The 110,841-nt window shown below is 60.1% G+C and carries 110 protein-coding genes, 2 tRNA genes, 2 pseudogenes and 1 riboswitch (1 of these 115 only partly in view); of the genes and pseudogenes, 46 read left to right on the top strand and 68 right to left on the bottom strand.

What is annotated here, in order from left to right; genetic code table 11:
* On the bottom strand, positions 1-346 hold the 5' end (the start) of the coding sequence (locus AC1ROI_RS15260) for an MFS transporter (RefSeq protein ID WP_010462114.1). Its footprint begins 941 nt before the window's first position; the window shows 346 of its 1,287 coding nt (coding positions 1-346); its start codon is at positions 344-346; its stop codon lies off the left edge, out of view.
* A 147-nt stretch (positions 347-493) separates the two neighbouring features.
* Here AC1ROI_RS15260 and AC1ROI_RS15255 point away from each other — a divergent pair, with 147 nt between their 5' ends.
* Positions 494-1,408, top strand: a complete 915-nt coding sequence (locus tag AC1ROI_RS15255; protein ID WP_010462116.1) for a LysR family transcriptional regulator — start codon at positions 494-496, stop codon at positions 1,406-1,408.
* A gap of 49 nt (positions 1,409-1,457) precedes the next feature.
* On the opposite strand, the gene AC1ROI_RS15250 is transcribed toward AC1ROI_RS15255, so the two are convergent.
* The 3 genes from AC1ROI_RS15250 to AC1ROI_RS15240 are packed head-to-tail and all read right to left on the bottom strand — an operon-like array spanning position 1,458 to position 3,313.
* Positions 1,458-2,000: a DUF2937 family protein gene (locus tag AC1ROI_RS15250; protein ID WP_102595475.1), complete on the bottom strand. Its 543-nt coding sequence runs from the start codon at positions 1,998-2,000 to the stop codon at positions 1,458-1,460.
* Between the two features lie 12 nt (positions 2,001-2,012).
* The gene (locus tag AC1ROI_RS15245; protein ID WP_102595474.1) at positions 2,013-2,789 is read right to left on the bottom strand and encodes a class II glutamine amidotransferase; all 777 of its coding nucleotides are present in this window, start codon (positions 2,787-2,789) and stop codon (positions 2,013-2,015) included.
* Between the two features lie 26 nt (positions 2,790-2,815).
* A complete protein-coding gene (locus AC1ROI_RS15240; protein ID WP_010462122.1) occupies positions 2,816-3,313 on the bottom strand; it encodes a hypothetical protein in 498 nt (165 codons plus the stop codon).
* 257 nt (positions 3,314-3,570) lie between these two features.
* Between AC1ROI_RS15240 and AC1ROI_RS15235 the strand changes: the two genes are divergently transcribed.
* Together AC1ROI_RS15235 and AC1ROI_RS15230 are read left to right on the top strand one after the other, a co-directional pair.
* Positions 3,571-5,625: a S9 family peptidase gene (locus AC1ROI_RS15235; protein ID WP_102595473.1), complete on the top strand. Its 2,055-nt coding sequence runs from the start codon at positions 3,571-3,573 to the stop codon at positions 5,623-5,625.
* A gap of 209 nt (positions 5,626-5,834) precedes the next feature.
* Complete coding sequence (locus AC1ROI_RS15230) at positions 5,835-6,308, top strand: cyclic nucleotide-binding domain-containing protein (protein ID WP_077749165.1); 474 nt, start codon at positions 5,835-5,837, stop codon at positions 6,306-6,308.
* On the opposite strand, the gene AC1ROI_RS15225 is transcribed toward AC1ROI_RS15230, so the two are convergent.
* Entirely contained in the window at positions 6,305-6,595 is a 291-nt protein-coding gene (locus AC1ROI_RS15225; protein ID WP_010462128.1) for a hypothetical protein, read from the bottom strand. The two genes, AC1ROI_RS15230 and AC1ROI_RS15225, sit on opposite strands and share 4 nt — an antisense overlap.
* An 80-nt stretch (positions 6,596-6,675) precedes the next feature.
* On the opposite strand from AC1ROI_RS15225, the gene AC1ROI_RS15220 reads away from it, so the two are divergent.
* The 4 genes from AC1ROI_RS15220 (at position 6,676) to AC1ROI_RS15205 (ending at position 8,929) form a co-directional block, all read left to right on the top strand.
* Positions 6,676-7,362, top strand: a complete 687-nt coding sequence (locus tag AC1ROI_RS15220) for a spermidine synthase (RefSeq protein WP_010462130.1) — start codon at positions 6,676-6,678, stop codon at positions 7,360-7,362.
* A 48-nt stretch (positions 7,363-7,410) separates the two neighbouring features.
* Complete coding sequence (locus AC1ROI_RS15215; RefSeq protein ID WP_010462132.1) at positions 7,411-7,782, top strand: YajD family HNH nuclease; 372 nt, start codon at positions 7,411-7,413, stop codon at positions 7,780-7,782.
* 206 nt (positions 7,783-7,988) lie between these two features.
* Positions 7,989-8,459, top strand: a complete 471-nt coding sequence (locus AC1ROI_RS15210) for an RNA methyltransferase (RefSeq protein WP_010462134.1) — start codon at positions 7,989-7,991, stop codon at positions 8,457-8,459.
* 92 nt (positions 8,460-8,551) lie between these two features.
* Positions 8,552-8,929 (top strand): YgaP family membrane protein, encoded by a 378-nt coding sequence (locus AC1ROI_RS15205; RefSeq protein ID WP_102595901.1) that lies wholly within the window; start codon positions 8,552-8,554, stop codon positions 8,927-8,929.
* Between the two features lie 111 nt (positions 8,930-9,040).
* On the opposite strand, the gene AC1ROI_RS15200 is transcribed toward AC1ROI_RS15205, so the two are convergent.
* Both AC1ROI_RS15200 and AC1ROI_RS15195 read right to left on the bottom strand, forming a co-directional pair.
* Positions 9,041-10,270, bottom strand: coding sequence for a hypothetical protein (locus AC1ROI_RS15200; RefSeq protein WP_010462138.1), 1,230 nt, complete (start codon positions 10,268-10,270; stop codon positions 9,041-9,043).
* Between the two features lie 103 nt (positions 10,271-10,373).
* Positions 10,374-10,823 (bottom strand): YcgN family cysteine cluster protein, encoded by a 450-nt coding sequence (locus tag AC1ROI_RS15195; RefSeq protein ID WP_010462140.1) that lies wholly within the window; start codon positions 10,821-10,823, stop codon positions 10,374-10,376.
* A gap of 241 nt (positions 10,824-11,064) precedes the next feature.
* On the opposite strand from AC1ROI_RS15195, the gene AC1ROI_RS15190 reads away from it, so the two are divergent.
* A complete protein-coding gene (locus tag AC1ROI_RS15190) occupies positions 11,065-11,658 on the top strand; it encodes a nitroreductase family protein (RefSeq protein WP_077749176.1) in 594 nt (197 codons plus the stop codon).
* Between the two features lie 819 nt (positions 11,659-12,477).
* On the opposite strand, the gene AC1ROI_RS15185 is transcribed toward AC1ROI_RS15190, so the two are convergent.
* From AC1ROI_RS15185 to AC1ROI_RS15160, 6 genes are all read right to left on the bottom strand, one after another.
* A complete protein-coding gene (locus AC1ROI_RS15185) occupies positions 12,478-13,410 on the bottom strand; it encodes a D-2-hydroxyacid dehydrogenase (RefSeq protein WP_010462145.1) in 933 nt (310 codons plus the stop codon).
* A 120-nt stretch (positions 13,411-13,530) separates the two neighbouring features.
* The gene (locus AC1ROI_RS15180) at positions 13,531-13,824 is read right to left on the bottom strand and encodes a YcgL domain-containing protein (RefSeq protein WP_007898694.1); all 294 of its coding nucleotides are present in this window, start codon (positions 13,822-13,824) and stop codon (positions 13,531-13,533) included.
* Entirely contained in the window at positions 13,821-14,954 is a 1,134-nt protein-coding gene (rnd, locus tag AC1ROI_RS15175; RefSeq protein ID WP_010462151.1) for a ribonuclease D, read from the bottom strand. The genes AC1ROI_RS15180 and rnd overlap by 4 nt, the downstream gene beginning before the upstream one ends.
* 123 nt (positions 14,955-15,077) lie before the next feature.
* On the bottom strand, positions 15,078-15,734 hold the full coding sequence (locus tag AC1ROI_RS15170; RefSeq protein ID WP_102594126.1) for a class I SAM-dependent methyltransferase: 657 nt from the start codon (positions 15,732-15,734) through the stop codon (positions 15,078-15,080).
* Between the two features lie 73 nt (positions 15,735-15,807).
* Positions 15,808-17,457 carry a phosphoethanolamine transferase gene (locus AC1ROI_RS15165; RefSeq protein ID WP_083374808.1) on the bottom strand — a complete coding sequence of 550 codons (1,650 nt, stop codon included), beginning with the start codon at positions 17,455-17,457 and terminating at the stop codon, positions 15,808-15,810.
* 178 nt (positions 17,458-17,635) lie between these two features.
* Complete coding sequence (locus AC1ROI_RS15160) at positions 17,636-19,018, bottom strand: glutamine synthetase family protein (RefSeq protein WP_077750027.1); 1,383 nt, start codon at positions 19,016-19,018, stop codon at positions 17,636-17,638.
* A gap of 515 nt (positions 19,019-19,533) precedes the next feature.
* Here AC1ROI_RS15160 and AC1ROI_RS15155 point away from each other — a divergent pair.
* Positions 19,534-20,727 carry a cyanate transporter gene (locus AC1ROI_RS15155; RefSeq protein WP_102594125.1) on the top strand — a complete coding sequence of 398 codons (1,194 nt, stop codon included), beginning with the start codon at positions 19,534-19,536 and terminating at the stop codon, positions 20,725-20,727.
* Positions 20,728-20,954: 227 nt separating this feature from the next.
* Entirely contained in the window at positions 20,955-21,890 is a 936-nt protein-coding gene (locus AC1ROI_RS15150; RefSeq protein WP_042932312.1) for a LysR family transcriptional regulator, read from the top strand.
* 3 nt (positions 21,891-21,893) lie between these two features.
* On the opposite strand, the gene AC1ROI_RS15145 is transcribed toward AC1ROI_RS15150, so the two are convergent.
* The 6 genes from AC1ROI_RS15145 to AC1ROI_RS15120 form a co-directional block, all read right to left on the bottom strand.
* Entirely contained in the window at positions 21,894-22,259 is a 366-nt protein-coding gene (locus AC1ROI_RS15145; protein ID WP_010462163.1) for a 5-carboxymethyl-2-hydroxymuconate Delta-isomerase, read from the bottom strand.
* A 57-nt stretch (positions 22,260-22,316) separates the two neighbouring features.
* Positions 22,317-23,243, bottom strand: coding sequence for a LysR substrate-binding domain-containing protein (locus AC1ROI_RS15140; RefSeq protein WP_010462165.1), 927 nt, complete (start codon positions 23,241-23,243; stop codon positions 22,317-22,319).
* Between the two features lie 72 nt (positions 23,244-23,315).
* Positions 23,316-25,430, bottom strand: a complete 2,115-nt coding sequence (locus tag AC1ROI_RS15135; RefSeq protein WP_102594124.1) for a DUF6311 domain-containing protein — start codon at positions 25,428-25,430, stop codon at positions 23,316-23,318.
* Complete coding sequence (locus AC1ROI_RS15130; RefSeq protein ID WP_010462169.1) at positions 25,427-25,813, bottom strand: GtrA family protein; 387 nt, start codon at positions 25,811-25,813, stop codon at positions 25,427-25,429. Before AC1ROI_RS15130 ends, AC1ROI_RS15135 begins: the two co-directional genes overlap by 4 nt.
* Positions 25,810-26,520, bottom strand: a complete 711-nt coding sequence (locus tag AC1ROI_RS15125) for a class I SAM-dependent methyltransferase (protein WP_102594123.1) — start codon at positions 26,518-26,520, stop codon at positions 25,810-25,812. Before AC1ROI_RS15125 ends, AC1ROI_RS15130 begins: the two co-directional genes overlap by 4 nt.
* 3 nt (positions 26,521-26,523) lie before the next feature.
* Complete coding sequence (locus AC1ROI_RS15120) at positions 26,524-27,492, bottom strand: glycosyltransferase family 2 protein (RefSeq protein ID WP_010462173.1); 969 nt, start codon at positions 27,490-27,492, stop codon at positions 26,524-26,526.
* A 278-nt stretch (positions 27,493-27,770) separates the two neighbouring features.
* Here AC1ROI_RS15120 and AC1ROI_RS15115 point away from each other — a divergent pair, with 278 nt between their 5' ends.
* Entirely contained in the window at positions 27,771-27,962 is a 192-nt protein-coding gene (locus AC1ROI_RS15115) for a YegP family protein (protein WP_010462174.1), read from the top strand.
* 202 nt (positions 27,963-28,164) lie between these two features.
* Here AC1ROI_RS15115 and AC1ROI_RS15110 read toward each other — a convergent pair whose 3' ends face one another.
* The 14 genes from AC1ROI_RS15110 to AC1ROI_RS15045 form a co-directional block, all read right to left on the bottom strand.
* Positions 28,165-28,869 carry an NAD(P)H-dependent oxidoreductase gene (locus tag AC1ROI_RS15110; protein ID WP_102594122.1) on the bottom strand — a complete coding sequence of 235 codons (705 nt, stop codon included), beginning with the start codon at positions 28,867-28,869 and terminating at the stop codon, positions 28,165-28,167.
* A gap of 73 nt (positions 28,870-28,942) precedes the next feature.
* On the bottom strand, positions 28,943-30,358 hold the full coding sequence (locus AC1ROI_RS15105) for an aldehyde dehydrogenase family protein (protein ID WP_010462179.1): 1,416 nt from the start codon (positions 30,356-30,358) through the stop codon (positions 28,943-28,945).
* Positions 30,351-31,541, bottom strand: coding sequence for a pyridoxal phosphate-dependent aminotransferase (locus tag AC1ROI_RS15100; RefSeq protein ID WP_010462180.1), 1,191 nt, complete (start codon positions 31,539-31,541; stop codon positions 30,351-30,353). The genes AC1ROI_RS15105 and AC1ROI_RS15100 overlap by 8 nt, the downstream gene beginning before the upstream one ends.
* A 27-nt stretch (positions 31,542-31,568) precedes the next feature.
* Complete coding sequence (locus tag AC1ROI_RS15095) at positions 31,569-33,176, bottom strand: 5-guanidino-2-oxopentanoate decarboxylase (protein ID WP_102594121.1); 1,608 nt, start codon at positions 33,174-33,176, stop codon at positions 31,569-31,571.
* A gap of 10 nt (positions 33,177-33,186) precedes the next feature.
* Positions 33,187-35,286 (bottom strand): acetate--CoA ligase family protein, encoded by a 2,100-nt coding sequence (locus AC1ROI_RS15090; protein WP_077750039.1) that lies wholly within the window; start codon positions 35,284-35,286, stop codon positions 33,187-33,189.
* Between the two features lie 18 nt (positions 35,287-35,304).
* On the bottom strand, positions 35,305-36,465 hold the full coding sequence (locus AC1ROI_RS15085) for an acyl-CoA dehydrogenase family protein (protein WP_010462188.1): 1,161 nt from the start codon (positions 36,463-36,465) through the stop codon (positions 35,305-35,307).
* A 53-nt stretch (positions 36,466-36,518) separates the two neighbouring features.
* Positions 36,519-37,310, bottom strand: a complete 792-nt coding sequence (locus tag AC1ROI_RS15080) for an enoyl-CoA hydratase/isomerase family protein (RefSeq protein ID WP_077750041.1) — start codon at positions 37,308-37,310, stop codon at positions 36,519-36,521.
* A gap of 304 nt (positions 37,311-37,614) precedes the next feature.
* Entirely contained in the window at positions 37,615-39,027 is a 1,413-nt protein-coding gene (locus AC1ROI_RS15075; protein WP_010462192.1) for an amino acid permease, read from the bottom strand.
* A 186-nt stretch (positions 39,028-39,213) separates the two neighbouring features.
* Positions 39,214-41,475, bottom strand: coding sequence for an ATP-binding protein (locus tag AC1ROI_RS15070; protein ID WP_102594120.1), 2,262 nt, complete (start codon positions 41,473-41,475; stop codon positions 39,214-39,216).
* Complete coding sequence (locus AC1ROI_RS15065) at positions 41,472-42,245, bottom strand: substrate-binding periplasmic protein (RefSeq protein ID WP_010462196.1); 774 nt, start codon at positions 42,243-42,245, stop codon at positions 41,472-41,474. The genes AC1ROI_RS15070 and AC1ROI_RS15065 overlap by 4 nt, the downstream gene beginning before the upstream one ends.
* 5 nt (positions 42,246-42,250) lie before the next feature.
* Positions 42,251-42,967 carry a response regulator gene (locus tag AC1ROI_RS15060; RefSeq protein ID WP_010462198.1) on the bottom strand — a complete coding sequence of 239 codons (717 nt, stop codon included), beginning with the start codon at positions 42,965-42,967 and terminating at the stop codon, positions 42,251-42,253.
* Between the two features lie 92 nt (positions 42,968-43,059).
* Positions 43,060-43,707 (bottom strand): TetR family transcriptional regulator C-terminal domain-containing protein, encoded by a 648-nt coding sequence (locus AC1ROI_RS15055; RefSeq protein ID WP_010462200.1) that lies wholly within the window; start codon positions 43,705-43,707, stop codon positions 43,060-43,062.
* 91 nt (positions 43,708-43,798) lie between these two features.
* The gene (locus AC1ROI_RS15050; protein ID WP_083374819.1) at positions 43,799-44,578 is read right to left on the bottom strand and encodes a class II aldolase/adducin family protein; all 780 of its coding nucleotides are present in this window, start codon (positions 44,576-44,578) and stop codon (positions 43,799-43,801) included.
* 75 nt (positions 44,579-44,653) lie between these two features.
* Entirely contained in the window at positions 44,654-45,703 is a 1,050-nt protein-coding gene (locus AC1ROI_RS15045; RefSeq protein ID WP_077750049.1) for an ABC transporter substrate-binding protein, read from the bottom strand.
* A gap of 217 nt (positions 45,704-45,920) precedes the next feature.
* Here AC1ROI_RS15045 and AC1ROI_RS15040 point away from each other — a divergent pair, with 217 nt between their 5' ends.
* Together AC1ROI_RS15040 and AC1ROI_RS15035 are read left to right on the top strand one after the other, a co-directional pair.
* The gene (locus AC1ROI_RS15040) at positions 45,921-47,882 is read left to right on the top strand and encodes an oxidoreductase (protein WP_102594119.1); all 1,962 of its coding nucleotides are present in this window, start codon (positions 45,921-45,923) and stop codon (positions 47,880-47,882) included.
* Between the two features lie 67 nt (positions 47,883-47,949).
* A complete protein-coding gene (locus tag AC1ROI_RS15035) occupies positions 47,950-48,549 on the top strand; it encodes a cupin domain-containing protein (RefSeq protein ID WP_077750072.1) in 600 nt (199 codons plus the stop codon).
* Positions 48,550-48,643: 94 nt separating this feature from the next.
* Here AC1ROI_RS15035 and AC1ROI_RS15030 read toward each other — a convergent pair whose 3' ends face one another.
* The 3 genes from AC1ROI_RS15030 to AC1ROI_RS15020 form a co-directional block, all read right to left on the bottom strand.
* Positions 48,644-48,988: a hypothetical protein gene (locus AC1ROI_RS15030; RefSeq protein WP_197678981.1), complete on the bottom strand. Its 345-nt coding sequence runs from the start codon at positions 48,986-48,988 to the stop codon at positions 48,644-48,646.
* The gene (locus AC1ROI_RS15025) at positions 48,981-49,346 is read right to left on the bottom strand and encodes a hypothetical protein (protein ID WP_077750054.1); all 366 of its coding nucleotides are present in this window, start codon (positions 49,344-49,346) and stop codon (positions 48,981-48,983) included. The genes AC1ROI_RS15030 and AC1ROI_RS15025 overlap by 8 nt, the downstream gene beginning before the upstream one ends.
* A gap of 244 nt (positions 49,347-49,590) precedes the next feature.
* Positions 49,591-49,914 carry a hypothetical protein gene (locus tag AC1ROI_RS15020; RefSeq protein WP_102594118.1) on the bottom strand — a complete coding sequence of 108 codons (324 nt, stop codon included), beginning with the start codon at positions 49,912-49,914 and terminating at the stop codon, positions 49,591-49,593.
* 578 nt (positions 49,915-50,492) lie between these two features.
* On the opposite strand from AC1ROI_RS15020, the gene AC1ROI_RS15015 reads away from it, so the two are divergent.
* The 3 genes from AC1ROI_RS15015 (at position 50,493) to AC1ROI_RS15005 (ending at position 51,715) form a co-directional block, all read left to right on the top strand.
* Positions 50,493-50,783, top strand: a complete 291-nt coding sequence (locus AC1ROI_RS15015; protein ID WP_102594117.1) for a DUF3077 domain-containing protein — start codon at positions 50,493-50,495, stop codon at positions 50,781-50,783.
* 233 nt (positions 50,784-51,016) lie between these two features.
* Positions 51,017-51,298 carry a hypothetical protein gene (locus AC1ROI_RS15010; RefSeq protein WP_083374821.1) on the top strand — a complete coding sequence of 94 codons (282 nt, stop codon included), beginning with the start codon at positions 51,017-51,019 and terminating at the stop codon, positions 51,296-51,298.
* A 3-nt stretch (positions 51,299-51,301) separates the two neighbouring features.
* On the top strand, positions 51,302-51,715 hold the full coding sequence (locus AC1ROI_RS15005) for a putative type II toxin-antitoxin system PemK/MazF family toxin (protein WP_102594116.1): 414 nt from the start codon (positions 51,302-51,304) through the stop codon (positions 51,713-51,715).
* A 249-nt stretch (positions 51,716-51,964) separates the two neighbouring features.
* Here the strand turns inward: AC1ROI_RS15005 and AC1ROI_RS15000 are convergent, their stop codons facing one another.
* The 6 genes from AC1ROI_RS15000 to dapA all read right to left on the bottom strand — a co-directional run bounded on the left by AC1ROI_RS15000 (position 51,965) and on the right by dapA (position 56,806).
* Entirely contained in the window at positions 51,965-52,354 is a 390-nt protein-coding gene (locus AC1ROI_RS15000) for a hypothetical protein (protein ID WP_083374823.1), read from the bottom strand.
* A gap of 762 nt (positions 52,355-53,116) precedes the next feature.
* A tRNA-Ser gene (locus AC1ROI_RS14995) sits at positions 53,117-53,206 on the bottom strand.
* An 83-nt stretch (positions 53,207-53,289) separates the two neighbouring features.
* Positions 53,290-54,003, bottom strand: a complete 714-nt coding sequence (gene purC, locus AC1ROI_RS14990; protein ID WP_008034929.1) for a phosphoribosylaminoimidazolesuccinocarboxamide synthase — start codon at positions 54,001-54,003, stop codon at positions 53,290-53,292.
* Between the two features lie 28 nt (positions 54,004-54,031).
* Positions 54,032-54,790: an MBL fold metallo-hydrolase gene (locus AC1ROI_RS14985; RefSeq protein WP_102594115.1), complete on the bottom strand. Its 759-nt coding sequence runs from the start codon at positions 54,788-54,790 to the stop codon at positions 54,032-54,034.
* A 4-nt stretch (positions 54,791-54,794) separates the two neighbouring features.
* A complete protein-coding gene (bamC, locus tag AC1ROI_RS14980; RefSeq protein ID WP_077749619.1) occupies positions 54,795-55,910 on the bottom strand; it encodes an NlpB/DapX family lipoprotein in 1,116 nt (371 codons plus the stop codon).
* A 17-nt stretch (positions 55,911-55,927) separates the two neighbouring features.
* Positions 55,928-56,806 carry a 4-hydroxy-tetrahydrodipicolinate synthase gene (dapA, locus tag AC1ROI_RS14975; protein WP_010462253.1) on the bottom strand — a complete coding sequence of 293 codons (879 nt, stop codon included), beginning with the start codon at positions 56,804-56,806 and terminating at the stop codon, positions 55,928-55,930.
* 328 nt (positions 56,807-57,134) lie between these two features.
* Between dapA and AC1ROI_RS14970 the strand changes: the two genes are divergently transcribed.
* On the top strand, positions 57,135-57,695 hold the full coding sequence (locus tag AC1ROI_RS14970; RefSeq protein ID WP_010462255.1) for a glycine cleavage system transcriptional repressor: 561 nt from the start codon (positions 57,135-57,137) through the stop codon (positions 57,693-57,695).
* A gap of 10 nt (positions 57,696-57,705) precedes the next feature.
* Entirely contained in the window at positions 57,706-58,179 is a 474-nt protein-coding gene (locus AC1ROI_RS14965; protein WP_010462257.1) for a peroxiredoxin, read from the top strand.
* 143 nt (positions 58,180-58,322) lie between these two features.
* Here the strand turns inward: AC1ROI_RS14965 and AC1ROI_RS14960 are convergent, their stop codons facing one another.
* On the bottom strand, positions 58,323-59,393 hold the full coding sequence (locus tag AC1ROI_RS14960; RefSeq protein ID WP_010462259.1) for an AI-2E family transporter: 1,071 nt from the start codon (positions 59,391-59,393) through the stop codon (positions 58,323-58,325).
* Between the two features lie 31 nt (positions 59,394-59,424).
* Complete coding sequence (locus tag AC1ROI_RS14955) at positions 59,425-59,664, bottom strand: sulfurtransferase TusA family protein (RefSeq protein ID WP_077749618.1); 240 nt, start codon at positions 59,662-59,664, stop codon at positions 59,425-59,427.
* A gap of 98 nt (positions 59,665-59,762) precedes the next feature.
* Here AC1ROI_RS14955 and AC1ROI_RS14950 point away from each other — a divergent pair, with 98 nt between their 5' ends.
* Positions 59,763-61,196, top strand: a complete 1,434-nt coding sequence (locus tag AC1ROI_RS14950; protein ID WP_010462262.1) for a M48 family metalloprotease — start codon at positions 59,763-59,765, stop codon at positions 61,194-61,196.
* Positions 61,197-61,274: 78 nt separating this feature from the next.
* On the opposite strand, the gene AC1ROI_RS14945 is transcribed toward AC1ROI_RS14950, so the two are convergent.
* The 4 genes from AC1ROI_RS14945 to rpoE form a co-directional block, all read right to left on the bottom strand.
* Positions 61,275-62,693, bottom strand: a complete 1,419-nt coding sequence (locus AC1ROI_RS14945) for a DegQ family serine endoprotease (RefSeq protein WP_370654422.1) — start codon at positions 62,691-62,693, stop codon at positions 61,275-61,277.
* A 188-nt stretch (positions 62,694-62,881) separates the two neighbouring features.
* A complete protein-coding gene (locus tag AC1ROI_RS14940) occupies positions 62,882-63,838 on the bottom strand; it encodes a MucB/RseB C-terminal domain-containing protein (protein WP_077749616.1) in 957 nt (318 codons plus the stop codon).
* Positions 63,839-63,846: 8 nt separating this feature from the next.
* Positions 63,847-64,434, bottom strand: a complete 588-nt coding sequence (locus AC1ROI_RS14935) for a sigma-E factor negative regulatory protein (RefSeq protein ID WP_077749615.1) — start codon at positions 64,432-64,434, stop codon at positions 63,847-63,849.
* Positions 64,435-64,464: 30 nt separating this feature from the next.
* Positions 64,465-65,046: an RNA polymerase sigma factor RpoE/AlgU gene (gene rpoE, locus AC1ROI_RS14930; protein WP_007944079.1), complete on the bottom strand. Its 582-nt coding sequence runs from the start codon at positions 65,044-65,046 to the stop codon at positions 64,465-64,467.
* 559 nt (positions 65,047-65,605) lie between these two features.
* Between rpoE and nadB the strand changes: the two genes are divergently transcribed.
* Positions 65,606-67,222 carry an L-aspartate oxidase gene (gene nadB / locus AC1ROI_RS14925; protein ID WP_083374825.1) on the top strand — a complete coding sequence of 539 codons (1,617 nt, stop codon included), beginning with the start codon at positions 65,606-65,608 and terminating at the stop codon, positions 67,220-67,222.
* Here nadB and AC1ROI_RS14920 read toward each other — a convergent pair.
* Positions 67,191-67,643, bottom strand: coding sequence for a protein YgfX (locus AC1ROI_RS14920; RefSeq protein ID WP_102594114.1), 453 nt, complete (start codon positions 67,641-67,643; stop codon positions 67,191-67,193). The genes nadB and AC1ROI_RS14920 overlap by 32 nt on opposite strands.
* Positions 67,627-67,881: an FAD assembly factor SdhE gene (locus AC1ROI_RS14915; protein WP_010462275.1), complete on the bottom strand. Its 255-nt coding sequence runs from the start codon at positions 67,879-67,881 to the stop codon at positions 67,627-67,629. Before AC1ROI_RS14915 ends, AC1ROI_RS14920 begins: the two co-directional genes overlap by 17 nt.
* Positions 67,882-68,029: 148 nt before the next feature.
* Between AC1ROI_RS14915 and ygfZ the strand changes: the two genes are divergently transcribed.
* A complete protein-coding gene (ygfZ, locus tag AC1ROI_RS14910; protein ID WP_010462277.1) occupies positions 68,030-68,971 on the top strand; it encodes a CAF17-like 4Fe-4S cluster assembly/insertion protein YgfZ in 942 nt (313 codons plus the stop codon).
* Between the two features lie 35 nt (positions 68,972-69,006).
* Positions 69,007-69,828: an HDOD domain-containing protein gene (locus AC1ROI_RS14905; protein ID WP_010462279.1), complete on the top strand. Its 822-nt coding sequence runs from the start codon at positions 69,007-69,009 to the stop codon at positions 69,826-69,828.
* Positions 69,829-69,872: 44 nt separating this feature from the next.
* Here AC1ROI_RS14905 and AC1ROI_RS14900 read toward each other — a convergent pair whose 3' ends face one another.
* Entirely contained in the window at positions 69,873-71,261 is a 1,389-nt protein-coding gene (locus AC1ROI_RS14900; RefSeq protein ID WP_010462282.1) for a sensor histidine kinase, read from the bottom strand.
* A complete protein-coding gene (locus tag AC1ROI_RS14895; protein ID WP_007898613.1) occupies positions 71,254-71,925 on the bottom strand; it encodes a response regulator in 672 nt (223 codons plus the stop codon). The genes AC1ROI_RS14900 and AC1ROI_RS14895 overlap by 8 nt, the downstream gene beginning before the upstream one ends.
* Before the next feature lie 391 nt (positions 71,926-72,316).
* On the opposite strand from AC1ROI_RS14895, the gene AC1ROI_RS14890 reads away from it, so the two are divergent.
* The 4 genes from AC1ROI_RS14890 to AC1ROI_RS14875 are packed head-to-tail and all read left to right on the top strand — an operon-like array spanning position 72,317 to position 76,360.
* Positions 72,317-73,294, top strand: a complete 978-nt coding sequence (locus AC1ROI_RS14890) for a Bug family tripartite tricarboxylate transporter substrate binding protein (protein ID WP_102594113.1) — start codon at positions 72,317-72,319, stop codon at positions 73,292-73,294.
* A 58-nt stretch (positions 73,295-73,352) separates the two neighbouring features.
* Positions 73,353-73,811, top strand: coding sequence for a tripartite tricarboxylate transporter TctB family protein (locus tag AC1ROI_RS14885; RefSeq protein ID WP_010462287.1), 459 nt, complete (start codon positions 73,353-73,355; stop codon positions 73,809-73,811).
* Position 73,812: 1 nt separating this feature from the next.
* Entirely contained in the window at positions 73,813-75,327 is a 1,515-nt protein-coding gene (locus tag AC1ROI_RS14880) for a tripartite tricarboxylate transporter permease (RefSeq protein ID WP_083374828.1), read from the top strand.
* Positions 75,320-76,360 carry an AbrB family transcriptional regulator gene (locus AC1ROI_RS14875; RefSeq protein WP_083374829.1) on the top strand — a complete coding sequence of 347 codons (1,041 nt, stop codon included), beginning with the start codon at positions 75,320-75,322 and terminating at the stop codon, positions 76,358-76,360. Before AC1ROI_RS14880 ends, AC1ROI_RS14875 begins: the two co-directional genes overlap by 8 nt.
* Positions 76,361-76,447: 87 nt before the next feature.
* Here the strand turns inward: AC1ROI_RS14875 and ung are convergent, their stop codons facing one another.
* Complete coding sequence (gene ung / locus AC1ROI_RS14870; RefSeq protein WP_010462292.1) at positions 76,448-77,140, bottom strand: uracil-DNA glycosylase; 693 nt, start codon at positions 77,138-77,140, stop codon at positions 76,448-76,450.
* A gap of 132 nt (positions 77,141-77,272) precedes the next feature.
* Between ung and dspII the strand changes: the two genes are divergently transcribed.
* Positions 77,273-78,385 carry an enoyl-CoA hydratase/isomerase DspII gene (gene dspII / locus AC1ROI_RS14865; RefSeq protein WP_010462294.1) on the top strand — a complete coding sequence of 371 codons (1,113 nt, stop codon included), beginning with the start codon at positions 77,273-77,275 and terminating at the stop codon, positions 78,383-78,385.
* A 117-nt stretch (positions 78,386-78,502) separates the two neighbouring features.
* Here dspII and AC1ROI_RS14860 read toward each other — a convergent pair whose 3' ends face one another.
* Together AC1ROI_RS14860 and AC1ROI_RS14855 are read right to left on the bottom strand one after the other, a co-directional pair.
* Positions 78,503-78,946: a hypothetical protein gene (locus tag AC1ROI_RS14860; RefSeq protein WP_102594112.1), complete on the bottom strand. Its 444-nt coding sequence runs from the start codon at positions 78,944-78,946 to the stop codon at positions 78,503-78,505.
* A gap of 167 nt (positions 78,947-79,113) precedes the next feature.
* Complete coding sequence (locus AC1ROI_RS14855; protein WP_083374831.1) at positions 79,114-79,356, bottom strand: hypothetical protein; 243 nt, start codon at positions 79,354-79,356, stop codon at positions 79,114-79,116.
* A 277-nt stretch (positions 79,357-79,633) separates the two neighbouring features.
* Positions 79,634-79,734: riboswitch (guanidine-I (ykkC/yxkD leader) on the top strand.
* A 62-nt stretch (positions 79,735-79,796) separates the two neighbouring features.
* Here AC1ROI_RS14855 and AC1ROI_RS14850 point away from each other — a divergent pair.
* The 14 genes and pseudogenes from AC1ROI_RS14850 to AC1ROI_RS14785 all read left to right on the top strand — a co-directional run bounded on the left by AC1ROI_RS14850 (position 79,797) and on the right by AC1ROI_RS14785 (position 94,476).
* The gene (locus AC1ROI_RS14850) at positions 79,797-80,864 is read left to right on the top strand and encodes a putative urea ABC transporter substrate-binding protein (protein WP_010462301.1); all 1,068 of its coding nucleotides are present in this window, start codon (positions 79,797-79,799) and stop codon (positions 80,862-80,864) included.
* Between the two features lie 15 nt (positions 80,865-80,879).
* On the top strand, positions 80,880-81,695 hold the full coding sequence (locus AC1ROI_RS14845; RefSeq protein ID WP_010462303.1) for an ABC transporter permease: 816 nt from the start codon (positions 80,880-80,882) through the stop codon (positions 81,693-81,695).
* Positions 81,692-82,480, top strand: coding sequence for an ABC transporter ATP-binding protein (locus AC1ROI_RS14840; protein ID WP_010462305.1), 789 nt, complete (start codon positions 81,692-81,694; stop codon positions 82,478-82,480). Before AC1ROI_RS14845 ends, AC1ROI_RS14840 begins: the two co-directional genes overlap by 4 nt.
* 12 nt (positions 82,481-82,492) lie before the next feature.
* On the top strand, positions 82,493-83,218 hold the full coding sequence (locus AC1ROI_RS14835) for an urea amidolyase associated protein UAAP1 (protein ID WP_010462307.1): 726 nt from the start codon (positions 82,493-82,495) through the stop codon (positions 83,216-83,218).
* A gap of 11 nt (positions 83,219-83,229) precedes the next feature.
* Positions 83,230-83,871 (top strand): urea amidolyase associated protein UAAP2, encoded by a 642-nt coding sequence (locus AC1ROI_RS14830; protein ID WP_010462310.1) that lies wholly within the window; start codon positions 83,230-83,232, stop codon positions 83,869-83,871.
* Between the two features lie 283 nt (positions 83,872-84,154).
* Complete coding sequence (uca, locus tag AC1ROI_RS14825; protein ID WP_102594111.1) at positions 84,155-87,796, top strand: urea carboxylase; 3,642 nt, start codon at positions 84,155-84,157, stop codon at positions 87,794-87,796.
* 25 nt (positions 87,797-87,821) lie between these two features.
* The gene (gene atzF / locus AC1ROI_RS14820) at positions 87,822-89,588 is read left to right on the top strand and encodes an allophanate hydrolase (RefSeq protein ID WP_102594110.1); all 1,767 of its coding nucleotides are present in this window, start codon (positions 87,822-87,824) and stop codon (positions 89,586-89,588) included.
* Positions 89,589-89,798: 210 nt separating this feature from the next.
* Positions 89,799-91,286, top strand: coding sequence for a sensor domain-containing diguanylate cyclase (locus tag AC1ROI_RS14815; RefSeq protein WP_102594109.1), 1,488 nt, complete (start codon positions 89,799-89,801; stop codon positions 91,284-91,286).
* A gap of 6 nt (positions 91,287-91,292) precedes the next feature.
* Positions 91,293-91,487 (top strand): cysteine-rich CWC family protein, encoded by a 195-nt coding sequence (locus tag AC1ROI_RS14810; protein ID WP_010462319.1) that lies wholly within the window; start codon positions 91,293-91,295, stop codon positions 91,485-91,487.
* A gap of 57 nt (positions 91,488-91,544) precedes the next feature.
* A complete protein-coding gene (locus AC1ROI_RS14805) occupies positions 91,545-92,237 on the top strand; it encodes a pseudouridine synthase (protein WP_102594108.1) in 693 nt (230 codons plus the stop codon).
* 313 nt (positions 92,238-92,550) lie between these two features.
* On the top strand, positions 92,551-93,435 hold the full coding sequence (locus AC1ROI_RS14800) for an alpha/beta fold hydrolase (protein ID WP_077749602.1): 885 nt from the start codon (positions 92,551-92,553) through the stop codon (positions 93,433-93,435).
* Between the two features lie 181 nt (positions 93,436-93,616).
* Positions 93,617-93,690: transfer RNA gene (locus AC1ROI_RS14795), tRNA-Gly, on the top strand.
* 226 nt (positions 93,691-93,916) lie between these two features.
* Positions 93,917-94,117: pseudogene (locus AC1ROI_RS14790) on the top strand (type II toxin-antitoxin system HigB family toxin); the annotation flags it as partial.
* A complete protein-coding gene (locus AC1ROI_RS14785; protein WP_102594106.1) occupies positions 94,117-94,476 on the top strand; it encodes a helix-turn-helix domain-containing protein in 360 nt (119 codons plus the stop codon). The pseudogene AC1ROI_RS14790 and the gene AC1ROI_RS14785, both read left to right, overlap by 1 nt.
* 141 nt (positions 94,477-94,617) lie before the next feature.
* On the opposite strand, the gene AC1ROI_RS14780 is transcribed toward AC1ROI_RS14785, so the two are convergent.
* Entirely contained in the window at positions 94,618-94,812 is a 195-nt protein-coding gene (locus AC1ROI_RS14780) for a DUF6500 family protein (protein WP_256580185.1), read from the bottom strand.
* Positions 94,813-95,248: 436 nt separating this feature from the next.
* Here AC1ROI_RS14780 and AC1ROI_RS14775 point away from each other — a divergent pair.
* Both AC1ROI_RS14775 and AC1ROI_RS14770 read left to right on the top strand, forming a co-directional pair.
* A pseudogene (locus AC1ROI_RS14775) lies at positions 95,249-95,512 on the top strand (short-chain dehydrogenase).
* Positions 95,513-95,945: 433 nt separating this feature from the next.
* Positions 95,946-96,674 (top strand): class I SAM-dependent methyltransferase, encoded by a 729-nt coding sequence (locus AC1ROI_RS14770; protein WP_083374841.1) that lies wholly within the window; start codon positions 95,946-95,948, stop codon positions 96,672-96,674.
* 261 nt (positions 96,675-96,935) lie between these two features.
* Here AC1ROI_RS14770 and tam read toward each other — a convergent pair whose 3' ends face one another.
* Positions 96,936-97,706, bottom strand: a complete 771-nt coding sequence (gene tam, locus AC1ROI_RS14765) for a trans-aconitate 2-methyltransferase (protein WP_083374842.1) — start codon at positions 97,704-97,706, stop codon at positions 96,936-96,938.
* A gap of 345 nt (positions 97,707-98,051) precedes the next feature.
* Between tam and AC1ROI_RS14760 the strand changes: the two genes are divergently transcribed.
* The gene (locus AC1ROI_RS14760) at positions 98,052-98,462 is read left to right on the top strand and encodes a low affinity iron permease family protein (protein ID WP_010462444.1); all 411 of its coding nucleotides are present in this window, start codon (positions 98,052-98,054) and stop codon (positions 98,460-98,462) included.
* Between the two features lie 67 nt (positions 98,463-98,529).
* On the opposite strand, the gene AC1ROI_RS14755 is transcribed toward AC1ROI_RS14760, so the two are convergent.
* The 6 genes from AC1ROI_RS14755 to AC1ROI_RS14730 all read right to left on the bottom strand — a co-directional run bounded on the left by AC1ROI_RS14755 (position 98,530) and on the right by AC1ROI_RS14730 (position 102,888).
* Positions 98,530-99,033, bottom strand: coding sequence for a DUF4142 domain-containing protein (locus tag AC1ROI_RS14755; protein WP_102595563.1), 504 nt, complete (start codon positions 99,031-99,033; stop codon positions 98,530-98,532).
* Between the two features lie 73 nt (positions 99,034-99,106).
* Positions 99,107-99,265, bottom strand: a complete 159-nt coding sequence (locus AC1ROI_RS14750) for a KGG domain-containing protein (RefSeq protein ID WP_010462447.1) — start codon at positions 99,263-99,265, stop codon at positions 99,107-99,109.
* Between the two features lie 117 nt (positions 99,266-99,382).
* Positions 99,383-100,732 (bottom strand): sensor domain-containing protein, encoded by a 1,350-nt coding sequence (locus AC1ROI_RS14745; RefSeq protein ID WP_102595564.1) that lies wholly within the window; start codon positions 100,730-100,732, stop codon positions 99,383-99,385.
* A gap of 84 nt (positions 100,733-100,816) precedes the next feature.
* On the bottom strand, positions 100,817-101,455 hold the full coding sequence (locus AC1ROI_RS14740) for a LysE family translocator (RefSeq protein WP_010462451.1): 639 nt from the start codon (positions 101,453-101,455) through the stop codon (positions 100,817-100,819).
* A gap of 43 nt (positions 101,456-101,498) precedes the next feature.
* Positions 101,499-101,936 carry a fosfomycin resistance glutathione transferase gene (gene fos, locus AC1ROI_RS14735; RefSeq protein ID WP_102595565.1) on the bottom strand — a complete coding sequence of 146 codons (438 nt, stop codon included), beginning with the start codon at positions 101,934-101,936 and terminating at the stop codon, positions 101,499-101,501.
* A gap of 10 nt (positions 101,937-101,946) precedes the next feature.
* On the bottom strand, positions 101,947-102,888 hold the full coding sequence (locus AC1ROI_RS14730) for a LysR substrate-binding domain-containing protein (RefSeq protein WP_102595566.1): 942 nt from the start codon (positions 102,886-102,888) through the stop codon (positions 101,947-101,949).
* 77 nt (positions 102,889-102,965) lie between these two features.
* Between AC1ROI_RS14730 and AC1ROI_RS14725 the strand changes: the two genes are divergently transcribed.
* The gene (locus AC1ROI_RS14725; protein WP_102595567.1) at positions 102,966-103,454 is read left to right on the top strand and encodes a DMT family transporter; all 489 of its coding nucleotides are present in this window, start codon (positions 102,966-102,968) and stop codon (positions 103,452-103,454) included.
* A gap of 119 nt (positions 103,455-103,573) precedes the next feature.
* Here the strand turns inward: AC1ROI_RS14725 and AC1ROI_RS14720 are convergent, their stop codons facing one another.
* The 4 genes from AC1ROI_RS14720 to AC1ROI_RS14705 form a co-directional block, all read right to left on the bottom strand.
* A complete protein-coding gene (locus AC1ROI_RS14720) occupies positions 103,574-104,905 on the bottom strand; it encodes an MFS transporter (protein ID WP_010462457.1) in 1,332 nt (443 codons plus the stop codon).
* A 184-nt stretch (positions 104,906-105,089) separates the two neighbouring features.
* On the bottom strand, positions 105,090-106,016 hold the full coding sequence (locus AC1ROI_RS14715) for a hydroxymethylglutaryl-CoA lyase (RefSeq protein ID WP_102595568.1): 927 nt from the start codon (positions 106,014-106,016) through the stop codon (positions 105,090-105,092).
* The gene (locus AC1ROI_RS14710; RefSeq protein WP_010462460.1) at positions 106,013-107,206 is read right to left on the bottom strand and encodes a CaiB/BaiF CoA transferase family protein; all 1,194 of its coding nucleotides are present in this window, start codon (positions 107,204-107,206) and stop codon (positions 106,013-106,015) included. Before AC1ROI_RS14710 ends, AC1ROI_RS14715 begins: the two co-directional genes overlap by 4 nt.
* Before the next feature lie 226 nt (positions 107,207-107,432).
* Entirely contained in the window at positions 107,433-108,341 is a 909-nt protein-coding gene (locus tag AC1ROI_RS14705; protein WP_102595569.1) for a LysR family transcriptional regulator, read from the bottom strand.
* A 160-nt stretch (positions 108,342-108,501) separates the two neighbouring features.
* Between AC1ROI_RS14705 and AC1ROI_RS14700 the strand changes: the two genes are divergently transcribed.
* Positions 108,502-109,668 (top strand): multidrug effflux MFS transporter, encoded by a 1,167-nt coding sequence (locus AC1ROI_RS14700; protein WP_102595570.1) that lies wholly within the window; start codon positions 108,502-108,504, stop codon positions 109,666-109,668.
* On the opposite strand, the gene yiaY is transcribed toward AC1ROI_RS14700, so the two are convergent.
* A complete protein-coding gene (yiaY, locus tag AC1ROI_RS14695) occupies positions 109,665-110,813 on the bottom strand; it encodes an L-threonine dehydrogenase (protein ID WP_010462467.1) in 1,149 nt (382 codons plus the stop codon). The two genes, AC1ROI_RS14700 and yiaY, sit on opposite strands and share 4 nt — an antisense overlap.
* Positions 110,814-110,841 lie beyond the last annotated feature (28 nt).

Genomic DNA, 110,841 nt, shown 5'->3' with positions numbered 1-110,841 from the left:
CGAAGCCGCAGAGGAAGGTGAAGAAGGCGAACCACAGCACCGTCAGTTGCAAGGTGCGCACACGGCCGATGCGGTCCGACAGGATCCCCGCCACCCAACCACCGATGGCCGACGCAATGAGCGTGCTGGTATGGATCAGCCCGGCCTCGCCAGTCGTGATGCCCCACATGGCAATCAGGGTCGGCACCACGAAGCTGAGCATCTGGGTGTCCATGCCGTCCAGGCCATAGCCGATCTTGCAGCTCCAGAAGGTGCGGCGTTCCTGCTGATTGATGTTGCGGTACCAGTCGAAAGGTCCCGGCCGAGACGTGGCTTTGGGGATGTCGAGCGTGTCGGGCGCACTCATGGCAACTCTCCGTGCAAATTTTATTGGTATTGTTCTGAGCCCCGACGACGCCTATCGTGGGAACCGGATGGCCTGATTTTTGGTTGTCCGGCCCTGCTGCGTCCAACTAATAAAAACCCGCCCTAGGCATAAGAAAAACTTAACGCCATGAACCTGAAGTTTCTCGAGACCTTTGTCTGGGTCGCCCGACTCAAGAGTTTCCGCCTGACGGCAGACAAGCTCTTCACCACCCAGGCGTCGATTTCCAGCCGCATCGCGGTGCTCGAAGGCGAGCTCGGGGTGAAGTTGTTTCTGCGCGACTCGCGGGGGGTGAGTCTGACGCCCGAAGGCTTGAAAGTGCTCGAGTACGCCGAGCAGATGATGGACACCATGCAAGCCCTCAAGCAGTCGATCGAGACGCGCTCAAGCAAGGTCGGGCGCGTGCGGATCGGCGTGATGGACACGGTGATTCACACGTGGCTGAGCCCGTTGGTGGCACAGATGATGGATCACTATCCGCGGGTGGAAATCGAGCTGGTGGCCGATACGGCGCTCAACCTCTGCGATCAGCTGCAAAAAGGCTTTCTCGATCTGATCCTGCAAACCGATCTGGTGCGTCAGGAAAGCGTGCGCAGCCTTGAACTGGCGAGCCATCCGATGGGCTGGATTGTCGCCAGCAATTCGATCTACAACCGTGGGTACACCGGCATTGCCGATCTGGCGCGCGAGCGGATCATTACCTACTCGAAAAACTCACATCCGCATCAGGACATTCTGAGTCTGATGCAGGCGAACGGGGTCATGACGCCGCGGCTGAACTGCGTGAACTCGGTGTCGGCGATTACCCGGTTGCTGCGCGACGGATTCGGCATTGGTGCGTTGCCGCCGGTTCTGGTGGCCGAGGAACTGGCGCGGGGGGAATTGACCTTGCTGGCCATCGATCAACAGCTGCCTAATTTGCAGGTCGTGGTGTCGTGGCGGGTGGGTGTGGAGTGGGTCGAGGAGATTGTTGCGTTGTGTCAGCAGGTGCTGGAGGGGTATGCGCGCAAGGTGGGTGAAGACTACATCGTCCTCGCACGCTGATCGGCGCTGATGATGATCGCTCCCACGCTCTGCGTGGGAGCGATCAGTGTTACAGGCCGCGCACATCCCGGTCTTCGATCGGCCGGCTCTGGCGCAGGCGTTTGCCGCCCAGCACTACCCAGTCGATCAGACGGAACAGGCATTCAATGCCGAAGGACAGCAGCAACGCACCGCTCATGCCCCAGATCATCGCTTCCGGTGTCAGCAGGATCTGGTAGCTGTAGCCATTCCAGGTTTCCTTGCGAATATCCGGATCCGCCGCCAATGCGACCTGCAGAACGCGGATGTACCACGGGCCCTGCATGGCGTGGAACTGTTTATCGAGCGCCACCTGACGGGTGAGCAAGGTGCTCAGGCTCTCGGCGTCGCTGCGGAAAATCGGGTCTTCACTGGCGCGGTAATGGGCGACCAGCGCCTGCATATCCCCCTTGAAGAACTGATTGGCGGTGCCCTGGAAACCGCTCAGGCTGGTTTGCGCCTCAATCAGATGCGCTTCGACCCGTTTCGCGTAATCGCTGATGAATCCGGGCACCTGGACACCGATCAACAGGCCCGCCGCAAACAACACCAGCCGTAGATAACTGAGCAACATCGGGTGAGATCCTTATTCGGTCTTGCCCTGGCTGACGCATTCGCCGCGTCGCCAGAGGCTCCATTGGCCCGGTTCGTAGCGGGTCCAGGTTTCGTTTTCGGTCAAAGGTTCGGTGGCGATCACCGTGACCACATCGTTGGGCGTGGTTTCGGCCTGGAAATCGACGATCACATCGACATCCTTCAACCGCGCCGGGCCGAATGGCGCGCGACGGGTGATCTGGACCAATTTGGTCGAGCAATAGCAGAACAGCCAGTCGCCGTCGCTCAACAGGCAGTTGAACACGCCTTTGCTGCGGTATTCGGCGCAAGCGGCGACCAGGTCCGGCAGCAGCGCTTCGATCTCGACCGGTTCTGGAAACGCTGCGCGCACACGGTTGAGCAGGTCACAGAACGCCGCTTCGCTGTCGGTGTCACCGACGGGGCGATAAAAGCTTTTGATCGGCTGAAAATCCGCCAGCTGACCGTTATGGGCGAAACACCAGTTGCGGCCCCACAGCTCACGCACGAAAGGGTGCGTGTTGGACAGGCAGACCTTGCCCACGTTGGCCTGACGGATATGCCCGATCACCACTTCGCTTTTGATCGGATAGCGCTGCACCAGGTTCGCCACTTCTGACTCGCTGCTGGCCGCCGGGTCCTGAAACAACCGCAGACCGCGCCCCTCATAGAAAGCGATGCCCCAACCGTCACGGTGCGGACCGGTGCGGCCGCCGCGCTGCATCAGCCCGGTGAAGCTGAACACGATATCGGTCGGCACATTGGCGCTCATGCCCAATAACTCACACATGCTCGGACTCTCGCTTCAAGGCCGGATTACAAACGCGGTTCGACCCGCAATCGCTGAGGGTTGCTCGGCACTGGCGGACGACCGTAACGATCATCGCCGGCACCGCCGAACGGATGATCGTCGTCAGGATCGTCGGCCCGGGCGGCGGCCTTGGCGGCGGCGGCCTGTTCCTTGCGAGCGTTGGAAGCCCGTTCAATAGGGAACCGGATCGCCACGAACACCAGATAAATGCCAAAGGCGATCATGCCGTACATGAACAGGTCGGAAACCGCCCGCCAGGCGTTGTTGCCCACCTTGAACAGCAGATCGAGCGCAGTGATGGCGATGGCCGGGGCCACTTTTTCCTTCACCGGGTCGATGATGGTCGGGCTGAATAGCAGTACGGCGACCAGCAGCCGCAGTGGTTCACGCAGCCAACGCCACATCCAGCGGGTGATGCGCATCCACACCAACAGGCAGCCTAAAGCGGCAAAGGCGTAAAGGCCCCAAGCGATCAGATAGTCGTTCTCGGTCATGGTGTCCATGGCAAGGCAGGCAAAGAGGCGCTTATAGTAACGACTTTTCGCCCGTCAGGCGTAATCCATGTGGGAGCGAACTGTGGCGAGGGAGCTTGCTCCCGTTCGGCTGCGAAGCAGTCGCAGCGCTTTTGGGGTCGCTTCGCAACCCAGCGGGAGCAAGCTCCCTGGCCACACAGGCTCACTCCTACAGGGTCTGCACAGGCATCAATATTTGCATTGCGCCTGCAAAACCCTATTTTTCGTACAACGTCCGAGAGTCCTTCATGCCCTTATCCGCCAACGTCACCAGCGCCCCGATTGCCCACAAGGCCGACGGCCCTGACCCGTATGCCTGGCTGCAGGAGCGCGACACCGACGCGGTGCTCGACTACCTCAAGGCTGAAAACAGCTACCAAGAGGCGCAGACCGCCGATCAGGCCGGGCTGCGCGAAACCCTGTTCGAGGAGATCAAGGGCCGGATTCTCGAAACCGACCTGTCGCTGCCCTCCCCTTGGGGCCCGTACCTGTATTACACGCGCACCACCGCCGGTGACGAATACGCCCGCCACTACCGCTGCCCACGCCCGGCCGATGACAGCCTGCAACTCGACGAAAGCCAGGAACAGCTGCTGCTGGACCCGAACGAACTGGCCAATGGCGGCTTCTTTTCCCTCGGCGCCTTCAGCATCAGCCCGGATCACCAGCGCCTGGCCTACAGCATCGATTCCACGGGCGATGAGATCTACACGCTGTTCGTGAAGGAATTGTCCAACGGCCGTGTCAGTGAACTTGAGTTCCAGGATTGCGACGGCAGCATGACCTGGGCCAATGACAGCCTGACGCTGTTTTTCGGCGAGCTGGACGACACCCACCGTCCGCACAAACTGCTGCGCTATCGACTGGACGGCACGGCGGCCGAGGAAGTGTTCAACGAGCCGGACGGCCGATTCTTCCTGCATTGCTATCGCTCCAGCTCCGAACAGCAATTGCTGCTGTCGCTGGGCAGCAAGACCACCAGCGAAGTCTGGGCCCTCGACGCCGCGCAGCCGCAGCAGGCCTTCACTTGCCTGGCGCCACGGGTTGAAGACCATGAATACGACGTCGACCACGGCACGCTGAACGGCGAGTGGGCCTGGTTCATCCGCACCAATCGCGACGGCATCAACTTTGCCCTGTACACCGCCGTGGATACCGGTGTTGCGCCCACCGAGGCCGACTGGCAGAACCTGATCCCCCACAGCGACAGCACGATGATCGAGGGCATGAGCCTGAACGTCGGCGCGATGACGTTGAGCCTGCGGGTCGGTGGCTTGCCGGTGATTGAAGTCCACCCGCAGGATTTGCCGAGCTACCGTGTGCAACTGCCGGATGCGGCGTACAGCCTGCATGTGCAGAACAGCCTGGAGTTTGTCAGCGAGCGGATCCGCCTGCGTTACGAAGCCCTGAACCGTCCGGCGCAAATACGCCAGCTGGAACTGGACAGTGGCGAGCAGAAAGTACTCAAGGAAACCCCAGTGCTCGGCCCGTTCGACGCCGACGCCTACGTCAGCCAGCGCCTGTGGGCGACGGCACCCGATGGCACGCAAGTGCCGATCAGCCTGGTGGTCAAGCGCGAAGCCCTCGGTCAGCCAACGCCCCTGTATCTCTACGGCTACGGCGCTTACGGCGAAAGCCTTGACCCGTGGTTCTCTCATGCCCGCTTGAGCTTGCTGGATCGCGGCGTGGCATTTGCCATTGCCCACGTACGGGGCGGCGGTGAACTGGGCGAGGCCTGGTATCGCGCCGGCAAGCAGGAACACAAGCACAACACCTTCAGCGACTTTATCGCCTGTGCCGAGCACCTGATCGACAACGGCTTCACCACCTCAGCACAATTGGCGATCAGCGGCGGCAGTGCCGGCGGTTTGCTGATCGGCGCGGTGCTCAATCAGCGACCCGAGCTGTTTGGCGCGGCCATTGCCGAAGTGCCGTTCGTCGACGTGCTCAACACCATGCTCGACCCGGACCTGCCGCTGACCGTCACCGAATACGACGAGTGGGGCAATCCTGAAGAACCGGACGTTTATGAGCGGATCAAGGCGTATGCCCCATATGAAAACGTCACCGCGCAAGCCTATCCGGCGACCCTGGTGATCGCCGGCTACAACGACAGCCGCGTGCAGTACTGGGAAGCGGCGAAGTGGGTGGCGAAATTGCGCGCGACCAAAACCGACACCAATCCCCTGTTGCTCAAGACAGAACTGGGCGCCGGGCATGGCGGGATGAGCGGTCGGTACCAGGGATTGCGTGACGTAGCACTCGAATACGCATTTGTTTTCAAGGTTTTGGGGATTGCCTGAGGAACTTGGCCCGGTGTTTCGGTCTTAAGACCAGACACCGGGCCCAATACAACACAACTCCCTTGTGGGAGCGAGCCTGCTCGCGATAGCGGACTTTCAGTCAATAATTGCGTGACTGACACACTGCAATCGCGAGCAGGCTCGCTCCCACAGGGATTGGGGATATCCCGAACAACCGGAACCAGACACAAGAAAAAGACCGTGCCGACATGTCAGAACCGACCTTACTGAACAACGAAATCCGCGACTGGCTGATGGACTGCGGCCTGTTCGATCAATTGCTGCCGGCAGACTTCGCCGCGGCCTCCGGCTACTTCAGCATCAGCACCATCGCCGAAGGCGAAGAGATTTTCCATGAGGGTGATGCCGGCAGTTTCATGTGCATCATCCATACCGGCCAGGTGTCGGTGCAGAAGACCAACGGCGACGGGCAGCTGGTGACCATGGCCACCCTGCGCAGCGGTCGCTCGTTCGGCGAAATGGCGGTGCTTGATGGCGAACGCCGCTCGGCCAGTTGCGTGGCCGCCAGCAACTGCCAACTGCTGAACCTGGGTAAGGACTCTCTGGAAAAAATGATCAACGAGGCGCCGAAAATCGCCGCCAAGATCATCCGCGCCCTCGCCGTCGCCCTTTCCAAACGCTTGCGCATGGCCGACGGGCAACTGCTCTCGCAGCAGGTTTAACCGCCTGGGGTTTTGGTTTTCGTGCTGTTCGGCTCAATCCCCGGCACCGGTTGATCCTTGGTCGGCGGACTGGGCATCTCGATCGGCACCAGCGGTGGGCCGCCACTGCCAGGCCCGGCCTTGGGCAAGGTGGTCGGGGTGATGGGCGGATACGGCGTCGGGGTCGCCGTGCCGGGCGAACCGGGCATCGGCGCAGGGCTTGCTGGAATGGTTTGCAACTGCTGGGCCTGCACTGCACTTATCGAGAGCGCGGCCAAGGCAATGACCGTTAGAATGGTGCGCTTCATCAATGGCTCCGTTGGCCTTGTTGTCATTGGCAGGCTACTCCCAACTGCCTCTGTTTGCCTTCCCCAAATTTGAGATTTCCATGAAACGTTTCGTTCTGCTCGACACCGCCCCTATCCCTGAAAACGGCGGCGCCTTGTGCCTGTTCGAGTATGGCGAGGATTTCGTCATCAAGATCCAGGGCGGCGACGGCGGGCAATTGATGAACACCCGCATGCACGGCTCAGAAGATGCCCTGGCCGAGATCCCGTGTCGCAAAGTGGCCGGCCGGCCGAACTCGCGAGTGCTGATCGGCGGCCTCGGCATGGGTTTTACCCTCGCTTCGGCCCTCAAGCATTTGGGCAAGACCGCTGAAGTGGTGGTCGCCGAGCTGGTGCCTGGCGTGGTGGAATGGAATCGCGGGCCGTTGGGCGAGAAAGCCGGCAATCCGCTGCTCGACCCGCGCACCGTGATTCGCCTGGAAGACGTGGCCAAAGTCCTGCAAGCCGAGCCGCAAGGTTTCGACGCGATCATGCTCGACGTCGACAACGGCCCCGAAGGCCTGACCCAACGGGCCAACAGCTGGCTTTACTCAGCCGGTGGCCTGAGCGCCTGCGCCAAGGCCTTGCGGCCCAAAGGCGTGCTGGCAGTGTGGTCGGCCAGCGCCGACAAGCAGTTTTCCGACAAGCTGAAGAAGGCCGGTTTCAAGGCCGAAGAAGTCCAGGTCTTCGCCCACGGCAACAAAGGCACCCGCCACACCATCTGGATTGCCGAGAAGCTCAAGGGCTGAGCTAAACTCACGCCATAACCGTCATTAGTCTTTTACAAAGGTGAACCCATGAGTTCGTCAACGCCGACCAATACCTCGAAGCTGGATCGCATCCTCGCCGACAACCAGCGCGACAAGGAAATGGGTTACCGCGACAAAGCCCTGAAGATGTACCCGCACGTGTGCGGCCGCTGCGCCCGCGAGTTCTCCGGCAAACGCCTGAGCGAGTTGACCGTGCACCACCGCGACCACAACCACGACAACAACCCGCAGGACGGCTCGAACTGGGAATTGTTGTGCCTGTATTGCCACGACAACGAACACTCGCGGTATACCGACCAGCAGTATTTTCACGAAGGCTCGCTGAGCACGCCGAAAATCGCCAAGGCGACGCATAACCCGTTTGCGGCGTTGGCCGGTCTGATGAAAAAAGACGACTGAAGACTTTCATTCGCTGGATAGGCCTCTTCGCGGGCAAGCCTCGCTCCTACGGATATATGTCGTTCACCCAATTGTGATCGACTCTGTCCCTGTAGGAGCGAGGCTTGCCCGCGAAGACAATCTCCCGGTCACCACCAATCTCCAAACCGGACACCCCTCCCCAATCCCCGTATAATCGCCGTTTTTTCCCCGAAGGCACCCCGCTCGTGGCAGACAAACGGTACAGCTGCATTGGTTTGTATAACCCCAAATCACCGGAAAACGTCGGCTCGGTGATGCGCGCCGCCGGCTGCTATGGTGTGGCGTCCGTGTTCTACACCGGCAAGCGTTATGAACGCGCCGCCGACTTCGTCACCGACACCAAGCGCGTCCACTACGACATCCCGCTGATCGGCATCGACGACTTGAAGAAAATCCTGCCCTTGGGCTGTGTGCCCGTCGCGGTGGAGCTGGTCGAAGGCGCCCGCTCGCTGCCGGAATACACCCACCCTGACCGCGCCCTGTACATCTTCGGCCCGGAAGACGGTTCGCTGGATAAAGAGATTCGCGACTGGTGCGAAGACGTGGTCTACATCCCGACCACTGGCTGCATGAACCTGGCCGCCACGGTCAACGTCGTGCTCTACGACCGCATGGCCAAGGGTCTCAACACCCGCTCCGGGGCAAAATTCCGCTGAATCACCGCACATTCGATGGAACAAGCCGACCGCCCCGGCAGTCAGCTTATCTATCTATTGTTGAAGCAGCCTTGCCTGCCAGGAGACAGATCATGAGCGAACTCAAGCGCGTAGAACGCATCGAATCCACCCCGTTCCAGACTCATTCCGAGCAGAACGTTCACGGCTGGGAACGTGTCGGCTCCCTGGCCGGCGGCGTGCTGATGATGGGCAAGGGCCTGCGTCGCGGCGGGTTTTTCGGGTTGATCCAGGTGGCCATCGGCGGCGTCGCCCTGGCTCGCGGGATTACCGGGCACAGCTCGGCGAAAAGCCTGCTGGAGAAAAGCCGTCAGGACATGAACAACGTTCGGGCGAAGATCGAGCGGGCCGGGGAAGAGTTGGGCAAGTTGAAGGCGAATGCCGAGGCGGCGACGCAAACCGCTACGGTGACCGGGAATGATTCGTTGAAATCGCCCAAGACCGGGGTTTGATCCGGGATTTTCGCTGAGGCTGACGGCCTCTTCGCGGGCAAGCCTCGCTCCTACAGAATTGGTGTGATCACATGAACCCTGTAGGAGCGAGGCTTGCCCGCGAAGACGGTTTTACTGAAGCAACTCGGTATCAAGGACCTTGGAAGACTCGCCAATCACGCTTTCCGCGAGCTGAACAAACTCTTTGGTATCCACACTCCCCAGATGCATCGCCCCGCGCAACACATCATCAAGCGAGCGCTTGTTGCGCGTTTTCAAACGAATCTCGCGATCCAGTTCCTGTAGCAACAACACCGCTTTGGAGACCTGCGCCGGGTTCGCCTGTTCGCCACGCAACGTGGTGACTTTCTGGCTGTCCTTGACCAACCTGCGGTGCAAACTCTCATACCGCTCATCACTCATGCCACCCGCACGGCGCACCAGTTCGATGGCGTAATACTCGGCAAACCCTTCACTGATCCAGTCACTGCGCTGTTTATCGTTGATCCGCCCGAACACCTGCGCCAATTCACGCACCACCGCGCTGGTCCCGCTTTCACTGACCAACGGCAGGCGCGTATTGAGATAGATCGACTCACGCGCGGCCAGGCTGCCGCGCCACATCGGGTCGTTGGCGCCGACGATCAGCAGTTTGACGGGATGACGGGGAAACACGGCTTGAACCTGCGGCCAGACAAAGGTCAGCAGCGTCAGCACGTCCATGCGGCGCATGCCCTGGCCTTGGGGCGAGGCGACGGTGACTTCGGTTTCCCCAAGCCTGGTGCGACGGCTGCCGAGGTGGCCGGCGAGCATCCAGCCCGTGGGCCGGTCGAACAGTCGAGAGACGTTATCGATGCGGAATTTGTTCTTGCCGATGCGCGGCCAGGCGGTCTCGACGCTTTTCCAGCCGCTGGGCAATTCAAATTCAAGGCGTGACACCAGCTCGATGCCGTCCTGCTGATCGAGTCTGGCCGGCGGCACCAGGTCGTCGCCGCGCATCAGTGCCCAGGTTGGCGTCATGCGCGTATCGAAGCTGCCGCTCTTGCGTCCATGGCTGATGCGCACGCGGTAAGTCAGGCTGGCCTTGTCAGTGGCCGGACGCCAAACGCCGCGCGTCTGCTTGCCCGTCGTGAGTTGCCATTGGCCGTCGGCCTTGAAGTCGCTGTAGTGGCTGCCGTCGCCCAGATCGAAATCCAGACTGCGCACCGCCGAGCCTTGGGCCAGCGTCAGCCGCACTTCGGCCTGATCGCTTTGCGGCAACAGGCGCACGTGATAATCCAGATCGACCTTCTTCGCCGCCCACACGGACGAACTCAGGGCCAGTAGCCCGACGGCCAGCGCCCGCCGCAATCGCACAGCCATACACACTCCTGTTGTGGCGAGCGAGCTTGCTCGCGCCGGGCTGCGAAGCGGCCCCTTTTTTTGTCGTTACTGCCTGTTGGTGGCCACACATGCAGTGGGGCATTCAGCCCGCGCGAAAGATCAGATGGTCTTCCCAGTCATCCTCGGACACGCTGCCTTCGGCGAGCATGCGCCCGGACTGGGAAATGCGTTCATGGTGCACCGCATCGCGATCACCGCACACCAGGTGATGCCACAGGGGCAAGTCCTTGCCTTCACTGACCAATCGATAGCCGCAGGTCGGCGGCAACCAGCGGAATTCTTCGGCCTTGCCCGGCGTGAGCTGGATGCAGTCCGGCACAAAGTCACGACGGTTCGGGTAGTCGGTGCACTGGCAGGTTTTCAGGTCCAGCAGTTTGCAGGCGATGCGCGTGTAATAGACCGAGTTGTCCTCTTCATCTTCGAGCTTTTGCAGGCAGCACAGACCGCACCCGTCGCACAGCGATTCCCACTCCTGCGGATCGAGTTGATCGAGGGTTTTGCGTATCCAGAACGGTTCGACTTTGGCGGCCATGGTTCGAGCATCAACATCAGGTGGTGAAAAGGCCGCCAGTCTAGTGCCAAGGCCCTTGCGGGCCAAGCATTGGCGACTGCCGGTAGATCGGGCTTGTCAGTTTTTGCGCCGCCACGTAGTTTTGCCAGTCGCAAGGAGCCATGCCCAAATGCCATTAACGCTCAACCGCGTTGCATTCAGGTGAACTGCGCCTGCGGGTTTTAGACGCCCCTCACTTTCAAACGAAGCAAGGAATCTCTTGATGAGTGCAAACCCACGCGTTGCCGAGTATGCGATCCACCCTCAGTTCACCGATCGCTGGTCGCCCCGCGCCTTCACCGGCGAAACCATTCCCGAAGAAACCCTGTTGAGCTTCTTCGAAGCCGCACGCTGGGCGCCATCGGCCTACAACTCCCAGCCTTGGCGGTTTCTCTACGCGCGCCGCGATACGCCGAACTGGGAGCGTTTTCTGGGCCTGCTGAATGAATTCAACCGCGGCTGGGCGCAACACGCCTCGGCATTGGTGATCGTGATCTCTAAAACCACCTTCGCGGTACCCGGCGCCACCGAAGAGACCCCGGCCCTGTGGCACACCTTTGACACCGGTTCGGCCTGGGGCCATCTGGCGCTGCAAGCGAGCATCAGCGGCTGGCACACCCACGGCATGGCCGGTTTCGACCAGGACCTGACCCGCAAAGAGCTGAACATTCCTGAAGGTTACGCACTGCACGCGGCGGTGGCCGTAGGCAAACTGGGCGATAAAGCGACGCTGGCCGATTACCTGCAAGCGCGCGAAGAACCAAGCCCGCGCCGCCCACTGAGCGAACTGGCGGCCGAAGGCGATTTCACCCTCTAAGCCACAGCGCAAAAGAAATTCGGGAGCGAGTCTCTTGCGATGGCGGTGTATCAGTCTCCGTCAATATTGACTGACAGACCGCCATCGCGAGCAGGCTCGCTCCCACAGTTGATTCCTGGTGTTCACAAAATAGTGGATTCACAGCACAACCCATGTGGGAGCGAGCCTGATAGCGATGAGGCCGTCACGTTCAACATCAACGTTGACTGTCACACCGCCATCGCGGACAGGCTCGCTCCCACAGTTGATTCCTGGTGTTCACAAAATAGTGGATTCACAGCAGAACCCATGTGGGAGCGAGCCTGCTCGCGTTGAGGCCGTCACATTCAACATCAACGTTGACTGATACACCGCCATCGCGAGCAGGCTCGCTCCCACAGTCGATTCCTGGTGTTCACAAAATAGTGGATTCACAGCAGAACCCATGTGGGAACGAGCCTGCTCGCGATGAGGCCGTCACATTCAACATCAACGTTGACTGTCACACCGCCATCGCGAGCAGGCTCGCTCCTACAGTTGATTTCTGGCGTTCACAAAATAGTGGATTCACAGCAGAACCCATGTGGGAGCAAGCCTGCCCGTGATGAGGCCGTCACATTCAACATCAACGTTGACAGCCACACCGCCATCGCGAGCAGGCTCGCTCCCACAGTTGATTCCTGGTGTTCACAAAATAGTGGATTCACAGCAGAAACCATGTGGGAGCGAGCCTGCTCGCGAGGAGGCCGTCACGTTCAACATCAACGTTGACTGATACACCGATATCGCGAGCAGGCTCGCTCCCACAGGTTTTGCACACTGTCCGAGTAAGCGGTGGGTTCAGTAGCCGCGGTTGAAGTCGACTTCCCCGCGCAACGCCTCGCCCGCCTGATACGCCCGCAAGTTTTCGACAAACAGCTTGACCATCATTGATGGCGAGGTCGGTGCCGAGCTGTGGCCGGTCAGCAGCAGGCCCCAGGCGGTCCAGAATGGATGACGCTGCGGCAGCGGCTCCTGACGGCAAACGTCGATGACCGCGCCCGCCAGATGCCCTTCTTTCAAGGCTTCCACCAGGTCCGCGTCGACCACGGCCACGCCGCGCCCGACATTGATGAACAACCCGGTCGGCTTGAACTGCTTGAACAGCGCCGCGTCGTACAAGTCGTGGGTATTGGGGGTGTTGGGCAGCAGATTGATGACGAAATCCACTTCACCGACCAGCCGTGGCAAGTCCGCCAGCACGCCGACTTCAACAAACGGCGCCTGCTCGCGGGCTTCGCTGGCGATACCGTACAGCTCAACACCAAATGGCACGAGGAACTTTGCCACGGTCAAACCGATGTCACCGGTGCCGACGATCAACACCTTGCGTCCCGCCAGGCTCTGGCCCTGACGACTGTCCCACTTGCGCTCGACCTGGCTGACCAACCGCGCCAGCACTTCGCGCTCGTGGCCAAGCATGTAGGTCAGGACGTATTCGGCCATGACCTGACCAAAAATTCCCACCGCACGCGTCAGCCGGTAATCGCGGCGCAAACCGTCGGCCAGCAGCGGCGTGATGCCGGCCCAGGTCGATTGCAACCATTGTGGCTGGTGGCCCTGGCGCAACAGGTTCGCCAACAGGTCCGGCTGACCCAGCCAGATCGGGCAGTCGGCCGCCTGGCTGGCCAGTTCGGCGGAGTCGCCGCTGGTCAGCACTTCCAGATCAGGCGCAGCCTGGCGCAACAGTTGGGCGTACACGGGGTGGTCGTGTTCAGCAATCAGAACGCGCATGGTTCAAACCTTTCGAAAACAGAGCAAACGGCCGCCGACGGAGTTTCGCTCCGTCGCCCTGGCCATCGCCAAAATCATTCCAGTGTTTCACACAGACTCTGAACAGAGCCTGTCTGCCGATCACATCGGGTCGTTGCGTCGCAGCAATTCTTCCGGCAAGTGTTCGATGTATTCGTCTTCGGCCGGTGGCATTTGCAGGTGGTAGCCCTGCTTCTCAAGGTTTTCCAGGACCACGGTGATGTCCTCGCGCGACAGTTTGCGCTCGGGGGTCAGCACCAGATCGAAAGCGTGATGAGGTTTGCCGAAGGCGGCCATCAGACTTTCCGGGACGCGCTCCAGTGCATCGCTTTTGAGCACATAGAGGTACATCTCGTTTTTCTTCAGGCTTCGATAGATGGAGCAAATACGTTTCAAGGCTGTTCTCCGGCGGTGGCCAGGCTGTCGAGCAGCGCCTGGCCCATCAATTCGCGGCGCCAGCCACGCAGCGAATCAGGCAATTGGTAAGGACCGTTGGGGTAGCCGCTCTTGAGCAGCGCTTCCAGGGTTTTCTTGCGCAGCATCAGTTCCGGCGCAATGTTCAGGCGCTCGGCTTCGGCCTGGCCGATCGCACGCAGCTGTTTGACCAGATTGGCGGCGTCCACCGGCAATGGCTCCGGCACGGCGGGCGGCCATTGATCTGGCGACACACTGCCAGAGCGCTTGATCAGATCAAGCAGAAATTCGCCGTCCTGACGCACGGTACGCGGGTGCATGTCTTCGATTTTCGCCAGCGCGCCGAGGTTGTCCGGTTGCGTGCGTGCCAACGGCCACAGCGAGTGTTCACGGACGATGCGATTGCGCGGCAGGTCGCGGGCGCGGGCTTCACGCTCACGCCAGGCGCAGAGTTCACGCAACACGGCGAGTTGGGCGCGGGAGAGCTTCCAGGCCAGCTTGGCTTCGCGATAGACCTCGTAGGGATCGATCTCGCGGCGCAGGTTGGCCACCAGCTCGGCGCCGTCTTCCAGGACCCAGGCGTACTTGTCGTCGGACAGTTTCGGACGCAGCTGTATGAAAACTTCCGCCAGGTGCAAGGCATCTTCGGCGGCGTAGCTGATCTGGGTGTCGGACAGCGGACGTTGCAGCCAGTCGGAACGGGTTTCGCCCTTGGGCAGGTCAATGCCGAGCACTTCCTGCACCAACCGCGAATAACCCATCGAGAAGCCGAGGTTCAGGTAAGCGGCGGCCAGTTGCGTATCGAACAGCGGCGCCGGCAGGCTGCCGGTCAGACGCAGCAATACTTCGAGGTCTTCGCTGCACGCATGGACGACTTTGACCACGGCCGGGTTTTCCAGCAACGCGGCCAGAGGCTGCCAGTTGTCGATGGTCAGTGGGTCAATCAGGTAAGCGCGTACGCCATCACCGATCTGCAGCAAGCCTGCGATCGGGTAAAAGGTGTCGACCCGCATGAATTCGGTGTCGAGGGCAACGAATGGCAGCTGCTGCCACTCGGCGCAAAACTGACCGAGGCTATCGTTGTCGCGAATCCAGTGAATATCGATGGCCACACGGCTCTCCCTTGAAGAATGGCGCGCAGTATATATCGCCCCCGGCGATTTCCGCGCATCCACTGAACAAGAGCTTTAGCGAAAATGCCTGCCAGACGGCAAGAAATGTCTGACAAGCGGAGGTTAACCGACCTTACGCAGCACATAGACCCGCATCCGAGCACAACCGGGCAAGAAGTCCTGATGACTGAGCAAACTGAAACCCGCCAGCCTGAATTCGACTTCGGCCTTGCCGGCCAGCTGCCGGGGGGGAGCGCCCGCTGTGCCTGGGCGGCGCAGCTTGAAATGTGCATCGACTCGTACCGCCACAATCACCGTATCGCGACTCACACGATGGAACTCCGCCAGCAGGGCCAACCGATGCTCCGGGCTGTCGATATGCTGAAACAGTTGCATGCAAAAAATGCTGTCGACCGCGTTCGCCGACAAGCCGAGGGTGAAGGCTGAACTCTGGAACGTTTTGATTCGCTTGAGCAGACTCTGCGCATGGTGAGTCTGGGCATGGTTGAGCATGTCCTGCGACGGATCGGACGCGAGGATCACCCGGTTCGCGTGCTCGGCCAACACCGGCCAGTAACGCCCGGCACCGCACGCCACATCCAGCATCAAGCCCGGTTCGCCGGCGACCTTGAGCGCGTTGCGCACCAGTTGCTCGTCGCGCCAGAACGCCAGGCGCCCCGCCAGGCCACGCGGTCGCGGCTGAAGGCAGACGCGGGCGTGTTCCTGATCGTAGCGCCGGGCGAACTCAAGCTCGATGGCGGAAGGGGGCTGCGCGGACATGTGCAATGACTCTTGTAAGGAAATAGACCGGCCACAGATTAACGACTGGTCCGTGAAAAAAAGGTCGAAACACTTACTCTTTGGCCAACACTCCGTCGATCACAGCGCCGCGGCAACCGGCAAACATGTCCAGATCCTGGTTGTAGACCTTGCTGTTGACCTCCAGCAGACCGAGCATCGAATGGAACAGGTTGTCCTGGCTCAGCGGCTTGTCCCGGCTCAGTTGCAGGCAATGGGTGTCCACCGAGAACGACTTTTGGTAGCTGTCGGAGAACCACGCCAGCATGGCCACGCGTTTCTGCTGTTCCGGCGCCAGCATGTAAGGCGTGCCATGGAGGAACAAGTTGTACTCGCCCAGCGACTCGCCGTGGTCCGACAGGTAAACCATCGCGGTATCGACTTTGTCCTGGTTGCTGCGCAACGTATCAATCAACGTCGACAGCACGTGGTCGGTGTACACCAGCGTGTTGTCGTAGCCATTGACGATACTTTCGCGGCTGCAATTATTCAGTGCGTTGCTTTCACAGACGGGCGTGAAGCGTTCGTACTCTTTCGGGTAACGCTTGAAGTATTCCGGGCCATGGCTGCCCATCTGGTGCAGGACCAGCACGGTGTCCTTGTCCAGCGTGTCGATGAAGTGCTGCAGACCTTGCAGGAGAATTTCGTCGCGGCATTCACTGTTGGCGCACAACACCGGGTCCTTGAGGTTGCTGACGTCATCGAGGGTGACCCGATCGCACGTGCCTTTACAGCCCGATTGATTGTCACGCCAGATCACGTCGAGACCGGCGCGCTTGAGTACGTCCAGCAAGCCCTCTTCATTCTTCGCGGTGCTGGCGTTGTAATTCTTGCGGCCCATGTTCGAGAACATGCACGGCACGGACACGGCTGTTTCCGTGCCGCAGGAATGCACGTCGGTGAAAGCGATCAGGCCGGGTTCCTTATCCAGTTTGGGGGTGGTGTCGCGGTCGTAACCGAGGATGCCGAAGTTCTCGGCCCGGGCACTTTCGCCGACGACCAGCACTGTCAGGGATTTACGGCCGTGGGTTTGCCAGGCGGGATTTCGCTGGGCATCTTCACCGACCTTGACGAAGGGTTGCCGGGCAGAGACTACTTGCTCGCGCAGAAAGCCGAACGAAGCACCGATGTAGTTACTCGGCACCACCATCAGGCGCAATTCATGGTGATTGCGAAACAACGAAGACAGCCCTTGATAGTTCACCAGCGCGACACCACCGATCACCGCAACTGAAGCAACACTCACCAGCGCCTTACTTACCAACTCACGGTGCCAGCGGCGGTAATCAACCGGAACTTTCCACAACAACCATGAAGGCAAAACACCGAGCAGAAGAATATAGACCAGCAACTTCAGTGAGAGTAAGTCACGCACTTCCGTCGCGTTGGTTTGCGCGAAGTTGCGCAACATGCCGGTGTCAATCAGCACACCGTATTGACTCATGAAGTACGCCACGCCCGCGCTGACCATAAACATCAGCATCAGGACCGGCTTCATGACGTAGCGGAACGCCAGGAAGGTCAGCACAATATTGAAGGCCGCCAGAATCATCACGCCAAAAGCGACAAGCATGACGATGCCTTTACCGTCCGCGGCGGTGATGTCAAACAAGCGCTGCCAGAGCACTGGATTAAAGCCAATCAGCAGAAAGGCGCTGGCAATCAGTGTCACCCACTCCGGGCGCACGGGTTTGAACTTCAACATAGTGATGGACTATTCCTGAAAAGAAGTGTTCATGGCAAATGTGAAAATTTCATTTACCGTGACAGCACTAACTTTAGGCAGCCAACCATCAATTTTTTGTGAAAAAGAAGCCAACGATTAGTTGGCTCCTGTTATCCACTCGGTACTTTTACTTATTTGAGAATGGTTCAGCTTTTGTTCAGGCCTGATGCAAATACCAACGCCAGTCCTGCTCCCCGACTTCGCCCATGAATTGCCGATACTCGGCGCGCTTCACCGCCAGGTACACGCCGAGGAATTCCGCGCCGAACGCTTCACGCGCCCAGGTCGAACCTTCCAGCGCCCGCAAGGTGGTCAGCCAATCGGTTGGCAACAACTCCGTGGCCTGGGCGTAACCATTGCCTTCCACGGGCGCGCCTGGGTCGAGCTGTTCACGAATGCCGCGATGGATGCCGGCCAGAATTGCTGCGGCGGCCAGATACGGGTTGGCGTCAGCGCCGCAGATGCGGTGCTCGATGTGCCGCGAGAACGCCGGGCCACCGGGTACGCGCAAACTCACGGTGCGGTTGTCCACTCCCCAAGTCGCTGCCAGCGGCGCATAGCTGTTGGTCTGGAATCGACGGTAGGAGTTGGCGTTCGGGCAGAACAGCAGCAGCGAATCGAGCAAGGTACTGAGCATGCCGCCGACCGCTTGTTTGAGCAGCGGCGTGCCGTCCGCGGACTCGCTGGCGAACAGGTTGTTGCCGTCCTTGTCCGCCAGGCTGACGTGCATGTGCATGCCGGTGCCCGCCAGGTCATCGAACGGTTTGGCCATAAAGCAGGCGGCCATCCCGTGTTTATGCGCAACACCCTTGACCAGTCGCTTGTAACGCACCGCTTCGTCCATCGCCTGTAGGGCATCGGTGCGGTGTTCGAGGGTGATTTCCACTTGCCCCGGCGCGTATTCGGAAATCGCCGTGCGCGCCGGAATGCCCTGCAATTTGCAGGCACTGTAGAGATCCGCCAGAAACGGCTCGATCTGCTCCAGCTCCCGCAAACCGTAGACCTGCGTCGAGCGCGGACGCCCGCCATCGACGTCCCGCGCCGGTTGCGGCCGACCGTTGCTGTCGCGCTGCTGATCGAGCAAATAGAACTCCAGCTCCGCCGCCATCACCGGGTAATAACCGTCGGCCTGCAAGCCTTCGATCACCTTCGCCAGCAGATGCCGTGGATCAGCAATCGTCGCCGGCATGCCTTCTTTGGGGTGCATGCTGACCTGCACCGCCGCCGTCGGAATCAACCGCCACGGCATGCGCGTCAAACTGCCGCTGATCGGGTACGCCCGGCAATCGATGTCGCCGACGTCCCAGACCAGGCCTGAGTTTTCCACGTCATCGCCGTTGATGGTCAGGCCGAGAATGGTGCTCGGCAACGGCCTTCCGCTTTCGTACACCGCCAGCAGTTCATCACGATGCAGCAACTTGCCCCGTGGCACGCCGTTGTTGTCGAGGATGAACAGTTCGAACATCTCGATATCCGGGTTCTGTTCGAGAAAGGTCAAAGCTTCTTGCTTCGTGGCGAAGGAGGTCGTGGCACAACTCATGGGAATTCTCTTGTTTCCGCGTCAGGCAAACGCGCAGGCGCTGCCGGTTTGATCCCGGCGCACAGCGCGGGACCTGTCAGAAGAATCAACGGGAAAGGCAGGCATCCGGTGGGCGTGCGTGACGGCAGTGCCATAACGCCCAGAAGGCTAATTCAGAGGGAAGTGCGACGGGACAACCGTCCATAGAGATAACCGCAGAAAACAGATGAGCAGCAGCGTCACACGGGCGCTCAGGTCGTTAAATCGGGATTTGAAGAACTTTGGGTGTGGGCTGGCTAAACAATCATTCTCCCAAACACCGCCGATCCCTGTGGGAGCGAGCCTGCTCGCGATAGCGGTGTGTCAGTCAGCACATGCATCGATTGAAACACCGCTATCACGAGCAGGCTCGCTCCAACAGGGGATCCACGGTGTGGCACCGGTATTTAATTTTTAAATACCGCTGCGCACTATCTGATTTGCGGCCTCCCGCCCTCGCGCGCCTAATCGGCTCCTGATTTTTCAAGGCCCGATTGATGGAAAACGTTCGCGCAACTTCCCGCCCTGCCCTCTGGCTGATGGTCAGCATCCTTCTCGTCGCCCTGAACCTGCGTCCGTCGATGGCGGCCGTCGGGCCTTTGCTGTCGGCCATTCGCGGGGACATCCCGTTGAGTTTCAGCCTGGCCTCGCTGCTGACCATGCTGCCGGTCATGGCCATGGGGCTGGCGATGTTCTTCGGCTTGAGCGTCAGCCAACGCCTTGGCGAACAACGCACGGTGGTGATTTCACTGTCGATCATTGGTCTGGCCACGGTCTCGCGGCTGTTCGTGGACTCGGCCGCCGAACTGATCCTCAGCGCCATGCTGGCCGGCATCGGTATTGCGCTGATCCAGGCATTGACGCCGGCGCTGATCAAATCCAGGTTCAGCGACAACGTTGCCGTGTGCATGGGGCTCTACGTGACGTCGATCATGGGCGGTGCGGCGATAGCGGCCTCGTTTGCGCCCCTGGTGATGGCCCGTACCGGCAGTTGGCGCGCGGGCCTGGCAATCTGGGCCGCGCTGGCCCTGGTGGCATTGCTGTTCTGGGGCCTGGGGCGTGCGGGGACATCGGCGCCAACGGTACTCGCACCACGCAACACATCGTTCCTCACTCATTCCCGCGCCTGGTTACTCGCCGTCTTCTTCGGTTTGGGCACTGCGTCCTACACCTGTGTGCTGGCCTGGCTGGCGCCGTACTACGTGGAAAAGGGCTGGAGCGAACAAAACGCCGGTTTGCTGCTGGGCTTCTTGACGGCCATGGAAGTGCTGTCCGGGCTGGTGACCCCCGCCATCGCCAACCGCAGCCGTGACCGACGCCTGGTGCTGGTGGTGTTGCTGGCGCTGATCATGGCCGGTTTCTGTGGGCTGATCCTCAGCCCGCAACACTTCAGCCTGCTGTGGCCGTGCCTGTTGGGGCTGGGCATCGGCGGTCTGTTCCCGATGAGCCTGATTGTGTCGCTGGATCATCTCGACAACCCGCAACGCGCCGGCGGGCTGACGGCCTTCGTACAAGGCATCGGCTACCTGATCGCCGGTCTTTCGCCGCTGATGGCCGGGATGGTCCGAGATCGGTCGGGCAGCTTCGAATCGGCCTGGTGGTGCCTGACCGGTGTCATGGCGCTGATGATCCTGATCGCCCTGCGTTTCAATCCGCGGCATTACGCCCGGCAATTTCCTGGCGCTACCTGAGCACGTTGTCCAACACCTTGTCGCACGGTGCCTGCCACCGCTCATGGGTAAAGGCCTTCGGCCATGTTTTATGGGATTAAATTCATAAGTCGTGTTCGTTACATTTTCTGTCCCACAACTGACTGTGAAACGTCTTACAGGGCATTCTCCTGGCACCATCGTTCCGTTAGGATCGTTCGCACACGTTTGCGCACAGTCAGCGCAAGGAGCACAGCGAGACAGAACGGATGCTGAACAGTAACTTGCTTAGAAAGCTCGATATGCAAGACCTCATGGTGTTTGTCGCCGTGTATGAGCAAAGCAGCGTCACCGGTGTGTCGGAGGCGCTGTGCGTCAGCCAGTCCACCGTGAGTTACTGCCTGAAGAAACTGCGCACCAGTTTTGAAGACGAGTTATTCATTAATACCCGCACGGGTATGCGCCCCACTTACAAAGCCAGCACCATGTACACCCACGTGCTGAAGATCCTCGAAAGCATCAACCTCTGCCATGCCGGCGCCCAGGCGTTCGACCCGACCTTGCAACCGGTCACGTTCAACATCTGCGCACCGGAATACTTCGAGCAGTTGATCCTGCCGCGCCTGTTGAAAAGCTTTGATTTCGCCGACCTGCCGGTGATGGTCAACATGCACAAGTTCGAAACCGACATCCCCGCCGAAGACCTGCGCGATGGCAGCCTCGACCTGGTGATTTGTTTTGGCCCCCATCTTCATCGCAGCCACAGCGACCTCAAATCCCGGTTGTTGCTCGAAGATGATCTGGTCTGCGTCTTCGACAAACGCGCCACGCCACTGGAACCCCGTTTAAGCCTGAAGGCGTTTGTCGAACGCCGGCATGTGTTTCCGACACCGTGGACCTCCACCACCAACATGGTCGATGGCTGGCTGGCGCGACAGGCGCATAAACGGCAGATTATCGCGCGCTCCAACAGCTACAGCGCGGCGCTGAAAATGATCACCGGCACTGACTTCATCCTGACGTTGCCCCGCCGTATCCAGCAATTGCTGGCCAACGAGGCGATCTTCAATCACTGCGAAGCGCCCAACGGCTTGCCGGGTTTCACCCTGGACATGCAGTGGAGTCAAAGTGTCGATCAGGACAGCGCCAACACGTGGCTGCGCGAGCAGGTGATCAAAGCCTGCGCCGAGCAGGATATGGCCTGAAACTCAGTGGCCGATGGCCGTCTTGGTGTAGGACTCCCGGTCGATGTCGAGGATCTCCACGCACAACTGGACTTCAACCCCCGACGGCCATTCACACAGCTCCTGCACCACGGTCAGCAGGCTCTCGGATAACTGTTTTTTGATCTGCGGCGAGCGACCGCTCAGCAGCGCCAGCTTCACATGCACAAACGCCCGCTCCCCCATCGCCGTGCCGATCTTGAACGTCTCGACCTTCACCGCACGGCTCTTGATATCGAACTCCGCAGCAAACTGACCGGAAGCCACCAAGGCATTATTGAGCCGAATCAACGCCACGTCAGCGTTAAGCTCAGGCAGGTTGGCGGTGTATTCCATGTGCAGGTGGGGCATGGTCTGGCTCCTGGTAGTGTGCAGAAAGGACCTACATATAACACAGCGTCGTCCGACTCATTTGGACAGCGGCGATTCAAGACGCTCACTCATGAACGCCTCCAGCCGCGCGCGCAACCAGCGTTCGGCCGGATCGGTATCGACATGGCTGAGCCAGACCATGGACAAGTCCAGTGTCGGGGTCTTGAACGGAAAGGCTTCCTTGAATAACTGACCCGAGGCGGCCATCGCCTCGGCGGCGTAATCCGGCAGGCTGGCGATCAGGTCGGTGCCGGCGAGCAAGGCCGGCAACGAACTGTACTGCGGCACCGACAGCACGACTTGGCGCGTGCGGCCGATCTCCGCCAGCCATTCATCAGCGTAGCCACTGACGTTGGCGGTGTGCGACACCAGCACGTGCGGTCGTGAGCAATATTCATCGAGGGTCAGCGGGGTGTCCGAGGCATCGGCGCGCAAAATGCTCGGCTGGATGTGCCGCAACAACTTGCGTTTGGCATTGGCTGGCAGGCCGCGGGTCTGGCTGATGCCGACCGTGATATCACCGGAGGCCAGCAAGTCGGGAATGCGCCAGTAATCGACATGCTGAACCACGAACACCACCTTCGGCGCTTCCTGGCGCAAGGCGCGCAGCAGCGGCGGCAACAGGCCGAACTCGACGTCATCCGACAGCCCGATGCGAAAGGTCATGGTGCTGCTGGCCGGATCAAAATCATGGGTCAGGCTAAGGGCCACTGACAACGAGTCCAGCGCTGGCGACAGGTGCAGGATGATTTCCTCGGCCCGCGCGGTCGGCTCCATGCGATGGCCGACGCGAATGAACAGTGGATCGTTGAACATCGTCCGCAAGCGGTTAAGCGCGGCACTGATGGTCGGCTGGCCGAGAAACAGCTTCTCCGCCACACGCGTGACGTTGCGCTCCAGCATCAACGTTTCGAACACCACCATCAGGTTGATGTCAGCCTTGCGCAGTTCGTTGCGATTCATTCCTTGCCCCCGTTCCCCAACACTGCGGGCAGTTTAGAAAGGCGCGACGGGGGCGTCTACTTGCGTTGGCTTTCAATTGACCGTCAAGGTCTTCAATCCGAGCGCGAGTTTTCGCTCGTCCTGTCCTATCCCGAATTGTTTCGGGCTGACGGCGTCGGCAAACTGCAATTGCAGACTCAACACGCCCTGACTCGATACCCGTTGTTGCATCTCGGCGGTGAGGCGCACATCGATAATGTTGCCATCGGCCTGCTCAAGTTGGGCATTCAATGCCGGCAGGCCGTTGATATTGATGACAACCCCCTGTCTCGCATGACCTGGAGGTAAAAACGCCGTGGTCTCCAGATGCAAGGAATGCACGGGCGCCGGAGCCCGGAACATGACTTCAGCGCTGGCACCTTCGGACCAGGTACCCCAAAGTTCGGAATCGGACCACCCCTTGGCCAGCAGCGCCCTGCCCTTGCTGCCGTAGCTGAATGGCGTTTTTTGTCCGGGTTCAACGGACGGAACCAGCTCCACCGGGTTAATTTGCGGGGCCGCCTGCAGGCACTCACTGCACTGTTTCCAGCCCGGAGCCAACACAGTGAAGCCATCAATCCGGGTGAACAGATCCTTTGAGGTATCGACGTTCATTACGGCCTGGAGCAGCGCACGCTCATCCAGCAAATACAAAGTGTCGGCATCATACTTCCCGGAGGCCATTACATCAGCCGTCTCCCGGTCGGCGCGTTTCCAATTGGCAGTGTCCATTCGCCCAAGGTAAACCGCATTCGTTGCCATGCCATGGGCGCCGGCAAAATCAGCCACCGCCATCCAGTGCGGGGAGAGATTCTGCGGAACAATCCAGCGAATGTTCCGGTAATGGGCCGCGGCACTTTCCCAGAATGGATCGACCATGGGCGATGCCCACTTCGTAGCGGGTTCAATCATCAATTGCTTGCGAACCACCATCCAGCCGGCGTGAGTGTCCAGCACCTGAATCAGTAGCGCCAGTGACAGCAAGCTCACAGCGGTGCGGGGTGTATTGGCGCGAATCACGAGGAAAAGGATGGCGAAGATAATCGCGTAGTACACCGGCCAAAACATCCGGCCCGAGGCGCGGAAGATGTTGACGATGGAAATCACCACCGGCGGCAGCGGATAGGTGAACTCCAGCAAGCCCATGGCCACATGGTTTGATATCGCGAAAACAGTCAGCCCCACCAGCGCCAACAGTATAAAGGGGCGCCGCCCCAGTTGTTGCCTGAAGCCGGTATGACCTTGAAGTAAACCGACCACGGCACAGATGCCCAGCGTGATCAGCCCAAGTCCGAGAAAGACAAACCCTTCGCCGTCACCGAACCCTTGAACACCGGGCAGATCCTTCAGTAAATAGGACCAGTTCCCTGAGTCGAACAGTGACAGCAGGTTCATGGCGTACATGCCAAAACCATCGGATATCGCGCTGTCGCCGCCCACCGAAAAATACCCCGCCTGCCAACAGCAAAAACTGACCAACGAAAACAGCGTAATGAATTCGATTAACGCCGACCGTAGCGTCAGTTCTTTCCTGGACCAACCGGTAGCGAGATTGGCCATCCAGATCACTGCAACCATCGCCAAAAAGTAAGCATGAACCAACGCGGCCGCCGCCAGCAACGCCCCCCAGCACAGACGTCGACGCTGCAGTTGCGGATGCAGCCCCAGGTACAACGAGGCCAAAACAAGAAAATGACCACCCAGGGACAAATGAAAGGGCATGCGCATGAGCATCGGCGGAACGAAAAGGAATAACGCCGTACTCACGGCCCGTACACCGACGTGCGAAGAAATTAGCCCGACCAGTTTCCAGGCGAACCACGCCTGCAGGACGAAGCAGGTCAGGAGCCAGAGACCAAAATACTGAAAAGGCATCGGCAACAGCGAGGCGAACGGTTTGAACAGGAAGGCCAGCAGCGGATTGGAATCAGAGAAAATGATGCCATTGCCCAGTTCCATTCCATAGGAAGGATTGAGCCCTATGGGAAAAGTCCACGGCGACTGCCGGAAAAAAGCCCATCCCAGGTAATGGGTCGCCGGATCGCCATTGCCCAGCCACGCGATGTTTTGCGGGTTCAGCGCCCGTGGCCCGATGATGAGGAAAAAGGCCACAACACCGATCAACAGCGGCAAGAGGTTGAGTGGCAGGCGTCTAGCGAAATCCTTCATCGATACGTCCAGAAGTTATGCAATACAAAGGTGAAGGCCGGAAGGGTCAGCGCCACTGCGCCAATCCCCAGCAAATAATGCAGCCCGGCCATTTGCGCAGCCCAGGCCACCAGCATCGCCAGCAGGAATCCGGCAGCGGAAACCATCATGAAGCGCAGCAGCGTTTTGCCGTGCAAACGGGCGGAAAAGCTCCACGTGGTATTGATCAGGTAAGACACCACGGTCGCCACGGCAAACGCCGCGCCGTTGGCCAAGGGCGGTAGAGGCAGCACGTAATGGATGAACAACACGGCGACCAGCGCATGCAGGGCCGTGACGAACAACCCGGTCACGGCAAAACGCAGGCCACGCTGGATCAGGGCGGATTTTTCGGCTGACGTCACGGCTTCTGCGCCAGGACAAACACAGTCAATCCGGCCAGACGATTCGCGCCCATGAAGGGCAGTTCGACGCTGCACAGCGTCTTCAAAACCGTATTCACCAGTGGGTGGTGCTGCTTGAGTTGCGAGCGTGGTGGCGACGGTTGTGCGCCCTTGGGCAACAAGCGCAGGGTCGCAGCAATCGGGAACACCAGGCCGAAGTAATAAGCCCCCTGTTTCACGGTCAAACCGGCGTCCCGGGCCACCGTTTCCAGCTGCGCCAAAGTGTAGCGGCGCTTGTGTTCCAGGAAGTCATCGTGCCCGCTCCAGAGAAACTGGAACGCTGGCACCGTCATCAGGAAACGGCTGCCGGAGGGGACTTTATCGACGTAAGCCTTGAGCAACCCGACGTCGTCATCGACATGTTCCAGCACATCCATCAGCAGCACCAGATCGGCATCCACCGAGTCGATGCCGCGACGGTAATGCACCGGTTTACCGGCGGTGGTGGCGTCCGAATCCTGGTCGTAACTGATGTCGACGCACCAGGCTTCACGGGCCGCCGAATGCCTCAGCAAATGGTGGGAAAAGAATCCGGAGCCCGCGCCTACGTCGAGAATCCTTGTGACCGGCGTGTTACCCAGCATTCGCGTGGTGGCCGCCGCTTTGGAGGCGTAATACCAGTGCTGGTCGATGCTCGAACCGAGGATGTCGGTTTCCTTGAGATCCATGGTTCAGTCCTTCGGGTCGTAGACGCGCCGCACCAGATACACCGGGCGGCGTTTTGACTCGATATACGTGCGGCCCAGGTATTCACCCAGCACGCCGATGCCGATCAATTGCAGGCCGCCCAGAAACGTGACGGCGACCATCAGCGACGCATAACCCGGCAAATCGACACCGGAAATCAAGGTTCGCAAGATGATGAAAATGGCAAACGAGAACGAGATCAGCGAGACGAACAGCCCCAGATACGTCCAGATGCGCAGCGGTTCGGTGCTGAAACTGGTGATGCCTTCCAGCGCGAAGTTCCACAACCGCCAGCCGTTGAACTTGCTCGCCCCCGCCACCCGTTCAAGGCGCTCGTAGTTCACATGCGTCGTGCGAAACCCGACCCAGGCAAACAGGCCTTTCATGAAGCGCCGGGACTCAGGCAGGGTTTGCAGGGCATCCACCACACAACGGTCCATCAGCCGAAAATCGCCGACGTTTTCCGGCAGATGTTGCTCAGCGATTTTGTTGTGCAGGCGATAAAACCAGTTGGCCGAGGTTTGCTTGGCCCAGGAGTCGGTCTTGCGACTCACACGATGACCCAGCACCACTTCATAGCCTTCACGCCAAAGGGCGATCATCTCGAGGATCACTTCAGGCGGGTCCTGCAAATCGACGTCGATTGGCACCACCACCTGGCCGGTGGCGGTCTGCAAGCCGGCGGTCAGGGCCGCTTCCTTGCCGAAATTGCGGCTCAGATCGACGATGCGCAGGCGCGAATCGGTCTGTTGGCGCTCCAGCAGCAGGTCGAGCGTGGTGTCGGTGCTGCCGTCGTTGACGAACACCATTTCCAGACCGATCAGCGTTTCATCCTTGAAGACGTCAGTGATCCGCGCGATGAACAAATCAATGGTCGCCGCCTCATTGAAAACCGGTATCACGAGCGAAAGCTGCACATGCCCGGTCAGTTGCGTTCCGTGCTGATGAGTCAATTGATTGCTCTTTTTTTATAGTGATTTTTCTACAATCCGAGGTCGTCGACAGCTGCTCGACGCCATGAGCCGTGTCGTATTAAGCAGGACCGAGGGAGGTGATGCAAGGGCGAAACTGCGGGGGTTTTGGCCATCCACACCGACCCGGCAGCGCGGGCTGAAATATTTTCAAATGCCTGGAAACAAATGCCTGATGGCCAAAAAACCCAGCTCCGCTAGGCTTGCCCCCGATGCGACACACAGGTTGTCGCGATGACCCATCGCATGGAGCGAGCAGAATGTATTTCGAGATTTACAGGCAATCCAAAGGCACGCCGAGCACCGGCAAAGGACAATGGCGCTGGCGCTTGAGGGCGGGGAACCACGAGACGATCGCCAGTGGCGAGTCGTATGTGAACAAGGCGGATTGCCTGCATGCCATCGGGTTGATCAAAGGGGTTGAGGGTGAAACGCCGGTGAAGGAGATTTAAACCCGATCACCTCTGCCGAACCTGTTCAGTGATCGGGAACAGCTTCGGCATATTTCGTTTTTCGGGGTTGAACTCGCTGGCCCCTTCGCGAGCAGGTTCGCTCCCACAGGAGATCTGTGGCGTACACAAACCCTCGGTAAGAGCGAGCCTGCTCGCGATGGGGCCGGAAAACACACCCTCAAGCCCCCGCCAAAAGCCCCTTTCAACCAGGCAACGGATACAACGCCTCATCAAACTGCGACAAGCGCGGAAACTGCATCGGCCGGTCATCACTCAGATGCTCCAGACGCTGCTGATAACTGTGCAGGAAATCTTTGCGTGCTTCGTCACTGATGTACGGCACATGCCAGGCCACGAACGGCTCGAGCACGTCAAACCCGACATAGGCCAGCGTGCCGCGCAGGATCGGCCGCAACATATCCTCCAGCGGACCATGAATCGCGCCATCACCGAACATATGCTCACGGCCGCCCAGGGTGACGGTAACCAGCGCCTTCTTGCCGCTCAATCCGCCCTGGTCGTAAAAACGTTTGCCGCCGTAGCAAATACCCGACACCAACACCCGATCAATCCAGCCCTTGAGCATCGCCGGGGCGGAGAACCAGAAAATCGGGAAGTTCAGGATCAGCAAGTCAGCCCACAGCAGTTTGTCGAGTTCTTGCTGGATGTCCGGCGCCAGCGACTGGTTCTTCACCCCAAGGCGTTGCTCCAGCGCGTACACCAGGTACTCGGGGTTCTCCCGCGAGGAAAAGTCATCGGCACTGGCCACCGGGTTCCAGTTCATCGCGTACAGGTCGCTGACCCGGACCTCATGCCCCTGAGCCTCAAGCGTTGACACCGCCTGGTCACGCAGGGCGGCGGTAAAGGATTTCGGTTCCGGGTGAGCGTGGACAATCAAGACTTTCATGGCAATTTCCTAAACGTTTACAGGTTTTATGGGTGGGCGATAACCGTGCGCTGATCGTTTGAATCGTCAACGGTCACACCTGGATCGCCTTCACTTCCACAAATTCATTGAGCCCTTCTTCTCCCCATTCCCGGCCATTGCCTGACTGTTTGTAGCCGCCGAACGGCGCCTGATAATTGAACGCCGCGCCGTTGAGAAAGCATTGCCCGGCACGCAACTGACGCCCGAGTTGCAAGGCGCGTTCGGTGCTGCCGGCCCAGACACCGCTGGACAAGCCAAACGGCGAATCGTTGGCGATCTGAATCCCTTGCGCTTCATCGGTGTAGGGAATCAGGCACAGCACCGGCCCGAAGATTTCTTCCTGGGCGATGCGCATGCGGTTATCGACATCGGCGAACAGCGTTGGGCTGACGTAGTAACCGCGTTCAAACGCTTGCGCTGTTTCGCCGCCGAAAACCAGCCGCGCGCCTTCTTGTTGTCCGGCCTGAATGTAGTCATGCACGGTGCGACGCTGCGCCGCCGAGCACATCGGCCCGAGGAAACTCTGCGGGTCCAGCGGATCGCCCATGCGCAGGCTTTGGGTTTCGGCAATCGCCAGTTCCACGGCCTCGGCGTAACGACTGGCCGGCAGCAACATTCGGGTCAACGCAGTGCAGGTCTGCCCCGAGTTGATCATCACGTCCTGCACGCCGTAGCGCACGGCGGCAGCCAGATCGGCATCCTCGGCAATCAACAGCGGCGACTTGCCGCCCAGTTCCAGGCACACGCGCTTCACCGAAGGCGCCGCCGCTTGCGCCACGCGAACCCCGGCACCGGTGGAGCCGGTGAACGACACCATGTCCACGTCCGGGTGCTTGGCCAGCGCTTCGCCGACTTTCGAGCCCGGTCCGCTGACCAGGTTGAATACGCCGGCCGGCAAGCCGATCGCTTCGATCATCTGCGCCAGCAAAAAGGCATGCAACGGCGTTTCCTGACTCGGCTTGACCACCACGGTGCAACCGGCGGCCAGCGCCGGGGCGAGCTTGCCGATCAGTTGATGCAGCGGGTAGTTCCACGGGTTGATGAAGGCGCACACACCGACCGCCTCGCGGATGACCAGCGAATTACCGACCTCGCGCACTTCATCCATCAAGCCGGCGAGTTCGACGTATTGCTCCAGGCCGATGATGGGCCCGTCGACCTGCACCGAACGGCACCATTGCACCGGCATCCCCAACTCGGTGGTGATGACCGCTGCCATTTCATCGGCCCGGGCACTTAACTGGTCGGCGAGGGCACGCAGGTAACCGGCGCGAACACTCGACGGCGTCCGCGACCATGGACCGAAGGCCCGGCGCGCCGCAGCCACCGCGTTGTCGACATCGCGCTCATCGCCCAGCGGCACCGAACCTGCGACCTCTTCAGTGGCCGGATTGATGACCTCGGCGATGCCCTGCCCCGACGGGGTCTGCCAGCGGCCATCGATAAACAGCGTCTTGTGGTTATGCATAGACATGGGCTTCCATCAGTTCAGTGGCGCAACGGGTGATTCGCTGGCAGGCGTCACGCAAGGGTTCTGCGCCCAGCACCAGTCCCAGGCGAATATGCCCGGCGGCGCTCGGACCGAAGGCTTCACCGGCCAGCACCGACACGCCATGACGGTCGAGCAAGCGGTCGGCAAACGCTTGGGCGCTGAGCCCGGTGTCGCGGATATCGACCATCACGAACATTCCGCCATCGGGTTTCAAGGCCCGCACGCCGGGGCAGTCAGCCAGGCATTCGCAGACCAGATCGCGGCGTTGGCGATAGGCTTCGCGCATCGTGTCCAGTTCCGGCAGATTGCTTTCCAGCGCGACGACGGCGGCGTCCTGCACGAAGTCCGGCAAACCGTAGAGCATGCACAGCGCGAGGTTTTCCAGGTGCTCGGCCAGCGCCGGTGGCGCGATTGACCAGCCGATGCGCCAGCCGGTCATGGCGTGGGATTTCGACAGGCTGTTGAGTGTCGCGGTGCGCTCGGCCATGCCCGGCAAACTCGCCGGACTGATGTGTTCGCCGTCGAACAGCAACTCGCTGTAGACCTCATCGGAAATCAGCCACAGGTCGTGGGTGATGCATAAATCTGCAAGCGCCTGCCAGGTGCTGCGCGACAAACTGGCGCCGGACGGGTTGTGTGGACTGTTCAGTGCCAGCGCCCGGGTACGCGGCGTGATGCGGGTGGCGACGTCTTCGGGCAACACCCGAAACCCGTTTTCGGAACGCACCGGCACCGGAATCACCACCGCACCGCAGGCACCGAACACGGCTTCATAAGTGACGTACATCGGCTCGGCGACGAGCACTTCGTCGCCCGGATTCAGTACGCACTGCGCCACGCAGAACAACGCGCATTGCGCCCCGGCGAGCACGGTGACCTGCTCCGCCGAAACGTGCTGGCCACTGCGTTTGGCGTAATGCCGGGCGATGCTTTCACGCAGTGCGCGTTTGCCACGCACGTCGGCGTAGTGGGTGTTGCCGGACAACAGGCTGTCGATGGCCGCCTGCACAATCGGCACCGGGGTGTCGAAATCCGGGTCGCCGACTGACAGCAGCAGAATGTCTTCGCCCTGCTCTTTCAGCGCCAAAGCGCGGTAGTGAATGTCCCAGGCGGCAGCGCCGTCACCGGCGATGCGTTGAGTCAGATCGGAAAAGCGCATGGCGGTATCCTTTTTACAAAATTGGAGTCACTGCGCGCACGCGTGCTTGAGTTCGATCAGGGTCACGCCGTTGCGCTTGAAGCCGTGGCGCAAGTCGGTTTGCAACTCGGCCAGGCTTTGCGGCTCGCTCACCGTGCAACCGAACGCACGGGCAAGGGCGGCAAAGTCCGGGTTGCGCGGCAGCACGCCAATCGGCTCGATATCCAGCCCGATCATGTCGTCGCGGATCTGTCCCAGCGCGTCGTTGTTCCAGAGCAACACCACCAGCGGGCTGTCCAGCTCTTCGACGGCGGTGGCCAGTTCCTGCGCGGTGTAGAGAAAACCGCCGTCGCCAACCAGCACCAGACCCGGCCGCTGCGGCGCGCCGAACTTGGCGCCGATGCCCGCCGGCAAGCCATAACCCAGCGTGCCGTAGCCGGTCGGATGCAACCAGCTGCGTGGTGTCAGGCTGTTGAAGGCGTAGTTGCCGGTGTAGGCCAGTTGGGTCATGTCGGTGCTGATGAAGGCATCGTCCGGCAGCTCCGCAGCGATACGTTCGAGTATCGCTTGATGGATCGACTGCAAGGGACCGTGGCTGTTTTGCACCGCTTCACGCAGCGCTGCGACGGACGCGATCGCTGCACTGGCATCGCGGTTGGCGGGCGACAGACGTTCCAGCAACGCGGCGAGGGTGTGTTGCGCATCGCCTTGCAGCGCCACCGCGCACGGGTAGAAATCGTTGAACTTGCGCGGGTCGATGTCCACGCGCAGCAGCTCGGCATTCAGCGGCAGACGCTCGCGCCAGAAATCGGTGTCGGCCATTTCGGTGCCAACGGCCAGCACCACGTCCGCCTCGGCGATGAGTTGCCAGCCCGGCTCGACGCACAGGGTCGAGCCGGCATTGAGGGGTGCATCCGGCGGCAACAGGCCTTTGCCGGCCACGCTGGTAAACAGAGGCGCGGCGAGTCGGGTGCTGAGTTCATGCACTTGCTGCTGCGCATTCAATGCGCCACCGCCGGCGATGATCATCGGCCGTTTGGCGCTTTGCAGTTTGGCCACGGCCTGATCCAGCGCCGTAGCGGCCGGTACGCCACGGCTCGGGCGACGCACCACTTCATTGCTCCAGTCGCGGCTGACCTTTGCCGACAGCACGTCGAGCGGCACGGAAATGTGCACCGGGCGCGGACGCTCACTGTCAAACACCGCGTAGGCACGGGCGATCAATTCGGGCAGGTCTTCGGCGCTAAGGGCTACCGCCGAAAACGCCGTGATCGGCGCGGTAATTGCGCGCTGGTCCTGGGTTTCGTGCAGGCACCCCCAGCCTTTGCCGAGGCTGGCGGTGTGGTTGACGCTGGATATCACCAGCATCGGAATCGAGTCGGCATAGGCCTGGCCGATGCCGGTCGCGGCATTGGTCACGCCCGGCCCGGTGATGATGAAGCACACACCCGGTTTTCCGCTGACTCGGGCGTAGCCGTCGGCCATGAAACTGGCGCCTTGCTCATGGCGCGTCAGCACATGGCGAATGCCGCTGCCGGGCAGGCCACGGTACAACTCCAGCGTGTGTACGCCGGGGATGCCGAACACGGTGTCGACGCCGTAGTTGGCCAGCAGGCGGACCAGGGCCTGGCCGCCGGTCAATGTTGTGCTTTGCATATTCAAGTCCTCACTCGTGGCCGAGGCGAATCAACGCATCGACCGCAGTCGTGCCATCGGCACCGACCAACAATGGGTTCACATCAAGTTCCAGTAACTGCCCGGCGTTCTCGCAGGCGTAATCGGCCACCGCTCGAATCGCCGCCACCAGCGCGTCCAGATCCGCCGCGTCGCGACCGCGAAAACCCTGCAGCAACGCCGCGCTGCGCAGGCTCAATAACGCTTGGCGAATGGCGCCATCGGTGGTGGGCAGCAACAGGCTGCGACTGTCCTTGAGCAACTCCACCAGAATTCCGCCCGCGCCGATGACCAGGGCCAGGCCGAAGTCGTTTTCGCGTTTGATGCCGACGATCAGCTCGGCCAATGGCGGCTTGGCCATGGGCTCCAGCAGCACCTGATCGAACGGCACGTGCGGCGCGTAATCGACGAGGCTGGCGCGCATTTTTTCCAGGGCAGCGTTCAGAGCGGCGCCGTCCTTGAGGTTCAACGCCACGGCGCCGGCTTCGGTTTTGTGCGGCAGTTGGGAGCTGACCGCTTTCAATACCAACGGATAACCCAGCGCGTTGGCGTCGCTCAACGCCTCGTCCGGTGAGCTCAACACGCCGTTGGGCGTCTGCAGGCCGAAGGCGCGCAACGCTTTTTTCGAATCCCATTCATTGAGCAAGCGACCTTCGCCTTCCAGCGCCTGAGGGCAGTGCGGCACCAGCACTGATTCACCGAGCGCCAGCAGCGCCTGACGGTTGCGTTGATAGCCAGCAATCCGACCCCACGCGGCCAGCCCGTCTTCGACGCCTTGCAACGCCGCCACGCCTTGGGTATGCAGACGTTCGCGAGCGTGGGCCGGCAGCAATTCCGGGAAAGCCGATGTGACAAAACCGGTCTTGCCGTGGCGGATCAGCGCAGCACAGAACAGCTCCAGCAGCAGGTCGCATTCCTTGCGTTCGCCGGTAAATTGCGCCGGGTAATCGAGCACCAGCATCGCCGCATCGGCTTCGGTGCGCAGGGCGCTGTCGAGCATGTGGTTCAAGGCTTCGCCGTCGCCCCAGATCGCCGTGGTGAAATCCAGCGGATTGACCAGATTGGCGTAGCTCGGCAGCACTTGCGCCAGCTCATCGCGCTGACCTTCGTCGAGTTTGGGCAAGCTCAGCTCGTTGCGCTCGGCGTAGTCGGCAATCAGCCCGGCATCGCCTCCCGAACAGGCCAGTGCGATCAGGCTGTTGCCCGCCGGCAACTTGCCGCACGCCGCCGCTTTCAAGGTTTCGACGAAACTCACCGGGCCGCTGACGCGGATCACGCCGAGGCGCGCAAACAGACTGTCGTACAGCGCATCGGAACCGGACAGCGAGCTTGTGTGACTCAGCGCCAGCTCGGCACCGATCTGCGACACGCCGGTTTTCAAGGCGATGATCGGAATGCCCTTCTCCAATGCCTTGTGGGCCGCGCGGGCGAAACCCGGGACGTTTTTCAGGCCTTCGAGGTGCAAGCCGATGGCGGTAACGCGCGGCTCATCGAGCAACACGTCCATCAATTCGGCGATGCCCAGTTGCGCCTGATTGCCGACCGACGCCATGTAGGCCACTGGTAGCGAGCGGTCACTCATGGACAGGTTGTAGGCAAAGTTACCGCTTTGGGTCAGGACGGCGACGCCCTTCTCCACCGGTTTTCCGCCATGGGCCACCGGCCACAGCGCGGAGCTGTGCAAATAGTCGAGCAGGCCGTAACAGTTGGGGCCAAGCAAGGCCATGTGGCCGGCGGCTTTGAGCAATTGTTGCTGCAAGGCCTGGCCCTCGGCACCGGTTTCGGCGAACCCGGAGGCGTAGCAGATTGCCCCGCCTGCGCCCTTGGCGGCCAGTTCGGCAACGCAGGTCAGGGTCAGCTCGCGGTTGGTCGCGATGAACACCGCGTCCGGGCCGCACGGCAGATCGGCAATACGGCGCACACACGGCACGCCTTCAAGGCTGTCGTGCTGCGGATTGACCAGCCACATCTCGCCAAGGTAACCGCCGTCGGCGCAGCGCTTGAGCGCGCGGGCCATGCTGCGGCCACCGATAAACGCCAGGTGGCGCGGTGCGAGCATGCGTTTGAGGTTGTCACGAATCGTTTGCGACATAGCCATTCTCCCGACCGGTCAGCGCAACAGTGGCCGCAGCAATTCGCGGGAAATGATGTGGCGCTGGATCTCCGAGGTGCCTTCCCAGACGCGCTCGATCCGCGCGTTGCGCCAGATGCGTTCCACCGGGCATTCGTCCATCAGGCCCATGCCGCCAAAAATCTGCACCGCCTCATCGGCGACCTTGCCGAGCACTTCACTGGCAAACAACTTGGCCATGCCGGCCTCGCCGTCGGTCATGGTGCCCTGGTCCATTTTCCAGGCGGTGTGCAAGGTCAGCAGTTCGGCGGCGCGGATCTGCGTGACCATGTCGGCGAGCTTGAACGAGATGCCCTGGTAGGTGCCGATCGGCTGGCCGAACTGCTTGCGGTCGGCGGCCCATTGCAGCGACACGTCGAGCGCGCGTTGCGCCTGGCCGACGCAGTTGGCGGCGACCATCACCCGTCCGGCCGTGAGCCAGGCGTTGGCCACGTCCCAGCCCTTGCCCACTTCCCCCAGCACTTTATTGGCGGGAACGCGGCAGTCGTCGAAGAACATTTCAAAGGTGTGATAACCGCGGTTGCTCACGCACTTGGGACCCCGGCGAATGGTCATGCCCGGCGTGTCGCGGTCGACCAGGAACGACGTCACGGCGTTGCGCTGTTTGCCGTTGTGTTCGTAGGTGTCGGTGACCGCGAAAACGATGGCGAAATCGGCATGACCGGCGTGGCTGATGAAGTGCTTGCTGCCGTTGAGAATGAAGTCATCGCCGTCGCGCACGGCACGGGTCTTGATCGCGTTGGCGTCGGAACCGGCACCCGGCTCGGTCAGCGCGAAGCAATCGATTTTCTCGCCCTGGATGCACGGCAGCAGGTAGTCGTTGATCTGCTCGCCGGTGCAGGCCATGAGGATTTTCGACGGCCGCGCGACAAACACATGCAGCGCCCACGAAACCTTGGACAGTTCACGCTCGATCAGCGCCTGGGACAGGTAATCGAGGCCGCCACCGCCCACTTCTTCGGGCATGTTGAAGGCATAGAAACCTGCCGCAATCGCCTTGCCACGGATCTGTGCCGCCAGCTCCGGGGAGACTTCGTCGGCGCGGTCGACCGCTTCCTCATGAGGCAGCAGTTCCTTGGCGACAAAGCTGCGTACCGCGTCCACCAACATGTCTTGTTCTTGGGTCAGTTGGAAATTCATGGGGCTACCTGTTGTTCATGTGCTGAGTAGGTGTACGAGGCCAGTCATCGGGCCTATTGGCCGCTGAAGTGTGCCGGGCGTTTTTCGATGGCGGCGCGCAAGGCTTCGGCGCCGTCTTTGCTGCGACCGCAAAGCAGGCCGGCGGCGAGCTCGGCTTGCAGTTGCTCCGGCAGGCTGCGCTGGGCGCCTTCGCGCATGAGTTTTTTGGTCTGGGCGAAAGCGAATGTCGGACCGTTGGCCAGGCGCGTGGCCAATTCGGTGGTCACGTCGTGCAGTTGTTCATCGGCGCAGACTTCGCCGACGAGACCGGCGGCCAAGGCACGGTCGGCGCCCCACAACTCGTCGAGGAACAGCAGGCGCTTGGCTTGTTCGGTGCCGATCAGGCGCGGCAGATGCCAGCTGGCACCGGCGTCGGGCGAGTAAGCCATGCTGGTGTAGCCGGCCTTGAAGCGCGCCGATTGCGCGGCGATGCGCAGGTCGCAGCACAGCGTCAGGTCCATCCCGGCGCCGACGGCGGTGCCGTTGATGGCGGCGATGGTCGGTTTTTCCAGGCTGTACAAACGGCTCATCAATGCATGGGCGGTTTCGGTCCAGCCGTAGCTTTCGAGGGCGCCACGGGCTTCGGCATCGGCCCACTCGGCGAGATCCGCGCCGGAACAGAAACTGCGGCCGCTGCCGGTCAGCACCACGACCCGAACGGAGGGATCGGCGTTGAACTCATCGAGCACGGCGTGCAGGTTTTTCAGGGTCGGAATGTCCAGCGCATTACGCTGATCGGGGCGATCGAGGGTGATCCAGGCCACGCCGGCTTTTACTTGGCACAGCAGAGAAATGTGAGTAGTCATGCGAATCCTCGAATTATTGTGTTTGGCGTGAGGTGGTGCGACTTAGGGCCATACTAAACGAGTGTTCAGTAAGACGGCAATTGGCTGAAGAACGGGCTGTAACAGCCGCGATTACTTAGTAAGTAATTGATTTTATTGGTTTAAGTTCTGACATCCAGCCATGCGACGACTGCGCTGTTACAACTTTGAACAACTGCCTACAGCGCGTAACCCACCAAAAACAACGATGGGAGCAAGCCGTGGCGAGGGGATTGATCCTCTCGCCACGGCTTGCTCCCATAGGGTTTTGTCTTGGCGTGTACCGCTACGCCGTCGGCAAGCTCGGTGCCAGCACCGCCTGGCGCTTGCGTTGAGTCAGGAAGTACGCGGCGTAGCACACCGCGATAAACCCGAAGCCCCAATACAGCGAAGGGCGCTGCGTTTCATCCAATGCCAGGAACACGAACAGCGAACAGCACAACGCAATGCAAGTCAGCGGCAACAGCGGGAACCACGGCGCGCGGTATTTCAAGTCGCTGAGCTTGCCGCCATCGCGCAGGTAAGCCTTGCGGAATTTGTACTGCGCCAGCGCGATCACGATCCAGGTCACCGTGCCCGACATGCCGCTCACCGCCATCAACACCATGAACAGCGTGTCCGCCGCGACGAAGCTGGTCATCAACGACACCAGCGCGAAGCACAAGGTGATGCTCAGCGCCCGCAACGGCACGCCGCGCTTGCTCAACGGCGACAGGCTTTTCGGCGCCATGCCGGTCTTGGACATCGCCCACAGAATGCGCGTAGAGGCATACAGGCCCGAGTTACCCACCGACAGAATCGCCGTAAGAATCACAAAGTTCATCAAGTCAGCCGCATAAGGAATGCCGACCATGTCGAACACTTGAACGAACGGACTTTCCATCAACCCGGCCTGCTGCCACGGCACGATTGCCGACAGCACCACGATCGCCAGCACATAGAAAATCAACACGCGAAACACCACGTTGCGCACGGCACGCGGGATGCTTTTTTCCGGCTGATCGGTTTCGCCGGCGGCCACGCCCATGATCTCGCAGCCCTGGAAGGCGTAGACCACAGTCATCATCACTGCGAACACCGCCGACAAACCGTTGGGGAACAGCGAGTCGCCGATCAGGTTGGTCATCATCGGTGCCGGTGCGCCGCTGGTCAGTGGGATCGCGCCGAAAATCACCAGCACGCCGACCACAATAAACCCGAGGATCGCCGCGACCTTGATCCCGGAAAACCAGTATTCCGCTTCACCAAAAGCGCGTGTGGCCAACGCATTCAGGCCGAACAGCACCACCACGAACAGCGCCGACCAGTACCAGATCGGAATGGTTGGAAACCAGCGTTCCATCAGCATGCCTGCCGCCGTGAACTCCAGGCCCACGGTGGTCGCCCAACTCATCCAGTACACCCAGCCGATCATGAAGCCGGTGGCCGGCCCGATGAACTTGGTCGCGTGGGTTTGAAACGAGCCGGACACCGGCATTTGCACGGACAATTCGCCCAGGCACACCATCACCAGGTACATCAGGAAACCGGCGACCAGGTAAGCGAGAATCGCCCCCACCGGCCCGCCCTGATTGATCGTCACTCCGGAGCCCATAAACAACCCCGTGCCGATCACGCCCCCCAGGGACAACATGAAAATGTGTCGGCTTTTTAAAGCGCGGGTCAGGTGAATGCCATTACGTTCGATAGATTCGCTCATGTCCGCACCCCATCAGCAAGGTGCGCGTGGCGCGAGGAGGGATCAGCTTTACGGCGGTTCATTATTATTATCTCCAATAAGCTTCGAAGACCGCGCTGTGGCGGTTATCTCGATTATTGGAAGGCCATGTAAGCTCCCGTTGACCTTAACGCTCGAAGTTGTAAAAAGTCGTAACGAACTTGTATGTCAGGGGTGCAGCAGGTCGGTCAGCGTCTGTTGCGAATGCTGCAAGTGCGCGTGAACCTGCGGTGCCAATATCCGCAACCTTGATTCGTCGTTGACCAGCGCAGCCTCTTCCAGCGCGCGCAGCACAGTGGCCAATGCACGAAAGCCCAATGAATCGCTGCTGCCGGCCAGGCGATGCGCCAGGTGAGCGACTTCGGTGCAATCGTCGGCCTCGATCGCTTCCGTGAGCGCTTCGCGATGCAGGCTGATCGAATCGCGCAACACCGCCAGCAATCCCTGGAGTTTCTGTTCACCGAGCAAGGTGCGGTGGGTGTCCAGCAGCGGCCAATCCATTGCCTCGTCAACAGGCTGCGGCGTGGGTATTGGTGAATGCCCGGCCAGGGCCTGACGCAGATTGTCGAGTTTCAGAGGTTTGGCGAGAATGCCGTCCATCCCGGCATCCAGATAACCGCGCACCAGCGCCGGTTGCACACTGGCGGTCAGGGCGAAGATTCGGCATCGGCGGTTCGGGCCTTCGGTGCCGCGAATCAATGTGCACAACTCGACGCCACTGATGCCCGGCAGGTGCACGTCGAGCAGGATCAAATCGAACGTCTGCCCGGCGCATTGCATCAGCGCCTGCTCGCCGTCTTCGGCGAGCCAGACCTGATGCCCGTCCCGTTGCAGCAAGCCGCTGACCACTTCACGGTTCAGCGCCACGTCCTCGACCACCAGAATCTTCAGCGACCTGCCGGGTTCGCTGCTTGACGCCACCTCGGTGGTGTCGGTCGACGGTTGCAACGTCACTTCAAACCAGAAACAGCTGCCCTGCCCGACCTGGCTTTCAACACCGATCTGCCCGCCCAACTGCTCCACCAGATGTTTGCAAATGGCCAATCCGAGACCGGTTCCGCCGAAGCGTTGCGCCACCTCCTCGCTGGCCTGCGTGAAGCGCTCGAAAATCTTATCCTGCACCGCCGGCGCAATGCCGATGCCGTTGTCCGTCACGCTCAGGCGCAGCCGTTGCCCGGTCTGTTGCGGGTAGGGAGCGAGCAGCACGACCTCGACTCTGACCTCTCCACCTTCGGTGAACTTGATCGCGTTGGCCAGCAAGTTGCTCAATACCTGACGCAAGAATTGTTCGGCGCCGCGGTGGCGACCAGCGACTTGCGGATCCATCCGGCAGTGCAGCGTCGTGTCGTTGCTCAGCGCGCGCGGTTCAAGCAGCGTCAGCACCTCGTCGAGCAACCGCCGGAGGGAAAAGTCGACCGGTTCCGGGTGGCTGACGCCCTCCTCCAATCGAGCGAAATACAGCACTTCATTGAGAATCGACAACAACCCTTCGCCCGCCTTGTACAACGCATCCAGACGTTTGCCGTTGCGCTCATCCAAGTGGGCGTCACGCAGCAATTCGGCCATGCCAAGGATGCCGTTGAGCGGCGTGCGCAGTTCGTGGCTCATGGTCGCCAGGAACCGTGATTTCGCAAGGTTGGCCGCTTCGGCTTCATCCTTGGCACGCATCAGGCTGGCGGTGCGGCGCTCGACCCTTCGCAGCAGTTCATCGCGGTTGTCTTGCAGGGCCAGTCGATCGGTTTCCCGGCGGTCAATGTCACTGAGGATTGCCCGGCGCATGTCGTCCAGCGCATGGGCCACGGTGTCGATTTCGTCCTCGTCGGCGCCACGGCGCTTGTCCAGCTGCAAGGGGTCGTGCCAGTCACCGGCGGCAACGCGCCGGGCGAATTCGGCCATGACTTGCAGGTGCCGCGTGACCAAGCGGTAAAACAGCCCCGACAGCGCCACCGCCAGCCCGCATAAGAACACGCTCATCCATAACAGGCTGGTCAAACCGGTGGCATACAAACGCTGGTGCACGGCGCCCAGATCGGTGCTGACCTCCAACTGGCCCAGATGCCGCAACGGCCCGGACGGCGGTTGATAGTCCAATTGAAAACGCTCAATGCGCAACGGCCCGACCGGCTCCGCGTTGCCATGCAGCAGATCGAAATCAGGGCTGATCAGATGCACCCGTGCCACGTCGGAAAAATCCACCAGGCCGCGTAACTGCACATTCAATTGTTCCTGGTTCAAGTCCCAGAGACTGCGCTCCAGACTGGCCAGATACCCGGCGCGAATCAGCTCCATGCGCGAATCGATCTCGCGCATCTCGCGGCGGTATTCGAAGTACAACTGCACGGTGCTCGCCAGGACGGTGAAGCACAGGCTGAACAACAGAATGAACAACAGCAGACGCCGCAACAGCCCCCCGGGCCGTGCGCCGATCATTTCGAATTCGCCGGCAGGTTGATCATGTCACGGTACGTGACTTCGCTTTCGTCGAGCAAACGCTCGACCTCCCCGGCATCGACCATGCGTTTGAGTTGCGCATCGATGTCCGGCATGCGGCTGGCCAGTGGTGAACGGCGTGATACCGCAATCCGCAGGTAGTCAACGCTCAAGGAGGTCGGCAAGGCGACGATGTCTTGTGCGCCCGGCAGGTTCTCGACGTATAGCTCGCCGGTGCGTCGCTCCGAGGTGATGAAGTCGATGCGCCCGCGAATCAGTTTTCCGAAGTTCTGGCGGCTGTCGGAGACCCACTCGATGTTTTGGTGCTGGGCGACCAAGCGGTCGAATTCCACGCCATAACTTTCACCGAACAGCAGCCCGCCACGGTAATGGGCCAGGTCCTCCAGACGCTCGAATTTCACCGGACGCTGGCGGTTGATGAACAGTGCGACCTCTTCACGCAACACCGGCACCGTGGAAAACATCATGCTCTGCTCACGTTGTGCGGTGTTGTAGGCCAACACCACATCGACCCGGCCTTCAGCGGCGTCGAGCAGGCAGCGCTTCCAGTTGCCGAGCACGATGATGTCGACTTCATAGCCGAGTTTCTCGAAGAGGTTTTTCACCACGCTCGGGGCCAGGCCGCGCACCTGCTTGCCGTCACTCCAGGAGATCGGCGGGTAGACCGGATAGTCGCAATAGCGAATCTTTTCCGCCGCCATTGTGCTGTGGGCGACCACCCCCAGCAGCAGCGCAAACAGCCGCCACATAAGAGTCAGGCCGCTACGCTGGCGGTGAACAGGTAACCGGCACCGTGGATGGTAATGATCAACTGCGGCTCGGCCGGGTCGTCGTGCAACTTGCGCCGCAAACGTCCGACCAACACGTCGATGGAACGATCATTGGGCACCCACTCGCGGTTGCGGATCTGGTCCATCAACTGATCGCGGCTCAACGTGTGGCCGCTGTTGCGCAGGAACACGCTGAGCAGCTGGTATTCGCCGTGGGTCAGCAGGGTTTCGCTGCCAGTGGCGTCGATCAGCCGTCGGCGATCGGTGTCCAGCGCCCAGTCGGCGAATTGCTTGACCGGTTTTGCAATGGCCGCCACCGGCTGGGGCGCCTGCGCGTGGCGAACCCGGCGTATCAGGTTTTTCGCCCGGGACACCAGCTCGCGTGGGTTGAGGGGTTTGATCACGTAGTCGTCGGCGCCGCATTCGAGGCCGACGATGCGATCGATTTCATCGTTGCGCCCGGTGATCAGAATGATCCCGACTTCCGAACGGACCCGCAGCTCCCGGGTCAGGGTCAGCCCGTCCTTGCCCGGCAAGCGGATATCGAGCATCACCAGATCCACCGTCTGGCTCGCCAGAAAGGTTTCGGCCAGCTCCGCGGTGGCGGCGCAATGCACGTCATAACCTTCCTGGGACAGGTAGGCATGCAGCAGTTCGCGAATCAGCGGATCGTCATCGACGATCAGTACCCGAGGAGTCATCGCTAGGTGTCCCGCGTATGCCCGAAGGCGTGTTTCTTATTAGAGTGTTTTGTTGCCTTGGCGCCAGAGAGTATCGGCAGCTGAACGACCGATCAACAGCCCGTCGTCTGAACGCAAAACCGTTGACGACCGCCGGCCTGCAAGCCGTCGACCCAGGCTTCGCAAATCTGAATGCCTTGCTCCGGGGTAAAGGTGCCCGGGTTGAGTCCCGACTCCAGCCACAAACCATCAAGCAACGCGCTAAGGCTGATGGCGGCCAGGTCGGCATCGAAGTGTTCCCAGCCCTCCTCCTGCGCCAATTCGGTCAGGACTTTACGCAAGATGCCGCGATACTCGCCGTAGGAATGCTCGTGCGCGAGGTTGATTGATTCCGCCGTGCGTACAGCCCCCCAGAATGCCAGCCAGGCATCAATCAATTGCGGGTCGAGCAATTCGGCTGAAAACGAGCCGCGAAAAAACGCCGACAAGCGTTCCCGAGCGCTGGGTGCCGCGTGTTCCATGGCGTCGCGCAGCAACCCCATGACCCTGCCAGTAATCGCCCGGTAGGCCTCGGCCACCAATTCGTCCTTGCCGGAATAATGATGGCTGATCAACCCGACCGAGACGCCGGCCTCGGCGGAAATCTTGCGGATCGATGCGCCCTGAAAGCCGTGGCGCTTGAGGCAAACCAGCGTGGCTTCGATCAGGTTGGCCTTGCGCAACTCCGGCTCCATGCGGGAAAAACGGGCTTCCTGACTCATGCGCGACACTCTCCGTGGATCAATCATTAGGGCGCGGCGGTGAAAGCCGCGGGCTGAACGACTGTACAGCAAGAGCGTGGCAAGTCTCCAGTCAGTCGCGATAACCCGGCGCCACCCGCTCAAGCAATCGCAACAGCGCGGCCCAGGCCAACTGCATGGCATCCGGGTCGCTCAACTCCCCTTCGTCCAGCGGCCGGCCAGGATCATTGAACTGACGTTCGGTGTGTTCGCACACCTCGCTCGGCGGCAAGACCAACTCACCGGCAGCTTGCGCAGCGAGCTGGATTTCACAGGCTTTTTCCAGGTAGTACATGCGCAAGAAGGCCTGCCCCACGGTCTGGCCAACGGTCAACAAACCGTGATTACGCAACATCAGCACCGGCTTGTCGCCAAGGTCCTGCACCAGACGCTGCTGCTCGCTCATGTCCAGCGCCACGCCTTCATAGTCGTGATAGGCCACCCGCCCGTAGAACTCCATGGAGATCTGATTCACCGGCAACAACCCGCACTTCAACGCCGCGACCGCGCAGCCGGATCGGGTGTGGGTGTGCAGCACGCACTGCGCATCGTCACGGGCACCATGGATGGCGCTGTGAATCACAAAACCTGCCGGATTCACAGGATACGGCGACGGCTCCACGGCCCGGCCATCAAGGCCGATCTTCACCAGATTCGACGCGGTGATCTCATCGAACATCAGCCCGTATGGATTGATCAGGAAGTGATGCTCAGGCCCCGGCAGTCGCACCGAGATGTGGGTAAAGATCAGATCGGTCATGCGAAAGTGCGCGATCAATCGATAACAGGCGGCCAGCTCCTCGCGCAGATGCTGTTCCGTCGTGCTGCGCAGCGGGTGGGCGATCTCGTTCATTGTTGCGGTTCTCCAGGGTGATCGACTGCGCAAAACAGTAAGGCCGGACGCGGTGAAACGTCCAGCCGCCAGCGGCTATTTGCTGGCCCAGGCATTAAAACGCTCTTCGAGTTCTTCGCCGTGATCGACCCAGAACGCCACGTCCATCGACAGCGCGCCTTTCAGGTTTTGCGGCGCCGTGGGTACCCATTGCGCGAGTTTGCCGTCGAGTCTGGCTGCCGCTTGCGTATTGGTCGGGCCGTAAGGGATCTGCTCGACATACTTGACCTGCGCGTCCGGCTGATTGGCGAACGCGATAAAGCGCTTGGCCTGATCGACATGTTTCGAGCCTTTGATGATCGCCCAATAATCCATGCCATACAGACTGCCCGGCCACACCAGCCCCAGGTGACTGCCGTTTTGCGCGGCAGCGGCCACACGTCCGCTGTACGTCGAGGTCATCACCACATCCCCGGCCGTCAGCCATTGCGCCGGTTGCGCGCCGGCTTCCCACCACTGGATGTAGGGTTTGAGCTCGGTGAGCTTGGCGAAGGCCCGGTCGACACCTTGCGGCGTGTTCAACACTGAATAAACGTCTTCGACTTTCACGCCGTCGGCCAGCAACGCGAACTCCAGGTTATACACAGCACGCTTGCGCAGCCCGCGTTTGCCGGGGGTTTTCTGCACATCCCAGAAGTCGGCCCACGACGTCGGAGCCTGCGCCAGCTTCTGCGTGTCGTAGGCAATCGCCACGCTCCACACCAGCGCTGCCGAGCCGCACGGCTGCGCGGCGTCGGGAATCAATTGTTCGACGCGACCGAGGGTTTTCCAGTCGAGTTTTTCATACATTCCTTCATCGCAACCGCGCATCAGGTCGGGGCCTTCTATCTGCACCACGTCCCAATCGGCGTTGCCGGTGTCGACCATCACTTTGATCCGGGCCATCTCACCGTTGTATTCGCTTTGAATCAGCTTGCTGCGATCCGCAATGCTGAACGGCTGGAAGAACGCCACATCCTGGGCTTTCTGGCCGGCGCCGCCGTAACCCACCACCACCATGTCCGGTGCTGCCTGAGCGCTGCCAAGGCTGACGGCCAAGGACAGCATCAAGGGATAAAAACCGTGCTTGAGCGTATTCGATTTCATCAGTGGTTCCTCTTGCCGGTGCCACTCGACTCAACGTCGACGTGACCCTTTTTTATTGTTGTGAGGTTCGCCCCAGGTGCGGGCGCCAAACGAATCTACTGCGAGGCACAGTAAAAAAACAAGTTGATTTTTTACTACAGGTAAATTTCTATAGGCAAATAATAACAACACCGAAAAGCCGGCCTTTCGGCTGCAGCCTGCCTGGAGTAACCGTCCCATGCCGACCTCGTCCCCCGCTTTTGCACACCTGTTCGAACCCTTGCAGCTGCGTGGCAAACGCCTGAAAAACCGCATCATGTCCAGCGGTCACGACACCTCGATGCCCACCAACAACCTGGTCAACGAGCAACTGATCGCTTACCACACCGCTCGGGCCGAAGGTGGCGTCGGGCTGATCGTGTTGCAAGTGGCCGGGGTGCATGACAGCGCGCGGTACACCTCCCATGTGCTGATGGCCACTGACGACGCTTGCATCGAGGGCTATCGGACGATCGCTGAACGTTGCCATGCGCACGGCACCGTGGTGCTGTCGCAGATCTTCCATCCAGGTCGGGAAATCATGGAGTCCAGCGATGGCTTGCTGGCCGTCGCCTACTCGCCGTCAGCGGTGCCCAACGAGCGTTTCCGGGTGATGCCGCGTGCGCTGGATCAAGCGATGATCGACGAGATCGTCGCCGGTTACGGTGCCGCTGCCCGACGTCTGTACCAGGCCGGAATCGACGGTGTGGAAGTGGTCGCCAGCCATGGCTACCTGCCGGCGCAATTCCTCAACCCCAGGGTCAACCGTCGCACCGATGGCTATAACGGCGAGCTGGAACAGCGCCTGCGTTTCCTGCGGGAAGTGATCGCGGCGGTGCGCGCCAACACCGATGAACACTTCATCGTCGGCCTGCGCATTTCCGCCGATGAACGCGATCCCGAAGGGCTGACCGAGGACGAATCCTTGGCCGCCGTGCAATCCCTGCAACCGATTCTGGACTACGTGCACATCGTCGCCGGCACCTCGGCGTCTTTAGGCGGCGCCGTGCACATCGTGCCGCCGATGGCGATCGAAGCCGCGTACCTGGCCAAGGAAGCCGGAACGTTCAAGGCCGGGTTGTCGATTCCACTGTTCGTCACCGGGCGCATCAACCAACCGCAAGAAGCCGAGCTGATTCTGGCCCGCGGCCAAGCCGACGTCTGCGGCATGACCCGCGCCCTGATCTGCGACCCGCAAATGCCCAACAAAACCGACACTGGCCATGTCGAAGACGTGCGCGCCTGCATCGCCTGCAACCAGGCCTGCATCGGCCACTTCCACAAAGGCCTGCCGATTTCCTGCATCCAGCACCCGGAAACCGGGCGTGAATTGATCTTCGGCCAGCGACAACCAGCGGCCCAACGCAAACGCATCATGATCGCCGGCGGCGGACCGGCCGGGATGAAAGCCGCCGCCGTGGCCGCCCAGCGCGGCCATGACGTGACACTCTACGAAGCCAGCTCGCAACTCGGCGGCCAGGTCTTGCTGGCGCAACTGCTGCCCCGGCGTGCCGAATTCGGCGGCGCCAGCACCAACCTGCAACGCGAAATGGAACTGGCCGGGGTGCGCGTTGTGCGCAATACCCGCGTGGACCGGGCGCTGGTCGAACGCGAGCGGCCGGACATGGTGATCGTTGCTACCGGCGCCGAACCGTATTGGCCGGACTTCGAGCGAGGCGGCGAATTGCAGGTCGTAGACGCCTGGCAAGTGCTGCGCGAGGAGGTGCAAATCGGTCGCTCCGTGGTGGTCGTCGATTGGCGCGCCGACTGGATCGGCCCCGGCATCGCCGAACGTCTGGTACGCGCCGGACACCAGGTGCAACTCGCCGTCAACGGTACCCATTGCGGGGAAAACCTGCCGCTGTACGTGCGCGATCAACTGGCCGGCGAACTGCACAAACTCGGCATCCCGATCACCCCCTACGCCCGCCTCTACGGCTGCGACGACAACACCGTCTACCTGCAACACACCGCCAGCGGCGAACCGATGCTCTTCGAAAACATCGACACACTGGTGCTCTGTCAGGGCCATCAACCCGTCGATACCCTCGGCGCCGAACTGCAAGGCCTGGTGGAATTTCGCCGCATCGGCGACTGCCTCGCCCCGCGCACTGCCGAAGAAGCCATCTACGAAGGTTTGAAAGTCGCCTGGGCGCTTTGAGGCTGTTTTATACTCCGGGGCTTTTACACACCCCGGTTTGGAGCACGCCATGAGCAACAGCAGCAAGATGCCGCCTGCCAGCAGCGCGCCCACACAGGACAGCGCCACGGCAGAACCGCATTTTCTCGGCACACGGATTCGTGGGTTGCGTAAACGTCGGGGCATGACCCTGGCGGAACTGGCGCAGATGAGCGAGCTGACGGCGGGGTATATCAGCCAGCTGGAACGGAATCTGGCTTATCCGTCGATTCCTGCGCTGTTCAATATCGCGCGTAGTTTGGGTGTGACCATCCAATGGTTCTTTGCCAGCGAGGGCAATACAGCGCCTGAAGATAACGGCGTTGTGGTGCGCAAGAACACTCGGATGAGCGTGCATTATGAGGACGGGATTGTGGACCAGCTGCTGACGCCGCAGCCGAATCGGCAGTTGGAAATGCTGCACTCACGGTTTCCGCCCGGGACTTACAGTCAGCAGAGTTACAGCCATGAAGGGGAAGAGGCTGGGTATTTGCTGTCGGGGAGTTTTGAGCTGTGGGTGGGGGAGCGTTATTTCCAGCTGAATGAAGGGGACAGTTTCAGCTTTTCGAGCCAGGAGCCGCATCGGTATGGCAATCCTGGTGAGGTGGACGCGGTGGTGATCTGGGTGATTACGCCGCCTTCGTTTTGAGGGGCTGGCGACCTCAGAGCGGAGAAAAATCAGGGTGTCGGCAAATTGCACGAAAAAACCGGCGTTTAGCCGGTTTTTCTTTTTACTCGCTCATTTACAACCAACCGAACCCTTTTCCCATCATGGCTGCCAAGCCCAGCGCCGTGGTGATCAACGCGCCGAACAGTAAACGAAAATCCGTTCGAGCGTCTTTGCGGTGCTCCCGAAAATCCGTTCGAGCCTCTTGACGGTGCTCACGAAACTCCACGCGAAGGTCACCAATGTCACGTCGGACGTATTCGATATGCGTCTCAAGTTTAGATACTCGCGGTTCCAATGGGTTTTCTCCTGGAGGACCTGATGGTCTTCGTCCATTCTCGTCAGTGCCACTTCTTTTGTTGCTCGGGAAGCGGTCGGGGTAATGCTCATCAAGGTTTACCAGCACAAAAGGTTCACTCATCGCAGACCTCCAGCGCTACGGTTTTGCTGCTGTCTTCGACGACGATATCTGCCAGCACATTGAGCGAATGCAGGCGAATAAATCCGCAGTACTTGCAATTAAGCATCACCGCCGGCGTGCCGGAGCGGAAATACTCTTTGCCACACGCCCAAGGCAACCCTACACCCGTCGCCCCGGCCTGGAGTGGTAACTCCCACTCATCATGCTCACAGAACGGGCACCCGGTATTCTTTATTCGCGCTTTGAAAATGTTGGCCAACCGCCCGGTATCCAGATGAAGATCCCCAGGCATTGGCTTGCCTCGTGACACCCCGGTCTGATCATTACTCTGAAAACCATCTTCACTGCTGCTGTACATCGCTACCTCCTCCTTGAGGGAATAAATCATCGATTAACCGATCAACCAGAAGATGGTGCGTAACGTCCAGCCACCTGCTCGACCGCGAAGTCATTACGGATGCCTTCGCTGAAAAACGAATATACCTTCGATCAATCTCGGACGTATCCGCGTGCGAAGTAGGACGATTCTCTCGTTTGTGTCAGCCCGGAATTACGCCTGTGAGATCCGTTCACGGGCTCTTGCGAAAGCTGCCAGCGCAAGGTCACAGATTTCTCTGATGAGTGGGGTCTTCGGTTGAAAAGGTCAGTGGCCGTTCCGGCATTGCACCGGCATCGCCTACAGGTTCTGCTTGAGGTCTGGAAATGATCGGCGCCACCAGTCGCAACACACCCCTCTCAATCAATGAGAGAAGTCCAAAAGTAATGAAGCCAAAAATCAGCCCGACAACCAAAATGCTCAATGGATGAATTTGCACAGCGTCGGAGCTGTCCAGCATGTAGAGAAAAGCCTGAACAGCGACGGCCACGCAGGCCGCCAAGGCTGCTATCAGCTTGATAATCAACCAAAGCCGCCGCCATCTGTTCATGCTCTTCCCCGCTATCCGGTGATTTCGCTCTTTATTGCATGATAGCTAATGAGCGGGATGCGCCTTTTTTTCTCGCTTGGTAGGGCTTCGCTTCTTTGTCAGAGTGGGGTCGGTACCAGAATATCCGGGTGACTCTCGCTGAAGTTGTAGGCAAACTCCGAGAGTTGCGTAAGGAAGCGCGTTACTGTGCATTTCAGCAAGCTACCGCCTTGTTGCCCCTATCTTTGTCGGGATACTCTCCAGACGTCGCTGCACATTCAGCGATCGGGCGTGAGACCCCGGGGACAATCAAGGCGCAAAGCGCCACAGAACCTATGCGGCGTTTTTTTTCGTCAGCGAATCGGTTTTATGGCGGCTGTGCGTGGGAGGCTTTCGGGCCTACCGGTTACCTTGATTGCCGGGTCTCACACCACGCACGGCTGCCACCCCGCTTTTGAGACAGCGAAGTGGCAGTTCTTCTAATCAAGGGAACTGATAATGAACAAACTAAATCCGTTCGAAATAAAGCCTCTCACGCACCTGCCTTCTGCGCGGTGCTGTTCGTCACCTATTCACCTTTGCGTCTATGGAGGTGATCAATGAGCGAACCAACAGAAGCAAAAACCATCGGCTTCACCCCCATCTACTGTTCAGGCAAAGCGATGTTCCACGTCAGCGCTGGAGTGCCTGTGAGTGATGCATTGGCACAGGCCTCTGATTTTCTGTTCCTGGCCAAGGCGTTCACGGAAGACGCCGCCTACGTAAGAGACACCGACCGTCATGCCTGGGCCGCGCACTATTTAACGGCGATGGGCAAAGCGCTGCTTGATGATGTGGTGAAGGCGGTAACACCCAGACCGGCTCGGAAGGACAAGAAAGCCGCAAAATAACGGCCAGCCTTTCTGATAGGTGCCCTGGACATTCGGGGTATCAGACCGCCATGGGGGGTGATGTTAGTCACTTTCCCATGGCGCCTATGATGCCACCCACTCGCTGACTGAGTACCACGGCTTGGGGTGATTGCTTTTTCACTGGGGAGATATAGAATCTATATCACCTTCTAGATTGAAGGATAGTCAGAGCTCGGACGCTCTACCAAGAAACATACGCTTTGGAGTACCCCATGACCCTCGCCACTGAAAAATCTGAAAGCTTTCTGCTGCGATTACGCAAACAGGACACGCCAACAGGGGTAAGCATCTCGACAATCGAGTTGCTTATGAATCAGACCGGTTTGAGTAAAACCGAAGTCGCCCACCTCGCCTTGAGGCAATTTGCTGACCGCTATTTGCCCAAGTACGAGCTAGACGATGGACCTCTAACCCCGGCTCAAGTCTCCGCAATTCGTGCAGCTAGCCCTGCTACGGACCTTCCGGAGGAGCGCATTACTAAAAGGCTCTATTGAAAAATGACCACACCTTTTCGCCCACTGCCTGCACCAGGCGACTTTGTCTGGTGTCATTTCCCTGAAGTCATCGGGAACCCAGGCCCCAAAGCTCGCCCCGCATTGGTAGTCGCTGTTTTCGAAGATGACCATGCGGTAAGAATTGCCTATGGCACTACGCGAAAAACAGAAAAACTGTACCCAGGCGAATTTGTTTTAGACCCTTCGGACGCTGGCTTTGCATTGAGCGGTCTGGCCCAGCGCACGAAGTTCGACTTGAACAACGAAGTCCAAGTCTATTTTGATTCCGATTGGTTTGCTCCGAATCAAAGCGTCTATGCCTCCACGCCTCTGCCCAAAATGGGGCGATTAGACATTGAGTATTACCCTGTCGTACAGAAGGCAGCGGAAGCGAAAGCCAAGCGCATAAAAAAGTAATATTGAGTGTTTAACAAGCCGAAGCAATACCGGCTTCTTTAATTCTGTCGCGCTTTATTTTTCACAATAGTCATGTTCGAACTCACAATACTTCATACAAAAACCCGGCGCTGGCCGGGTTTCTTATAGCTGATCGCAACGCTCAACAATTCCTTGAGCGGCATCCTGCTTGTCTGGTCGCCAGCTTTTCTGAAATAACCCTGTACCCTATCTAAGGTTCCCCCTAGGTTTACATTAGGGTTTCGCCCGCTAGCTTTCCAGAACCCAGCGGTTTAAGTCTGCAAGGCGTTCGGTGAGGGTCTTTATGTTCTCAGAGCAACTAGCCTGCTGTTCTGCTTGGTGAGCAGGATTCTCGAACCCCAAGACGTTATAGGTGTCTTCGGTTTTGGCTTTCAAATTCCGCATCAGTGCCGGAATCTTATCGCGCTTCACATTGGGAATGTGTTGTAGAGCATCCTCAAGAGCGACGGTGAAATCTTGGTAGAGGTCGGGACGGTTACACCCCTTCGCATTGGCTAGGTCGAAGTCTGCATTCTCGTAAAGAACGAGGATGTAACCTGACGTGAGCTTCATCTCAGCTTGAGCCATGAAAGGCATTGCGAGCAAAGTGGTTAGCAATGCTGCGGATTTCAGTCGCATTGACACTCCCTGTGTATCATCAAGGGCGGACGGTGATCATGACAGAGCAACTTATAAGCCAGCAACAGCTCATGCTGTGAACAGAGGGAGGGAGTGAGATGCGTGCAGAAGGATGGCGACGGGTCTAGGAGCTGACGAAATGTCTTGCAGCTATCGCTGCGGGTATTTGGTGTGTGATGTCTTTCACGGCGGCGATACCGCCACCCCCTGCCCCTGCATCACCAGCGGCGGGACAGATCGCTGTGGGGATTTTCTTGGTGGCAGTGATTGGTGGTGGTATCGCCTATGCCGGCTTGCACGCTCTTGAATGGGTGTATAGGGGTTTCCGCCCCGTGCCATTCAGCCCCACGATAGAGGCTCAACCTCTGGCACTAGATACGCCTGAGACAAAACAGGCAGTAGCACCGGAACACCGCACAGCCCTTCCCCATCCAGACAATCAGCGAAATCCTTGAACACTGCTAGCACCCGGACGACAGGGTCTACCCTCACTCTGCACTGACTCCACCCTAAATACGATTGACTTGTATGCCGGGATACGCCCCCCATTGTCCATGGTACTTGCGTGGCGCTTTACAAACTCAGTCACCAAATCTCGAATGGCCTCAACAGGTTTGCCGTGGAGCATGTCAAACACAGCTTGCCGCTGTAGGAGCGCTAAGAGGGTCTGTAGCGAAAGGGATTTTACGTAGAATCATTACGTAGAATCCTAGAATGCAAAAAAGCCCCGAGACGTTAATCTACGGGGCTTTTTCTATGTAATGGCGGAGAGATAGGGATTCGAACCCTAGGTACCGGTGAAGGTACAACGGATTTCGAATCCGTCCCATTCGGCCACTCTGGCATCTCTCCAACGGCGCGCATCATAACAACACTTTCGCCGGAAGCGAACCCCCTAAGCGAAATTTTTCCGTGCTATCAGATGCTTGCGTCGATTAAAGCGGTACGCCCAGACGATTGGCGACTTCTTCGTAGGCTTCGATGACATCACCGAGGCCCTGGCGGAAGCGGTCTTTGTCCATTTTCTTGCCGGTGGCCTTGTCCCACAGGCGGCAGCCGTCCGGGCTGAATTCGTCGCCCAGGACGATAGAACCGTCGGAGAACACGCCGAATTCGAGTTTGAAGTCGACCAGCAGCAGGCCGGCGTCGTCGAACAGCTTGCTCAGGACTTCGTTGACCTTGAGCGACAGTTCTTTCATGCGAACCAGTTGCTCGGCGGTGCCCCAACCGAAGGCCACGACGTGGGATTCGTTGATGAACGGGTCGCCCTTGGCGTCGTCCTTCAGGAACAGTTCGAAGGTGTAAGGGTTGAGCTTCATGCCTTCTTCGACGCCCAGGCGCTTGACCAGGCTGCCGGCGGCGTAGTTACGCACGACGCACTCGACCGGGATCATGTCGAGCTTCTTCACCAGGCATTCGTTGTCGCCCAGCAGTTTGTCGAACTGGGTCGGCACGCCGGCGGCTTCGAGTTTCTGCATGATGAAGGCGTTGAACTTGTTGTTCACCATGCCTTTGCGGTCGAGCTGCTCGATGCGCTTGCCGTCGAACGCCGAGGTGTCGTTGCGAAACAGCAGGATCAAGCGGTCAGCGTCGTCGGTCTTGAAAACCGATTTGGCTTTGCCGCGGTAGAGTTCTTCACGTTTTTCCATGATGGGCTCCGCTTGCTAAGTAGGTGGGCTAGGCGATGTGTCGCCAGTCGAGCCCTGAATCTTGATCGGCCAGTTGCAGCCAGTCCGGGTCGCACCCGAGGGTGTCGACAAAACATTGCCGGGCCAGCTGCGGCAGGTTGTTCTTGCTGCTCAGATGGGCCAGGACCAGGTGTTGCAGGCCTTGCCAGCCCAACTCAGACACCAGGAATGCCGCCTGGTGGTTGTTCAGATGTCCCAGTTCACCGCCCACCCGCTGCTTCAGGAAGTACGGGTAGTGACCGCGAGCGAGCATGTCACGGCAATGGTTGGACTCGATCATCAGCGCATCGAGGTCCCGATAGCCGTCCAGCACCTTGTTGCAATACGAGCCCAGGTCGGTCAGCAGGCCAAAGCGCCGCTCACCGTCACTGAAAACGTACTGCGTCGGTTCCTGTGCATCGTGGGCCACGGCAATGACGTCGATGCTCAGTGCGCCGATCTGCAGTTGCTCGCCGCCAGCCAGAAGGCCAGCCGGTTCAATCGGTTTGCGCATCCCGCGCTGGGTCCCACGACTGAGGTAGACAGGCAGATTGTAGCGCCGAGACAGCAAACCCACGCCATGCACGTGGTCGGCATGTTCGTGGGTCACGAGTATCGCGCTCAACTGCGCAGGGTTCACACCCAGGCGCAGCAGGCGTTTTTCGGTTTCCCGCAAGGAGAAACCACAATCCACCAGCACATACGTATCAGCGCTGGCTATCAGCGTGCCGTTCCCTTGGCTACCGCTGCCGAGAACGGCAAAACGCATGTGATCAGCCCAGGTTGTCCTGAATCACGCTCAACACTTTGCGCGCCACTTCTGCCGGCGCCACGGTGTTGATGTTTTTCTCGACGGTGACCTGGACGTTCTCGCCTACCTTGCTCAGGCGAACCTGATAACGCTCGGCACGGGCTTCAACTTCTTCCTTGCTCGGCGCGCTGCCGAACAGGCTGCTGAAGAAGCCAGGCTTCTCGTCTTTCTTCTCGGCTTTTTCGGAGAGATTGATGTAGTACAGGCCCAGGCTGCGGTTGATGTCTTCAACGCGCCATTCGCCCTGTTCCAGCGCACGACCAACGCTCGACCAGGCACGATCCAGGTCATTGCCGACGTTCAGAACCGGGTTGCCGCTGCCGTCTTCGCTCAGGCTGACACGACTCGGCGTATCGAAATCACGCGAAGCCAGCATGGAAACCGAACCGCCCTTTTCCGAGATGCGGCTCATGCTCGCGAGCATGTCGTCGACCAGTGCCGCGTCCAGGCCAGTGTTGACCGAACGGTTGGTGAAGGCCACGTCGGCGGTGCTGCCGGCAGGACGCTCGGCGCTGACCACGTAGATTTCGCTGGTGTTGCGCTGAACGCCCGGCTCGATACGCACTCGAACGCGGGTTTCGCTGTCGGTGCTGACGCCAGCGGAACTCAGGCGCTTGGCCATCGCTGCCGACAGTTCGTCGGAACGCTGCCAGGTGGTGGTGAATTCACCGGTTTGCGGCTTCTGTTCGTCCAGACGGAAACCGTTGTCCTGGAAGAACTGTATCGCCACTGGCCAGGCTTCGGCAGGTGGATTCTGGGCCAGGATCGAGCGCGAATCACCGCTCTTCTGCAGCGAGTAGGCGCTGGCGTCAGCCGATGCCGTCAGTGGCTGCGGACGCGGCACGATGTATTCGCCTTTGGCGGTGTCATCAGCCACGTTGCGCGGGATCGGCAGCAGCGGATCCAGACGCTTGGCGGTGCTGACATCCGTTGGCAGTTGCATAGGTGCAGTCTGTTGCGCTTCCAGGTAATCGCTACCACGGTCACGGAAATAACCTTCCGGGCCCCAGACCCATCCACAGCCACTGGTGCTGGAGATAATCAAGGCAAGTGCGGAAAGTCCGGCCAATCGCTTCATGCGTAGTGCTTCCTCAATTAAACCAGTACGCCGGACTGGCGCATGGCCTGCCGCAGCGGTTCGTGACAGGCAGCGCTGAGCCAAGTGAGCGGCAGACGGATACCGTCCGGCATCAGGCCCATTTCATGCAGCGCCCATTTCACGGGGATAGGGTTGGATTCGATAAACAGGGTTTTATTGAGCGGCATCAGCTTTTCGTGAATTGCGCGGGCCGTGACGGCGTCGCCTTTCAGGGCAGCGTTGCACAGGTCGCTCATGTCGCGTGGGGCGACGTTGGCGGTGACCGAGATGTTGCCTTTGCCGCCGAGCAGGATCAGCTCGACTGCGGTGGCGTCGTCACCGGACAGCACCAGGAAGTCTTTGCTGACGCCGTCGATGATGGCTTTGGCGCGGGCCAGGTCGCCGGTGGCTTCCTTGATGCCGATGATGTTTTTCACGGTCGACAGGCGGATCACGGTTTCGGTCAGCATGTCGCAGGCGGTACGGCCCGGCACGTTGTACAGGATCTGCGGGATGTCGACGGCTTCGGCGATGGCCTTGAAGTGCTGGTACAAGCCTTCCTGGGTCGGCTTGTTGTAGTACGGCGTCACCAGCAGGCAAGCATCGGCGCCGGCGGTCTTCGCATTGGTGGTCAGCTCGATGGCTTCGCGCGTCGAATTGGCGCCGGTACCGGCGATCACCGGAATGCGCCCTGCCACCTGCTTCACCACGTAACGAATCACTTCGATGTGCTCGTTCACGTCAAGGGTGGCCGATTCACCTGTAGTGCCGACGGCCACGATCGCGTGGGTGCCGTTCTGCAGGTGAAAGTCCACCAGTTTGCTCAGGCTGTCCCAGTCGAGACGACCTTGTGCATCCATGGGTGTGACCAGTGCCACCATACTGCCCGCAATCATGCAACCGCTCCTGCCGGAAAAAGAGAGCGGTAATGGTACTGGCGCCAAGATGCTTGTACAAGCAAAGTACTGCGCTGCTGCCATTCCCCTTGGCGCTGCTTTTCGCTACCCTTCAGGCTTTGATCGGTACTGATAAGCTCGCACGTCGGGTTTGAGCCTCCATTTTCGGCATCACAAGCCCCGATCCAGCGTTGCCACCCCTCGCTCCTGCCTAGATGGAGCACGTTGCAACCTTCGGCCCGGGTTTTTTGAATTCGCATCCGCAGGCTCGCCCCCGGTAGTAAAAGCCCGTAAAAGTATCGACCGCTCATCGCTTTAGGAATGCTGCATGTCCACCCCCACAGTTCGCGAACAATTCCTTGTCATCAGTGCCCTCGGCGCCAACCCCATGGAGCTGACTAACGTCCTGTGCCGCGCCAGCCATGAAAACCGCTGCGCCGTGGTCACTTCTCGCCTGACCCGTCATGGCGAGTGCAGCGCGTTGATCCTCGAAATCTCCGGCAGCTGGGACGCCCTGGCGCGCCTTGAAGGCAGCCTGCCGGGCCTTGCCAAGAAGCATGCATTCACCGTTAACGTGGTGCGCAGCGCGGCGCTGGAGAATCGTCCTCAGGCTTTGCCTTACGTCGCTTATGTCAGCTCGGCCTATCGCTCGGACATCATCAACGAGCTGTGCCAGTTCTTCATGGACCACAACGTCGAGCTGGAAAACCTGACCTGCGACACGTATCAGGCGCCGCAAACCGGCGGCACCATGCTCAACGCCACGTTTACCGTGACCTTGCCGGCCGGCGTGCAGATCAGCTGGTTGCGTGATCAGTTCCTGGATTTCGCCGACGCGCTGAACCTGGACGCACTGATCGAACCGTGGCGCCCACAAAACCCAATGTAAGGAAGCTTTCATGGCCGTTGCCATCGACCAACCGGTTGCCGACTTCGAAGCACCCGCCACCAATGGACAGACCGTCAGCCTCGCGGGCCTTAAAGGCAAGCAAGTGGTGATCTACTTCTATCCGAAGGACAGCACGCCGGGCTGCACCACTCAGGGCCAGGGCTTTCGCGATCAGCTTGACGCCTTTAAAGCGGCAAACACCGAAGTCTTCGGTGTTTCGCGTGACAGCCTGAAATCCCACGAGAACTTCAAGGCCAAGCAAGCGTTCACCTTCGAGCTGATCAGCGACAAGGAAGAAGCGCTCTGCCAGCTGTTTGATGTGATCAAGCTGAAGAAGCTGTATGGCAAGGAATACATGGGCGTTGATCGCAGCACATTCCTGATTGATAAGGACGGAGTGCTGCGTCAGGAATGGCGCGGTGTGAAGGTGCCGGGGCATGTGGATGCGGTGTTGGCGGCTGCACAGGCGTTGAACAAGGCCTGAGTTTTATCGTCGTCTGTTCGGACACTATCGCGAGCAGGCTCGCTCCCACGGTTGACCGAGTTGGCCAGCCTGACGCGATCCGATGTGGGACCGGGCCTGCTCGGGAGCCGCCACCTGCCCCACTGCCTCATCCCGGCTGACTGCTAAAGCAACGGCGCCACCACCGGCTCCTTGCGCGGCCAGGCATCCAGCACAGCCTTGAACAGCGTCGCCAGCGGAATCGCAAAGAACACCCCCCAGAATCCCCACAACCCGCCAAACAACAGCACCGCACAGATAATCGCCACCGGATGCAAATTCACCGCCTCCGAAAACAGCAGCGGCACCAGCACATTCCCGTCCAGCGTCTGGATAATCCCGTAGACCGCCATCAGGTAAATGAACTGATCGCTCCAGCCCCATTGGAACAGCGCGATCAGCATGACCGGGACCGTCACCACCACTGCGCCGACGTAAGGCACCACCACCGACACCCCCACCAGCAATGCCAGCAACGCCGCGTAGTTGAGCCCCAGCACGACAAAACCGATGTAGGTCACACCGCCGCAGATAAAAATCTCGATGACTTTGCCGCGGATGTAATTGGCGATCTGTCGGTTCATTTCATGGGCTACACGGGTGATCAATGCCCGTTCACGCGGCAGGTAGCCGCGCACCCACTGACCGATCATCTCGCGGTCCTTGAGAAAGAAGAACACCAGGATCGGCACCAGCACCAGGTAGATCATGATGTTCACCAGCAGAGGCAGACTCGACAGCGAGAACGTCAGTGCCCACTGACCGAACTTGCCGATTTCGCCCCGCGCCACCTCGATGGCCTGCAACACCTGCTCGTCCGACACCAGGTGCGGATAGCGTTCGGGCAGAAGCAACAGCAGCGATTGCCACTTGGCCAGCATCCCGGGCAGTTCGTTGAACAGCGTGATCAACTGATGCCAGAGCAACGGCACCACGACAATAATGAACACCAGCAAAACGCCCATGAACAAGGCGAAGACCAACCCCACCGCGACCCCACCGGGCATGCGCAGGCGTTCGAGGGTAACGACCAGGCCCTGCATCAGATACGCCAGCACCATCCCGGCCAACACCGGCGCGAGCATGCCGCCCAACGTCAGAACGGCGGTAAAGGCCAGAAACAGCAGCACCGCCAGCACCACGGCTTCTTCATCGGAAAAGTAGCGCTGAATCCAGTCGCGTAACACCTTGAACATCAATAATCCTTAGAAATGAACGCAGCAGGTTTCAGGCTTTTTTCAACCAGTAGCGGTAAACACCCGCCTCATCTTCTTCGCGAAGCAGCGTATGACCGGCCAATCGGGCAAAGGTGCGAAAGTCGCGCTGGGAACCCGCATCGGTGGAGATGACCTTGAGCACCGCGCCACTGGCCAGTCGATTCAGCTCCAGCTTGGCCTTGAGCAATGGCAGCGGGCAATTCAGGCCACTGGCATCCAGTTCGGCGTCATGGGTTACAGCATCGGTCATTGCATCGCTCCGGGTCAGGTGGTGGAGTTGCCTAGAATATCTGGTCCCGGGCCAAGTGTCCGGCTACAGTAAGGTCTTTGTCGACTAAGGCTTTGTGCATGACTTTTTTGCGCCCTACCCTGCTGACGCTCGCTTGCCTGCTCGCCTCACCGGGCTTCGCCGACGACTTGCCGTCACTCGGCGACGCCAGTTCTGCCATTGTCTCGCCGCAACAGGAATATCAACTGGGCCGTGCGTGGCTCGCGCTGTTGCGCAGCCAGGTCTCGCAGCTCAACGATCCGCAGCTCAAGGATTACGTCGAATCCAGCGTTTACCGCCTGGTGGAAACCAGCCAGGTCAATGACCGGCGCCTGGAGTTCATCCTGATCAACAGCCCGCAGCTCAACGCCTTTGCGGCGCCGGGCGGTATTGTCGGGGTCAACGGCGGTCTGTTCCTCAATGCGCAGACCGAGGGCGAATACGCTTCGGTACTGGCGCACGAATTGGCTCACTTGTCGCAACGCCACTTTGCCCGAGGCGTGGAAGCCCAGCAGCGCATGCAAGTGCCGATGATGGCGGCTCTGTTGGCCGGGATCGTCATTGCTGCTGCCGGTGCCGGTGACGCCGGGATCGCGGCGATTGCGGGCACTCAGGCGGCGGCGATTCAGGAACAACGACGTTTCTCGCGCCAGAACGAACAGGAAGCCGACCGTATCGGCATCCTCAATCTGGAAAAGGCCGGTTATGACCCGCGGTCGATGCCGACCATGTTCGAGCGGTTGATGCGTCAATACCGCTTTGACGCCAAGCCACCAGAATTCCTGTTGACTCACCCGGTGACCGAATCGCGGATCGCCGACACCCGCAACCGCGCCGAACAGGCCAAAGCGGGCGGCGTCGAAGACACCATGCGCTATCAGCTGATTCGTGCACGCGTTCAGCTGGTCTACGAAGAAACCCCAGGCTTGGGCGCCAAGCGCTTTCGCGCGCAGCTCGACGAGAACCCGAAAAATGACGTCGCTCGTTATGGCCTGGCAATCGCCCAGATCAAGGGCGGCCAGTTGAATGAAGCTCGTGAGAACCTCAAGCTGCTGCTGGCCAAATCACCGAACGAGATCATCTACAACCTGGCGCAGGTCGACCTGGATATCACCAACAATCGCCTGCCCGATGCTCAAACACGGGTTGACCGGATGCTCACCCAGTACCCTGGCAACTATCCATTGAACCAGGTGCGTGTCGATCTGTTGCTGAAACAAAACCGCGCCGCCGATGCGGAAAAGGCGCTCGAAGGCCTGCTGAAGTCGCGCCCGGACGATCCGGACGTGTGGTATCAGGTGGCCGAGACTCGCGGCCTGTCAGGCAACATCATCGGTCTGCATCAGGCTCGCGCGGAGTACTTCGCCCTGGTTGGCGACTATCGCCAGGCCATTCAGCAACTGGACTTCGCCAAGCGCAAGGCCGGCACCAACTTCCCGTTGTCGTCGCGTATCGACGCCCGGCAACGCGAGTTGATGGAGCAGGAACGGATGGTCAAGGACATGATGGGCTGACCTGCTTGCGGAACATAAAACGCAGACACAAAAAAACCGCCTCTTTCGAGGCGGTTTTTCATTCAGCCGACAACCGGTTTATTCAGCCAGTTTGAAGGTGATGAAGCTGGCACGACCTTGACGCAGAACTCGCATGGACACCGATCGATTCTTCGGCAGTGCCTTGGCGATTTCAGCGAACTCCTTGCTATCGTTGATTGCCTGGTTGTTCAGGTGAGTGATCACATCATTTGGCTGCAAGCCGATGAGCGATGCAGGACCGTCCTGAACTTCCTTGATCACCACACCACCTTTGAGGTCGTAGGCTTTCTTCTGCTCAGCAGTCAGATCGGCGACGGCGACGCCCAGACGATTGCTGTTGGTTTCAACACCGGACTTGAGTTTCGAGTCCAGCTCTTTACCTTCGTCAGGGATCGCGCCGACCGTCAGTTCGACATTCTTGCGCTTGCCGTCGCGGATCACTTCAAGGTTGGCCTTCGCGCCTTCCTTGAGTGCACCCACCAGGTGCGGCAGATCGGCAGACATGACGATTGGCTGACCGTTCATGCTCAGGATCACGTCGCCGACTTGCAGATCACCCTTGGCAGCCGGGCCATCTTCCTGGATCTGAGCCACCAGCGCACCGGCCGGCTTCTCAAGACCGAACGACTCGGCCAGATCCTTGCTCACTTCCTGGATCACCACACCCAACCAGCCACGGCTGACTTTACCGCCACTTTTCAGCTGGTTGGATACGTCCAGGGCCACGTCGATAGGGATCGCGAACGATACGCCCATGAAGCCACCGGAGCGGGTGTAGATCTGCGAGTTGATCCCGACCACTTCACCGGCCAGGTTGAACAGCGGACCACCCGAGTTACCCGGGTTGATGGGCACGTCGGTCTGGATGAACGGCACATAATTTTCGTTCGGCAGGCTACGACCGACAGCGCTGACGATGCCTTGGGTCACGGTATGGTCGAAGCCGAACGGCGAGCCGATCGCTACGACCCATTGGCCGGCCTTCAGGTCCTGGGATTTACCCAGTTTCAGGACTGGCAGGTCCTTGCCTTCGATTTTCAGCAGCGCCACATCGGAACGTGGGTCGGTGCCTATCAGCTTGGCTTTCAACTCACTGCGGTCGGAGAGACGAACGAGAATTTCGTCGGCATCGGCGATCACGTGGTTGTTGGTCAGGATGTAGCCGTCCGGCGAGATGATAAAGCCCGAGCCCAGGGACTGCGCTTCACGCTGGCGATCACCGCGAGGCGAGCGCGGTTGCGGCATGCCCCGTTCGAAAAACTCGCGCAGCGCGGGTGGCAGGCCTTCAAGGTCGGGCATCTGGTCAGACACTCTGCGGTCCGGCAGCTTTTGCGTGGTACTGATGTTCACCACCGCGGGCGAGGCCTGCTCGACCAACTGGGTAAAGTCAGGCAATTCAACTGCTTGAGCAGTGACCGCCTGACCGAGCACCAGCACGGTGGCGAAAATGGACAGATAAGACTTCAAGCGTGGTATCGACATACGGCTCCCGTTACGACGAGCATGGTTAAGCGATATGGAGCAAGGAACACCGGGAAAGATACGCCGGTATTTTTGTTCCGGGAACAACAAAACAAGGCCAGAGCCGTGAGGCTCTGACCTATAGAAAAATTCAGGTTTTTTTGCAAATTGAAATGCTCACCAAACATTTCGATATCAGCTCACTACTTGGTTGCAGTGGCATCGGAGCGCATGGACAGCGCAATCCGTTCAGCAGTACCTATCGGAATCTCACCGACCACGGTCACCATCATTTCGCCTTGAGGGGTCGTCAAGCGCCGAGAAACAGCAACGGTTGGGCCTAACTGGGTGCGGGTGTCGGTAACGGTGGCACCATTCAACGGCTCAAGGAATACCGAAAACCGCGCCAGACCATCGTCGTACATCAGACTGGTGACCTGGGTTTTGGTCTCCGTATCTTTATGGGTGCTGCTGCTGGTCAGCTCGAAACCGGGCGGGAGCCAGTCCGAATGCCAGACTTGGGCGGCCTTGACGGCGGAAGCCTTGTCGCTGTCGAGTTTGACCACCTTGCAATCGTCGCCTGCCTGCAAGTCGCGGTCAGACGGCACGTTGTCGGTATTCAGCTGGGTGAACTGGAAACGCTCAAGCAACTGCCCTTTGTCATTCAGTAGCAATGACTTCAACGGCAAGCCGGTTTCCTTATCAAGGTGCAGCTCAAAACCGTAGCGATGCTGGTCACGTGGCTTCAATGAAATAATCACTGCCGCACGCCCAGCCACACGCGACTTGCCAATGACGGCAAGCTCATACCAATTCTTCAACTTTTGTGGATCGAGTGCACGGGCAGCGGAGTTGGGAGAGTCCCCAAGCCCTGCTATCAGGACGCCGCTGACGCATTGAGTATGCCCATCAATGCGAACGACTTCCTGTGCTGAGCCGTCGAGCTGCAGTAAACGCTCACGGACCTTGCCATCCTGGACACGGTGCCAGATGTTATGGGTAGAAAAGCTACCGTTACGCTCGTAAACGAAAGTGCCGTAAAAGCTTTGCTGTTGCTCGGCCTGACCAAGACGGGTCAACCAGTCCTGGGCTTCATCGGCGTGGGCTGGAACAATGAACCAGCCACCGAGCAGAAGCGAAAGTAGAGGTATGGCGCGCATGATCCTCCTTAACGGTTTTCCAGGCTTGCTGCACGAGCGTAAGGCAGAGCGCTCTCAGTACCTTTCAGTGCAGCCTGTTGAGCATGTTGGCGCAAGTAGCCTGGCAGACGCTGATCGTGCCAGCCTGGTTGACCTTGCAATACGCCGTTGGCCATAGGGCCAGTGGCTTCCGAACTCTCATTGTAGCCTGCCAATACAGCTGGACCTTTGACCTGAGGAACGGCCAGACCCGGTTGACTGGATTGCTGGGCAAGTTCGACACCCGCGATCTCGTCCTGGTTGTACAAACGCACACCTGCCAGTACGGCAACGGTCACCGAAGCAGCGACAGCCAGTCGACCCAGGCTGCGCCATGGACCACGGGAGGCTTTTGCCGGTACGGCTTCGTCGGCCAAAGCAGCAGAAACTGCCGCGGCGATGTCCAGACGAGGAAGCAGCAGATCCTTGTGCATAACTGCCCGAGCGATTTGATAACGAGCCCAGGTTTCACGGGTTTCTACATCGTCAAAGGCATTTAATACCCGACGCAATTCCAGTTCGTCCGCTTCGTTATCCATCACTGCGGACAGCGATTCCTGCAGGGCTTCACGACTCATGGCGTTCCTCTCTTGGCTATCGCCGCTGTCTCAGTTTTCCTGCAACAACGGCTGCAGGGCTTTATCGATGGCCTCCCGAGCGCGGAATATCCGGGAGCGCACGGTACCCACCGGACATTGCATGACTGCCGCAATGTCCTCGTAACTCAGACCATCGAATTCACGTAAAGTTAAAGCTGTACGCAAATCTTCTGGCAGTTGCTGAATGGTTCGATGGACGGTGCCTTCGATCTCATCCCGCAGCAATGCACGCTCTGGCGACTCGAGATCCTTGAGGCCATGATCGCCATCGTAGAACTCTGCATCTTCGGAACTGACATCGCTATCCGGCGGCCGGCGGCCGCGTGAAACCAGATAATTCTTCGCCGTGTTGATGGCGATGCGGTAAAGCCACGTATAAAACGCGCTATCTCCGCGAAAGTTTCCAAGTGCGCGGTAGGCCTTGATAAAGGCTTCCTGTGCCACATCCTGGGCTTCATGGGTGTCGTGCACGAAACGCACGATCAACCCGAGAATTTTGTGCTGGTATTTCAGCACTAGCAGATCGAAAGCCCGCTTGTCGCCGCGTTGAACGCGCTCGACGAGCTGCTGATCCTCTTCCTGGGTTAGCATGAACACTCCTCGATAAGCTCGGAGGAGGCTTGCATAACTAAACGACCAGACTTGCAAACATAGACTCGGGCTTTTCGCAAAAGTTCTCCCCCTCCAAGCAAGTTTCCTGCGGGCTCTGTTTTGGCACGCACGAAAAGCGCAGCTCGGCATGACCCGGCTGCGCGAATAATCTTGTCATCGGATTCACTGGCCAGGACCAAAACGCAAGTCCCCCTCCTGAAACCGACACTGTCCTTCTTTTCAGGCACCGTCTATTGATCTTGGGCCTTTGGCAAAAGTTCCAAATATTTATAGCCGGGCGAAAGCGACATTGTGCAACCCTGGACAGAAAAAGACTGTTAAATCGTTGATACAGTCACCTTGTCGCCGAACCGGCCGAAAAATCATCCGACGAAGCGTCAGGTATTTTCCGTCACAGTAGTTTCACAATGCCATATGCGCTCGGGTATTGTGCCGCTCCCCCCCTCTATATACTAGTGGGCTGTGTGGCTGCCTTGACTCGCCGTTCCACGAGTCTTGCGCCAACCCCGACCCGGGTCGCTTTGAGCGGAATCCTGAAATGAGCCAACAGTTTCAACACGATGTTCTGGTCATTGGCAGCGGCGCTGCCGGTTTGAGCCTTGCGCTGACCTTGCCCGGTCATTTGCGCATTGCCGTACTGAGTAAAGGCGACCTCGCCAACGGCTCGACTTTCTGGGCCCAGGGCGGCGTCGCTGCCGTTCTGGACGACACCGACACTGTCGAATCCCACGTCGATGACACCCTCAATGCCGGCGGTGGCCTCTGCCACGAAGACGCCGTGCGCTTTACCGTCGAGCACAGTAAAGAAGCCATCCAGTGGCTGATCGATCAAGGCGTACCGTTTACCCGCGATGAACAATCCGGCACTGAAGACGGTGGATTCGAGTTTCACCTGACCCGGGAAGGCGGTCACAGCCATCGGCGCATTATTCATGCGGCCGATGCCACGGGCGCGGCGATCTTCAAAACCCTGCTCGCCCAGGCCAGACTCAGACCGAATATCGAACTGATGGAACAGCGGGTCGCCATCGACCTGATCACCGAAAAGCGCCTGGGCCTGGAAGGCGATCGCTGCCTGGGTGCTTACGTGCTGAATCGCAGCACCGGAGAAGTCGACACGTACGGTGCACGATTCGTCATCCTGGCATCCGGCGGCGCAGCCAAGGTCTACCTCTACACCAGCAACCCCGACGGCGCCTGCGGTGATGGCATTGCCATGGCATGGCGTTCCGGCTGCCGGGTGGCCAACCTGGAGTTCAATCAGTTCCACCCGACCTGCCTTTATCACCCGCAAGCCAAGAGTTTCCTGATCACTGAAGCCCTGCGCGGCGAAGGCGCACACCTGAAGCTGCCCAACGGCGAACGCTTCATGCAGCGTTTCGACCCGCGTGCCGAACTCGCGCCCCGGGACATCGTCGCCCGTGCCATCGACCATGAGATGAAGCGCCTGGGTGTCGACTGCGTCTATCTGGACATCAGCCACATGCCAGAAGCGTTCATCAAGACTCACTTCCCGACGGTGTATGAACGCTGCCTCGAGTTTTCCATCGACATCACCAAACAACCGATCCCGGTGGTTCCGGCGGCGCACTACACGTGCGGCGGTGTGATGGTCGATCAGCACGGTCGCACCGACGTGCCGGGGCTGTATGCCATTGGCGAAACCAGTTTCACCGGCCTGCACGGTGCCAACCGCATGGCCAGCAACTCGCTGCTGGAGTGTTTTGTCTATGCCCGTTCGGCCGCGGCGGACATTCTGGAACAGCTGCCGCAGGTGTCGGTTCCGATCGCCCTGCCCGTCTGGGATGCCAGTCAGGTCACCGACTCCGACGAAGACGTGATCATTGCGCACAACTGGGATGAACTGCGGCGATTCATGTGGGACTACGTAGGCATCGTGCGCACCAACAAGCGCTTGCAACGCGCGCAGCACCGCGTGCGGCTGTTGCTGGACGAGATCGACGAGTTCTACAGCAACTACAAGGTCAGTCGCGATTTGATCGAGTTGCGCAACCTGGCCCAGGTGGCGGAGCTGATGATTCGGTCAGCCATGGAGCGCAAGGAAAGTCGCGGCCTGCATTACACCCTCGACTACCCGAACATGCTACCCGTTGCGCTGGACACTATTCTGGTGCCGCCCACCTACGTCGACTGAATGTAAGCCTGACCCGCAGGCGCCGGTGCACATCCGCCGCCTGCGAGTCGTGGGGAACGCAGATTGATCTGACTCGCCGCTCGCCTCGCAGTCGAAAACGCAGCACCACCATCAGCGGTAACGCCAGGCTGTCCGGCCTTAGCTGCACGGGCTGCCAACCTGAGGCCTGATTCCACAACTGCCAGCCGTCGGCATCGCGCCGCAAACCGCGAAATGCCTGTGGATGCGTCAGCGAAATCAGGCGTGGCAGCAGCCAGATTCCGTGAACCACACACAGCGTCATGCCGAGCAGACTGGCCCAGAGCGGTAAGGAGAGCAGAAACAAAGAACCCAGCGCGAACAGCTGGGCCATAAGATACGCCGCCAGCAACTGCCGTGAGGCATGCCAGCGGCATTCGAACGCATTACTTGGGCTGGACACGATCCAGGATCATGCGAACCATGCGCTGAAGCTCCGGATCTTCCGATTCGGCGCGTTCCATGAACCAGCCGAACATGTCCTGGTCTTCGCATTCAAGCAGATTGCGGTAGCACTCGCGATCTTTCTGGTTGAGGTGCGGGTAGACCTCCTTAACGAACGGCACCAGCAACACGTCAAGCTCAAGCATGCCGCGGCGGCTGTGCCAGTAGAGGCGATTCAGTTCAACATCTTCGACCATGGAGCGCTCCTCAAATAGGCGGCAAGTATACAGCCCCGGCCCCGGTCGAACACTCGGCTTTGGTCGGGCGCCATCAACCTTTGTGAACTACCCATTTCGAGAGCGCCCCCTTATGATGTCCCCCAGACTCTTTACCCTGCGATGACCCATGGCCGATTCTGCTTTTTTCTGCACCCTGTCCCATGAAGGCGTTCTTGCAGTCCGCGGCGCGGACGCCAGCAAATTCCTGCAAGGCCAATTGACCTGCAACCTCAATTACCTGAGCGATACCCAGGCCAGCCTCGGCGCACGCTGCACGCAGAAAGGCCGGATGCAATCGAGTTTCCGCATCGTGCTGGAAGGTGACGGCGTGCTGCTGGCGATGGCCAGCGAGCTGCTTGAGCCGCAGTTGGCGGACCTGAAAAAGTACGCCGTGTTCTCCAAATCCAAACTGACCGATGAAAGCGCCGCCTGGGTCCGCTTCGGACTCGATCATGGCGACGCCGCACTGAGCAGCCTGGGTCTTGAGTTGCCGGCAGACACCGACAGCGTCGTGCGTCATGAAAGTCTGATCGCCATTCGTGTCTCGCCGGACCGCGCCGAACTGTGGGTCGCCGCCGATCAGGCCGACCTCATCAAAAGCAAGCTGTCCGCCCTGCTGTCCGAAGGCACTCTGAATCAATGGCTGCTGGGCCAGATCCGCGCAGGGATCGGCCAGGTCATGCCGAGCACCCGCGAGCTGTTCATCCCGCAGATGCTCAACCTGCAAGCCGTCGGTGGCGTGAGTTTCAAAAAGGGTTGCTACACCGGCCAGGAAATCGTCGCGCGCATGCAGTACCTGGGCAAACTCAAGCGTCGTTTGTATCGCTTGACGTTGGATGCCAGCGAATTGCCCGAGCCTGGCACGCCACTGTTTTCCCCGTCACACGGCAGTTCTATAGGCGAAGTGGTGCTGGCCGCCAGCGCCGGGCAAAACATTGAACTCCTGGCCGTGCTGCAAGCCGAAGCAGCAGAAGGTGGTGACATTCATCTGGGCACCCTCGAAGGGCCGGCCCTGCACCTGCTCGACCTGCCTTATCAACTGGACCGCGATCGCGAAATCCAGCGTTAACCGCAGCACTTGTTGTAACACCCTAGAGAAAAGAAATGAGCGAGCTGGCGGATAAGGTCCAACAGGATTTGGTTGAGGCCATCGATAACGATGACCTGGTTCTGCCAACGTTACCGGAAGTGGCCCTGCAGATTCGCAAGGCCGCTGAAGACCCGGAAGTCAGTGTCAGCACCCTGAGTAAAGTGATCGGCCGTGACACGGCGTTGTCGGCGCGTCTGATCAAAGTGGTCAATAGCCCGCTGCTGCGCGCGACCCAGGAAGTGACTGACCTGCACACGGCGATCACACGGTTGGGCGTCAACTACAGCAGTAATCTGGCGATCGGCTTGGTGATGGAGCAAATTTTCCACGCCCGCTCTGAAGTGGTGGCACAGAAAATGCGCGATGTCTGGCGTAAAAGCCTGGAAATCGCCGGTGTCAGCTACGCGCTATGCCGCAGTTACACGCAACTCAAACCAGATCAGGCAGCCCTTGGCGGGCTGGTGCATCAGATTGGTGTACTGCCTATCCTGACCTACGCCGAAGACCATTACGAATTGCTCTCTGATGCGGTCAGCCTCAACCATGTCATCGATCGCATTCATCCCTTGATCGGCGACAAACTGCTCAGGGTCTGGGAATTCCCGGAAATGCTGGTGCAGTTGCCGGGGTTGTACCTGGACTTCAAACGCCAGTCCGAGCGGGTCGATTATGTCGATCTGGTTCAGGTGGCCAGCCTGTATTGCCACAAGGACACCGACCACCCGCTGGCCCGTATCGATGCGTTTAGCGTGCCGGCGTTCAAGAAACTGGGGATCGATCCGGAGAATGAGGCGATGTGCCGGGATCTGGAAGAGTCGCGGTCGATGTTTTACTGATCTTTGTGGCGAGGGGGCTTACCCTCTCGCCACAGGTAAAGTGTTCACTCCCCCGCAATAAAACTCACCCGCACCTTCAACCCCGCCGACTCACCATCGTGCAGGCTGATCTGCGCCAGGTGCGCGCGACAAATCTCACCGACAATCGCCAACCCCAGCCCGGACCCGGCCACTTGCTGGTTGCGCCGGTAAAAGCGCTCGAACACCCGATCCCGCTCATCAACGGGAATTCCCGGCCCGTCATCTTCGACCTCCAGCACCGCCGGCGCCGTGACCCGCAGAATCACATTGCCCCCCGGCGGCGTGTGAGCGAGGGCGTTGTCCACCAGGTTGCTCAGCAGTTCATTCAGCAACGTCGGTTCGCCGCGCAGCCACACTGGCTCGTCAGCCTCCAGCGCCAGGGCGACGCCGCGGGCATGGGCCAACGGCGCCATGGCCATGCCCAGTTCGCGCGCCAACTGACTCAGGTCCAACAACTGCGCGCCGCCCTCGGCAATCGCCCGGGCCCCGTTCTCTACCCGCGCCAGAGAAAGCAATTGATTGGCCAGGTGAGTCAGGCGATCCGTGCCTTGGGCAGCGGTTTCCAGGGTGCTGCGCCAGGTTTGTGGTTCGTTTGAACGCAGGCCCAGTTCGAGTCGCGCCTTGAGCGCCGCCAACGGCGTGCGCAGCTCATGGGCGGCATCGGCAATAAACTGCGCCTGCCGCTCGAATTGCCCGCGCAGTCGCTCGGTAAAGTGATTGAGTGCGCGCACCAGCGGCCACAACTCATGCTGCACTTCCACCAGCGGCAACGGCCGCAAATCATCCGACTGACGCTCTTCCACCGCCGTGCGCAAGCGCTCCAGCGGACGCAACGCCGCGCTGACCGCAAACCACACCATCAGCAACGCGCCGATGGCCAACATGCCCAATCGCAGCAACGTGTCCGCCGCCAGACTGCGAGCCATCGCGACCCGCGCCTCGTCGGTTTCTGCCACGCGGATTTCCGCCATGCCGTTCATGTTCGGCTCGCTCACCGGCTTGAGCAGGCTCACCACGCGCACGTTCTGCCCGCGGTATTTAGCGTTATAGAAGCTCGCCAGCGCCGGATAGTCATCGGTACGCGGCGTTCCCGGGGGCGGCGGCGGGAGGTTTTCGTAACCGGAAATCAGCTTCTGATTGATGTCGTTGACCAGGTAAAAAATCCGCCCGGCGCTGTCGTAGGCGAAGGTATCGAGGGCCACGTAGGGCACGTCGGCGCTGAGGCTGCCATCGCGCTGGGACACACCGGCGGCGATGGTCCGCGCCGACGCCAGCAGGGTCCGGTCATAGGCGGTGTCAGCGGCTTCGCGACCATTCCAGTACGCGCTCAAACCACTGGCCAGCATTAACACCACCAACAACAGCGCCAGGTTCCACAACAACCGCCAGCGCAGGCTGCTGGGCTTATGCATCGCGGCTTTCCAGCAAATAGCCGAGGCCGCGGAAGGTCACGATGGCGACCGGTTGGCCATCCAGTTTCTTGCGCAGGCGGTGGACGTAGATTTCGATGGCATCCGGGCTCGCTTCTTCATCGAGGCCAAACACCTGAGCGGCCAGTTGCTCTTTGCTCATCACCCGACCGGGCCGGGCGATCAATGCCTCGAGGACTGCCTGCTCGCGAGAGGTCAGGGTCAGCAATTCTTCACCGAGGGTGAAGCGCCGAGTGTCCAGGTCATAGGCCAGGACGCCGCAGCGCTGCTGACGCTCACCGCCCAGCACGCTGCGCCGCAACAAGGCTTTGACCCGGGCCTCGAGTTCGGTCAGTTCAAAAGGTTTGGCCAGGTAATCGTCGGCGCCCAGGTTGAGCCCGTGCACCCGGTCCTTGACGTCGCTGCGTGCGGTCAGCATCAGCACCGGTAGGTTCTTGCCCCGGGCCCGCAGGCGCGCCAGCACTTCGAAACCATCCATGCGCGGCAGACCGACATCGAGGATCGCCACCGCGTATTCCTCGCTGCTCAAGGCCAGGTCGGCCGCCACGCCGTCGTGCAGCACATCCACGGTCAACCCGGTGCTCTTGAGCGCCTGGGCGACACTTTCGGCGAGCTGCAGATGGTCTTCGACGAGCAGGACACGCATGGATTGTTACCTCGTTCAGGGATGGTCGACGCCATTCTTTGGCGCGGAGTTTACAGCCGCATCCGCCGCTGTGAAGCCTGAAAACTGTGAAAGCCAACTGAAAGGTTAGCGAAAGGTTAGCCCGTTAGAGTCGCCCCACGGATGGTTTCGACTGCAGGCCACCCGATCGTGCTTTGAAATGTAGCTCCCGAAAAACGCCTCGATGCGTTTTCGCCAATAAGAACAATAACGAGGTACTGCACCATGCTGGCCAGACAGCTTCAGGTTTGCCCGTCCCACCCGTTTTTTCAATCCCTCTCGTTCACGTTTGTCAGCGCTCCTACCGGCTGCACGACGCGAATCCGCCGCACCTGAAACATCCCCAAAAACAAAAACTCCCGTGGAGACAACAATGAATCGATCACTGCGCCGTTTCGCCCTCGCCGCCAGCTGCATGCTGTTCGCCGGCCAACTGATGGCCGAGCCAAAACGCCCTGAATGCATCGCCCCGGCCTCGCCAGGCGGCGGTTTCGACCTGACCTGCAAACTGGCGCAAAGCGCGCTGGTGAACGAAAAACTGCTGACCAAACCGATGCGCGTGACCTACATGCCCGGCGGTGTCGGCGCGGTGGCGTACAACGCGGTAGTTGCTCAACGTCCGGCCGACGCCGGCACGCTGGTGGCGTGGTCCAGCGGTTCTCTGCTGAACCTGGCCCAGGGCAAGTTCGGTCGGTTCGATGAAACCAACGTTCGCTGGCTCGCCGCCGTCGGCACCAGCTATGGTGCTATCGCAGTAAAAAGCGATTCGCCTTACAAGACCCTCGACGATCTCGTGCAAGCACTGAAGAAAGATCCAAGCAAAGTGGTGATCGGCTCCGGCGGCACCGTCGGCAGCCAGGACTGGATGCAAACGGCGTTGATTGCCAAGGCCGCCGGGATCAACCCGCGTGACCTGCGTTACGTCGCCCTTGAAGGCGGCGGTGAAATCGCCACCGCCCTGCTCGGCGGCCACATCCAGGTCGGCAGCACCGACATCTCCGACTCCATGCCGCACATCCAGAGCGGTGACATGCGCTTGCTCGCCGTGTTCTCCGAGAAGCGCCTGGACGAGCCGGAAATGAAAGACATCCCGACCGCCAAGGAGCAAGGCTACGACATCGTCTGGCCAGTGGTTCGCGGTTTCTACCTCGGGCCAAAGGTCAGCGACGAAGACTACGCCTGGTGGAAAGACGCCTTCGACAAACTGCTGGCGTCCGAAGACTTCGCCAAGCTGCGCGATCAGCGTGAGCTCTTCCCGTTCGCCATGACCGGCACGGAGCTGGACACCTACGTGAAGAAGCAGGTTGCGGACTACAAAGTGCTGGCCAAAGAGTTCGGCCTGATCCAGTGATCGCCTCTGTCTAGCGGCTGCGGCCCCGATTTGCGGGGCCGTGGCACAGGAGTTTCCCATGCTCTTACAACGCATTTTTGCTTCGGTGCTGTTGCTGGCCTGTGTTGGCCTGGCACTGATGGCCTGGCCGTACCAGGCGGCTTTTTCCTACGAACCGGTGGGCCCTCGCGCGTTTCCGCTACTGATGCTCGGTTTGATGGGGCTCGGCCTGCTGTACATGGTGTTTCGGCCGACGCCGATCATCCACAGCGACGATGACCCGAAACTGGACCGCGAAACGCTGATCAAGATCGGCATCTGTGTGGTGCTGTTGCTGGTGTTCGCCGGCACCTTCGAACCCCTGGGTTTCATCGTCGCCAGCATCCTGATCGGCGTCCCCATGGCTCGCCTGTATGGCGGCCGCTGGCTACCGAGCGCGGTGATCATCAGCCTGATGGCCATCGGTCTTTACCTGCTGTTCGACAAGTTGATGGACGTGCCACTGCCTTTGGGCGTACTCGACGTTCTGGAGAACTGATATGGATACTCTTGGCTATTTGGGTCAGGGCTTCGGCGTCGCGCTGACCCCGTATAACCTGGTGACCGCACTCTGCGGCACCCTGATCGGCACCGTGGTCGGCCTGTTGCCCGGCCTGGGCCCGATCAATGGCGTGGCGTTGTTGATCCCGATCGCGTTCGCCCTGGGCCTGCCACCGGAGTCGGCTTTGATCCTGTTGGCGGCGGTTTACCTGGGCTGTGAATACGGCGGCCGGATCAGCTCGATCCTGCTGAACATTCCGGGCGAAGCGTCCACTGTCATGACCACCCTCGACGGTTATCCGATGGCACGCAAAGGCATGGCCGGTGTGGCCCTGTCGTTGTCGGCATGGAGTTCGTTCATCGGTGCGTTCATCGCCACGTGCGGCATGGTGCTGTTCGCGCCGTTGCTGGCGAAATGGGCGATTGCCTTCGGTCCGGCAGAATATTTCGTGCTGATGGTGTTTGCGATTGTCTGTCTCGGCGGCATGGCCGGTGATCGTCCGCTGAAAACGTTCATTGCCGCGCTCATCGGTCTGTTTCTGTCGTGCGTCGGGATCGATGCCAACAGCGGCGTGTACCGTTTCACTGGAGACAACATCCATCTGACTGACGGCATTCAGTTCGTGGTGCTGGTGCTGGGCCTGTTCTCCATCAGCGAAATCCTCCTGCTGCTGGAGAAGACCCATCGCGGTCAGGAAGCGGTGAAAGCGACCGGCCGAATGATGTTCAACGTCAAGGAAGCTTCGGCGGTGTTCATGGTGAACATCCGTTGCGGCTTACTGGGTTTCATCATGGGCGTGTTGCCGGGTGCGGGCGCGACCCTCGCCAGCGCCGTGGCCTACATGACCGAGAAGCGTATCGCCGGCGCCAAGGGCACCTTCGGCCAAGGTGACATGCGCGGCCTCGCCGCCCCGGAAACCGCCATCGGCGGTGCAGCCTGCGGTGCACTGGTGCCCATGCTGACCCTCGGCGTTCCAGGTTCGGGGACGACAGCAGTGATGATCGGCGCGCTGTCGCTGTACAACATCACGCCCGGCCCGCTGTTGTTCCAGCAACAACCTGACATCGTCTGGGGCCTGATCGCCTCGTTGTTCGTCGCCAACGTCATGCTGGTGATCCTCAATATCCCGATGATCCGCATCTTCACCCGCATCCTCGCCGTGCCGAACTGGGCGCTGGTGCCGGTGATCGCGATCATTACCGGGATCGGCGTCTACGCGGTGCACGCCACCACCTTCGACCTCTTCCTGATGATCGGCATCGGCATCTTCGGTTACATCCTGCGCAAGCTGGACTTCCCGTTGTCGCCCGTGCTGCTGGGCTTCATCCTCGGTGGCTTGATGGAGCAAAACCTGCGCCGTGCGCTGTCGATCTCCAACGGTGCGCTGGAGATCCTCTGGTCGAGCCCGATCACTTTCGGTGTCTGGGTACTGACCGCGATCATGCTGCTGATGCCACTGCTGCGGATCTGGCGTAAACGTTCGGCTGCTCAACGCGCCATCGCCGATGTCTGATCGACCACCTTTCAACGCCTGGTGGGGTACGCCGTTGGTCGGCGCGCTGGGCGGTTACCTGGCCAGTCTGGTCGGCTGGCCGCTGCCGTGGATGGTTGGCTCGTTGCTGGCGATCATCCTGGTGCGCTGCCTGACACCCTGGCAATTGGCGGAAATCCCTGGTGGCCGCAAGTGCGGCCAATGGATCGTCGGGATCGGCATCGGCCTGCATTTCACCCCAGTGGTGATGGAGCAGGTGTTGAGTCACTTCGGCCTGATTTTCTTCGGTGCGTTGATCACCAGCCTGTCCGCCGTGGTCGGGGTCTGGTTGATGCGGCGCACCGGGGAGGATCGCGCTACCGCGTTCTTTTCCAGCATGCCGGGTGGCTCCGGGGAGATGGTCAACCTCGGCGCGCGCAATGGCGCGGTGCTGAGTCGAGTCGCGGCGGGGCAAAGTCTGCGAGTGCTGGTCGTCGTGCTTTGCGTGCCGGCAGCCTTCAAGTATTTGCTGGGCAGCGGCACACCGATTTTTCATCCCTCCGCCGTCAATTGGTGGTGGCTGGCGCTTCTCTTCCCGGCGGGCGCCTTGGCGGCCTGGCTCTGGGAACGTCTTCGTCAACCCAATCCGTGGCTGTTCGGGCCGCTGCTGGTCAGTGCAACGGTGAGCATCGGTTGGGATTTGCACATCGGCTTGCCCCATGGCGGGAGCCAGATCGGCCAATGGCTGATCGGCAGCGGCCTGGGCTGTCATTTCAATCGGCAGTTTTTCCGCCGGGCGCCCTCTTTTATGGGACGGACCTTGGTCGGCACGATTTTGACCATGCTGATCGCTACGGCGGCGGCACTGGGCTTGAGTGCGCTGACGCATCTGGATCTGCGTTCGCTGACGCTGGGCATGATGCCTGGCGGCATTGCGGAGATGAGCCTGACGGCGGAGACCTTGCAACTGTCCGTCCCGCTGGTGACGGCGATGCAGGTGATGCGGTTGTTGTTTGTGTTGTTTCTGGCGGAGCCGTTGTTCAGGTATTGGAATCGCGAGCCTGAGTCAGACTGAGGACCGAGTCGCCTTCTTCGCGGGCAAGTCTCGCTCCTACAGATTCGTGCAGGACCTGTAGGAGCGAGGCTTGCCCGCGAAGCTTTTTTAGACTGGCGGCAACCGCCACTCAATCGGCGTTTCGCCATTCTGTTCAAGAAACTTGTTGGTCCGGCTGAAATGCCCGCACCCCAGAAAACCGCGATAAGCGGACAGCGGTGACGGGTGCACCGACGTCAGCACCAGGTGCTTGGTGGCATCGATGAGTTTCTGTTTGCTCTGGGCATGCGCGCCCCACAGCATGAACACCAGATGTGGTTGCTGTTGACTGACCACTTCAATAATTCGATCCGTGAAAAACTGCCAGCCCTTGTCCTTGTGCGCATTGGCGTTGGCGCGCTCGACCGTCATCGTGGTGTTGAGCATCAACACGCCTTGATCAGCCCAGCTCTGCAGATAGCCGTGGTTGGGGATGTCGATGTTCAGGTCGCGTTTCAACTCTTTATAGATGTTTACCAGCGACGGTGGCGCCGGCACACCCGGTTGCACCGAGAAGCACAGCCCGTGGGCCTGTCCCGGGCCGTGATACGGGTCCTGACCGAGGATGACGACCTTGACCTTGTCCAGCGGCGTGGAGTTAAGGGCGTTGAAAATCATTGGGCCCGGAGGATAAATCTCCTTGCCCGCCGCGCGCTCCTGCTGCAGGAAATTACGCAACTCTGCCATGTAGGGCTGGTCGAATTCGGCACGTAGTGCCTCCTTCCAGCCCGGTTCGAGTTTGATACGGTCATCAGCAGTCATGGTTACATCCGGCAAAAACAATGGGGCGAACCCTAGGAAAGCCCACCACACTTGTCAATTGATCTGACGCAGATCCGGCACTTTCCTGTACAGCGATCATACTGAACGCTCAATTTCACTATCGAGGTCACGATGAATCTGCACTTCGAAGAACTCACCGGCACCGACGGTGCGCGCATCGGCATCGCCAGCCTGGATGCCGAAAAGTCGCTCAACGCCCTCTCCTTGCCGATGATCAATGCCCTGCGCGATCAGATGGACGCGTGGGCCAAGGATCCGCAAATCGTCTGCGTTCTGCTGCGCGGTAACGGCGCCAAGGCTTTTTGCGCCGGCGGCGAAGTGCGCAGTCTGGTCGAAGCCTGCCGCGCTCACCCCGGGGAAGTGCCGCCGTTGGCCGCGCACTTCTTTGCTGCGGAATATCGCCTGGACTTCAATCTGCATACCTACCCCAAACCGCTGATCTGCTGGGGCCATGGTTATGTGCTGGGCGGTGGCATGGGGTTGCTGCAAGGCGCAAGCATCCGGATTGTCACGCCGAGCAGCCGCCTGGCGATGCCGGAGATCAGTATCGGTCTGTATCCGGACGTTGGCGCCAGTTGGTTTCTGTCACGCCTGCCCGGCAAGCTCGGGCTGTTTCTGGGGCTGACCGGCGCGCATATGAACGGTCGTGACGCGATCGACCTGGGCCTCGCCGACCGTTTCCTGCTCGATGAACAGCAAGAAGAACTGATCGAAGGCTTGCTGCAATTGAATTGGCAGGAACAGACGCCAATGCAGCTCAACAGTCTGCTCAAGGCCTTGCAGCAGGAAGCCGTTGCGCAAATGCCCGCCGCGCAGTGGCTGCCTCGACGCCAGCAAATCGATGAACTGCTGGATATCAGCGATGTGCGCTGCGCCTGGAAAGCCATCAGCGCTCTGCGCGACCATTCGGATCTGCTATTAAGTCGAGCAGCGAAGACCATGACCGAAGGTTCGCCACTGACCGCTCATCTGGTGTGGGAACAGATCGCCCGCGCCCGGCACATGTCATTGGCTCAGGTCTTTCAGATGGAATACACGATAAGCCTCAACTGCTGCCGTCATCCGGAGTTCAGCGAGGGGGTTCGGGCGCGGTTGATTGATAAGGACCAGAAGCCGCACTGGCACTGGCCTGACATCAATAACGTGCCGGATGCGGTGGTAGAGGCGCACTTTCATAAAGTCTGGGAAGGTCGGCATCCGTTGGCCGATCTGTCGGAATACTAAAAAATGTGGGAGCGAGCCTGCTCGCGAAGGGGACGTGTCAGTCGACATTGATGTCGCCTGACCTACCACCTTCGCGAGCAGGCTCGCTCCCACAGGTATTGCGTTTAGTTGATGAGGTTAACGACGGCCACCCCGGCCATCGTGATCGCCGCGACCGTTATGGTCGCCTCGTCCGCCGTGATTGTTGCGTCCGCCATGGCCACGGTTATCGTTGCTCCAACCGCCGCGGTTACGGCCGTCCCAACCATGGGCCCGGTAGTCGCCCCGTTGCGACTGGTAATGACGAGGGGCCGGTTGATAAACCCGCGGCTGGTGGTAATACCGCGGCGTTGGCTGGTAATACCGCGCCGGTGGCGCGTAGTAGCGGCGCGGCTGCGTGTAGTAACCGCCGCCACCTGAATAGTAAGGTCCGCCACCGGAATAATAGGCGGGCGCTGGCGAGGTATAGACATCGGAACGGTAGTAGCTGCCTCCTCCATCGGAATAGGGCACGCACGCACCAAGAGACAATCCCAATACTGCAATCAGAAGAATTCGGTGGAGCTGTTTTCGACAGAGCATGGCGGCCTCCTGGACCGCGAGTGAGCCATACCAGCGACGCTGGCAGGCGACAGTCAATTATTCGGTGACTGTCGAAAGATCAGACATCGTTTTCCAAATCTGGTGCGTTCCTGAAACAGATTGAAACAAGTAGCCGATGAAAGGTTTTTCATCTATTCACCCGCTGATTAATGGTGGCCACCGCGGTATCCACCGCCGTAATGACGTGGCCCGTGCCCGCCCCAATAGTAGTAGCGATAGCCCCCATAGAAGCGCGGGCCGTAGTAATAACGTGGGCCGTAATAGTAGGAATAGGGAGAATAGCCGGGGTAGTAATAAGGCGCGGAATACACATCGTAACCACCGGCGTAGTAATAGCAGCCGGATAGACCAAGCCCGAGAACCATACCGAACAACAGTCGACGAAACATGGCGGCCTCCTGAAAGACCCACAGCCGCAACAGGCCGGCTGACACCCATTTGACTGGCAATGCCGGGGCGAGTGCCGAAGGGTGCGGACCTTCAGATCAGCGGCCACGACGTCCCATAGCGGTGCACCCGCGCACCATCACAAGGCAACACCGCCTCGCCTGCCCCAAGCGCTCATCGCGCAATCCCCTACCCTAGAGCCCTCAAGCCAACTTGGCACGGCTCTCGCTTTAGCAAACCCGTGCAGGAGTCATCACAAGGTTCGCGGCACCACAATTTGCAATGGCTGACTAGGGTTCCGGCTCGCTAAGGCGAGTGGCTGGTCCGAGAGTTGGCGACCTCCAGTTGAGGTTACACGGCGGGACAAAAGCCCGGGAGACAAGCCACCGTTCGCGGTGCCGCGTTGACTCCTGCCCGCCCTTGATCAACTGGAGAACCACCCATGCTCAAGCTTCGTTTACCCGCCCTGCTCGCCGCTGCCTTCGCAGCCCTCGTGAGCCTCCCGTCCCACGCCGCTCAAAAAGACCACTTCAGCGTCTGCTGGACCATCTACGCCGGCTGGATGCCCTGGGAATACGCCGGCAGCCAAGGCATCGTCGACAAATGGGCGAAGAAGTACGGCATCAAAATCGATGTGGTGCAGCTCAATGACTACGTTGAATCCATCAACCAGTACACCGCCGGCCAGTTCGACGGTTGCACCATGACCAACATGGACGCGCTGACCATTCCGGCGGCCGGTGGCGTCGACAGCACCGCGCTGATCGTCAGCGACTTCTCCAACGGCAACGATGGCATCGTGCTCAAGGGCGATGGCAAGAAGGTCGCCGACCTCAAGGGCATGGACGTCAATCTGGTCGAACTGTCGGTGTCACACTACCTGCTGGCCCGGGCGCTGGATTCGGTCGACCTCACCGAGAAAGACCTGAAAGTGGTCAACACCTCGGACGCCGATATCTCGGCCGCCTTCAACACCGATCAGGTCAACGCCGTCACCACCTGGAACCCGATGCTGTCGGACATCAAGGCCAAGCCCGGGGTGACCGAAGTCTTCAACTCGAGCCAGATCCCCGGCGAAATCATGGACATGATGGTGGTCAACAGCGCCACCCTCAAAGACAACCCGGCCCTGGGCAAAGCCCTGACTGGCGCCTGGTTCGAAGTGGTCGCGTTGATGAACGCGAAAAACGCCGCCAGCAAGGTCGCACTCGAACACATGGCCAAAGCTTCGGGCACCGACCTGGCCGGTTTCCAGTCGCAACTCGACACCACCAAATTGTTCGCCACGCCCAAGGAAGCCCTGGACTTCTCCACCAGCAAGCAATTGCCGGAAACCATGCGCAAGGTCGCCGAGTTTTCGTTCCAGCACGGCTTGCTGGGTGAAGGCGCCAAAGACACCAGCGCCGTCGGCATGGCCTTCGCCAATGGCGTGACCAGCGGCGACAAGACCAACCTCAAGCTGCGCTTCGACCCGACCTACGTGCAGATGGCCGCTGACGCCAAGCTGTAAACCGGAGGACTGGCCATGCGCCTGATCAATCGCCACCCGGATCGCCCGAGTCGTCTGCTGTTGGTGATCCTGCCGTTCGCCCTGGTGCTGTTCGCCTACTTCATGGGCTCGGCCGAGCGGCTGACGGATAACCCCAATGACAAGCTATTGCCGAGCGCCGTGCAGATGACCGACGCGGTGAAACGCCTGGCATTCACTGCCGACACCCGCACCGGTGAATACCTGTTGTGGCAAGACACCGCGTCCAGCCTGCGCCGCCTGGCCATCGGCCTCGGCATCAGTGCGCTGGCCGGGCTGTGCCTGGGCATCGCCGCCGGAACGTTGCCGCTGTTCGGCGCGCCGTTGTCGCCGTTGCTGACGGTGTTGTCGATGGTGCCGCCACTGGCAATCCTGCCGATTCTGTTCATCGTCTTCGGGCTGGGGGAATTGTCGAAAGTGATGCTGATCGTGATCGGCATCACCCCGTGCCTGGCCCGTGATCTGGAACAGCGCGCCCGGGAAATTCCGGTCGAGTTGTTGATCAAGGCCCAGACCCTCGGCGCGTCGACCTGGACATTGATGCTGCGCGTGGTGCTGCCACAACTGTTGCCACGGCTGCTGATCTCGCTGCGTTTGATGCTCGGCTCGGCGTGGCTGTTTCTGATCGCCGCTGAAGCCATCGCCTCCACCGACGGCCTCGGCTATCGGATTTTTCTGGTGCGCCGCTACCTGGCGATGGACGTGATTCTGCCTTACGTGGTGTGGATCACCCTGCTCGCCTGGCTGATGGATTGGGGCCTCAAACACCTGACCCAACGCGCGTTCCCTTGGTATGAAGGAGCCCGCGCATGAGCTTCATCACGGTAAAAAACGTCTGGCAGCAATACGCCGATCAAGTCGTGCTCGAAGGCCTGAACCTGAACGTTAACGAAGGTGAATTCTGCACCTTGGTCGGCGCGTCGGGTTGCGGCAAGTCGACCTTCCTGCGCCTGTTGCTCGGCCAGGAACGCGCCAGTCGCGGCGAGATTCTGCTGGACGGTCAGGCGCTGGCCGGCGAACCGGATTCCAGCCGTGGCGTGGTGTTCCAGCGTTACTCGGTGTTCCCGCACCTGACCGTGCTCGATAACGTCGCCCTCGGCCTCGAACTGCCGCGCTCGCCCTTGCTCGGGCGCTTGTTCGGCAGTGCAAAAAAAGACGCCCGCGAACAGGCCTCGGCGCTGCTGCACAAGGTCGGCCTCGGCCATTCGCTGGACAAGTACCCGGCGCAGCTGTCCGGCGGCATGCAACAACGGCTGGCCATCGCCCAGGCGCTGATCATGAAACCCCGCGTGTTGCTGCTCGACGAACCGTTCGGCGCGCTCGATCCGGGCATCCGCAAAGACATGCACGCCTTGCTGCTGGAGCTGTGGCGCGAGACGCAACTGACGGTGTTCATGGTCACCCATGACCTGTCCGAAGGTTTCAGCCTCGGCACTCGTTTGCTGGTGTTCGACAAGGTCCGCGTCGACCCGCACGCCCCCGGTGCCTATGGCGCGCGCATCACTTACGACATCCCTTTGAACAGCGACCGCCGCGTCAACCGCGCCGCCGTCGATGCCTTGCCGGCTGCGCTGGCGGGCACGCTTCGTATCGCTTAGAGGAATTTTGAAATGACTGATTCGACCCAACTGTTCCCGCCCTTCGCCGAAGAAATGCTCCCTGGCGGCGGCCATCGTTCGTTCGTGTTGAAACGCGGCCAGTTGCTGCGCCTGACCGACCTGCGGGGCGGCGCCAACGTCAGCCTGACGCTGCTCAATGCCAATGAAAAAACCGAACGCCTGAACCTGCCCGACAGCCTCAAATGCCAACACACCGCCAAGCTCACCCGCGGCCATTGCCTCTATTCGGACATGGGCCGCGTGCTCGCCGCGATCACCGCCGACACCTGTGGCTGGAGCGACAGCCTCGGCGGCGTGCTCTGCGCTGAAGAAGTCGCGGAAAAATACGGCGCCGGCCGTTATCAGGAACTGCGCAACGGCTTTTTCCGCAACGGCACCGACAACCTGTTGGTGGAACTGGGCAAGTGGGGGTTGGGCCTGTCGGATCTGCTGATGACTCTCAACCTGTTCAGCCGCGTCAACGTCGATGAGACCGGGCGTTTCCACTTTGTCGAAGGCAACTCGAAGGCCGGCGATTACATCGAGTTGTACGCGCCGATGGACACCCTGGTGGTACTCACCGCGTTGCAGCATCCGATGGACCCGTCGCCGGACTACGCCCCCAAACCCCTGAAGCTCAGCTGGATGAACGCCGACGCCAGCGTCGCCGAACATTGCCGCACCTCGCGCCCGGAAAACGAGCGCGGCTTCATCAACACCGACCGTTTGTTCGCCTGAGGATCGCTGCCATGTCACTTGCAATCGCTACCGCTCAACAGTCGCCTGAAACTGCGGTCTACCGCGCCACCATCCCGGCCGGCGAACCGTGGCTGATGGAGGTCAAGGCCGGCCAGACTTTGCGCATCCTCGACCTGGAAGGTAATCAGGCCGTCGACACCTTGTTCTACAGCGTGGCCAACCCGAAGGAACGCTATGACGTGCAACGCACGTTGCGCCGGCAGAACAGCGTCTACCTAAGCACCGGCAGCGTGCTTTATTCCAACCTCGGCAATCCGATGCTGACCATCGTCGCCGACACCTGCGGGCGTCACGACACCCTCGGCGGCGCCTGCGCGCAGGAGAGCAACACCGTGCGCTACGCCTTGGAGAAACGCTACATGCACAGTTGCCGCGACAACTACCTGCGCGCCTGCGTGCATGACGGGCGACTGGGCAAAGGCGACATCGGACCGAACATCAACTTCTTCATGAACGTGCCGGTCACCGCCGACGGCGGGCTGACCTTTGAAGACGGCATCTCGGCACCGGGCAAATACGTCGACCTGCGCGCCGAAATGGACGTGATCGTGCTGATCTCCAACTGCCCGCAACTGAACAATCCGTGCAACGCCTACAACCCGACCCCTGCGGAGCTTTTGGTATGGAACTGAAATTCGCGCGGTTGCGGCGGTGGTTGTTCGCCCTGTGCCAGGCCCGTTCCGGGCAGTGCCTCAAAAAGTAAGAACACCTCAATCCAAATGTGGGAGCGAGCCTGCTCGCGATGGCGTCAGCACATTCAACATCGATGTTGACTGACACACCGCTATCGCGAGCAGGCTCGCTCCCACAGGGGTTCAGTGGTGTTTTCAAGGTTAGTGATTCTGCCGTCGGGGACGACCCCGGCGCTCATCGAAAAACTGCGGGACGGCCCGCATCCCCTCCGGGGTCTATGCCATGTTCGAAAAAGTCCTGATTGCCAACCGTGGCGCCATTGCCTGCCGCATCCTGCGCACCCTGCGTGACGTGCAGGTCAAGGGCGTTGCCGTTTACTCCGAAGCGGATGCCGCGAGCCTGCACATCCTGCAGGCCGATGAAGCCCACAGCCTCGGGGAAGGCGCCGCCGCCGGCACCTATCTGGCCGTCGATAAAATTCTCGCCATCGCCAAAGCCTCGGGCGCCACGGCGATCCACCCCGGCTACGGTTTTCTCTCGGAAAATGCTGCGTTCGCCGAAGCCTGCGAAGCCGCCGACATCGCCTTCATCGGCCCGACGCCGGAGCAACTGCGCGTGTTCGGCCTCAAACACACCGCGCGCGCCCTGGCCAAGCAACACGGCGTGCCGATGCTCGAAGGCACCGAACTGCTCGACAGCCTCGACGCGGCGCTGATTGCCGGCGACCAGGTCGGCTACCCGGTGATGCTCAAAAGCACGGCAGGCGGTGGCGGCATCGGCATGCGCGTGTGCCGCAGCGCGGCCGAGTTGAGTGAATCCTTCGAAGCGGTCAAACGCCTCGGCCAGAACAATTTCAGCGACGCCGGCGTGTTCATCGAGAAGTACATCCAGCGCGCCCGCCACCTGGAAGTCCAGGTGTTCGGCGACGGTCGCGGCGACGTGATTGCCCTCGGCGTGCGCGACTGCTCGGTGCAGCGCCGCAATCAAAAAGTCCTCGAAGAGACTCCCGCGCCGAACTTGCCCGATGGCATGGCTGAAGAACTCTGCGCGGCGGCGATCAAACTGGCGAAAGCGGTGAATTACCGCAGCGCCGGCACCGTGGAATTTGTCTTCGACAGCGAAGATCAGCGCTTCTACTTCTTGGAAGTGAACACTCGTTTGCAGGTGGAGCACGGCGTCACCGAGCAAGTGTGGGGCGTGGACCTGGTGCGCTGGATGGTGGAACTGGCAGCCGGTGATTTGCCGCCATTGAGCGACTTGAGCCGAGGCTTGAAAGCCGACGGCCATGCGATTCAGGCACGGCTGTATGCCGAAGATCCGGGCCGTGATTTCCAGCCGAGCCCAGGTTTGCTGACCGCCGTGAACTTCCCTGCTGCCGACGGCAAACACCTGCGCATCGACACCTGGATCGAAGCCGGTTGCGAGATCCCGCCGTACTTCGACCCGATGATCGCCAAGGTCATCTGCTGGGCGCCGACCCGTGAAGAGGCCGCTGCGGATCTGCATCAGGCGCTGGGTGACAGCCTGCTGTACGGCGTGGAAACCAACCGCGATTACCTGCGGCAAATTCTGCTCGATGCGCCGTTCGCCAGCGGCCAGCCGTGGACCCGTTGCCTGGAAGGCCTGGTGTATCAGGCCAACACCTTTGAGGTGCTCAGCGCCGGGACTCAGACCAGCGTTCAGGACTATCCCGGCCGTCTCGGTTATTGGGCGGTAGGCGTACCGCCGTCGGGGCCGATGGACAGTCGCGCGTTGCGTCTGGGCAATCTTCTGCTGGGTAATGACGAAGGCGCCGCGGCGCTGGAAATCACCATGAGCGGGCCGTTGCTGCGCTTCAACTGCGAGGCCGTGGTGGCGGTGACCGGGGCCGTCATCCCGCTGACGTTGAACGGTGAAACCGTCGCGATGAACACGGCGTTGCTGATTCCAGCGGGCGCTACGCTGAGCCTCGGCACGATTGCCGGGGCCGGCGCTCGCAGCTATCTGAGCCTGCGCGGTGGCCTGCAAGTGCCGGATTATCTGGGCAGCAAAAGCACCTTCACCCTCGGACAGTTTGGTGGACATGGTGGTCGTGCGTTGCGGGCGGGCGATGTGTTGCATGTGCCTGCCTTGATCGACAGCCGCGTCGGTCAACAACTGGACCACGTCAGCGAGTTACCCGCCGTGCGGCAGATCCGGGTGATCTATGGCCCTCACGGTGCACCGGAATATTTCACTGACCACTACATCGGCACCTTTTTCGCGACCCAGTGGGAAGTGCACTTCAACTCCAGCCGCACCGGCGTGCGATTGATCGGGCCGAAGCCTGAATGGGTTCGGCCCGATGGGGGTGAAGCGGGGCTGCATCCATCGAACATCCATGACAATCCATATGCCATTGGTGCGGTGGATTTCACCGGGGACATGCCGGTGATTTTGGGGCCGGATGGTCCGAGCCTGGGCGGGTTTGTCTGCCCGGTGACGGTGATTGAGGCGGACCTTTGGCAGCTTGGGCAACTGAAGGCCGGAGACAAAGTCCAGTTCCTCCCGGTCGATCTAAAAACCGCCCGCAACCTCGCCCTGAAATGGAATACCCCCTGCAGGAGTGAGCCTGCTCGCGATGGCGGCGGTACAGCCAACGTTGATGTGACTGACACACCGCTATCGCGAGCAGGCTCACTCCTACAAGGGATTGTGTCGCCTGTTGTTTTGGAGTTGGGTCAGGGGGATACGCGACTTGTGGCGAGGTTGTCGGGGGATACGCACCTGCTCCTTGAAATCGGCGCACCTGAACTTGACCTGGTCCTGCGCTTCCGCGCCCACGCCCTCATGCAAGCCCTGGAAAGCAAAACCCTGCATGGTGTCATCGACCTCACACCGGGCATTCGCTCGCTGCAAATCCACTACCAACCCGAACAACTGCCGCTGGCCGACCTGCTCGGCATTGTCGCCGGTGAATGGGACGCCGTGTGCGCCGCCCGGGACCTGCAAGTACCGTCGCGCATCGTGCATTTGCCGCTGTCCTGGGACGACCCGGCCTGTCAGTTGGCGATCGAAAAATACATGACCACCGTGCGCAAAGACGCCCCGTGGTGCCCAAGCAATCTGGAGTTCATCCGCCGCATCAACGACCTGCCGAACCTCGACGAAGTGCAGCGCACGGTGTTCGACGCCAGCTATCTGGTGATGGGCCTGGGCGACGTTTACCTCGGCGCACCGGTCGCCACCCCGCTCGACCCGCGCCATCGCCTGGTCACCACCAAGTACAACCCCGCGCGCACCTGGACGGCGGAAAACTCGGTGGGCATCGGTGGCGCCTACATGTGCGTGTACGGCATGGAAGGCCCCGGCGGTTATCAGTTTGTCGGTCGCACGTTGCAGATGTGGAACCGTTATCGCGCAGTCGCCGCGTTCGACGGCAAACCGTGGCTGCTACGCTTTTTCGATCAGATCCGCTTCTACCCGGTGAGCGCCGAAGAACTGCTGCGCATCCGACGGGACTTCCCGCTCGGGCGCTTCGATTTGAACATCGAACACAGTCAGTTGAACCTCGCGGATTACCAGGCCTTCCTGACGAAAGAGGCCGATACCATCGCGGCGTTTCGCGATCAGCAAAAAGGCGCGTTCAACGCCGAACGCGAGCGCTGGATCGCCAGCGGCCAGGCGCATTTCGACAGCGAGGAACCGGCCCCCGAAGCTACCGAAGACGCACCACTCGCCAGCAATGAAATGAGCGTCGACAGCCACATCGCCGGCAACCTCTGGCAGGTTCAGGTCCAGACCGGAAGCCGGGTCGCCGCCGGTGATGTGCTGGTGATTCTGGAGTCGATGAAGATGGAAATTCCGCTGCTCGCGCCCATGGCCGGCGTGGTGCGCGAGGTCCGCGTGCAACCGGGTTCGGCGGTGCGCGCCGGACAGCGCGTCGTGGTGCTGGAACTCGACTGAACCCATTTTGAAAAGGAATGACGCCATGAATATCAATCTGCAACTCGACGCCCTGCGCAGCGCTTATCGCGTCGGCAACATCACGCCCCGCCAATTGCTGCTGGGCCTGCGTGACAAAGCCGCAGCGCTGAACCCGGATTATCACCTGTTCATCCACTTGCTCAGTGTCGAGGAACTGGAACCGTACCTCGCCGCCCTCGACGGTGGCGACCTCGACAGCCTGCCGCTGTACGGCGTGCCCTTCGCGATCAAGGACAATATCGACCTGGCGGGCATTCCCACCACCGCCGCGTGCCCGGCGTTTGCCTATGTGCCGGAACGCTCGGCGACCATCGTCGAGCAGTTGCTGGCGCTGGGCGCGATTCCGCTGGGCAAGACCAACCTTGATCAGTTCGCAACCGGGTTGAACGGCAGTCGCTCGCCGTATGGCGCGTGCCCGAACAGCGTGCTGCCGGAGTATCCGTCGGGCGGTTCCAGCGCCGGCTCGTCGCTGGCGGTGGCGCTGGGCGTGGCGAGTTTTTCGTTGGGTACGGACACGGCAGGATCGGGACGTGTGCCGGCGGCGTTGAATAATCTGGTGGGATTGAAAGCCACCAAAGGGCTTATCTCCACGGCGGGTGTGGTGCCGGCCTGTCGCACGCTCGATTGCGTGACAACGTTCACCGCAACGGCTCGGGAGGCCAGCCAGTTGCTGGCGCTGACCGCGCACCTCGATCCGCGAGATGAATACAGCCGCAGCAACCCGCTGTGGAATGACGGGTCGGCGTTCGGTACGCCGCGTCCGTTCCGTTTCGGCGTCCCGCGTGCGCAGGACCTGGAATTCTTCGGCTGCCCTGAAGGCCCGTTGTTGTTCGGTGATGCCATCGATCGGCTCAAGGCACTGGGCGGTACAGCTGTGGAACTGGATCTGTCGCCTTTCCTCGAAGCGGCGCGTTTGCTCTATGAAGGCCCTTGGGTGGCCGAGCGTTACAGCGTGGCCGGCGAGTTGATGGAGCAGAATCCCGAAGCCGTTTTGCCGGTGATTCGCGCGGTACTGGCCAAGGCGCCGGCGGTGACGGGCGTGCAGACGTTCCGGGCCCAATATCGGCTGCAAGCCTTGAAGGCGCTGTGCGACAAGGCGCTGGAAAATCTTGATTGTGTCGTTACGCCCACCATCGGCCGCCCCGTCACATCGGCGGAACTGGACGCCGAACCGGTCCTGCGCAATTCGGAACTGGGTTACTACACCAACTTCATGAACCTGCTCGATTACGCGGCCGTCGCCGTGCCCAGCGGCTTCATGGGCAATGGTTTGCCCTGGGGTGTGACCGTGTTTGGCCGGGCGTTTACCGATCAGTATTTGTTGGGAGTGGCGGATGCTTTGCAGCGCCGCTCGGCTGAGCCGGCACCGACGACTGTCGCCCGCCATGATCGCGCACGACTGGTGGTCTGTGGCGCGCATCTGGATGGGTTGGCGTTGAACTGGCAACTGAAGCGACGCGGGGCTCGGTTGGTTGAGACGACTTACAGTTCGCCGGATTATCAGCTGTATGCGTTGGCCGGCGGTCCGCCGTTTCGTCCGGGGATGGTGCGGGTGAAGGATGGCGGCGTGGCGATTGCGGTGGAGGTTTGGGAATTGCCGAGCAGTGAACTGGGCTCTTTTCTGACGGGGATTCCTGCGCCGCTGGGGTTGGGCAAGGTGCAACTGGCGGACGGGCGTTGGGAGAGCGGGTTTATCTGTGAAGCGTATGGGTTGGAGGGGGCCGCCAATATCAGCCATTTAGGCGGATGGCGTGCTTACCTCGCCAAATGATCGTTCCCACGCTCTGCGTGGGAATGCCGCCCGGGACGCTCCGCGTCCCATCGCAAGCGTCACAGGATGCATTCCCACGCGGAGCGTGGGAATGATCAAGCTCCCGCAGGAGGCGTGTGTGGACAATCATTCGCGCTGCACATAGAGCAGTTATTTTCCCCGCAGTGCCATTAGAATGCCTGCCATTGGGTCACTGCCGACGGAATCGCCATGCCGCTTCACTCGCCGCTGTATTCGCAACGTTCGTTGGTCCTGACGCTCATCGCGTTGTTGGGCGCAGGCTTTCTCGCGACCTCTTTCCTCAGTTACTACGCCTCGCGAGCCTCCATCCGTGACAGCATCGTCAACACCGAGCTGCCGCTGACCTCGGACACGGTCTACTCGGAAATCCAGAAAGACCTTGTCAGACCGATCCTGATTTCCTCGATGATGTCCCGCGACACCTTCATGCGTGACTGGGTGGTCAACGGCGAGCAAGACGCCGAGAAAATGACTCGCTACCTCAACGAGGTCATGACCCACTACGGCGCCTACACGGCATTTTTTGTCTCCAACACCAGCCTCACCTACTACCACGCCAAAGGCGTGCTTAAACAGGTCAAGTCCACGGAACCTCGCGATGCCTGGTATTTCCGTGTCCGCGACATGGCCGATCCCTACGAGATCAATGTCGACCCGGACCTTGCCAACAAGGACAACCTGACCTTCTTCATCAACTACAAGGTTTATGACTACAACAACCGTTTCATCGGCGCTGCCGGCGTTGGCCTGACGGTCGATGCGGTGATCAAGCTGATCGACAAATACCAGCAGCGTTACCAGCGCAGCGTGTACTTCGTCGACAACTTCGGCCGCCTGGTGCTGACGGGCGCCGAGGGTGGCCCGCAAGGCGCGCACATCGGCCAGAAGCTCGGCGACCTCGATTACATGAAGGACCTGGTCAGTCAGCTGCCAAAACCCCACAGCGGCAGCTACGAATATTCCGTCCAGGGCCAGGGCCATTTCCTCAACGTGCGGTTCATTCCCGAGCTGAACTGGTACCTGTTTGTCGACAAGCGCGAGGACGGCGCCCTCAGTGAAATCCGCCAGTCGCTGTACCTCAATCTGCTGATTTGTCTGCTTGTCACGCTGATCGTGCTGTTGCTGCTCAACCGTGTGATCAAGCGCTACCAAGGCAAGATCCAGGCACAAGCGACGCTCGACAGCCTGACCGAACTGCCGAATCGTCGTGGCTTCGACCTGCTGGCGGCGCAGGCCATGCTCGAAGCCCGGCGCGAGCCCAAGCCGCTGACCGCGATGTTGCTGGACCTGGATCATTTCAAGGTTTTGAACGACACCTACGGCCACCTGGCCGGCGATCAGGTGCTGATCGGTTTCGCGCGGGATCTGGAGAGTTGCCTGCGGCACTCCGACATCGTCTGCCGCTGGGGAGGTGAAGAGTTCATCGTGCTGCTCAAGGACACCGACGGTGAGACCGGTCTGATGATCGCCGAGAAAATTCGTCAACATGTCGAACAACAGCGTTATGCCTACGACGGCAAGGAACTGCAGCTGACCGTCAGCATCGGCCTCACCACCTTGCAAGTCGATGAAACCTTGCACACCCTGCTCTCCCGGGCCGATCATGCGATGTACCGGGCCAAACAGGCCGGCCGTAACCGAACCTGCGTGGAATTGCCTCACTCCAGCTATGAATAATCCTGCATGAACAAGCCAGACCAATGCCCCGCCTGCGGCGCCGCCAACGCCTGCACCCTGGCCGACCCGCGCACCGTCGATCAGGCGTGCTGGTGCTTTGGCGTCAGTATCGACCCCGCTGTGCTTGAAGCGCTGCCAGCCGAACTGCGCGACAAATCCTGCCTGTGCCCGCGCTGCGCCGAGGTCGAGGCGCAGTTGTAAGCAGCCGCCGGGCCGATCACGTAAGATACGCGGCCCTTTTCCAACCGATCCCCAGCCATGCGCATTGACCGTTTCCTCAGCAATCTGCCGCGCTTCAACCGTAAGCAGGTACGCCTGTTGCTGGTGGAAAAGCGCGTTCAGGTTGACGGAAAAATCGTCAGCGACCCGCATGCCGAAGTGCTCGAGTTCAGCCGTGTCGAGGTCGACGGGGAAGTCCTGCAAGTCGGCAAGCCCGCACGCTACTTCATGCTGCACAAACCGCCCGGCTGCGTCAGCGCCACCCGCGACCCGGAGCATCCGACCGTACTCGACCTGATCCATGAGCCGGACAGCGATGACCTGCACATCGCCGGTCGCCTGGATTTCAACACCACCGGCCTGATGCTGATCACCAACGACGGTAGCTGGTCGCGGCGCCTGACTCAGCCGCAGACCAAACTGCCGAAGGTCTATTACGTCGAGACCGAGCAGGAGATTGGCCCGCAATACGCATTGAAATTTGCCGAGGGTCTGTACTTCGCGTTCGAAGACCTCACCACGCAACCGGCCGAGCTGATCGTACTCGGGCCGAAAGCGGCGCGACTGAGCATCGTCGAGGGCCGGTACCATCAGGTGAAGCGGATGTTCGGCCACTTCGACAACAAAGTGCTGCGCCTGCACCGCGAAAGCATGGGCCCGCTGGTGCTCGATAATGCGCTGAAACCGGGCGAGTACCGAGCATTGCGCACCGAAGAGATCCATTTGATCTAAGCAGCCTACCGCTCAGCAGAAGTTGTCGAACAATTTACGAATGACACTTGCGCGATGACGTGACCCCTGCTTGAATCAGGACGTCGGCCGAAATGTGACCGACGAGTCACAACATACTTCTAAGAAACTTTTTGCCGGTTAGAGAACCCTCAGGTTCCGCCTCAGACCGGCAGACTGCCCGCCAATAACAATACCCGTCGACCGGACTGCACTGGATCGACATGGGCCTCCAAATTCAAGGCGTATGCCTACCTGTCACAAAGCTCGTGCAATCTCATTTGCGCGCATACCCGCTTGCTTGGAGTCTTATGACATGAGGCCAGAAATCGCTGTGCTGGATATACAGGGTCAGTATCGGGTTTACACGGAGTTCTATCGCGCAGACGCCGCAGAGAAGACCATAATTCTGGTCAACGGCTCGATGGCCACGACTGCGTCGTTTGCACAAACCGTGAAAAACCTTCACCCGCAGTTCAATGTGGTCTGCTACGACCAGCCCTACGCGGGCAAGTCAAAAGCCCACAACCTGCATGAGAAATTGCTGACCAAGGAAGTCGAAGGGCAGATCCTCCTGGAGCTGATCGACCACTTCGCCGCCGAACACGTGCTGTCGTTTTCCTGGGGTGGCGCCGCGACCCTGGTCGCCCTGGCCCAACAGCCACGGCGCATCGAAAAAGCCGTGATCAGCTCGTTCTCCCCGGAGATAAACGCGCACATGCTCGATTACCTCGAGCGCGGCATTGATTACCTCGGCAGTCGGGATGGAGATCGGGTCGGCAACCTGGTGAACAGCACTATCGGCAAACACCTGCCGACGTTGTTCAAGCGTTTCAACTATCGCCACGTCAGCTCCCTCGCCGAGCATGAATACGGGCAGATGCACTTCCACATCAGCGACCTGCTCCATAGCGACCGCCAGTGCTTTCTCAAAGCGGCAGAGAAAATCAACGTGCCAGTGCTGTTCATGAACGGCGAATGGGACGAATACACCGCCGCCGATGGCGCCCGGTTGTTCGCCAACCACGTGCAAGACGCCACCTTCAGCACCCTGCAGGCCACCGGCCACTTTCTCGACATGGAACACAAAGCCGCCTGCCGAGACAGCCGCGATGCACTGATGGGCTTCCTGAAACCGGCACAACACACCAGCCGACCGCGTTACCACTACGTCCAGGACCAACATGCATTGGCCATCTGAAACAGCGTCATCGCGAGCAAGCTTCGCCCTACAGTGTTGAACGCATTCCTGTAGGCGCGAGGCTTGCCCGCGAACGACCGTCACGCGGTCTGATGTCTTGTGTCACCTGCGCCAAAGCTATCCTGCGCAAAGAAAAACTTCATTTCCACGCGCACATCTGGTACAAAGTCAGCCGCTCTGAGCGGGTGTCGTATAATGGCATTACTCCAGCTTCCCAAGCTGATAACGAGGGTTCGATTCCCTTCACCCGCTCCAATCGAATTTTTGTCTCACGTTGTTTTTTGACGGGGGATGCAGGTAAAGAAAAAACCGGCCTTGATGGCCGGTTTTTTTGTGGGTGGGGTTTTGTGTTTCAGGGCGGAAATTAGCGTTTTCGCGCAAAAGTGATGTTTTGTTAGCGTTTTTCTTGCCTCATTAACAGATTTCATCATTGCAAGTCGGTTTCAAACCCCTTGCGAAGCATTGCGGCATGGCACGGTGAAAAGCCATTTATCGCACGCCGCAAGAGGTCAAGGCGGAGCTGAGAACGGCGAACATCCTCAAGGGTTGCAGGGTTGTATTCAACATCGACGGCAACAAATATCGAGTGATTCTGGCAATCGACTATCTGCGACAGCTTGGTTTCATACGATTCGTCGGCACCCACGCCCAATATGATCAGATCAACGCGGAGACCGTGTAATGGACATTAAACCGATTCGCAGCCAAGAAGATCTGACCGCTGCATTTGCTCGTATAGAGCAACTGTGGGGGGCAGACATTGGTTCGCCTGAAGGTGATGAGCTGGAAATTCTGGCGCTGCTCATCGAAAAGTACGAAGACGAGCATTACCCAATGCCGCCCTCCGATCCGATTGAGGCCATTAAATTTCGTATGGACCAGCAAGGCCTGACCCCTCGCGACCTGGAACCCTTCATTGGTACGAGTGGGCGCGTGTCCGAAGTGCTGAACCGCAAGCGCAAACTGAGCTTGTCGATGATCAAACGTCTGCACCACGGGTTGCGGATACCTTACGAAAGTTTGCTTGCGGGTGTTGCCTGATGTGCAGCCCTGACAAAAAACCGGTCCTTGATGGCCGGTTTTTTGTAGGTGGAATTCAGGTGATTTTTCCTGCTGAGGATGTGGCAGACATCTGCGTACAGGCTTAAATCATTGCCAGGACGGGACACTGCGTCAGCGTCTCTATTCTTTCCGCTCTACCATCTGCTTTATTTTTACGGCCTTTTCAAAATGGTCGAGCTTGTGCTTAGCGATCCACCATTGGGCGGCTTCCATTAAAAGCACTGGATCATCATTTTTGTTCGCGAAGAAAGCATAGAAAGAGAGCCCGACAGTCGGCCCCTTCTGCTCTATTTTCTTGTCACAGACCTCGATCATCTTTTGCCTCAAGCTTTCTCGCATCATTTCTCTCAATCTATTAATGGTCTCGGTCGCGGCCAAATTCAGTACCGATTGCCCATCTTTCGGGGCTTCGAGCGAAGCCGACTTTCAAAAAGGCAAGGTCCTACACTACGGTGGGAATTGTCCGTAGACTTGCGCATTGCAGTGTTTTTACCATGAAGTCTATAGTCGACCCGCGCCAAAACTGGCGTATCGGGTTTGGCGACTCGATGCCATGGTACAGAAGCCTCCGAGTATTTCTCGGAGTGCTTTTGAACGCACTCGGCTGCCTCTTTTTTTTGGTGGCTGTGCGTGGGAGACCTTCGGGTCTGCCGGTTTTACCATGGTCCGGTTCGCCAACCCGCGTACAGCTACCACCCTATTGTTTGGCGACGATTGAGTGGTAGATCTTCCTCTAACATGGTAATCACTCATGAACGAATATATGGCTTTAACCAGCAACGCCGACGACCTTCCCTCGCTCTACGTCAACACCACCCAACCGCTGCATTCACTGCTCAGCACCGCCAGTTACAGAATCCGGGCCGTGACGCAGCTGCTTGAAAACCTCGCGATGCGAGGCGACATCACGTCTGACGCAGTGATTCTCAGCGACTTTGCGTTGCTCTGTTGAGTGCCCTTGCGCGATGGTTGCGATGTGCTGGACGTGATCGCTCGACGCATGGATGCGGAATAGTTCTGACGTTAGAGCGGGCGCCTTTCGAGGCGCCCTTTGCGTGTCATGACCGGCTGTCATTGGTCACCCAGAGATTGCACGAGCGCTCTATCACTGTGGCGAGGGAGCTTGCTCCCGCCGGGTCGCGAAGCGGCCCCCAAAAAGGGACTGCTGCGCAGTCCGACGGGAGCAAGCTCCCTCGCCACAGGTTCGGTGTCACGCTTAACTGCCTGGCATTGTTCTGGATCGCCGATTTGTCATTAAATCGAGCTTACAAATCCATAACGCTCAATCGGTTTCCCCTCCCCGCCCAACCCGCTAGCATCTCCCCTATCTTCAACCACCCTCTCCCCTGCGCGGCCATCGACGAACACGCGCCATCACTCTCCGAGGGAACCCAATCGGCCGCACATCAGGTGCCGCCCGTGAACGATCTCAACAGAGCAATCCAAACATGACTCAAAACATCTACGACGACCCGGAGTTTTTCCAGGGCTACAGCCAGATGGCGCGCTCCATCAGCGGTCTCGACGCAGCGCCCGAATGGCCTGCGCTCAAAGCAATGCTGCCGCCCATGAAAGGCCTGAAGGCCGTAGACCTCGGCTGCGGTTACGGCTGGTTCTGCCGCTGGGCCAGTGAACACGGCGCCGACAGCGTGCTCGGTCTGGACGTCTCGGAAAAAATGCTGGAGCAGGCGCGCAAAACCACGTCAGCGGACAACATCCAATACGCCCGCGCCGATCTGGAACAACTCGACCTGCCCGCAGCCAGTTTCGACCTCGCCTACAGCTCCCTGGCGTTGCACTACATCAAGGATCTTCCGGGTCTGTTTGCCAAAATCCATGAGGCCCTGAAACCCGGTTCACGTTTCGTATTTTCCATCGAACACCCAATCTTCATGGCACCGCGCAATCCGGGCTGGCTGATTGATAGCGAAGGGAACAAGCGCTGGCCGCTGGACAGTTATCAACGGGAAGGCGAGCGGGTGACCAACTGGTTGGCCGAAGGCGTGATCAAACAGCACCGCACGATAGGCACGTTGCTGAATACGCTGATTGGCGCAGGTTTCAGCATCCGACAGGTCAACGAATGGGGCCCGAGCGATGCCGAGGTGGCGGCGCAACCAGCCCTGGCCGAAGAGCGGGAGCGGCCGATGATGATGCTGGTCAGCGTTCAGCGCTGAGGGCCACGCCGGGTCATCGTAATTTTTGCATATGAATTTCCGATACCCGGTAAAGACAACGTATCGCTGCGTCGGACCTGTCCACAGATACCTTATTGTGCCGGCTCACCTTTCACCTAGAGATCAACATGGACAATTCAGAGTTGGGGATCATGATCATTTCGATGATCGGGTTGTTCGGCTTTGCTTCGTTTATTTTTGAATACCTGAGTGCCAGGCAAAGGGACCGATAACGTTCGGCGTTATCCGTCCCTTTTTGCCCTAGCGCGTCGCGACGATAAACAACCGCGGGAATGGCAACAGCACCGAACCATCGCTCAGCGCCGGATAGGCCTGCTCGATCGCAGCTTGATACTGCTTGAGGTATTGCTCTTTTTCCGCGTCATTCAGCGGCTCGAGAAACGGCCGCAAGCCGCTGCCCTTGAACCACTCGACCACCCCCGAGGCGCCGCCCGCGAGCGGGTGATGGTACGTGGTGCGCCACACATCGACTCGCGCACAGTGCGGTCGCAGCATCGAGTAGTACTCGCTGGCACTCGCCATGTCCGTGCGTTGCCCGGCGGCGTCTACCAACTTGCTGGCCCACGGTCCATCGGCAGCGACTTCGCGCATCAGGCGATGGGACGGCTCGTTGAGATTGTCGGGCATTTGAATGGCCAGGCTGCCGCCATCGCTCAGTCGGGCGGCCAGAGAAGGCAGTAACGTCGCGTGGTCGGGCACCCACTGCAACACCGCGTTGGCGAAAATCACATCGAACGGCCCCGGCTCGTTCCAGGTATCAATGTCAGCCGTGTCGAATTGCAGCTGGGGTAAGCGCTTGCGGGCGGCGTCGATCATATTGGTCGAACTGTCCAGGCCACGCACCGTGGCATTGGCGAAGCGCTCCACCAGCAACTCGGTCGAATTGCCGGGGCCGCAACCGATGTCGATGGCCGATCGCGCGTCCACGGGCGGGACCGCCGCCAGCAAATCGCGGGCCGGGCGGGTGCGTTCATCTTCAAAAGCGACGTATTGTCTGGCGGACCAACTCATTGCGTTCTCCTGTCGATACGTTGTTGTGGCCAGCGGCGCACAACCGGTTCGCCACGATACCTCGACTGGCGCGCCCTGCCCTATCCGACCTATGGCGACATGTCAGTTGACCGAATGCCATGTGTAACCAAAGGCCGCCGCCTCAAGCGTCCGCCTCATCGAATGACCACCAAAATGCCCCCCCGTTTCCAGCCATGTTGCCCCCCAGAACTCGCCTCACTTGAAGTCGGCGCGGCGAATAGGTGATGAGTGAGTCATTTTTTATGAGCACAGAAATGTAAGTAGAATTTTCAACCCGCCGTCGCTGTCTGAAAAATCAGGCGCATCCCTATAAGGAACACGGCAATGAAATTCGCAAAAATCTCGCAGAAACTCGCCCTGTGGGCCGGCAGTCCGAAGACGTTTATGGGGGCGTTGATACTGATTGGTCTGTGGGGGTTGAGCGGGCCGATATTTGATTACAACGACACCTGGCAACTGATCATCAACACCTCAACCACGATCATCACGTTCCTGATGGTGTTTCTGATCCAGAACACGCAGAACCGCGACACCGACATCCTGCACTTGAAAATCGATGAGTTGCTGCGGGTGAACAAAGAGGCGCAGAACGCGATGCTGGGGCTGGAATTGCTGGACCTCAAGCAACTGGAAGCGTTACGCAGACACTATCGCGCCATGGGCGAAAAAGACGTGCATGACCTGGCGGGGCTGGCCACTACGAGCAAGCGCAAACAGGACTTGAATGAGTGCTGAGCACAAACAAAACGGCGCGTGATGTGAATCACGCGCCGTTTGCGTTCAACACCGTTAATCGCCTGGTCTAGCGACTGGCTTGCAACGCTCTGGCCATTTCCAGGTGGCTCTGCAGTTTGGGCAAGGTTTCCTCAGCGAAGGCTTTGATTTGCGGCACGTCGGTGGTCTGAGCGACTTGTTGAAGCTGCTCGATGGCTTCCTGGGTCGTCTTCACCTGACTGGCGGTATAAGCCTGGTCAAAGGATGCGCCGTCCTTCACTTCCGGCATCAAGGCTTTGGCCTTGTCGACCACTTCTTCGCGAGGGGCAACCGGCAAATCCAGCTGTTTGGCGATTTTCGCCAAGTGCTGGTTGGCGGTCGTGCGGTCATTGATGACCACGATGGTGTAGTCCTTGACCTCTTTGGATTCGCTTTTCTGGTGCGCCAGGCGACTGGCTTCGATGTCGGCCATGCCTTTGGCCGACGCATCGTTGATGAACTCGGCGGGCGACTGGGCGAAGGCACTGTTGGCAAACAGGCCCAGCAACGTGACAAGACTGGCAGTGCGTAATCGGGTGGCCATCCGGCTCATGGTCGCGCCCTCCTTCTATAAAAATTCAAGCGGGAGCTTTCGCCCCCGCCTCTCAATCAAAACTACCTTGCGACTACTTCGACTTCTGACCACCTTTGCGGCCCATATCGGGTTTCGCAGGGTCTTTATCGACGGTCGTAGTGGTAGTTTTCCCACCTTTGCGACCGGCTTCTGACGCCTTCGTTCGATCGTTAGCGAAGTTTCCCGAGTTCGAGTTTCTTGAGTTAGGCATGATTCTCTACCTCTTGGTGATGATCGCGGCGAGCAGGAGCCCGCATAAAATCTGAATTTCGATCACCGCAAAGGTTTAGAAAAGTTGGAGTCGCCGCGACGAACGGTGGCCGATTTTTCAGGCCCCGAGGCGCTGATGATGTTGGCGCTTGGCCGCATACATGGCCTCATCGGCATGCCGGAACAGTTGCTGTTCTTCGGTGCCATGCTCGGGGTAATGCGCGACGCCGATACTCGGCCGGATGTTCACGCTTTGCCCGTCCAGGCGCAGGGGTTGCGCCAGCACCTGACGGATTTTCCCCGCAACGTTGTCAGCGTCTTCCGCCGCGTGGATGCTGTGCAACAACACCACAAACTCATCCCCACCGATACGCGCCACCGTGTCGGTCTCACGCACGCAGCCCTTGAGTCGATTGGCGACCGCCTGCAACAGCATGTCGCCGACTGCGTGGCCATGGGTGTCGTTGACCTCCTTGAAGCGGTCGAGGTCGACGTACAGCAATGCCATCCGCCCGGAATCCGTGCGAGCCTGCGCCAGCGAATTTTGAAGCCGGTCGCGCAGCAACGCCCGGTTGGGCAGTTGAGTCAGTTGGTCGTATTGGGCCATGCGTTGTAACCGGGCATGTAACTGCTTGCGCTCAATCGCGGTGGCGACCTGGGCGCAGACGTACTGCAACAGCTCCTTGTCCTGCTCGGTGTAGCGCTCGCCACCCGGTACGCTTTTGACGATTAGCGCGCCAATGATGCCGTTTTGCGAGTTCAACGGGACACCCAGCCAGCAAGGCGAGTCCTGTCCGGAGACCGATGCCTCAAAGCCTTCTGGCAGAGTGTCCTGGTCCAGGGTCAGCAAAATCGGCTGGCCGCTGCGAATCACTTCGGCACAGAGACGCCCGGTCATGGTTCCGGGCTGCTCGGGCTGCAGTTCATGGTCGTCGACGTGATACGGAAAGTTCAGCTGCGCACAGTGCTCGTCATACAGCGCCACGGAGAAATTCAGTGCCGGCAGCCATTCGCCGATGATCAAGTGGATGCGTTTGAACAACGCCAGCAAATCTTCCGCGGCGTGGGCCGCCTCGGAGATCGCGTATAACGCCGCTTGCCGGGATTCGGCCTGCTTGCGCTCGGTGATGTCCCGGGCCACAGCAATGCGCAACTGATCGACTTCAGACCAGCGCGCCGACCACAGAATATGCACCACCGCACCATCCTTGCGCAGGTAGCGGTTTTCGAAGTTGAGTTTGGGATCACCGCCCATGATCTCGCGCGCGGCGTCGAGGGTGCGCTGGCGATCGGCAGGGTGCACCATGTCGATCATCGGCTGGCCGATCAGCTCGTCCGGGGTGTAGCCGAAAATACGTTCGCAGGCCGCGCTGACAAATACGAAGCGACCTTGTTTATCCACCGCACAGACGGCGTCCAGCAAGAGATCGATGTAGCTCGCCAACGGCGCGGGATTTCTGGTTGCCATGGTGCGATAAGCGTTTCCGGACAATGCAGCAATAAAAAGCCCCTCCATGACCCATCGGGCATTGACGCATCCGTGCGCTCAACCTCAAGCCTTGTTCGTCACCAGCCCCGGCAGTGCATGAGCGAGGGCGTTGATGGCGAAACCGATAAACATCACCCCACATAACCGTGTGATCGCCAGTTCATGGCGCTGATACAAGGTGCGAACTTGCCGTGCACCAACAATGCCAATGAGGATAGCGTAGGCCATGAGACCGCCGACGAAGCTCAGGACAATCAACCAAGGCAACATTGACCAGTGCAGCAACTCCGCCCGGCTGGACAGCAGCGCAGTGAACGTCGCCACCGCCACGGGGTAGGCCTTGGGATTGGTGAGGCCAAACAGAATGCCGTGCCAAAAGGGCTGGCGAGCCGGGCCTTGAGGGGCATCGGCGCTGCTGCGCTTCGCCCGTATGGCGCGCAAACCGAGCCAAAACAGGTACAGCCCGCTGAGTACGCCCAGCACATCAAACGCCGTGCTGCCGATTTCACGGGCACCGACAATCGCGATCAGCGCCGTACTGCACCAGACCACGTCCCCCAACAAATGCCCACAGAGAAACCCCGCCCCGGCCCGTCGTCCGCGCGCGGCACCAATCCCGAACACCGCCAATACGCCCGGACCCGGTGTGATGCCATAAATGAAACCCGAGGCGAGAACGGCCATTAGCAGCGATGGGGTCATTGAAAGTCCCTTTAACTATTTGGTGAATGGGCGCAAGTCTATATCAGGTCCCGGGTATATCGACTGACTGATCGTCGAAGAACTTCATTCCCGCATACGGGCGCTCTCGACAGGCTGCCAGCCGAGACGCCAGATCGCCAACGTGGGCTTCGAGCTTGTGGCCGTCCGGGTCGAGGAAATAGAACGACGCGCCTTCGCTGCGGTTGTCGCGCCATTCTTGTACGCTGGCGGATCGCAGGCGTTCGACGAACACGGGGAAATCGATTGCGCTGATGGTGAAGGCGTAATGGGTGTAATCGGCGGCGGGTCCCGAGTTGCGCAGCGGATCAACGGACAGGCACAGCCACAAACCCGGCAGTGACAGATAGGCCCCGGTGTCCCAAGTGGCTTCGAGGCGCAGTTGCAGCAGGTCTTGATAGAACGCCACGCTGCGGTTCAGGTCGGTGACGGCGAGGGTCAGGTGGTTGAGGCCGGAGAGCAATTTGTTTACCTCAACGGTTATTTGATGGGCCGGTAGTCAGGTCGCTATGCACTATCCCCTCCCCAATCCGCCCATTCAACCAGTTCAACGCCTGATCCCCGCCCCGCCGTGTGTGCCAGACCAACACAAACGTAAACGACGGAATATGAAACGGCGGCGCAACTACGACCAGCGAGCGCTCATCGATCTCGCGCAGCCCACGTGAAGCCACGGTAAGGATCAGGTCCGTGCCACTGATGAATTCCGGGGCGACGCTCCAGTGCGGCAGGCTGATCGCGACGCGACGGCGTTCACGTAACGCCGTCAGCGCCCGCTCGATTTCAGGCGTGCCGCTGCCGCGCATTTCCAGCAGGACGTGTGGCCGTGCGAGGTAGGTCGGCAGGTCGAGTACGCCATTGGCAGGCAGGCTGTTGCGGTCGACCAGGCAGGCGTAGTGCTCTTCGAAGAGTGGCGTGCTGCGCAGCTCGTTTGGCAGTTCAGGGAAGACACCTGCTGCCAGGTCGATGTCGCCATTAAGTACTGCGTCGAGCATGCCTTCGCGGCTGGCGTGACTGATTTGCAGGTCGATGCCCGGCGCTTCCCGGCGCAAGGTGCGAATCAGCCCTGGCAGGACGATGGCGGCGCCATAGTCGGACATTGCCAGACGAAACGTGCGCTTGGCCGTGGCCGGGTCGAAAGCGTTCGGGGCCAGCAGGGATTGCACCTGAGCGAGTGCTTCGGCCAAGGGTGCGATCAATTCCATGGCTCGCGGCGTGGGTACGAGCATGGCACCCGCGCGCACCAGCAAAGGGTCTCCCAGCAAGTCGCGTAACCGCGCCAGGGCATGACTGACCGCCGGCTGACTCAGGTGTAAGCGCTGCGCCGCGCGCGTGACGTGCTGCTCGCTGAGCAAGGCGTCGAGGATCACCAGCAAGTTGAGGTCGATACGCCGAAGATCATTCATCTCGTGCATGTTCTGGATAGCAATTTGGAATTTAAATCTGCGCGACGAATACTCTAGAGTCCAGCAAAACCTGTTGGAGAATGATCATGAGTACATTGCATTGGGCCGGGCTGTTGCTGCTGGCCGTGGTTGCCGGGGCGGTGGTGCCGTTTCAGAGCGCGATCAACGCCAACCTCACGCGTGGGTTGGGCCATCCGTTGTGGGCGACGCTTGCGTCGTTGCTGGTGAGTATCGTCGTGTTGTTGCCGATCATGTTGGCAATGCGCTTGCCGTTGCCGTCACTGGCGTTCATCAGCAAGGCGCCGTTGTGGATGTGGGCGGGGGGTGCGTTTGGGGTGTGTTTTATTTCGTTGGCGCTGATGCTGCTGCCCAAGCTGGGGGCGTCGGGGTTTATTGCGTTGGCGCTGGCGGGACAGGTGGTGGCTTCGCTGGTGCTGGATCACTTCGGGTGGTTTGGGTTGGTGGAACGGCAGATGACGTTGCCGCGGGTGTTGGGGGCCGTTTTGTTGATGGCGGGGGTAGCGTTGATCCAGTTCAGTGCTTCGCCGGCAAAAGGTTTGGTAACTGCGGGTTGAGTGTTGACTGTCAGGCCGCCATCGCGAGCAGGCTCGCTCCCACAGTTGATTGGCGGCGTGGCACAGATCAATGTGGGAGCGAGCCTGCTCGCGATGGCGGCCTGAACAGCACCGCAGATTCAGAACTTGTCGAGCGTGCGCAGCTTCTGCGGCAACCCCCACAACAGCAGGGCAACGGCGATCAGCGCGCAGACAGCAATGACGTACAGCGCCGGGGTGGTGCTGCCGGTCAGATCCTTTATCCGACCGACCATGACCGGGCTGACGATGCCGCCGAACTGGCCGAGGGTATTGATCACCGCGATCCCGCCAGCCGCCCCTGCACCGGCACCAGCCAGCAGTTTTGGCGGCAAGGTCCAGAAGCTGGGGATGGAGGCGATGATCCCGGCACCGAGCAAGCCCAGCGCGACGATCAGGAAGGTTGTGTGGTTGGCGAAAATCCCCGCACAGATGAACCCAACCGCCCCCATTGCAACCAGTCCAGCGACAAACTTGCGCCGCTCACCGGTCGAGTCGGACAACCGCCCGATCACCACCATGCTGATGGCGCCGCAGATGTACGGGATGGCAGTCAGCAAGCCAATCATCACCGGGCTCTCGGTGCCGGCGCTGCGGATCAGTTGCGGGGCCCAGAAATTCAAACCGTAGGACGCCACCTGAATCAGGAAGTAGATCAGCCCCAGTGTCAGGAACCCCGGGATCCGCAGCGCGGCGAGCAGCGAGCCGCCACTCTTGTGCGGTTCATGGTGCGCAATGCGGCTGGCCAGCAGGGTTTTCTCCGCCGGAGTCAGCCAATGGGCGTCTTCGATGCGGTCCTTGAGCAGGGTCAGCACCAGCAAGCCGAGGCCGATGCAGGGCACGCCGCCCAGCAGGAACAGCCAGTGCCAGCCGCGCATATCGAGGAAGCCGTCGAGGTGTTGCAGCACCAGCCCGGAGAACGGAGCACCGACCAGACCGGCAAACGCCGACGACAGGAACAGCATCGAGGTGATGCGCCCGCGATAGTGCTGCGGGAACCACAGCGTCAGGTAATACAGCACGCCCGGCGCAAATCCGGCTTCCATCGCGCCGATCACGAAGCGCAGCGCATAGAACTGCCATTCGCTGTTGACGAAGACCATGGCGGCGGTGGCGAGGCCCCAGGACATCATGATCCGGGCGATCCACCGCCGCGCGCCGACCTTGTACAGCATCATGTTGCTCGGCACTTCGAAGATCACGTAACCGACCACGAACAGCCCGGCACCGAGGCCGTAGGCGGTGTCGCTCAGGCTCAGGTCGGTCTGCAGCTGGAACTTGGCAAAGCTGATGTTGATGCGGTCGAAAAAGGCGAACAGGTAGCAGACCATGATCAGCGGCATCAGGCGCCAGGCGACCTTGCTGACCAGGGCTTTTTCTTCGTCGTGATTAACGGACGGGCTCGCGCCCGCCTCCAGTACATTGAGGCTCATGGTGCTTTCTCCAGGCGGACTTCCCATGGGTGTCCGATTGTTTTTGTTGTCTGGTTGGGAGGATCTGTGTGAATGCTTTTACTGTGGGAGCGAGCCTGCTCGCGATGACGGTGTCACCCGACATCGCATGAACTGACCCACCGCTATCGCGAGCAGGCTCACTCCCACAGGGTTTTGTGTTGGGTCAGGAAGGCATTGGGTGCAAATCGCAATTACGCCCCGCTTTGACCAGTTGACCGGGCACTTCGTGGCCCAGCAGCACCGGCAATCCTCGGGACAACTTCAGTAACAGCGGTAGGTCGATGCCGGTGTGAATGCCGATTTCATCGCACAGGTTGACCAGGTCTTCGGTGCAGATATTGCCCGAGGCTCCCGGCGCGAACGGGCAGCCACCGAGCCCGCCAAGGGCCGCGTCGAAGCGTCGGGCGCCAGCCTCGTAAGCGGCCAGCACGTTGCACAAACCGAGGCCGCGGGTGTTGTGGAAATGCAGGGTCAGATCCGCCGGCGAAACCCGCTGCAGAACCCGCCGCACCAACCGATCAACCTGTCGTGGATTGGCCATGCCGGTGGTGTCGGCCAGGGTGATGCCCTGGATGCCGAGTTCCTGATAAGCCTCGACGATTTGCAGCACGCGATCCTCATCGATCTTGCCTTCGAACGGGCAGCCGAAGGTGGTGGCGATGCTGCCGTTGAGCCGCACCTGCGCACCACCGACGAATTGCACAATCTCGCCGAACGCCGCCAACGAGGCTTCGCAACGCATGCGCATGTTGGCCAGGTTGTGGGTCTGGCTGGCGGACATCACCAGGTTCAGTTCATCAGCGCTACAAGCCAGCGCCCGCTGCGCGCCCTTGAGGTTGGGGATCAACGCAACGTAGATCACCCCCGGTTGCCGGGTGATGCCCTTGAACACCAACTCGCCATCGCGCAGCGCCGCAATGGCCTTGGGCGACACGAACGAGCCAGCCTCGATGCGGCTGAAACCGGCCAACGAGAGCTGATCGATCAGGGCAATCTTGTCGACGGTTTCGACCCAGGTCGGCTCGATCTGCAAGCCGTCGCGGGGGGAGACTTCCTGAACGATCAGGGTCTGGGAAAAATCAGTGATCATTGCACCACCCCTTCGGCTTTCAGCCGTTCGATGTCCAGCGCCGTCAGGCCCAGTCCCGCGAGAATACCGTCGGTGTGCTGGCCCAGACTCGGCCCGGACCAGTTCACTCCGCCGGGGGTTTCAGACATTTTCGGCACGATGCCGGGCATCTTCACCGTGGCACCGCCAGGCAAGTCGGCGTTGAGCAGCATGTCCCGCGCCTGATAGTGCGGATCGACGACGATGTCGGCGACGGAATAGATGCGCCCGGCCGGGACTTCGGCGGCTTCCAGCGCCGACAACACTTCATCGATCGGCAGGCTGCTGGTCCAGTGAGTGATTGCCGCATCAAGCACGTTACTTTTCAATGCACGACCGTCGTTATGAGCAAACTCAGGCGCGTCGGCCAAGTCGCGACGACCGACCACTTCCATCAAACGCTTGTAGATCGGGTCACTGTTGCCGGCAATCACCACGTAGGCGCCGTCGGCCGTCAGGTACGTGTTGGACGGCGCGATGCCCGGCAAGGCGCCGCCGCTGCGCTCACGCACATGGCCGAGCATGTCGTATTCCGGCACCAGGCTTTCCATGACGTTGAACACGCTTTCGGCCAGGGATACATCGACCACTTGACCACCACCCTGCCCGGTCTTGACCCGCAGTAACGACATCAAGGCACCGATCACCGCGTGCAACGATGCCAGGGAATCGCCGAGGCTGACGCCGACTCGGGCCGGGGGTGAACCGGGGGTGCCGGTGGTGTAGCGGATCCCGCCCATGGCCTCGCCGATGGCGCCGAAACCCGGACGATCGCGGTAGGGGCCGGTCTGGCCGTAACCGGAAATGCGCACCAGGGTCAGGTTGGGGTTGAGGGCGTGCAGCACGTCCCAGCCCAGGCCGAGTTTTTCCAGGGCGCCGGGGCGCAGGTTTTCGATCAGCACGTCGGCGCTGGTCGCCAGCTGCTTGACCAGCTCGATGCCTTCGGCGGATTTCAGATTGAGCGCCAGGGACTTCTTGTTGCGCGATTGCAGGTACCACCACAGCGAGGTGCCTTCGTGCAGCTTGCGCCACTTGCGCAGTGGGTCGCCCTGGCCCATGGCTTCGATCTTGATCACTTCGGCGCCGAACTCGGCGAGCATGCGCGCGGCGAACGGCGCGGCGATCAGCGTGCCGATCTCGATCACTTTGATTGCACTCAAGGGGGCAGTCATCGCGGGGTACCTCTATGTTGTTCTTGGAATATGAGCCAAGGCTAGAGGACCGGGGGGCGATGAATCCAACCGTCAGTTGGCAACGTTCGTTCGCGAAACGCGAACGCCCAGGAGATTGCCGCGACCTCAGGTCAGTCTTCGCGGGCAAGCCTCGCTCCTACAGGTTGTGCGTGATCCCTGTAGGAGGCTTGCCCGCGAGGAGGCCGGCCTAGCCAATCGAGAACCGTCAGACTTGCCCACGCAACTGCTCGAACAATATCCGACTCACCGGCGACAGCGCCGCTTCATCACGCACCACCAAAATAAGCGCCCGATCCGACCAGTCATCCGTCAACGGCACCGCATGCAATCCCAACGCCCGGCCAAACAATTCATAAGCCTTCTGCGGCAGGATCCCAATGCCCATGTTGGCCTGAACCATCCGGCACATCGCATCGAACCCCGGTACATGAATCCGCAACCGCAGCACCTTGCCGGCCTTGCGCGCAGCTGCGTGGGTGCGCATGTTGATCGAACTGGCGGCATGCAGACCGACGTAATCGCTGTCCAGCGTATCGGCGAAAGCCAGGCTGGAACGACTCGCCAACGGATGATCGGGCAGCATCAACACCACCAGTTTGTCCTTTCGATACAGCACGCTGTGCAGGCCTTTGACGTCGCTGTCGCTGGAGCAGATTCCAAGGTCGGCCACGCCATCGAGCACGCCCTGAATCACCCCGCTGCTGGGACGTTCTTCGAGGTCGGTCTTGACCTGGGGATGACGCTCGGAAAAGTCCCGCAGGTCTTCGGGCAAAAACTGAATGATCGCCGACAAATTGGCGAGCATCCGCACATAACCGCGCACCCCGTGGCTGTGCTCGCCCAGTTCGAGGCCCATTTTTTCGACGTTGAACAACATCTGCCGGGCATGGTGCAGCAGGGTTTCACCGGCCGGCGTCAGGGTCATGCCTTTGGCCTGGCGCACAAACAGACTGATGCCCAGCGCTTCCTCCAACTCCATCAGCCGTTTGCTGGCGGCCGACACTGCGATGGCTTCGCGGCTCGCGGCACGGGTCAGGGTGCCTTCTTCGTGGACGGCGACAAACAGCTGGAGGGTGATCAGGTCGAGGCGGCGGATCAGGCTTTTTTGCAGCATGGAGGGCTCGATGACTTCAGTTCGGCTGAGTCGGCAGGATAGCCCGGTTTTGGCCCACACCATCACATGGCATCGCCCTGCTGAAAAAGTCGCGCCACTTGATGTAGCTTTACGCACCCACGTCGGGGACGTCGGTTTCTGAAACCCAAGGAAGACCCCCATGAAGAGCAGCACCACCCTCCTCGTCACCTGCAGCACGGTGTTTCTCGCCCAACTGGGCATGAGCATTTACCTGCCGGCGTTGCCGGACATTGCCCGGGGTCTGTCAGCCGACGCCTCGCAGGTGTCCTGGGGGTTGGCCGTGTACCTGATCGGCATGGCGCTGCCGATGTTGTTCTGGGGCAGTCTGGGGCAGCGCATTGGCCGAAAGCCGGTGTTGCTCGCCGCACTCGGTATCTACGGGCTGGGTAACCTTGCCCTGCCCTTGAGCCAGTCGCTTGAAACGTTCCTGTTCTGGCGTCTGGTCCAGGGGATGGGTGCCAGCGGGATTTCGGTCATGGCGCGGGTATTGATCCGCGACAGTTTCCGCGGTGACCTGCTGGCCAAGGCGCTGTCCTGGATCTCGATTTCGTTTGTAGTGGCGCTGGGGATCGGCCAGTACCTGGGGTCGATCATTCAGGTGGTGCTGGGCTGGCCGGCGATTTTCTATCTGTTGGGTGGCGCGAGTCTGTTGATGGCGATGGCGGTGGCGCGGGTCACGTTCCCGCTGCTGAACGAGGAGCCTGTCCAGTCGTCCGCCTGGCCGAGTTACTGGCGCATTTTGCGTGATCGCGCCTTCCTGCTGCCGGCACTCGCCGGCGGCCTCGGTTATGGGGTGATCATTGCGTTCAACACCGCAGCGCCGCTGATTCTGCAAGGCCCCTTCAACTGGTCGGCCGTGGAATACGGGCTGTTGGGCTGGCCGATCAGCGCGGCGTATTTCCTGGGGGCGTTGGGGGTCAATGCCTTCGTGCTTCGCACCGGTCAACGCTGGCTGATGACGGCGGGCGTGGGCCTGGTATTGGGCGGTAGCGCGGTGATGTTGCTGGGGAGCATCGCGGGCACTTCCGTTGCGCTGCTGCTCTGGTTGCCATACTGCTTTGCCGTGTTTGGGCAGTCTTTGAACTACCCGATCAGCCTGTCCCTGGCCAACGACGGCTCGCCGGTCGGCGGGGCTTATGCGATGGCGTTGAGTGGTTTCATCCACCAGCTGATGGCCGCCATCATCGGCGCGATTGCCAGTCTGATCGCGAGCCAGCAAGCATGGCCACTGTCCCTGTTTTGCACCTTGCTGGCCTTGGGCGCGATGGTGTGCGTGAGGCTCGCGCCCGGCCGGCAAACCGACTAGAACGCGCTGCGGAAAATCTCCTCGATCTGGCGCTGATCCGCCGCCCGTGGATTAGTCAGGCCGCACGCGTCTTTCAGCGCGTTGGTCGCGAGCGTCGGGATGTCGTTGAGCTTGGCGCCGAGTTCACGCAAACCGGCGGGAATCTCGATGTCGCTGGACAGGCTGCGGATCGCCGTGATGGCCGCTTGAGCACCCTCTTCCGGGCTTAAGCCACGGATATCGGCGCCCATCGCGTGGGCCACATCGGTCAGGCGCGGGGCGCAGACCAGCGCATTGAAACTCTGCACGTGGGGCAGCAGCACCGCGTTGCATACGCCATGCGGCAAGTCATAGAACCCGCCCAACTGGTGAGCCATGGCGTGGACAAATCCCAGGGAGGCGTTGTTGAACGCCATGCCGGCGAGAAACTGTGCGTAAGCCATGTTTTCCCGTGCCGCCATGTCGCTGCCATTGCGCACGGCCAGACGCAGGTTGCTGCTGATCAAGGTGATGGCTTTCAGTGCGCAGGCATCGGTAATCGGATTGGCGGCGGTGGACACGTAGGCTTCGATGGCATGAGTCAGCGCGTCCATGCCGGTGGCGGCGGTCAATCCCTTGGGCATGGCGACCATCAGCGCCGGGTCGTTGACCGACAGCAACGGCGTGACGTTGCGGTCGACGATGGCCATTTTCACATGGCGCGATTCGTCGGTGATGATGCAAAAACGGGTCATTTCGCTGGCCGTGCCGGCGGTGGTATTGATCGCGATCAGCGGCAATTGCGGTTGGGTCGATCGGTCGACGCCTTCGTAGTCGCGGATCTCCCCGCCGTTGGTCGCACACAACGCGATGCCCTTGGCGCAGTCATGGGGCGAACCACCGCCGAGCGACACCACAAAATCACAACGACTTTCCTTGAGCAGGCCCAGGCCGCGCTCGACGTTGGCCATGCTCGGATTCGGTTTGGCGCCGTCGAAAATCACCGAGTCGATGTCCTGCATTGCCAGTTTTTCAGCAATCATCTTCGCCACACCGGCCTTGGCCAGCCCGGCGTCGGTGACGATCAGCGCCTTGCGAAAGCCGTATTTGCCAATGGCAACCATGGCTTCGTCCAGGCAGTCATTGCCCATGATGTTAACGGCGGGAATGAAAAACGTGCTGCTCATGAGCGATTCTCCTGGCTAAACCGATCGG

It is taken from the genome of Pseudomonas sp. GW823-FHT02C02 (assembly GCF_058797635.1).
The sequence above is the reverse complement of the archived record's forward strand: the minus strand, read 5'-3'. Positions and strand labels throughout refer to the sequence as shown.

Excerpts from the sequence above, each read along its gene's own strand:
- AC1ROI_RS14935 (WP_077749615.1), bottom strand. The coding sequence starts at position 64,434 with ATGAGTCGTGAAGCCCTGCAGGAATCGCTGTCCGCAGTGATGGATAAC.
- AC1ROI_RS14705 (WP_102595569.1), bottom strand. The coding sequence starts at position 108,341 with ATGCTGCAAAAAAGCCTGATCCGCCGCCTCGACCTGATCACCCTCCAG.
- AC1ROI_RS15065 (WP_010462196.1), bottom strand. The coding sequence starts at position 42,245 with ATGTGGCGGCTGTTTGCGCTGCTGCTGGGGGTGGTCGCCCACAGCACA.
- AC1ROI_RS14815 (WP_102594109.1), top strand. The coding sequence starts at position 89,799 with ATGCCGCTTCACTCGCCGCTGTATTCGCAACGTTCGTTGGTCCTGACG.
- AC1ROI_RS15050 (WP_083374819.1), bottom strand. The coding sequence starts at position 44,578 with ATGAACGAGATCGCCCACCCGCTGCGCAGCACGACGGAACAGCATCTG.
- AC1ROI_RS14750 (WP_010462447.1), bottom strand. The coding sequence starts at position 99,265 with ATGCCTAACTCAAGAAACTCGAACTCGGGAAACTTCGCTAACGATCGA.
- purC (WP_008034929.1), bottom strand. The coding sequence starts at position 54,003 with ATGGAAAAACGTGAAGAACTCTACCGCGGCAAAGCCAAATCGGTTTTC.
- AC1ROI_RS15000 (WP_083374823.1), bottom strand. The coding sequence starts at position 52,354 with ATGCGACTGAAATCCGCAGCATTGCTAACCACTTTGCTCGCAATGCCT.
- AC1ROI_RS15005 (WP_102594116.1), top strand. The coding sequence starts at position 51,302 with ATGACCACACCTTTTCGCCCACTGCCTGCACCAGGCGACTTTGTCTGG.
- AC1ROI_RS15015 (WP_102594117.1), top strand. The coding sequence starts at position 50,493 with ATGAGCGAACCAACAGAAGCAAAAACCATCGGCTTCACCCCCATCTAC.
- AC1ROI_RS15235 (WP_102595473.1), top strand. The coding sequence starts at position 3,571 with ATGCCCTTATCCGCCAACGTCACCAGCGCCCCGATTGCCCACAAGGCC.
- AC1ROI_RS15240 (WP_010462122.1), bottom strand. The coding sequence starts at position 3,313 with ATGGACACCATGACCGAGAACGACTATCTGATCGCTTGGGGCCTTTAC.
- AC1ROI_RS15010 (WP_083374821.1), top strand. The coding sequence starts at position 51,017 with ATGACCCTCGCCACTGAAAAATCTGAAAGCTTTCTGCTGCGATTACGC.
- AC1ROI_RS14730 (WP_102595566.1), bottom strand. The coding sequence starts at position 102,888 with ATGCACGAGATGAATGATCTTCGGCGTATCGACCTCAACTTGCTGGTG.
- tam (WP_083374842.1), bottom strand. The coding sequence starts at position 97,706 with ATGAGTTGGTCCGCCAGACAATACGTCGCTTTTGAAGATGAACGCACC.
- AC1ROI_RS14880 (WP_083374828.1), top strand. The coding sequence starts at position 73,813 with ATGGATACTCTTGGCTATTTGGGTCAGGGCTTCGGCGTCGCGCTGACC.
- AC1ROI_RS14960 (WP_010462259.1), bottom strand. The coding sequence starts at position 59,393 with ATGTTCAAGGTGTTACGCGACTGGATTCAGCGCTACTTTTCCGATGAA.
- AC1ROI_RS14810 (WP_010462319.1), top strand. The coding sequence starts at position 91,293 with ATGAACAAGCCAGACCAATGCCCCGCCTGCGGCGCCGCCAACGCCTGC.
- AC1ROI_RS15190 (WP_077749176.1), top strand. The coding sequence starts at position 11,065 with ATGAGTGCAAACCCACGCGTTGCCGAGTATGCGATCCACCCTCAGTTC.
- AC1ROI_RS15060 (WP_010462198.1), bottom strand. The coding sequence starts at position 42,967 with ATGACTCCTCGGGTACTGATCGTCGATGACGATCCGCTGATTCGCGAA.
- yiaY (WP_010462467.1), bottom strand. The coding sequence starts at position 110,813 with ATGAGCAGCACGTTTTTCATTCCCGCCGTTAACATCATGGGCAATGAC.
- AC1ROI_RS14955 (WP_077749618.1), bottom strand. The coding sequence starts at position 59,664 with ATGACCGATGCTGTAACCCATGACGCCGAACTGGATGCCAGTGGCCTG.
- AC1ROI_RS14800 (WP_077749602.1), top strand. The coding sequence starts at position 92,551 with ATGAGGCCAGAAATCGCTGTGCTGGATATACAGGGTCAGTATCGGGTT.
- AC1ROI_RS15230 (WP_077749165.1), top strand. The coding sequence starts at position 5,835 with ATGTCAGAACCGACCTTACTGAACAACGAAATCCGCGACTGGCTGATG.
- AC1ROI_RS14710 (WP_010462460.1), bottom strand. The coding sequence starts at position 107,206 with ATGACTGCCCCCTTGAGTGCAATCAAAGTGATCGAGATCGGCACGCTG.
- AC1ROI_RS14940 (WP_077749616.1), bottom strand. The coding sequence starts at position 63,838 with ATGCGCGCCATACCTCTACTTTCGCTTCTGCTCGGTGGCTGGTTCATT.
- AC1ROI_RS15250 (WP_102595475.1), bottom strand. The coding sequence starts at position 2,000 with ATGTTGCTCAGTTATCTACGGCTGGTGTTGTTTGCGGCGGGCCTGTTG.
- AC1ROI_RS15045 (WP_077750049.1), bottom strand. The coding sequence starts at position 45,703 with ATGAAATCGAATACGCTCAAGCACGGTTTTTATCCCTTGATGCTGTCC.
- AC1ROI_RS15135 (WP_102594124.1), bottom strand. The coding sequence starts at position 25,430 with ATGAAGGATTTCGCTAGACGCCTGCCACTCAACCTCTTGCCGCTGTTG.
- AC1ROI_RS15150 (WP_042932312.1), top strand. The coding sequence starts at position 20,955 with ATGCTGAACAGTAACTTGCTTAGAAAGCTCGATATGCAAGACCTCATG.
- AC1ROI_RS14860 (WP_102594112.1), bottom strand. The coding sequence starts at position 78,946 with ATGCTCTGTCGAAAACAGCTCCACCGAATTCTTCTGATTGCAGTATTG.
- AC1ROI_RS14900 (WP_010462282.1), bottom strand. The coding sequence starts at position 71,261 with ATGCATAAGCCCAGCAGCCTGCGCTGGCGGTTGTTGTGGAACCTGGCG.
- AC1ROI_RS14965 (WP_010462257.1), top strand. The coding sequence starts at position 57,706 with ATGGCCGTTGCCATCGACCAACCGGTTGCCGACTTCGAAGCACCCGCC.
- AC1ROI_RS15165 (WP_083374808.1), bottom strand. The coding sequence starts at position 17,457 with ATGTTGAAGTTCAAACCCGTGCGCCCGGAGTGGGTGACACTGATTGCC.
- AC1ROI_RS15205 (WP_102595901.1), top strand. The coding sequence starts at position 8,552 with ATGAGCGAACTCAAGCGCGTAGAACGCATCGAATCCACCCCGTTCCAG.
- AC1ROI_RS15225 (WP_010462128.1), bottom strand. The coding sequence starts at position 6,595 with ATGAAGCGCACCATTCTAACGGTCATTGCCTTGGCCGCGCTCTCGATA.
- AC1ROI_RS14895 (WP_007898613.1), bottom strand. The coding sequence starts at position 71,925 with ATGCGTGTCCTGCTCGTCGAAGACCATCTGCAGCTCGCCGAAAGTGTC.
- AC1ROI_RS15095 (WP_102594121.1), bottom strand. The coding sequence starts at position 33,176 with ATGCAAAGCACAACATTGACCGGCGGCCAGGCCCTGGTCCGCCTGCTG.
- AC1ROI_RS15085 (WP_010462188.1), bottom strand. The coding sequence starts at position 36,465 with ATGAATTTCCAACTGACCCAAGAACAAGACATGTTGGTGGACGCGGTA.
- AC1ROI_RS15140 (WP_010462165.1), bottom strand. The coding sequence starts at position 23,243 with ATGAATCGCAACGAACTGCGCAAGGCTGACATCAACCTGATGGTGGTG.
- AC1ROI_RS14745 (WP_102595564.1), bottom strand. The coding sequence starts at position 100,732 with ATGGCAACCAGAAATCCCGCGCCGTTGGCGAGCTACATCGATCTCTTG.
- AC1ROI_RS15155 (WP_102594125.1), top strand. The coding sequence starts at position 19,534 with ATGGAAAACGTTCGCGCAACTTCCCGCCCTGCCCTCTGGCTGATGGTC.
- AC1ROI_RS14785 (WP_102594106.1), top strand. The coding sequence starts at position 94,117 with ATGGACATTAAACCGATTCGCAGCCAAGAAGATCTGACCGCTGCATTT.
- AC1ROI_RS14890 (WP_102594113.1), top strand. The coding sequence starts at position 72,317 with ATGAATCGATCACTGCGCCGTTTCGCCCTCGCCGCCAGCTGCATGCTG.
- dapA (WP_010462253.1), bottom strand. The coding sequence starts at position 56,806 with ATGATTGCGGGCAGTATGGTGGCACTGGTCACACCCATGGATGCACAA.
- AC1ROI_RS15245 (WP_102595474.1), bottom strand. The coding sequence starts at position 2,789 with ATGTGTGAGTTATTGGGCATGAGCGCCAATGTGCCGACCGATATCGTG.
- AC1ROI_RS14845 (WP_010462303.1), top strand. The coding sequence starts at position 80,880 with ATGCGCCTGATCAATCGCCACCCGGATCGCCCGAGTCGTCTGCTGTTG.
- AC1ROI_RS14715 (WP_102595568.1), bottom strand. The coding sequence starts at position 106,016 with ATGATCACTGATTTTTCCCAGACCCTGATCGTTCAGGAAGTCTCCCCC.
- ygfZ (WP_010462277.1), top strand. The coding sequence starts at position 68,030 with ATGGCCGATTCTGCTTTTTTCTGCACCCTGTCCCATGAAGGCGTTCTT.
- AC1ROI_RS14970 (WP_010462255.1), top strand. The coding sequence starts at position 57,135 with ATGTCCACCCCCACAGTTCGCGAACAATTCCTTGTCATCAGTGCCCTC.
- AC1ROI_RS14915 (WP_010462275.1), bottom strand. The coding sequence starts at position 67,881 with ATGGTCGAAGATGTTGAACTGAATCGCCTCTACTGGCACAGCCGCCGC.
- AC1ROI_RS14985 (WP_102594115.1), bottom strand. The coding sequence starts at position 54,790 with ATGCGTTTTGCCGTTCTCGGCAGCGGTAGCCAAGGGAACGGCACGCTG.
- AC1ROI_RS14830 (WP_010462310.1), top strand. The coding sequence starts at position 83,230 with ATGTCACTTGCAATCGCTACCGCTCAACAGTCGCCTGAAACTGCGGTC.
- uca (WP_102594111.1), top strand. The coding sequence starts at position 84,155 with ATGTTCGAAAAAGTCCTGATTGCCAACCGTGGCGCCATTGCCTGCCGC.
- dspII (WP_010462294.1), top strand. The coding sequence starts at position 77,273 with ATGAATCTGCACTTCGAAGAACTCACCGGCACCGACGGTGCGCGCATC.
- AC1ROI_RS15105 (WP_010462179.1), bottom strand. The coding sequence starts at position 30,358 with ATGCATAACCACAAGACGCTGTTTATCGATGGCCGCTGGCAGACCCCG.
- AC1ROI_RS15025 (WP_077750054.1), bottom strand. The coding sequence starts at position 49,346 with ATGTACAGCAGCAGTGAAGATGGTTTTCAGAGTAATGATCAGACCGGG.
- AC1ROI_RS14725 (WP_102595567.1), top strand. The coding sequence starts at position 102,966 with ATGAGTACATTGCATTGGGCCGGGCTGTTGCTGCTGGCCGTGGTTGCC.
- AC1ROI_RS15125 (WP_102594123.1), bottom strand. The coding sequence starts at position 26,520 with ATGGATCTCAAGGAAACCGACATCCTCGGTTCGAGCATCGACCAGCAC.
- AC1ROI_RS14770 (WP_083374841.1), top strand. The coding sequence starts at position 95,946 with ATGACTCAAAACATCTACGACGACCCGGAGTTTTTCCAGGGCTACAGC.
- AC1ROI_RS15145 (WP_010462163.1), bottom strand. The coding sequence starts at position 22,259 with ATGCCCCACCTGCACATGGAATACACCGCCAACCTGCCTGAGCTTAAC.
- AC1ROI_RS14840 (WP_010462305.1), top strand. The coding sequence starts at position 81,692 with ATGAGCTTCATCACGGTAAAAAACGTCTGGCAGCAATACGCCGATCAA.
- bamC (WP_077749619.1), bottom strand. The coding sequence starts at position 55,910 with ATGAAGCGATTGGCCGGACTTTCCGCACTTGCCTTGATTATCTCCAGC.
- AC1ROI_RS14760 (WP_010462444.1), top strand. The coding sequence starts at position 98,052 with ATGAAATTCGCAAAAATCTCGCAGAAACTCGCCCTGTGGGCCGGCAGT.
- AC1ROI_RS15255 (WP_010462116.1), top strand. The coding sequence starts at position 494 with ATGAACCTGAAGTTTCTCGAGACCTTTGTCTGGGTCGCCCGACTCAAG.
- AC1ROI_RS14700 (WP_102595570.1), top strand. The coding sequence starts at position 108,502 with ATGAAGAGCAGCACCACCCTCCTCGTCACCTGCAGCACGGTGTTTCTC.
- AC1ROI_RS14835 (WP_010462307.1), top strand. The coding sequence starts at position 82,493 with ATGACTGATTCGACCCAACTGTTCCCGCCCTTCGCCGAAGAAATGCTC.
- AC1ROI_RS15075 (WP_010462192.1), bottom strand. The coding sequence starts at position 39,027 with ATGAGCGAATCTATCGAACGTAATGGCATTCACCTGACCCGCGCTTTA.
- AC1ROI_RS14905 (WP_010462279.1), top strand. The coding sequence starts at position 69,007 with ATGAGCGAGCTGGCGGATAAGGTCCAACAGGATTTGGTTGAGGCCATC.
- nadB (WP_083374825.1), top strand. The coding sequence starts at position 65,606 with ATGAGCCAACAGTTTCAACACGATGTTCTGGTCATTGGCAGCGGCGCT.
- AC1ROI_RS15115 (WP_010462174.1), top strand. The coding sequence starts at position 27,771 with ATGTATTTCGAGATTTACAGGCAATCCAAAGGCACGCCGAGCACCGGC.
- AC1ROI_RS14740 (WP_010462451.1), bottom strand. The coding sequence starts at position 101,455 with ATGACCCCATCGCTGCTAATGGCCGTTCTCGCCTCGGGTTTCATTTAT.
- AC1ROI_RS15080 (WP_077750041.1), bottom strand. The coding sequence starts at position 37,310 with ATGACTACTCACATTTCTCTGCTGTGCCAAGTAAAAGCCGGCGTGGCC.
- rpoE (WP_007944079.1), bottom strand. The coding sequence starts at position 65,046 with ATGCTAACCCAGGAAGAGGATCAGCAGCTCGTCGAGCGCGTTCAACGC.
- AC1ROI_RS15170 (WP_102594126.1), bottom strand. The coding sequence starts at position 15,734 with ATGTCCGCGCAGCCCCCTTCCGCCATCGAGCTTGAGTTCGCCCGGCGC.
- AC1ROI_RS14850 (WP_010462301.1), top strand. The coding sequence starts at position 79,797 with ATGCTCAAGCTTCGTTTACCCGCCCTGCTCGCCGCTGCCTTCGCAGCC.
- AC1ROI_RS15030 (WP_197678981.1), bottom strand. The coding sequence starts at position 48,988 with ATGAGTGAACCTTTTGTGCTGGTAAACCTTGATGAGCATTACCCCGAC.
- AC1ROI_RS15195 (WP_010462140.1), bottom strand. The coding sequence starts at position 10,823 with ATGGCCGCCAAAGTCGAACCGTTCTGGATACGCAAAACCCTCGATCAA.
- AC1ROI_RS15100 (WP_010462180.1), bottom strand. The coding sequence starts at position 31,541 with ATGCGCTTTTCCGATCTGACTCAACGCATCGCCGGTGACGGCGCTGCC.
- AC1ROI_RS15110 (WP_102594122.1), bottom strand. The coding sequence starts at position 28,869 with ATGAAAGTCTTGATTGTCCACGCTCACCCGGAACCGAAATCCTTTACC.
- atzF (WP_102594110.1), top strand. The coding sequence starts at position 87,822 with ATGAATATCAATCTGCAACTCGACGCCCTGCGCAGCGCTTATCGCGTC.
- AC1ROI_RS14875 (WP_083374829.1), top strand. The coding sequence starts at position 75,320 with ATGTCTGATCGACCACCTTTCAACGCCTGGTGGGGTACGCCGTTGGTC.
- AC1ROI_RS15200 (WP_010462138.1), bottom strand. The coding sequence starts at position 10,270 with ATGGCTGTGCGATTGCGGCGGGCGCTGGCCGTCGGGCTACTGGCCCTG.
- AC1ROI_RS15055 (WP_010462200.1), bottom strand. The coding sequence starts at position 43,707 with ATGAGTCAGGAAGCCCGTTTTTCCCGCATGGAGCCGGAGTTGCGCAAG.
- AC1ROI_RS14950 (WP_010462262.1), top strand. The coding sequence starts at position 59,763 with ATGACTTTTTTGCGCCCTACCCTGCTGACGCTCGCTTGCCTGCTCGCC.
- AC1ROI_RS14805 (WP_102594108.1), top strand. The coding sequence starts at position 91,545 with ATGCGCATTGACCGTTTCCTCAGCAATCTGCCGCGCTTCAACCGTAAG.
- AC1ROI_RS14855 (WP_083374831.1), bottom strand. The coding sequence starts at position 79,356 with ATGTTTCGTCGACTGTTGTTCGGTATGGTTCTCGGGCTTGGTCTATCC.
- AC1ROI_RS15070 (WP_102594120.1), bottom strand. The coding sequence starts at position 41,475 with ATGATCGGCGCACGGCCCGGGGGGCTGTTGCGGCGTCTGCTGTTGTTC.
- AC1ROI_RS15090 (WP_077750039.1), bottom strand. The coding sequence starts at position 35,286 with ATGTCGCAAACGATTCGTGACAACCTCAAACGCATGCTCGCACCGCGC.
- AC1ROI_RS15220 (WP_010462130.1), top strand. The coding sequence starts at position 6,676 with ATGAAACGTTTCGTTCTGCTCGACACCGCCCCTATCCCTGAAAACGGC.
- AC1ROI_RS14885 (WP_010462287.1), top strand. The coding sequence starts at position 73,353 with ATGCTCTTACAACGCATTTTTGCTTCGGTGCTGTTGCTGGCCTGTGTT.
- AC1ROI_RS15035 (WP_077750072.1), top strand. The coding sequence starts at position 47,950 with ATGCCGCCTGCCAGCAGCGCGCCCACACAGGACAGCGCCACGGCAGAA.
- AC1ROI_RS15215 (WP_010462132.1), top strand. The coding sequence starts at position 7,411 with ATGAGTTCGTCAACGCCGACCAATACCTCGAAGCTGGATCGCATCCTC.
- ung (WP_010462292.1), bottom strand. The coding sequence starts at position 77,140 with ATGACTGCTGATGACCGTATCAAACTCGAACCGGGCTGGAAGGAGGCA.
- AC1ROI_RS15020 (WP_102594118.1), bottom strand. The coding sequence starts at position 49,914 with ATGAACAGATGGCGGCGGCTTTGGTTGATTATCAAGCTGATAGCAGCC.
- AC1ROI_RS15160 (WP_077750027.1), bottom strand. The coding sequence starts at position 19,018 with ATGAGTTGTGCCACGACCTCCTTCGCCACGAAGCAAGAAGCTTTGACC.
- AC1ROI_RS14720 (WP_010462457.1), bottom strand. The coding sequence starts at position 104,905 with ATGAGCCTCAATGTACTGGAGGCGGGCGCGAGCCCGTCCGTTAATCAC.
- AC1ROI_RS15185 (WP_010462145.1), bottom strand. The coding sequence starts at position 13,410 with ATGCGCGTTCTGATTGCTGAACACGACCACCCCGTGTACGCCCAACTG.
- AC1ROI_RS14780 (WP_256580185.1), bottom strand. The coding sequence starts at position 94,812 with ATGATCGAGGTCTGTGACAAGAAAATAGAGCAGAAGGGGCCGACTGTC.
- AC1ROI_RS14755 (WP_102595563.1), bottom strand. The coding sequence starts at position 99,033 with ATGAGCCGGATGGCCACCCGATTACGCACTGCCAGTCTTGTCACGTTG.
- AC1ROI_RS15040 (WP_102594119.1), top strand. The coding sequence starts at position 45,921 with ATGCCGACCTCGTCCCCCGCTTTTGCACACCTGTTCGAACCCTTGCAG.